This is a genomic window from Bradyrhizobium sp. 35, assembly GCF_023073215.1.
Classification (GTDB): Bacteria; Pseudomonadota; Alphaproteobacteria; order Rhizobiales; family Xanthobacteraceae; genus Bradyrhizobium; species Bradyrhizobium canariense_D.
Genome location: NZ_JADPJC010000168.1, coordinates 57,672 through 169,532 on the forward strand (window position 1 = coordinate 57,672; position 111,861 = coordinate 169,532).

General features: G+C 63.4%; 114 protein-coding genes, 3 tRNA genes and 1 pseudogene (2 of these 118 running past the window's edge). 53 read left to right on the top strand and 65 right to left on the bottom strand.

Going from position 1 to position 111,861, the window contains the following annotated elements; translation table 11 throughout:
- The 25 genes from IVB36_RS38835 to IVB36_RS38955 all read right to left on the bottom strand — a co-directional run.
- A protein-coding gene (locus IVB36_RS38835) for an ABC transporter substrate-binding protein (protein WP_039799326.1) crosses the window boundary here: on the bottom strand, positions 1-55 show its 5' end (the start). The gene continues 1,532 nt to the left of window position 1, outside the view; only the first 55 of its 1,587 coding nucleotides appear in the window; the start codon lies at positions 53-55; its stop codon lies beyond the left edge, outside the window.
- Positions 56-189: 134 nt separating this feature from the next.
- A complete protein-coding gene (gene mtnK / locus IVB36_RS38840; RefSeq protein WP_018455076.1) occupies positions 190-1,470 on the bottom strand; it encodes an S-methyl-5-thioribose kinase in 1,281 nt (426 codons plus the stop codon).
- Between the two features lie 35 nt (positions 1,471-1,505).
- A complete protein-coding gene (locus IVB36_RS38845) occupies positions 1,506-1,853 on the bottom strand; it encodes a hypothetical protein (protein WP_007603574.1) in 348 nt (115 codons plus the stop codon).
- Positions 1,854-1,883: 30 nt separating this feature from the next.
- Positions 1,884-2,159, bottom strand: coding sequence for a DUF1467 family protein (locus IVB36_RS38850; RefSeq protein WP_018455077.1), 276 nt, complete (start codon positions 2,157-2,159; stop codon positions 1,884-1,886).
- 9 nt (positions 2,160-2,168) lie between these two features.
- Positions 2,169-2,573 (bottom strand): methylmalonyl-CoA epimerase, encoded by a 405-nt coding sequence (gene mce / locus IVB36_RS38855; protein ID WP_018455078.1) that lies wholly within the window; start codon positions 2,571-2,573, stop codon positions 2,169-2,171.
- A gap of 12 nt (positions 2,574-2,585) precedes the next feature.
- Positions 2,586-4,256, bottom strand: a complete 1,671-nt coding sequence (locus IVB36_RS38860) for a ribonuclease J (RefSeq protein WP_018455079.1) — start codon at positions 4,254-4,256, stop codon at positions 2,586-2,588.
- A complete protein-coding gene (locus tag IVB36_RS38865) occupies positions 4,256-5,062 on the bottom strand; it encodes a biotin--[acetyl-CoA-carboxylase] ligase (RefSeq protein WP_085394843.1) in 807 nt (268 codons plus the stop codon). The genes IVB36_RS38860 and IVB36_RS38865 overlap by 1 nt, the downstream gene beginning before the upstream one ends.
- Before the next feature lies 1 nt (position 5,063).
- Positions 5,064-6,500 (bottom strand): NADH-quinone oxidoreductase subunit NuoN, encoded by a 1,437-nt coding sequence (nuoN, locus tag IVB36_RS38870; RefSeq protein WP_204511345.1) that lies wholly within the window; start codon positions 6,498-6,500, stop codon positions 5,064-5,066.
- 22 nt (positions 6,501-6,522) lie between these two features.
- Positions 6,523-8,031 (bottom strand): NADH-quinone oxidoreductase subunit M, encoded by a 1,509-nt coding sequence (locus IVB36_RS38875; RefSeq protein ID WP_018455082.1) that lies wholly within the window; start codon positions 8,029-8,031, stop codon positions 6,523-6,525.
- Positions 8,032-10,131 carry an NADH-quinone oxidoreductase subunit L gene (nuoL, locus tag IVB36_RS38880; RefSeq protein ID WP_018455083.1) on the bottom strand — a complete coding sequence of 700 codons (2,100 nt, stop codon included), beginning with the start codon at positions 10,129-10,131 and terminating at the stop codon, positions 8,032-8,034.
- A 61-nt stretch (positions 10,132-10,192) separates the two neighbouring features.
- Positions 10,193-10,501: an NADH-quinone oxidoreductase subunit NuoK gene (nuoK, locus tag IVB36_RS38885; RefSeq protein WP_007603558.1), complete on the bottom strand. Its 309-nt coding sequence runs from the start codon at positions 10,499-10,501 to the stop codon at positions 10,193-10,195.
- Positions 10,498-11,136 (bottom strand): NADH-quinone oxidoreductase subunit J, encoded by a 639-nt coding sequence (locus IVB36_RS38890; RefSeq protein ID WP_247395011.1) that lies wholly within the window; start codon positions 11,134-11,136, stop codon positions 10,498-10,500. Before IVB36_RS38890 ends, nuoK begins: the two co-directional genes overlap by 4 nt.
- 9 nt (positions 11,137-11,145) lie before the next feature.
- Complete coding sequence (gene nuoI / locus IVB36_RS38895) at positions 11,146-11,634, bottom strand: NADH-quinone oxidoreductase subunit NuoI (RefSeq protein WP_026232873.1); 489 nt, start codon at positions 11,632-11,634, stop codon at positions 11,146-11,148.
- Between the two features lie 14 nt (positions 11,635-11,648).
- Positions 11,649-12,716 (bottom strand): NADH-quinone oxidoreductase subunit NuoH, encoded by a 1,068-nt coding sequence (nuoH, locus tag IVB36_RS38900; RefSeq protein ID WP_018455085.1) that lies wholly within the window; start codon positions 12,714-12,716, stop codon positions 11,649-11,651.
- Between the two features lie 4 nt (positions 12,717-12,720).
- A complete protein-coding gene (nuoG, locus tag IVB36_RS38905; RefSeq protein ID WP_018455086.1) occupies positions 12,721-14,796 on the bottom strand; it encodes an NADH-quinone oxidoreductase subunit NuoG in 2,076 nt (691 codons plus the stop codon).
- Between the two features lie 5 nt (positions 14,797-14,801).
- Complete coding sequence (gene nuoF / locus IVB36_RS38910) at positions 14,802-16,127, bottom strand: NADH-quinone oxidoreductase subunit NuoF (RefSeq protein ID WP_247370261.1); 1,326 nt, start codon at positions 16,125-16,127, stop codon at positions 14,802-14,804.
- A gap of 15 nt (positions 16,128-16,142) precedes the next feature.
- Positions 16,143-16,346: a hypothetical protein gene (locus IVB36_RS38915; RefSeq protein WP_247370260.1), complete on the bottom strand. Its 204-nt coding sequence runs from the start codon at positions 16,344-16,346 to the stop codon at positions 16,143-16,145.
- The gene (gene nuoE, locus IVB36_RS38920) at positions 16,346-16,957 is read right to left on the bottom strand and encodes an NADH-quinone oxidoreductase subunit NuoE (RefSeq protein WP_247370258.1); all 612 of its coding nucleotides are present in this window, start codon (positions 16,955-16,957) and stop codon (positions 16,346-16,348) included. The genes IVB36_RS38915 and nuoE overlap by 1 nt, the downstream gene beginning before the upstream one ends.
- A gap of 12 nt (positions 16,958-16,969) precedes the next feature.
- Positions 16,970-17,932, bottom strand: a complete 963-nt coding sequence (locus IVB36_RS38925) for an FkbM family methyltransferase (protein WP_247370256.1) — start codon at positions 17,930-17,932, stop codon at positions 16,970-16,972.
- Positions 17,932-19,128 carry an NADH-quinone oxidoreductase subunit D gene (locus tag IVB36_RS38930; RefSeq protein WP_018455091.1) on the bottom strand — a complete coding sequence of 399 codons (1,197 nt, stop codon included), beginning with the start codon at positions 19,126-19,128 and terminating at the stop codon, positions 17,932-17,934. Before IVB36_RS38930 ends, IVB36_RS38925 begins: the two co-directional genes overlap by 1 nt.
- Before the next feature lie 2 nt (positions 19,129-19,130).
- Positions 19,131-19,745, bottom strand: a complete 615-nt coding sequence (locus IVB36_RS38935; protein WP_085384778.1) for an NADH-quinone oxidoreductase subunit C — start codon at positions 19,743-19,745, stop codon at positions 19,131-19,133.
- Positions 19,746-19,756: 11 nt separating this feature from the next.
- Entirely contained in the window at positions 19,757-20,338 is a 582-nt protein-coding gene (locus tag IVB36_RS38940) for an NADH-quinone oxidoreductase subunit B (RefSeq protein ID WP_026232875.1), read from the bottom strand.
- A complete protein-coding gene (locus tag IVB36_RS38945; protein ID WP_008136158.1) occupies positions 20,335-20,700 on the bottom strand; it encodes an NADH-quinone oxidoreductase subunit A in 366 nt (121 codons plus the stop codon). The genes IVB36_RS38940 and IVB36_RS38945 overlap by 4 nt, the downstream gene beginning before the upstream one ends.
- Before the next feature lie 569 nt (positions 20,701-21,269).
- Complete coding sequence (locus IVB36_RS38950; RefSeq protein WP_247395102.1) at positions 21,270-23,519, bottom strand: TonB-dependent siderophore receptor; 2,250 nt, start codon at positions 23,517-23,519, stop codon at positions 21,270-21,272.
- A gap of 187 nt (positions 23,520-23,706) precedes the next feature.
- Positions 23,707-24,222 carry a MarR family transcriptional regulator gene (locus tag IVB36_RS38955; protein ID WP_018455095.1) on the bottom strand — a complete coding sequence of 172 codons (516 nt, stop codon included), beginning with the start codon at positions 24,220-24,222 and terminating at the stop codon, positions 23,707-23,709.
- 180 nt (positions 24,223-24,402) lie between these two features.
- On the opposite strand from IVB36_RS38955, the gene IVB36_RS38960 reads away from it, so the two are divergent.
- The 6 genes from IVB36_RS38960 to pepT all read left to right on the top strand — a co-directional run bounded on the left by IVB36_RS38960 (position 24,403) and on the right by pepT (position 29,392).
- Positions 24,403-25,593, top strand: a complete 1,191-nt coding sequence (locus tag IVB36_RS38960; protein ID WP_247375171.1) for an aromatic ring-hydroxylating dioxygenase subunit alpha — start codon at positions 24,403-24,405, stop codon at positions 25,591-25,593.
- Positions 25,594-25,653: 60 nt separating this feature from the next.
- Positions 25,654-26,949, top strand: coding sequence for an MFS transporter (locus IVB36_RS38965; RefSeq protein WP_345946519.1), 1,296 nt, complete (start codon positions 25,654-25,656; stop codon positions 26,947-26,949).
- 141 nt (positions 26,950-27,090) lie between these two features.
- Positions 27,091-27,294, top strand: coding sequence for a hypothetical protein (locus IVB36_RS38970; protein WP_026232877.1), 204 nt, complete (start codon positions 27,091-27,093; stop codon positions 27,292-27,294).
- Positions 27,295-27,454: 160 nt separating this feature from the next.
- Positions 27,455-27,531, top strand: a tRNA-Asp gene (locus IVB36_RS38975).
- 193 nt (positions 27,532-27,724) lie between these two features.
- The gene (locus IVB36_RS38980) at positions 27,725-28,039 is read left to right on the top strand and encodes an HU family DNA-binding protein (RefSeq protein WP_018455099.1); all 315 of its coding nucleotides are present in this window, start codon (positions 27,725-27,727) and stop codon (positions 28,037-28,039) included.
- Between the two features lie 102 nt (positions 28,040-28,141).
- A complete protein-coding gene (gene pepT, locus IVB36_RS38985) occupies positions 28,142-29,392 on the top strand; it encodes a peptidase T (protein WP_204511352.1) in 1,251 nt (416 codons plus the stop codon).
- A 55-nt stretch (positions 29,393-29,447) separates the two neighbouring features.
- On the opposite strand, the gene IVB36_RS38990 is transcribed toward pepT, so the two are convergent.
- Positions 29,448-30,341: a hypothetical protein gene (locus IVB36_RS38990; RefSeq protein WP_204511353.1), complete on the bottom strand. Its 894-nt coding sequence runs from the start codon at positions 30,339-30,341 to the stop codon at positions 29,448-29,450.
- 353 nt (positions 30,342-30,694) lie between these two features.
- On the opposite strand from IVB36_RS38990, the gene IVB36_RS38995 reads away from it, so the two are divergent.
- The 6 genes from IVB36_RS38995 to IVB36_RS39020 all read left to right on the top strand — a co-directional run bounded on the left by IVB36_RS38995 (position 30,695) and on the right by IVB36_RS39020 (position 37,898).
- Positions 30,695-30,919 carry a hypothetical protein gene (locus IVB36_RS38995; protein WP_018455102.1) on the top strand — a complete coding sequence of 75 codons (225 nt, stop codon included), beginning with the start codon at positions 30,695-30,697 and terminating at the stop codon, positions 30,917-30,919.
- Between the two features lie 120 nt (positions 30,920-31,039).
- Positions 31,040-31,402 carry a hypothetical protein gene (locus IVB36_RS39000; protein WP_085353356.1) on the top strand — a complete coding sequence of 121 codons (363 nt, stop codon included), beginning with the start codon at positions 31,040-31,042 and terminating at the stop codon, positions 31,400-31,402.
- Between the two features lie 56 nt (positions 31,403-31,458).
- Positions 31,459-32,733: a divalent metal ion exporter subunit IhpA gene (ihpA, locus tag IVB36_RS39005; RefSeq protein WP_085353357.1), complete on the top strand. Its 1,275-nt coding sequence runs from the start codon at positions 31,459-31,461 to the stop codon at positions 32,731-32,733.
- Complete coding sequence (gene ihpB / locus IVB36_RS39010) at positions 32,730-33,719, top strand: divalent metal ion exporter adaptor subunit IhpB (RefSeq protein WP_247395015.1); 990 nt, start codon at positions 32,730-32,732, stop codon at positions 33,717-33,719. Before ihpA ends, ihpB begins: the two co-directional genes overlap by 4 nt.
- Positions 33,712-36,930 (top strand): CusA/CzcA family heavy metal efflux RND transporter, encoded by a 3,219-nt coding sequence (locus IVB36_RS39015; RefSeq protein ID WP_018455106.1) that lies wholly within the window; start codon positions 33,712-33,714, stop codon positions 36,928-36,930. Before ihpB ends, IVB36_RS39015 begins: the two co-directional genes overlap by 8 nt.
- Before the next feature lie 2 nt (positions 36,931-36,932).
- Positions 36,933-37,898 carry a cation diffusion facilitator family transporter gene (locus tag IVB36_RS39020; protein ID WP_018455107.1) on the top strand — a complete coding sequence of 322 codons (966 nt, stop codon included), beginning with the start codon at positions 36,933-36,935 and terminating at the stop codon, positions 37,896-37,898.
- 127 nt (positions 37,899-38,025) lie between these two features.
- On the opposite strand, the gene IVB36_RS39025 is transcribed toward IVB36_RS39020, so the two are convergent.
- The 8 genes from IVB36_RS39025 to IVB36_RS39060 form a co-directional block, all read right to left on the bottom strand.
- Positions 38,026-38,886, bottom strand: a complete 861-nt coding sequence (locus IVB36_RS39025) for a methyltransferase domain-containing protein (protein ID WP_085353363.1) — start codon at positions 38,884-38,886, stop codon at positions 38,026-38,028.
- Positions 38,887-39,014: 128 nt separating this feature from the next.
- Positions 39,015-39,091 (bottom strand) — tRNA-Val (locus IVB36_RS39030).
- Between the two features lie 63 nt (positions 39,092-39,154).
- A complete protein-coding gene (locus IVB36_RS39035) occupies positions 39,155-39,559 on the bottom strand; it encodes a GFA family protein (protein WP_018455108.1) in 405 nt (134 codons plus the stop codon).
- A gap of 87 nt (positions 39,560-39,646) precedes the next feature.
- Entirely contained in the window at positions 39,647-42,070 is a 2,424-nt protein-coding gene (gene lon, locus IVB36_RS39040; RefSeq protein WP_018455109.1) for an endopeptidase La, read from the bottom strand.
- A 322-nt stretch (positions 42,071-42,392) separates the two neighbouring features.
- The gene (gene clpX / locus IVB36_RS39045; protein WP_007603503.1) at positions 42,393-43,664 is read right to left on the bottom strand and encodes an ATP-dependent Clp protease ATP-binding subunit ClpX; all 1,272 of its coding nucleotides are present in this window, start codon (positions 43,662-43,664) and stop codon (positions 42,393-42,395) included.
- A gap of 441 nt (positions 43,665-44,105) precedes the next feature.
- Entirely contained in the window at positions 44,106-44,741 is a 636-nt protein-coding gene (locus IVB36_RS39050; protein WP_007611005.1) for an ATP-dependent Clp protease proteolytic subunit, read from the bottom strand.
- Positions 44,742-45,072: 331 nt separating this feature from the next.
- Positions 45,073-46,434 (bottom strand): trigger factor, encoded by a 1,362-nt coding sequence (gene tig, locus IVB36_RS39055; protein ID WP_018455110.1) that lies wholly within the window; start codon positions 46,432-46,434, stop codon positions 45,073-45,075.
- Between the two features lie 173 nt (positions 46,435-46,607).
- Positions 46,608-46,692 (bottom strand) — tRNA-Leu (locus IVB36_RS39060).
- Positions 46,693-46,845: 153 nt separating this feature from the next.
- Here IVB36_RS39060 and IVB36_RS39065 point away from each other — a divergent pair.
- Positions 46,846-48,150: a multicopper oxidase domain-containing protein gene (locus IVB36_RS39065; protein WP_247395018.1), complete on the top strand. Its 1,305-nt coding sequence runs from the start codon at positions 46,846-46,848 to the stop codon at positions 48,148-48,150.
- Between the two features lies 1 nt (position 48,151).
- On the opposite strand, the pseudogene IVB36_RS39070 reads toward IVB36_RS39065, so the two are convergent.
- Positions 48,152-48,593 (bottom strand): annotated as a pseudogene (locus tag IVB36_RS39070) (GNAT family N-acetyltransferase).
- Entirely contained in the window at positions 48,593-50,092 is a 1,500-nt protein-coding gene (locus tag IVB36_RS39075; protein ID WP_018455113.1) for a bifunctional ADP-dependent NAD(P)H-hydrate dehydratase/NAD(P)H-hydrate epimerase, read from the bottom strand. The pseudogene IVB36_RS39070 and the gene IVB36_RS39075 overlap by 1 nt, the downstream one beginning before the upstream one ends.
- 380 nt (positions 50,093-50,472) lie before the next feature.
- On the opposite strand from IVB36_RS39075, the gene IVB36_RS39080 reads away from it, so the two are divergent.
- A complete protein-coding gene (locus IVB36_RS39080; protein WP_007603495.1) occupies positions 50,473-50,811 on the top strand; it encodes a P-II family nitrogen regulator in 339 nt (112 codons plus the stop codon).
- 149 nt (positions 50,812-50,960) lie between these two features.
- Positions 50,961-52,370 (top strand): type I glutamate--ammonia ligase, encoded by a 1,410-nt coding sequence (glnA, locus tag IVB36_RS39085; protein ID WP_007603494.1) that lies wholly within the window; start codon positions 50,961-50,963, stop codon positions 52,368-52,370.
- Between the two features lie 318 nt (positions 52,371-52,688).
- On the opposite strand, the gene IVB36_RS39090 is transcribed toward glnA, so the two are convergent.
- Both IVB36_RS39090 and IVB36_RS39095 read right to left on the bottom strand, forming a co-directional pair.
- Positions 52,689-53,462 (bottom strand): gamma-glutamyl-gamma-aminobutyrate hydrolase family protein, encoded by a 774-nt coding sequence (locus IVB36_RS39090; RefSeq protein WP_018455114.1) that lies wholly within the window; start codon positions 53,460-53,462, stop codon positions 52,689-52,691.
- 90 nt (positions 53,463-53,552) lie between these two features.
- Entirely contained in the window at positions 53,553-54,257 is a 705-nt protein-coding gene (locus IVB36_RS39095) for a hypothetical protein (protein ID WP_247395021.1), read from the bottom strand.
- Between the two features lie 136 nt (positions 54,258-54,393).
- Here IVB36_RS39095 and IVB36_RS39100 point away from each other — a divergent pair, with 136 nt between their 5' ends.
- A complete protein-coding gene (locus IVB36_RS39100; RefSeq protein ID WP_039799329.1) occupies positions 54,394-55,530 on the top strand; it encodes an AI-2E family transporter in 1,137 nt (378 codons plus the stop codon).
- 6 nt (positions 55,531-55,536) lie between these two features.
- On the opposite strand, the gene IVB36_RS39105 is transcribed toward IVB36_RS39100, so the two are convergent.
- The 6 genes from IVB36_RS39105 to IVB36_RS39130 form a co-directional block, all read right to left on the bottom strand.
- Positions 55,537-55,833: an antibiotic biosynthesis monooxygenase family protein gene (locus IVB36_RS39105; RefSeq protein ID WP_018455117.1), complete on the bottom strand. Its 297-nt coding sequence runs from the start codon at positions 55,831-55,833 to the stop codon at positions 55,537-55,539.
- A gap of 101 nt (positions 55,834-55,934) precedes the next feature.
- Positions 55,935-56,171, bottom strand: a complete 237-nt coding sequence (locus IVB36_RS39110) for a hypothetical protein (RefSeq protein ID WP_018455118.1) — start codon at positions 56,169-56,171, stop codon at positions 55,935-55,937.
- A 57-nt stretch (positions 56,172-56,228) separates the two neighbouring features.
- A complete protein-coding gene (locus tag IVB36_RS39115) occupies positions 56,229-57,461 on the bottom strand; it encodes a GGDEF domain-containing protein (RefSeq protein WP_018455119.1) in 1,233 nt (410 codons plus the stop codon).
- Positions 57,462-57,690: 229 nt separating this feature from the next.
- Positions 57,691-58,170, bottom strand: a complete 480-nt coding sequence (gene rpsI / locus IVB36_RS39120; RefSeq protein ID WP_007603485.1) for a 30S ribosomal protein S9 — start codon at positions 58,168-58,170, stop codon at positions 57,691-57,693.
- A 1-nt stretch (position 58,171) separates the two neighbouring features.
- Positions 58,172-58,636, bottom strand: a complete 465-nt coding sequence (gene rplM, locus IVB36_RS39125; protein ID WP_018455120.1) for a 50S ribosomal protein L13 — start codon at positions 58,634-58,636, stop codon at positions 58,172-58,174.
- 157 nt (positions 58,637-58,793) lie between these two features.
- The gene (locus IVB36_RS39130; protein WP_007603483.1) at positions 58,794-59,222 is read right to left on the bottom strand and encodes a PaaI family thioesterase; all 429 of its coding nucleotides are present in this window, start codon (positions 59,220-59,222) and stop codon (positions 58,794-58,796) included.
- 86 nt (positions 59,223-59,308) lie between these two features.
- Between IVB36_RS39130 and IVB36_RS39135 the strand changes: the two genes are divergently transcribed.
- The 4 genes from IVB36_RS39135 to IVB36_RS39150 all read left to right on the top strand — a co-directional run bounded on the left by IVB36_RS39135 (position 59,309) and on the right by IVB36_RS39150 (position 62,715).
- Positions 59,309-60,133 (top strand): enoyl-CoA hydratase, encoded by an 825-nt coding sequence (locus IVB36_RS39135; protein ID WP_018455122.1) that lies wholly within the window; start codon positions 59,309-59,311, stop codon positions 60,131-60,133.
- Between the two features lie 112 nt (positions 60,134-60,245).
- Positions 60,246-60,830, top strand: a complete 585-nt coding sequence (locus tag IVB36_RS39140) for a CoA-binding protein (RefSeq protein ID WP_247395024.1) — start codon at positions 60,246-60,248, stop codon at positions 60,828-60,830.
- 138 nt (positions 60,831-60,968) lie between these two features.
- Positions 60,969-62,249, top strand: a complete 1,281-nt coding sequence (locus tag IVB36_RS39145) for an O-acetylhomoserine aminocarboxypropyltransferase (RefSeq protein ID WP_018455124.1) — start codon at positions 60,969-60,971, stop codon at positions 62,247-62,249.
- Positions 62,250-62,370: 121 nt separating this feature from the next.
- Positions 62,371-62,715 carry a hypothetical protein gene (locus IVB36_RS39150; RefSeq protein WP_018455125.1) on the top strand — a complete coding sequence of 115 codons (345 nt, stop codon included), beginning with the start codon at positions 62,371-62,373 and terminating at the stop codon, positions 62,713-62,715.
- Between the two features lie 13 nt (positions 62,716-62,728).
- Here the strand turns inward: IVB36_RS39150 and IVB36_RS39155 are convergent, their stop codons facing one another.
- Positions 62,729-63,811 carry a COX15/CtaA family protein gene (locus IVB36_RS39155; protein WP_018455126.1) on the bottom strand — a complete coding sequence of 361 codons (1,083 nt, stop codon included), beginning with the start codon at positions 63,809-63,811 and terminating at the stop codon, positions 62,729-62,731.
- 93 nt (positions 63,812-63,904) lie between these two features.
- On the opposite strand from IVB36_RS39155, the gene IVB36_RS39160 reads away from it, so the two are divergent.
- Positions 63,905-64,126 (top strand): DUF2842 domain-containing protein, encoded by a 222-nt coding sequence (locus IVB36_RS39160; RefSeq protein ID WP_007603477.1) that lies wholly within the window; start codon positions 63,905-63,907, stop codon positions 64,124-64,126.
- 21 nt (positions 64,127-64,147) lie between these two features.
- Here IVB36_RS39160 and IVB36_RS39165 read toward each other — a convergent pair whose 3' ends face one another.
- Positions 64,148-65,191: a polysaccharide deacetylase family protein gene (locus IVB36_RS39165; RefSeq protein WP_247395027.1), complete on the bottom strand. Its 1,044-nt coding sequence runs from the start codon at positions 65,189-65,191 to the stop codon at positions 64,148-64,150.
- Positions 65,192-65,317: 126 nt separating this feature from the next.
- Here IVB36_RS39165 and IVB36_RS39170 point away from each other — a divergent pair, with 126 nt between their 5' ends.
- Positions 65,318-66,499, top strand: coding sequence for a GNAT family N-acetyltransferase (locus IVB36_RS39170; protein ID WP_018455128.1), 1,182 nt, complete (start codon positions 65,318-65,320; stop codon positions 66,497-66,499).
- 183 nt (positions 66,500-66,682) lie between these two features.
- On the opposite strand, the gene IVB36_RS39175 is transcribed toward IVB36_RS39170, so the two are convergent.
- Entirely contained in the window at positions 66,683-68,959 is a 2,277-nt protein-coding gene (locus IVB36_RS39175; RefSeq protein ID WP_018455129.1) for an exopolysaccharide transport family protein, read from the bottom strand.
- A 203-nt stretch (positions 68,960-69,162) separates the two neighbouring features.
- Between IVB36_RS39175 and IVB36_RS39180 the strand changes: the two genes are divergently transcribed.
- The 3 genes from IVB36_RS39180 to IVB36_RS39190 all read left to right on the top strand — a co-directional run bounded on the left by IVB36_RS39180 (position 69,163) and on the right by IVB36_RS39190 (position 73,404).
- Positions 69,163-70,296, top strand: a complete 1,134-nt coding sequence (locus IVB36_RS39180; protein ID WP_026232882.1) for a glycosyltransferase family 4 protein — start codon at positions 69,163-69,165, stop codon at positions 70,294-70,296.
- 120 nt (positions 70,297-70,416) lie between these two features.
- The gene (locus tag IVB36_RS39185) at positions 70,417-71,967 is read left to right on the top strand and encodes an undecaprenyl-phosphate glucose phosphotransferase (protein ID WP_018455131.1); all 1,551 of its coding nucleotides are present in this window, start codon (positions 70,417-70,419) and stop codon (positions 71,965-71,967) included.
- A 180-nt stretch (positions 71,968-72,147) separates the two neighbouring features.
- A complete protein-coding gene (locus tag IVB36_RS39190) occupies positions 72,148-73,404 on the top strand; it encodes an O-antigen ligase family protein (protein WP_026232883.1) in 1,257 nt (418 codons plus the stop codon).
- Here the strand turns inward: IVB36_RS39190 and IVB36_RS39195 are convergent.
- Entirely contained in the window at positions 73,373-73,849 is a 477-nt protein-coding gene (locus IVB36_RS39195; RefSeq protein ID WP_051112981.1) for a MarR family transcriptional regulator, read from the bottom strand. The genes IVB36_RS39190 and IVB36_RS39195 overlap by 32 nt on opposite strands.
- Positions 73,850-73,995: 146 nt before the next feature.
- Here IVB36_RS39195 and IVB36_RS39200 point away from each other — a divergent pair, with 146 nt between their 5' ends.
- On the top strand, positions 73,996-75,192 hold the full coding sequence (locus IVB36_RS39200; protein ID WP_018455134.1) for an FAD-dependent monooxygenase: 1,197 nt from the start codon (positions 73,996-73,998) through the stop codon (positions 75,190-75,192).
- A gap of 158 nt (positions 75,193-75,350) precedes the next feature.
- Here the strand turns inward: IVB36_RS39200 and IVB36_RS39205 are convergent, their stop codons facing one another.
- Genes IVB36_RS39205 through IVB36_RS39215 form a run of 3 tightly spaced genes read right to left on the bottom strand, consistent with a single transcriptional unit; the run spans position 75,351 to position 78,130 of the window.
- Entirely contained in the window at positions 75,351-76,529 is a 1,179-nt protein-coding gene (locus IVB36_RS39205; RefSeq protein ID WP_018455135.1) for a saccharopine dehydrogenase NADP-binding domain-containing protein, read from the bottom strand.
- Between the two features lie 14 nt (positions 76,530-76,543).
- Positions 76,544-77,326 (bottom strand): DUF169 domain-containing protein, encoded by a 783-nt coding sequence (locus tag IVB36_RS39210; protein WP_018455136.1) that lies wholly within the window; start codon positions 77,324-77,326, stop codon positions 76,544-76,546.
- 54 nt (positions 77,327-77,380) lie between these two features.
- Positions 77,381-78,130: a YdcF family protein gene (locus IVB36_RS39215; protein WP_245288410.1), complete on the bottom strand. Its 750-nt coding sequence runs from the start codon at positions 78,128-78,130 to the stop codon at positions 77,381-77,383.
- Positions 78,131-78,312: 182 nt separating this feature from the next.
- Between IVB36_RS39215 and IVB36_RS39220 the strand changes: the two genes are divergently transcribed.
- From IVB36_RS39220 to IVB36_RS39230, 3 genes are all read left to right on the top strand, one after another.
- Positions 78,313-79,254, top strand: a complete 942-nt coding sequence (locus IVB36_RS39220; RefSeq protein ID WP_018455138.1) for an acetamidase/formamidase family protein — start codon at positions 78,313-78,315, stop codon at positions 79,252-79,254.
- Positions 79,255-79,454: 200 nt separating this feature from the next.
- Positions 79,455-79,652: a hypothetical protein gene (locus IVB36_RS39225; protein ID WP_007603456.1), complete on the top strand. Its 198-nt coding sequence runs from the start codon at positions 79,455-79,457 to the stop codon at positions 79,650-79,652.
- Between the two features lie 73 nt (positions 79,653-79,725).
- On the top strand, positions 79,726-80,205 hold the full coding sequence (locus tag IVB36_RS39230; RefSeq protein WP_018455139.1) for a GcrA family cell cycle regulator: 480 nt from the start codon (positions 79,726-79,728) through the stop codon (positions 80,203-80,205).
- Between the two features lie 304 nt (positions 80,206-80,509).
- Here the strand turns inward: IVB36_RS39230 and IVB36_RS39235 are convergent, their stop codons facing one another.
- A complete protein-coding gene (locus IVB36_RS39235; RefSeq protein WP_204511371.1) occupies positions 80,510-82,066 on the bottom strand; it encodes a porin in 1,557 nt (518 codons plus the stop codon).
- A 406-nt stretch (positions 82,067-82,472) separates the two neighbouring features.
- Between IVB36_RS39235 and IVB36_RS39240 the strand changes: the two genes are divergently transcribed.
- Entirely contained in the window at positions 82,473-82,979 is a 507-nt protein-coding gene (locus IVB36_RS39240; RefSeq protein ID WP_007611061.1) for a MarR family transcriptional regulator, read from the top strand.
- Positions 82,980-82,989: 10 nt separating this feature from the next.
- Here the strand turns inward: IVB36_RS39240 and IVB36_RS39245 are convergent, their stop codons facing one another.
- From IVB36_RS39245 to IVB36_RS39255, 3 genes are all read right to left on the bottom strand, one after another.
- Positions 82,990-84,108, bottom strand: a complete 1,119-nt coding sequence (locus IVB36_RS39245; RefSeq protein WP_018455141.1) for an alpha/beta hydrolase — start codon at positions 84,106-84,108, stop codon at positions 82,990-82,992.
- Positions 84,109-84,383: 275 nt separating this feature from the next.
- Entirely contained in the window at positions 84,384-85,355 is a 972-nt protein-coding gene (locus IVB36_RS39250) for an SDR family NAD(P)-dependent oxidoreductase (RefSeq protein ID WP_085353399.1), read from the bottom strand.
- A gap of 142 nt (positions 85,356-85,497) precedes the next feature.
- Complete coding sequence (locus IVB36_RS39255) at positions 85,498-86,406, bottom strand: dihydrodipicolinate synthase family protein (protein WP_026232886.1); 909 nt, start codon at positions 86,404-86,406, stop codon at positions 85,498-85,500.
- Between the two features lie 331 nt (positions 86,407-86,737).
- On the opposite strand from IVB36_RS39255, the gene IVB36_RS39260 reads away from it, so the two are divergent.
- Entirely contained in the window at positions 86,738-86,977 is a 240-nt protein-coding gene (locus IVB36_RS39260) for a hypothetical protein (protein ID WP_007603449.1), read from the top strand.
- A 330-nt stretch (positions 86,978-87,307) separates the two neighbouring features.
- On the opposite strand, the gene IVB36_RS39265 is transcribed toward IVB36_RS39260, so the two are convergent.
- From IVB36_RS39265 to IVB36_RS39275, 3 genes are all read right to left on the bottom strand, one after another.
- Entirely contained in the window at positions 87,308-87,694 is a 387-nt protein-coding gene (locus tag IVB36_RS39265) for a hypothetical protein (RefSeq protein ID WP_157642930.1), read from the bottom strand.
- A 234-nt stretch (positions 87,695-87,928) separates the two neighbouring features.
- Positions 87,929-88,276: a hypothetical protein gene (locus IVB36_RS39270; RefSeq protein ID WP_018455146.1), complete on the bottom strand. Its 348-nt coding sequence runs from the start codon at positions 88,274-88,276 to the stop codon at positions 87,929-87,931.
- 665 nt (positions 88,277-88,941) lie between these two features.
- Positions 88,942-89,415 carry a hypothetical protein gene (locus tag IVB36_RS39275; RefSeq protein WP_247298245.1) on the bottom strand — a complete coding sequence of 158 codons (474 nt, stop codon included), beginning with the start codon at positions 89,413-89,415 and terminating at the stop codon, positions 88,942-88,944.
- 36 nt (positions 89,416-89,451) lie between these two features.
- Between IVB36_RS39275 and IVB36_RS39280 the strand changes: the two genes are divergently transcribed.
- The 16 genes from IVB36_RS39280 to IVB36_RS39355 all read left to right on the top strand — a co-directional run bounded on the left by IVB36_RS39280 (position 89,452) and on the right by IVB36_RS39355 (position 101,374).
- Entirely contained in the window at positions 89,452-89,880 is a 429-nt protein-coding gene (locus tag IVB36_RS39280; protein ID WP_018456779.1) for a hypothetical protein, read from the top strand.
- 276 nt (positions 89,881-90,156) lie between these two features.
- Positions 90,157-91,470 (top strand): site-specific integrase, encoded by a 1,314-nt coding sequence (locus IVB36_RS39285; protein WP_247395033.1) that lies wholly within the window; start codon positions 90,157-90,159, stop codon positions 91,468-91,470.
- Positions 91,467-92,402 carry a hypothetical protein gene (locus tag IVB36_RS39290; protein ID WP_247395035.1) on the top strand — a complete coding sequence of 312 codons (936 nt, stop codon included), beginning with the start codon at positions 91,467-91,469 and terminating at the stop codon, positions 92,400-92,402. Before IVB36_RS39285 ends, IVB36_RS39290 begins: the two co-directional genes overlap by 4 nt.
- A gap of 87 nt (positions 92,403-92,489) precedes the next feature.
- Positions 92,490-92,693, top strand: a complete 204-nt coding sequence (locus IVB36_RS39295; protein ID WP_247395037.1) for a helix-turn-helix domain-containing protein — start codon at positions 92,490-92,492, stop codon at positions 92,691-92,693.
- 145 nt (positions 92,694-92,838) lie between these two features.
- The gene (locus tag IVB36_RS39300; RefSeq protein ID WP_247395039.1) at positions 92,839-93,087 is read left to right on the top strand and encodes a DUF6074 family protein; all 249 of its coding nucleotides are present in this window, start codon (positions 92,839-92,841) and stop codon (positions 93,085-93,087) included.
- Positions 93,084-93,446: a DUF6074 family protein gene (locus IVB36_RS39305; RefSeq protein ID WP_247395041.1), complete on the top strand. Its 363-nt coding sequence runs from the start codon at positions 93,084-93,086 to the stop codon at positions 93,444-93,446. Before IVB36_RS39300 ends, IVB36_RS39305 begins: the two co-directional genes overlap by 4 nt.
- Entirely contained in the window at positions 93,443-94,195 is a 753-nt protein-coding gene (locus tag IVB36_RS39310) for a hypothetical protein (RefSeq protein ID WP_247395043.1), read from the top strand. The genes IVB36_RS39305 and IVB36_RS39310 overlap by 4 nt, the downstream gene beginning before the upstream one ends.
- A 292-nt stretch (positions 94,196-94,487) precedes the next feature.
- Positions 94,488-94,784: a hypothetical protein gene (locus tag IVB36_RS39315; protein ID WP_247395045.1), complete on the top strand. Its 297-nt coding sequence runs from the start codon at positions 94,488-94,490 to the stop codon at positions 94,782-94,784.
- 702 nt (positions 94,785-95,486) lie between these two features.
- The gene (locus IVB36_RS39320) at positions 95,487-95,792 is read left to right on the top strand and encodes a hypothetical protein (protein WP_247395047.1); all 306 of its coding nucleotides are present in this window, start codon (positions 95,487-95,489) and stop codon (positions 95,790-95,792) included.
- Between the two features lie 100 nt (positions 95,793-95,892).
- Entirely contained in the window at positions 95,893-96,102 is a 210-nt protein-coding gene (locus IVB36_RS39325; RefSeq protein WP_247395050.1) for a hypothetical protein, read from the top strand.
- A gap of 73 nt (positions 96,103-96,175) precedes the next feature.
- Positions 96,176-96,775 carry a hypothetical protein gene (locus IVB36_RS39330; protein ID WP_247395052.1) on the top strand — a complete coding sequence of 200 codons (600 nt, stop codon included), beginning with the start codon at positions 96,176-96,178 and terminating at the stop codon, positions 96,773-96,775.
- A gap of 7 nt (positions 96,776-96,782) precedes the next feature.
- Positions 96,783-97,673: a hypothetical protein gene (locus IVB36_RS39335; RefSeq protein WP_247395054.1), complete on the top strand. Its 891-nt coding sequence runs from the start codon at positions 96,783-96,785 to the stop codon at positions 97,671-97,673.
- A gap of 128 nt (positions 97,674-97,801) precedes the next feature.
- Positions 97,802-100,291, top strand: coding sequence for a phage tail tape measure protein (locus tag IVB36_RS39340; protein ID WP_247395056.1), 2,490 nt, complete (start codon positions 97,802-97,804; stop codon positions 100,289-100,291).
- Positions 100,288-100,554: a hypothetical protein gene (locus tag IVB36_RS39345; RefSeq protein WP_247395058.1), complete on the top strand. Its 267-nt coding sequence runs from the start codon at positions 100,288-100,290 to the stop codon at positions 100,552-100,554. The genes IVB36_RS39340 and IVB36_RS39345 overlap by 4 nt, the downstream gene beginning before the upstream one ends.
- Positions 100,555-100,685: 131 nt before the next feature.
- Positions 100,686-101,024 (top strand): hypothetical protein, encoded by a 339-nt coding sequence (locus IVB36_RS39350; protein ID WP_247395059.1) that lies wholly within the window; start codon positions 100,686-100,688, stop codon positions 101,022-101,024.
- 8 nt (positions 101,025-101,032) lie between these two features.
- On the top strand, positions 101,033-101,374 hold the full coding sequence (locus IVB36_RS39355) for a hypothetical protein (RefSeq protein WP_247395061.1): 342 nt from the start codon (positions 101,033-101,035) through the stop codon (positions 101,372-101,374).
- 122 nt (positions 101,375-101,496) lie between these two features.
- Here IVB36_RS39355 and IVB36_RS39360 read toward each other — a convergent pair whose 3' ends face one another.
- The gene (locus IVB36_RS39360; protein WP_247395062.1) at positions 101,497-101,778 is read right to left on the bottom strand and encodes a hypothetical protein; all 282 of its coding nucleotides are present in this window, start codon (positions 101,776-101,778) and stop codon (positions 101,497-101,499) included.
- A 1,482-nt stretch (positions 101,779-103,260) separates the two neighbouring features.
- Here IVB36_RS39360 and IVB36_RS39365 point away from each other — a divergent pair.
- From IVB36_RS39365 to IVB36_RS39375, 3 genes are all read left to right on the top strand, one after another.
- Positions 103,261-103,482: a hypothetical protein gene (locus tag IVB36_RS39365; protein ID WP_247395064.1), complete on the top strand. Its 222-nt coding sequence runs from the start codon at positions 103,261-103,263 to the stop codon at positions 103,480-103,482.
- A gap of 19 nt (positions 103,483-103,501) precedes the next feature.
- Positions 103,502-103,924, top strand: coding sequence for a hypothetical protein (locus IVB36_RS39370; RefSeq protein WP_247395066.1), 423 nt, complete (start codon positions 103,502-103,504; stop codon positions 103,922-103,924).
- Positions 103,925-104,700: 776 nt separating this feature from the next.
- Entirely contained in the window at positions 104,701-104,955 is a 255-nt protein-coding gene (locus tag IVB36_RS39375; RefSeq protein ID WP_247395067.1) for a DUF3551 domain-containing protein, read from the top strand.
- A gap of 36 nt (positions 104,956-104,991) precedes the next feature.
- Here the strand turns inward: IVB36_RS39375 and IVB36_RS39380 are convergent, their stop codons facing one another.
- Positions 104,992-105,213, bottom strand: a complete 222-nt coding sequence (locus IVB36_RS39380; protein ID WP_247395070.1) for a hypothetical protein — start codon at positions 105,211-105,213, stop codon at positions 104,992-104,994.
- 3 nt (positions 105,214-105,216) lie between these two features.
- Positions 105,217-105,438: a hypothetical protein gene (locus IVB36_RS39385; RefSeq protein WP_247395073.1), complete on the bottom strand. Its 222-nt coding sequence runs from the start codon at positions 105,436-105,438 to the stop codon at positions 105,217-105,219.
- A gap of 212 nt (positions 105,439-105,650) precedes the next feature.
- Between IVB36_RS39385 and IVB36_RS39390 the strand changes: the two genes are divergently transcribed.
- Both IVB36_RS39390 and IVB36_RS39395 read left to right on the top strand, forming a co-directional pair.
- Complete coding sequence (locus tag IVB36_RS39390; RefSeq protein WP_247395076.1) at positions 105,651-105,845, top strand: hypothetical protein; 195 nt, start codon at positions 105,651-105,653, stop codon at positions 105,843-105,845.
- 493 nt (positions 105,846-106,338) lie between these two features.
- A complete protein-coding gene (locus tag IVB36_RS39395; RefSeq protein ID WP_247395078.1) occupies positions 106,339-106,518 on the top strand; it encodes a hypothetical protein in 180 nt (59 codons plus the stop codon).
- Positions 106,519-106,685: 167 nt separating this feature from the next.
- Here IVB36_RS39395 and IVB36_RS39400 read toward each other — a convergent pair whose 3' ends face one another.
- Positions 106,686-106,862 carry a hypothetical protein gene (locus IVB36_RS39400; protein WP_247395081.1) on the bottom strand — a complete coding sequence of 59 codons (177 nt, stop codon included), beginning with the start codon at positions 106,860-106,862 and terminating at the stop codon, positions 106,686-106,688.
- Positions 106,863-108,350: 1,488 nt separating this feature from the next.
- On the opposite strand from IVB36_RS39400, the gene IVB36_RS39405 reads away from it, so the two are divergent.
- Positions 108,351-108,746, top strand: a complete 396-nt coding sequence (locus IVB36_RS39405; RefSeq protein WP_247395083.1) for a hypothetical protein — start codon at positions 108,351-108,353, stop codon at positions 108,744-108,746.
- A gap of 5 nt (positions 108,747-108,751) precedes the next feature.
- On the opposite strand, the gene IVB36_RS39410 is transcribed toward IVB36_RS39405, so the two are convergent.
- The 3 genes in view from IVB36_RS39410 to IVB36_RS39420 are tightly spaced (at most 56 nt apart) and all read right to left on the bottom strand, a layout consistent with a single transcriptional unit that may run on beyond the window.
- Positions 108,752-109,240, bottom strand: coding sequence for a hypothetical protein (locus IVB36_RS39410; RefSeq protein WP_247395085.1), 489 nt, complete (start codon positions 109,238-109,240; stop codon positions 108,752-108,754).
- A gap of 56 nt (positions 109,241-109,296) precedes the next feature.
- Positions 109,297-111,675, bottom strand: a complete 2,379-nt coding sequence (locus IVB36_RS39415) for a DNA methyltransferase (protein ID WP_346731082.1) — start codon at positions 111,673-111,675, stop codon at positions 109,297-109,299.
- A protein-coding gene (locus tag IVB36_RS39420) for a type IIL restriction-modification enzyme MmeI (RefSeq protein ID WP_247395088.1) crosses the window boundary here: on the bottom strand, positions 111,582-111,861 show its end. It continues 395 nt past the right edge of the window; 280 of the gene's 675 nt are visible here — the last part of the coding sequence; the start codon falls outside the window, past its right edge; it ends in the stop codon at positions 111,582-111,584. Before IVB36_RS39420 ends, IVB36_RS39415 begins: the two co-directional genes overlap by 94 nt.

Here is a 111,861-nt window from a genome sequence, read left to right on the forward strand (position 1 = left end):
CCGAGGCCACCAGTGCCAGCCCCAAACCCGCGATGATCGCCACTATCCTGAACATCATGGTCCCTCCGACAACGCAGCGTGCTCTGGTCCGAGAGTTGACCATCCACGGCACGTCGAGCGCAAGCGTCTTGAAGGGGTTGACGTATGCGAGCGTCGCGCGCGGGCCCCACCGATTTGCGCAGAAGCCCGCTAGAACTCCGGCTGCCAGTCGCGCAATTTTCGCGCTGCAGCGGTGACATCCGCGATGGTCGGAAACGCCCCCACCTCGAGCATCATCGCCCTTGCCAGCCTGACGGCGCGTGCTTCGCTGATCGCGCGCCGGCGCGGATCCTCGATCAGCTCGAAGTCGATATTGTGGGCGAGGCCGAAGATGCGGCGGATGGTTTTTGCCGCGGCGAAGCCGACCGTGTCCGCGAACAGCCGCTGCATGTAGGCCTGCCGCTCGGCTTCCAGCCGTGCCGCGCCTGTCTCGCCGGCGAACAGTGAGGCGGGATAGGCATCGCCTGCGGCGCCAGCGCGCCAGAGCTCGAGGAACTTTCGCGTAAAATCGTTCCAGACCGTTTCCACCGTCTCCAGCACCCAGGCCTCGAAAGCACGCCGTTCGCCCGGCGTGCGCTCATGCCCGGCGGAGGCAAAATAGGCCATCAGGAGGTTGGCCAGCACGGCGCCGACATCGAAACCCATCGGGCCGTAGAACGCGAATTCGGGGTCGATCACCCGCGTCTCGCCGCCCGTGACCATGATCGAGCCGGTGTGCAGGTCGCCGTGGAGCAGCGCCTCGGGGCTCGCCATGAACTTCAGCTTCAACCGGGAGATCGCGACGTGGAGGTCCATATCCTCGCGAAGCTCTGCGGCGAGCGCATCGAGATACGGCGCAGTCCAGCGGTTCTGCTCGGCGACGCGGTAAGGATCGGTGAAGATCAGATCCTCGGTGATCTTGCACAGCGCATGGTTGCCGGCGAAAGCTGCGATGCCCTGCTTCTTCTCGGCCGCCGACACCGCGAGGTCGGAGGTGAAGAACAATGTCCGCGCCATGAAGGTGGTGATGTCATCGACAAAGCGCGGATACTGCGAGCCCGCAACCATCCCCTTGCGCATGATGATGTGGGGCTCGAGCAGCTCCATCACCGTCAGCGCCAGGGCCTCGTTGTGATGCAGCAGCGCCGGCACGAGGCCGGGCGCGAGCTCGGCCTGCCGCGACAAAGCGAGATATTCGTAATGAGCCCGGGACAACGGCAGCGGCCAGCTCTCGCCGACGAGGCGGACATAGGGCAGCGCCTGCTTCACGGCGATGCCGCCGCGGCCGCCCTTGACGATGAAAACGAGATTGAGATTGCCGTCGCCGACTTCGGTGATCGACCAGGAGGCCGGCTCGCCGCCGAGGGTCGCGGCGAGATCCGCAACGCCCGCGAGATAGTCCCGCAACGCCGCCTCATGCAAAATCCGGTAGTCCCCCTGCCCCTGCGCCATGACGATCCCATCCCATGCTTGGCATGGCCGAATCGTTACTCCCGCTCCAGGAAGCTCGAGCCGATCTCGGCCTTTCTTTTGATCGGATCGTAATCACAATAGACGCTGTCCGCCACCAGCGTGTAGCTGGCGCTGACGGTGTATTTGTCTGTTTTGACCGAGTTCAGGCCGATCACCGCGGTGCTCTTGCCGCCGTTCCATTTGAACGGTGTCGAGCTCTTGGCCTGCTCGCAGGCGATCACGGCCTCATTGAAGACATAGCCCTCGACGAACGCCTTCAGGGTGCGCACCTGCACGGCCATCTTCCACTCGAAATAGCCGATGGCACCGAGACCGGCGACGATAAGCACCAGAAGCGCGACGACGATCCGCTGAAAAGTCATTCTTCCCCCAACCAAGCCAACCACGAAATCCTAAAACGGCATGCCCATCAATTTCGACAGGCGCTCGATCGACAAATAGCCGGCGTGATAGGCGACCATGGCGATCCCGTAGATGACCGCCGAGATGATGGTGGTCCAGATCAGCTTGCCCCCCATCCGTGTCAGGATCGGCGCACCGGGGTCGCTGCCCGGCACTCCGACGCCGTCCTCGTGCTGGCTGCGCACGCCAAACGGCAGCGTCAGGAACAGCGCGACCCACCAGATGACGAAGTAGATCGCGATCGCGGTTGAGATCTGGATGGCCATGGCTTCGGCCTATGCCTGCTCGATTTCGACCAGCGCGCCGGAAAAATCCTTCGGGTGCAGGAACAGCACCGGCTTGCCGTGGGCGCCGATCTTCGGCACGCCGTCGCCGAGCACCCTTGCCCCCTCCTTCACCAGCGTGTCGCGCGAGGCGATGATGTCGACCACCTCGTAGCAGACGTGGTGGATGCCGCCGTCGGCGTTGCGGTCCAGGAACTTTGCGATCGGCGAGGCCTCGCCGAGCGGCTCGATGAACTCGATCTTGGTGTTGGGCAGCGTCGCGAACACCGTGGTGACGCCATGCTCGGGCAGCGCGACGGCCTCCGAGATCTGGGCCCCGAATGCGGTGCCATAGATTTTGGCGGCCTTGACGGCGTCCTTGGTCGCGATCGCGACATGGTTGAGCCGGCCCAGCATGTTTCTCTCCCGTTACACTGTCAGCACATGTACCAGACAGGGGGGCTTTTTGCCCCAATGTTCGTTGATCACGGAGCGGACAGCGCGTCGCACCGACTCCGCCAGCGCATCCGGGTCGCGACGGCGCGCCTTCGGCAGGCCCTCGACGGTGGAGACCACGGCGTCGAAGACGAGGTCGTCGAAGGGCTCGCCCGCTTTGTTCTTCTCGGGGATACCGACGAGTTCGACCGCGGGATCGTCGGCAAGCTCGCCCTGCTCCGTCATGGCGATGGCGACAAAGGCGCAGCCGGAGAAGGCCATGCGGCGCCGCTCGCCCACCGCGCGGGACTTGGAGTCCTCCAGAATCGTGCCGTCCTTGTAGAGACGGCCCGCAGGCACTTGCCCAATGATGCCGGGATCGCCGGGGCCGAGCTTGACGAGATCGCCGTTGCGGCAGACCAGCACGCGCGGCACGCCGGCGGCACGCGCGAGCTTGGCGTGCTCATTCAGGTGCAGGGCCTCGCCATGGACGGGGATCAGGAGCTGCGGCCTGGTCCAGGCGATCATGTCGCGCAATTCGTCGCGGCGGGGATGACCGGAGACATGGACCAGCTGGTCGCGGTCGGTGATGACCTCCACGCCCTGCAAGACCAGGCCATTGATGATGGCCCCGACCGCCTTCTCGTTGCCGGGAATGGTGCGCGAGGAGAAGATGACGCTGTCGCCACGGTTGAGCGTGATCTCGGGATGGTCGTCATTGGCGATGCGCGCCAGCGCGGCACGCGGCTCGCCCTGGCTGCCGGTGCAGAGCGCCAGCACCTTGTCCTGCGGCAGATGACCGTAGACCTCGGCGGAGCGGAAACTCTGCACGCCGTCGAGATAGCCGGTCTCGCGCGCGACCTGCACCACGCGTTCCATGGCGCGGCCGACCACGACGACCTCACGGTCGGCGGCCTTCGCAGCGATGGCGACGGCCTTGAGGCGCGCGACATTGGAGGCAAAGGTCGTGACCGCGACGCGGCCCTTGGCGGCCTTGACGAGCTCGGTGATGGAGCTCGCAACCTCGGCCTCCGAGGGTGAGCGGCCGTCGCGCACGGCGTTGGTGGAATCACCGATCAGGGCGAGCAGGCCCGCATCGCCGAGCTCCCGCAGCCGCTTTTCGTCGGTCGGGCGGCCGATGATCGGGGTCGGATCGATCTTCCAGTCGCCGGTGTGCAGCACCGTGCCGACTTCGGTGTGAATCGCGAGCGCATGCGACTCCGGAATCGAATGCGCGACCGGGATGAACTCGACGTTGAACGGGCCGATATCGACGCGCCCGCCCGACGGCACCACCGTCACCGGGATCTTGGGCGCATTGCGCTCGGCGGCGCACTTGGCCTCGAACAGCGCGGCGCTGAACTGCGTCGCGTAGATCGGACATTTCAGCTTCGGCCAAAGGTCGATGATGGCGCCGAAATGATCCTCATGGGCGTGGGTCAGCACCAGCCCCATCAGATTCTTGCGTTCCTTCTCCAGGAAGCTGACGTCGGGCATGATCAGGTCGATGCCCGGCAGATGCTCCTCGTCGCCGAAGGAGACGCCGAGATCGATCGCCAGCCAGGCGCGCTGCTGGCGGTTGCCGAGGCCGTAGATCGACAAATTCATGCCGATCTCGCCGACCCCGCCGAGCGGTGCAAATACCAGTTCTTCCGGCTTCGCCATCACGCAGCTCCCACGGAGGCGGCCGTGCCGAAGAACACCTCGCCCGCGGCGACCGGCACGCGCCGGCCCTCCGCGGTGCGGACGATCAGGCAGCCGGTGTCGTCGATCGTGTCAAAAATGCCGTCCAGCGTCATCACTCCCGTGTGGATCGCGACCCGCTCGCCGAGGCCGGCGGCGCGCTCCAGCCACAATTTGCGAATTTCGGCAAAGCCACGGCCATTGTCCCAGATACCGCGGAATTCCACCCAGGCATCGGAGAGCGCCGAGAACAACTCCTCCGCACTGATCTGGACGCCGAGCGCGGCCAGCGACACCGCAGGCGTCGGCGTACCCTCGGGCGCGGCGACGACGTTGGTGCCGATGCCGACGACGATGGCAAGACGGTCGCCGATGGCTTCGGCCTCCAGGCCGATGCCGACCAGCTTCTTGCCGCCGGCCAGCACGTCGTTCGGCCATTTCAGGGCGTAGCGGGGACGGCCCTCGCCGAGGCGCAGTGCAGCCTCCAGGCTGACCTTCTCCAGGGCGGCCTCCTCGGCCAGCCCGGCCGCAAAGCCGATCGTCGCGGCGACGGAAGGGGCAACGTCCAGGACTTCGAGGACGCTGGCTGCAAGGTTGCCCTTTGGTGCGATCCAGGGGCGCTGGCGGCGGCCGCGGCCGGCGGTCTGCTCCGACGTCACGAACCACATCGGGCCGCGTTCGCCGCGCCTCGCGTGCTCGATCGCCTCGGTATTGGTCGAGCCGGTCCGTTCGAAAGCTGCGAGCTTGTAGCCCGCCGACGCCGCACGAGGACCGAGCGCGAATGCCATCCTAGAACAGCGACTTGGCGGCGGCGGAGGCGACGCTCACCACCGGGCCCGCGAACAGGGCGAACAGAATGTTGAACAGGCCCGCGACCGCCAGCACCGTCTTGACTTCGACGCGCACCGGATCGACCTGCCCGGCCGGCTCGTCGAAATACATCGTCTTGACGATGCTGAGATAGTAGTAGGCGCCGACCACGCTGGAGAGCACGCCGATCACGGCGAGCGTGAACAGGTTCGCCTTGATGGCGGCGACGAAGACGTACCATTTGGCGAAGAAGCCGGCGAGCGGCGGGATGCCGGCGAGCGAGAACAGCAGCATCGCGAACATGAAGGCGAGCAGCGGATTGGTCCGCGAGAGACCCGCGAAATCGCTGATCTGCTCGACCGGCTGGCCATCGCGTTTCATCGCCAGGATGATGGCGAAGGAGCCCAGCGTCATCGCGACATAGATCACGATGTACATCAACACGCCCTGCGCGCCCTCGACCGTGCCTGCGGCAAGACCGACCAGGGCAAAGCCCATATGGCCGATCGAGGAATAGGCCATCAGGCGCTTGATGTTGCTCTGGCCGATCGCGGCGAACGAGCCCAGCGCCATCGAGGCGATCGACACGAACACCAGGATCTGCTGCCACTGCGAGACGATGCCCGGGAATGCGGTCAGCGTGACGCGGGTGAAGACCGCGAGCGCGGCCACTTTCGGGGCCGAGGCGAAGAAGGCCGTCACAGGCGTCGGTGCGCCCTCGTAGACGTCGGGTGTCCACATGTGGAACGGCACCGCTGAGACCTTGAAGCAGAGGCCGGCGAGCAGGAACACCAGGCCGAACACCAGGCCGACATTCGAGATCGTCGCGGCCGCCGCGATGCCGGTGAAGGCCACCGTGCCCGTGAAGCCGTAGATCAGCGAGGAGCCGTAGAGCAGCATGCCCGAGGACAGCGCGCCGAGCACGAAGTACTTCAGGCCGGCTTCGGTCGACTTGGCGTTGTCGCGGTTCGAGGCCGCGACAACGTAGAGCGCCAGCGACATCAATTCGAGGCCGAGATAAAGCGAGATCAGATCGCCGGCCGAGATCAGCACCATCATGCCGAGCGTCGAGAGCAGCACCAGGATCGCATATTCGAAGATGCGGCGCGACGGATCCGACAGGAACTCGGTCGACAGCACCAGCGTCACCGCCGAGCCGATCAGGGCCAGGATCTTCATGAAGCGGGCAAAATCATCGACGATGAAGCTGCCGCCGAAGGTCACGTGCTTGCCCGCGGGCAGCATGTATTCGAGCACGCCGACAACGATCAGGAGCAGCACCGCAAGCGTCGTGACCGTCTTGGTGGTCTCCTGCCCGCGATAGGCGCCGAGCATCAGGAGTGCCATCGCCCCGACCGCGAGCACGAGCTCGGGCAGCACCGGCGCCAGTTGATAACCTGCAGTCTCAAAGCTCATGGCGATATCCTGACCTGCCCGCTCACTGGAGCAGTGCGGCGGCCTTCACGGCCGTCACAGCGGTGTTGTAATTGTTGACGAGTTGCTGGACCGAGGCCGCCGACATGTCGAGCACCGGCTTCGGATAGATGCCGAACAGGATCGTCAGCGCGATCAGCGGGAACAGCGTCAAGCCCTCCCGGAAGGTGAGATCCTTCATGCTCGCCAGCGACGGCTTGACCAGCGCCCCGAACACGACCTTGCGGTAGAGCCACAGCGCGTAGCAGGCCGACAGGATCACGCCGAAGGTGGCGAAGAACGCGGTCGGGATCGAGACCTTGAAGGTACCGAGCAGCGTCATGAACTCGCCGACGAAGCCGGAGGTGCCGGGCAGGCCGACATTGGCCATGGTGAAGACCATGAAGGTCAGCGCGTAGAGCGGCATCCGGTTGACGAGGCCGCCATAGGCCGCGATCTCACGGGTGTGCATGCGGTCGTAGACGATGCCGACGCAGAGGAACAGCGCGCCGGAGACGATGCCGTGCGAGATCATCTGGAACACGCCGCCGGCGACACCCTGCATGGTACCGGCGAAAATGCCCATGGTGACGAAGCCCATATGCGCCACCGAGGAGTACGCAATCAGCTTCTTCATGTCCTCCTGCATCAGCGCCACCAACGAGGTGTAGATGATGGCGATGGCCGAAAGCGTGAAGACCAGCGGCGCGAAGTCGTGCGAAGCCAGCGGGAACATCGGCAGCGAGAAGCGCAGGAAGCCGTAGCCGCCCATCTTCAGAAGGATCGCGGCCAGGACCACCGAGCCTGCGGTCGGCGCCTCGACGTGGGCGTCGGGGAGCCAGGTGTGCACCGGCCACATCGGCATCTTCACCGCGAACGAGGCGAAGAAGGCGAGCCACGCCCAGGTCTGCAGCGAGCGCGGCACGGCGGTGTGCATCAGGGTCGGGATGTCGGTGGTGCCGCCGTTCCAGTACAGCGCCATGATCGCGAGCAGCATCAGCACCGAGCCGAGCAGCGTGTAGAGGAAGAACTTGAAAGATGCATAGACCCGGCGCGGACCGCCCCAGACGCCGATGATCAGGAACATCGGGATCAGGCCGCCTTCGAAGAACAGGTAGAACAGCACGAGATCGAGCGCCGAGAAGGTGCCGATCATCAGCGTTTCCAGGATCAGGAACGCCATCATGTATTCGCGGACGCGGTTGGTAATCGCCTTCCAGCTCGCGATGATGCAAAACGGCATGATGGCGGTGGTCAGGATCACCAGCGGCAACGAGATGCCGTCCACGCCCATGTGGTAGGTGATGCCGGTGGCAAGCCAGTTCGCCTTCTCGACGAACTGGAAGTCGGCGCTCGACGCATCGAACCGCATGACCAGGATCACCGACACAGCGAAGGTGATCAGCGTGGTCCACAGCGCGATCCAGCGCGAGTTGCGCCGGGCCGCCTCGTCGTCGCCACGGCTGAGATAGACGATCAGCGCGCCGACCAGCGGCAGGAACGTCGTGACGGATAGAATTGGCCAGGTCGTCATTTACTGGCCTCCAAAGCCGAACATGAACCAGGTGATCAGGCCGGCGGCACCGATCAGCATGGCGAACGCGTAGTGGTAGAGATAGCCGGTCTGGATTTTCACGACGTTGCGGGTGACGTCCAGCACGCGGGCTGAGACGCCATCGGGGCCGAGACCGTCGATGATGAAGCCGTCACCCTTCTTCCAGAGCTGATAGCCAATCCACTTCGCCGGACGGACGAAGATGATGTCGTAGAGCTCGTCGAAGTACCATTTGTTGAGCAGGAACTTGTACAGCATTGGCTGCGTGTTCGCGAGCTCGACCGGCAGATAAGGCCGGCGGATGTAGAACAGGTATGACACCAGGAAGCCCAGCACCATCATCACCGTCGGCAGGAAGGCGATGGTCTCGGGAATGTGGTGCATCTCCTCGATGATATGCGGGTTCATCTTCACGGACTCGCGGAAGAACTCCTCGATGCCGTGACCGGCGAACAGCTCCTTGAACGGGAAGCCGGCCAGGATGGAGCCGACCGCAAGCACACCGATCGGGATCAGCATCCAGATCGGCGCTTCATGCGCGGCCTCGTAGTGGTGCTCGTCATGCGGCTCGCCGTGGAAGGTCTTGAAGATGAGGCGCCACGAGTAGAACGAGGTCAGGCCGGCCGCGACGACCGTCATCAGGAAGCCGTACATCGCGAACGGATTGTGCGAGGCGTAGGCGGACTCGATGATCGCGTCCTTGGAGAAATAGCCCGCGGTCAGCGGGAATCCCGTGAGCGCGAGCGTGCCGACCACCATCACCGCGTAGGTGTATGGGATCTTGCGCCACAGGCCGCCCATGTTGCGGATGTCCTGCTCGTGATGCATCGCGTAGATCACCGAGCCGGAGCCCAAGAACAACAGCGCCTTGAAGAAGGCGTGCGTGAACAAATGGAACATGCCTACCGAATAGGCCCCTGCTCCCATCGCCACGAACATGTAGCCGAGCTGCGAACAGGTCGAGTAAGCGACGATGCGCTTGATGTCGTTCTGGACCAGGCCAATGGTCGCCGCGAAGAACGCCGTAGTGGCGCCGAAGAACATCACGACGGCCTGCGCGTTCGGCGCGAGTTCGAACAGCGGCGACAGGCGCGCCACCATGAAGACGCCGGCGGTGACCATGGTCGCGGCGTGGATCAGCGCCGACACCGGGGTCGGGCCTTCCATCGCGTCCGGCAGCCAGGTGTGCAGCAGGAACTGCGCCGATTTGCCCATCGCGCCCATGAACAGCAGCAGGCAGGTCAGGGTCAGCGCGTCGGCGTGCCAGCCGAGGAAGTCGATGGTCTTGCCGGTCAACCCGGGCGCAGCGTGGAAGATGGTCTCGAAATCGGTCGAGCCGGCCAGCAGGAAGATCGCGAAGATGCCGAGCGCGAAGCCGAAATCGCCGACACGGTTGACCACGAAGGCCTTGATGGCGGCGGCGTTCGCCGACGGCTTCTGGTACCAGAAACCGATCAGGAGGTAGCTTGCCAGACCCACGCCTTCCCAGCCGAAGAACAGCTGCACGAGGTTGTCGGCGGTCACCAGCATCAGCATGGCGAAGGTGAACAGCGAGAGATAGCCGAAGAAGCGCGGCCGGTTCGGATCCTCGTCCATGTAGCCGATGGAATAGAGGTGCACGAGCGAGGACACGGTGGTCACGACCACCAGCATCACGGCGGTGAGCGTGTCGACCCGCAGCGTCCAGTAGACCTGGAGATCGCCGGAGAGGATCCACGGCAGCAGCGGAATGCGCATGTCGTGGTGCATGAAGCCGACATCGACCAGCGTCATCCAGGACAGCGCCGCCGACACGAACAGCAACGCCGTGGTGATCAGCTCGGCAGCGCGCGAGCCCGCCGCGGGCGGCTTGGAGACGTGGTGGTCGTCGTGGCCATCTCCGGGTTCGTGATGAGTCTCGTGGACGACCGACGCATCCTCGTTGATCGTGTCCGACGCATGGGCGTGCGCGCCATGACCGTGATCATCGTGATGCTCGACCGTGTCGCCCGAGGGGTTGCGGGCATGCGCGCCGAACAGCGCGATCAGGCCAGCCAGAATGGCGCCCAGCAGAGGCAGGAAGACGATTGCCTGGACCATGATTTACTCTTTCCGCATGATCTGGTCGGAAAACCGGTGTCCACTTTTCCGGATCATGCGATCAGCCCTTCATCAGATTGACGTCCTCAACCGCGATCGAGCCGCGGTTGCGGAAATAGACCACCAGGATGGCGAGACCGATCGCGGCTTCAGCGGCCGCGACGGTGAGCACCAGGAGCGCGAAGACCTGCCCGACGATGTCGCCGAGGAAGGTCGAGAACGCCACGAGGTTGACGTTGACCGCGAGCAGGATCAGCTCGATCGACATCAGGATGACGATGATGTTCTTGCGGTTCAGGAAGATGCCGAGGATCCCGAGCGTGAACAGGATCGCGCCGACCGCAAGATAGTGTCCGAGCCCGATCGTCATTTCACCCACTCCGCCGCGTCAGAGTCCTGGAGCCCCTGCCCCGGCGCCACCTTGCGTATCGCCATCGCTATTTCGGGCGTGCGCGCGTTCTGAATGTTGATGTCCTGCCGCTTGACGCTCGCCTTGTGCCGCAGCGTCAGCACGATGGCGCCGATCATCGCGACCAGCAGCACCATGCCCGAGAGCTGGAAGTAGTGGATGTACTTGGTATAGAGCACCAGGCCGAGCGCCTCGGTATTGGAGACGTTGGTCGGGATCGCCGCCGTGATCGTCTTGGCGACGCCGGGCTTGATGACCCAGAAGCCGACCGTGAGCAGCAGCTCGAACAGGAAGATGCCGCCGATCACGAGGCCGACCGGCAGGTATTCGATGAAGCCCTCGCGCAGCTCGAGGAAGTCGACGTCGAGCATCATGATCACGAACAGGAACAGGACCGCGACCGCACCGACATAGACGACGATCAGGATCATCGCGAGGAATTCGGCGCCCATCAACACGAACAGACCGGAGGCGTTGACGAAGGCCAGGATCAGGTACAGCACCGAGTGCACGGGATTGCGCGAGACAATCACCATCACCGCCGAGGCGACACAGACGCCGGCGAACAGATAGAAGAACAGCGCGGGAAGGATCATGCTCTCATCTCACCGGTACGGCGCGTCGAGTTCGATCGCTTTCGCGATCTCGCGTTCCCAGCGGTCGCCATTGGCGAGCAGCTTGGCCTTGTCATAGAACAGTTCCTCGCGGGTCTCGGTCGCGAACTCGAAGTTCGGACCTTCGACGATGGCGTCGACCGGACAGGCTTCCTGGCAGAGGCCGCAATAGATGCACTTCACCATGTCGATGTCGTAGCGCACGGTGCGGCGGGTGCCGTCGTTGCGGCGCGGACCGGCCTCGATGGTGATGGCCTGGGCCGGGCAAACCGCTTCGCACAGCTTGCAGGCGATGCAGCGCTCTTCTCCGTTCGGATAGCGGCGCAGCGCATGCTCGCCGCGGAAGCGCGGGGAGATCGGGCCCTTCTCGAAGGGATAGTTCAGCGTCGGCTTCGGCTGGAAGAAATAGCGCATGGCGAGGAAGAACGCCGAGACGAATTCCGACAGCAGAAGCGAGCGTGCAGTGGCGTTGATGTTGATACCCATGACGGCCCTCACTTCGGCGCGATGTCGGCGAAGTGCAGCACACCGGCCACCACGATCACCATCGCCAGCGACAACGGCAGGAACACTTTCCAGCCGAGGCGCATCAGTTGATCGTAGCGGTAGCGCGGCACGATCGCCTTGGCCATCGCGAACAGGAAGAACATGAAGAACAGTTTCAGCGAGAACCAGATGATCCCCGGCACCCAGTTGAAGGGCGGCAGGTCCACCGGCGGCAGCCAGCCTCCGAGAAACAAGATCGTCGCCATCGCGCACATCGTGGCAATCGCGACATACTCGCCGAGCATGAACAGAAGATACGGCGTCGAGCCGTACTCGACCATGAAGCCGGCGACGAGCTCGGATTCTGCTTCGACGAGGTCGAACGGCGGGCGGTTGGTTTCAGCCAGCGCCGAGACGTAGAAGATCACGAACATCGGGAACAGCGGCCAGACGTACCAGTTCAGGATGGTGAGCTGCGGCAGCCCGATCAGGCTGGCGAGGCCGCGGACATGCTGCGCCTCGACCACGGCCGAGAGGTTCAGCGTGCCGGCGCAGAGCAGCACCGTGATGATGACGAAGCCGATCGAGACCTCGTAGGACACCATCTGCGCCGCCGAGCGCAGCGCCGCGAGGAACGGATATTTCGAGTTCGACGACCAGCCGGCCATGATGATGCCGTAGATCGACAGCGACGAGATCGCGAAGATGAAGAGAACGCCGACGTTGATGTCGGAGATCACCCAGCCGAGATTGGTAGGGATCACCGCCCAGGCCGCGAGCGCGAGCACGCACGAGACCAAGGGAGCAAGAAGAAACACGCCCTTGTTGGCGCCGGACGGGATGATCGGCTCCTTCAGCACGAACTTCAGGAGGTCGGCGAAGGATTGCAGCAGGCCCCAGGGACCAACCACGTTCGGGCCGCGGCGGATCTGCACCGCCGCCCAGATCTTGCGGTCGGCGAGCAGGATGTAGGCGATCGCCACCAGCAGAACGACCAGCACCAGGACGCTCTGCGCGATCATGATGATCAGCGGCCAGAGGAACCCGGTCCAGAATGCGCTTTCGAAGAATTCCATCGGCTCACTCCGCTGCGGTCAGCATCTGCCCGGAGGCAAGCCGCGAACATTCCGCCATCACGGCGGACGCACGCGCGATTGGGTTGGTCAAATAGAAGTCCTCGACAAGCGGCTTGAACGGGGCCTTCTCCGTCGTGCCGCCCTTCCCCGCGAGCTTCCTGATCTGGTCGGCCGAGCCGGGCTCGGTCTGGTCGAGACGGATCAGATGCGGCACCGCCTTGAAGATCGCCTGGCGCAGGGCCGAAAGCGAGTCATAGCCGAGCTTCTTGCCGAGCGCCTCCGACAGCGCGCGGATAATCGCCCAGTCCTCGCGGGCCTCGCCCGGCGGGAATGCGGCCCGTCCGGTCATTTGCACGCGGCCTTCGGTGTTGACGTAGATCGCGGACTTCTCGGTATAGGCGGCGGCCGGCAGGATCACGTCGGCGCGATGGGCGCCGCGGTCGCCGTGGGTGCCGATATAGACGACGAAGGTGCCGTCCGACGGCTTGATCTCGTCGGCGCCGAGCAGGAACAGCAGATCGAGCGTCCCGAACGTCGTCATCTGCGCCGCGTTCAGTCCGCCCTGACCGGCGACAAAGCCGATGTCGAGCGCCCCGACGCGCGAGGCGCTCTCATGCAGCACGCCAAAGCCGTTCCAGCCGTCCTTGAGCGCGCCGACATCGAGCGCGAGCTTAGCAGCGGCGGCGAGAATGGCGGCGCCGTCGTGGCGCGAGGCGGCGCCCGCACCGACCAGGATGATCGGGTTCTTGGCGTTCTTCAGCACATCCATGAAGGAGTGCTTGCCGGCCGCGAGCTCGCCCAGCGTGTCGGTGCCTGCGCCGAGATGGTCATAATCGTAGGTGAGGTCGGCCTTGGCGCCGATCACGCCGACCTTGAAGCCGCCGGCGCGCCAGCGCTTGCGGATGCGGGCGTTGAACACGGCCGCTTCTTTCCGCGGATTGGCGCCGATGATGAGCAGCGCATCGGCCTGCTCCACGCCGGCGAGCGTCGGATTGAAGATGTAGGAGCCGCGGCCGAGCGCGGGATCGAAGGCGTCGCCGCCCTGCACCGCCAGATTGGCCGAGCCGTATTTGGCCAGCAGATCCTTCAGCGCGAACATCTCTTCGACGCCGGCGAGGTCGCCCGCGATCGCGCCGATGCGCTTGCCGTCGGTGCGGGCCGCTTTCGCGGCGATCGCGGCAAAGGCCTCGGGCCAGTTCGCCGCGCGCAGCTTGCCGGCTTCGCGGATATAGGGCCGGTCGAGACGCTGGGTGCGCAGGCCGTCGACGACGTGACGGGTCTTGTCGGAGATCCACTCCTCGTTCACGGCCTCGTTGATGCGCGGCAGGATACGCATCACTTCGCGGCCGCGGGTGTCGACGCGGATCGCGGATCCCACGCCGTCCATCACGTCGATCGACTGGGTCTTGCCGAGCTCCCACGGGCGCGCGGCGAAAGCATAGGGCTTCGAGGTCAGCGCGCCGACCGGGCAGATGTCGACGAGATTGCCTTGCAATTCCGAGGTCAGCGCGTGCTCGAGATAGGTCGTGATCTCCATGTCCTCGCCGCGGCCGGTCGCACCCATTTCGGGGGCGCCGGCCACTTCCGCCGAGAAGCGGACGCAGCGGGTGCACTGGATGCAGCGGTTCATCGAGGTCTTGACCAGCGCGCCGAGATATTTGTCCTCGACCGCGCGCTTGTTCTCGGCGAAGCGGCTGGTGTCGACACCGTAGCCCATCGCCTGGTCCTGGAGGTCGCACTCGCCGCCCTGATCGCAGATCGGGCAATCCAGCGGATGGTTGATCAGAAGGAATTCCATCACGCCTTCGCGCGCCTTCTTCACCATCGGCGAACGGGTGGAGATCTCCGGCGGCTCGCCCTTGGGACCCGGACGGCAATCGCGCACGCCCCAGGCGCAGCTCGCGACCGGCTTCGGGCCGCCCTTCACCTCGACGAGGCACATCCGGCAATTGCCGGCGATCGACAGCCGCTCGTGATAGCAGAAGCGCGGAATCTCGGCGCCGGCCGCTTCGCACGCCTGGAGCAGCGTGTATTCGGCGGGGACATCGATCTCTTTACCGTCGATGATGAGCTTGGTCATTCTCTCTACTCCGCCGCGACCATGTTCATGGGATCGCGGACGCCGATATCGTCGATGTCGGACTTGTGCGAATATTGGTCGATGCGCGCTTCGATCTCATGACGGAAATGCGCGATCAGGCCCTGGATCGGCCACGCCGCCGCATCGCCGAGCGCGCAGATGGTGTGACCTTCGACCTGCTTGGTGACTTCCAGCAGCATGTCGATCTCGCGCTTGTGGGCGCGGCCTTCGGCCATGCGGGTCAAGACGCGCCACATCCAGCCGGTGCCTTCGCGGCACGGCGTGCACTGGCCGCAGCTCTCATGCTTGTAGAAATAGGAGATGCGGGCGATGGCGCGGATCAAATCGGTCGACTTGTCCATCACGATCACGGCCGCGGTGCCGAGACCCGAGCGCAGCTTGCTCAAGCTGTCGAAATCCATCGGCGTGTCGATGATCTGCTCGGCCGGCACCATGCGCACGGAGGAGCCGCCGGGGATCACGGCCTTGAGGTTGTCCCAACCACCGCGGATGCCGCCGCAATGCTTCTCGATCAGCTCACGGAACGGAATGCCCATGGCCTCTTCGACGTTGCAGGGCCGCTCGACATGGCCGGAGATGCAGAACAGCTTGGTGCCGACATTGTTCGGACGACCGATGCCGGCGAACCATGCCGCGCCACGGCGCAGGATGTCGGGCGCAACCGCGATCGACTCGACATTGTTGACGGTGGTCGGGCAGCCGTACAGGCCGACATTGGCCGGGAACGGCGGCTTCAGGCGCGGCTGGCCCTTCTTGCCTTCGAGGCTCTCGAGCAGCGCGGTTTCCTCGCCGCAGATATAGGCGCCGGCGCCGTGGGCGACGTAGATGTCGAAGGGCCAGCCGTTGACGTTGTCCTTGCCGACCAGCTTGGCCTCATAGGCCTGGTCGATCGCCGCCTGGAGATGCTCGCGCTCGCGGATGAACTCGCCGCGGACATAGATGTAGCAGGCATGCGCGTTCATCGCGCAGCTCGCGATCAGGCAGCCCTCGATCAGGAGATGCGGATCGTGCCGCATGATCTCGCGATCCTTGCAGGTGCCGGGCTCGGATTCGTCGGCATTGACGACGAGATAGCTCGGCCTTCCGTCGGTCGACTCCTTCGGCATAAACGACCATTTCAGGCCGGTCGGGAAGCCGGCGCCACCGCGGCCGCGCAGCCCCGACGCCTTCATCTCGTTGATGATCCAGTCACGGCCCTTGTCGATGATGTTCTTCGTACCATCCCAGGCGCCGCGGCGCCGCGCGCCCTCGAGGCCCCAATCGTGGAGGCCGTAGAGGTTCTTGAAGATGCGGTCCTTGTCCTCGAGCATGTCAGTGCTTTCCGATCAACGGTTGGCTTGCTTGTAGGCAAGCCCGGCGGCGCAGACGGCGAAGGTCAGCGCCCAGAGCAGACTGGATTCCAGCGACGCGTTCAGTGCGAAGCGCTGAAGCAGGAAAATGAATGTGGCCGCCACGGCGGAATGCATTGCGACGAAGCCCCACTTCTTCACAACACTGCTCCCATCAACTGGCGGTGAGAGATCACGCATCAGGTGATTTCCTTCAGCGTGGTCGGCCCACCGGTCGGCGCCGAGAACTGGCGGCCGTTCTGCGGACCGGGCTTGGGCGGATTGCCCGAGGCAAAGCCATCGAGCACCTTGCCGAAGCTTTCCTTCGTCAGATCCTCATATGTGTCCTTGCCGATCAGCACCATCGGCGCATTCACGCAGGCACCGAGGCACTCCACCTCTTCCCAGCTGAAATTGCCGTCCTTGGAGAGATGGAAGGGCTCGTGATGAATGCGGTGCTCGCAGACGTGGATCAGATCCTCAGCGCCGCGCAGGCGACACGGCGTGGTGCCGCAGACCTGGACGTGGGCCTTCTTGCCGACCGGGGCGAGCTGGAACATCGTGTAGAAGGTCGCGACCTCGAGCACGCGGATATAGGGCATGTCGAGCATGTCGGCGATGACGCGGATCGCGGCTTCCGAGACCCAGCCGTCGTGCTGCTCCTGCGCCCGCCAGAGGATGGCGATGACGGCCGAAGCCTGGCGTCCGGCCGGATATTTCGCGATCTGCTGCTTGGCGAACGCGAGGTTCTCCTCCGTGAACGCAAAGCTCGCGGGCTGGACTTCCTTCGATGCTAATCGGCGAACGGACATCTCTTCAATCTCTCACTGCACGCGGCGCGCTGTTTTCGCATTCAGGGCATTGATCCTGTCCTGCCAGAATGCGCTTGCGGTGCCGAAAACATTGTAGCCGACGTGGGTGGAGACCTTGATGCGGTCGAGGATCGACAGCTCGGTCACCGTTTCCATACGTCGGGTGCTGGGATCGTAGACGATCAGCTTCAGCGGGGTGTGTTCGAGGATGTAGCGCGAGACCGCGTGCGAACGGTCGCTGCCGTGCTCCTCGCACATGACGACGCTGTCGGCCTGGAGCAGCCGGGCGCCGCCCTTGATCGCCTCGATCTCGACGCCCTCGACGTCGAGCTTGATCAGGTACTTGCCGGTGCCTGCGATCTTGCCGTCGTCGATCAGATTGTCGAGCGCAATGACCGGCACGTCCTCGCCGCCCGCCGACGCATCGCCGGCGATGCTGAAGGCCTCGTGCTTGGTGCCTGACAGGCGCGCGATGCCACGGGCCGCGCCGATCGCGCATTTCATGGTCTCGAAGCGGCTGCCATTGATGCGGGCGTTGTTGGCGAGCTTCGGATAGTTCTGCCCCGACGGCTCGATCGCGATCGCCTTGTGCGAGCCGAACGGCTTGCTCGACACCAGCACCGACCAATAGCCGTAATTCGCGCCGCAATCGAGCAGCGTGTAGTCGACGTCGATGGAATCGGCGAACAACAGCTCCAGCTCGTCCTCGTAATTGTAGGAGCGGTTGAGCAGCTTGCTCCAATAGCCGTCGCCGTAGGGAAATTCGAACACGGCGTCGGGGTTGAGCTTGATCGCGATATTGCGCTCGGGCAGCGTCTTGCGCAGCAGATTGGCGCAGGCGATGTAGCCCATATGCGAGAAGTGCGACGAGATCTTCGATCCCGTCACCAGCGCCAAGGCAGCCGTCCGCTCCCACAGGTTGGCCCCTTCAAGGGCCCCCGAGGCACGGTCAAACTGGATCGGCGCCTGCGCCATCACCGATCGACCTCTCCGAACACGATGTCGAGCGAGCCGAGGATCGCCGAGACGTCGGCGAGCAGATGACCGCGGCAGATGTGGTCCATCGCCTGCAGATGCGCAAAGCCGGGCGCGCGGATCTTGCACTTGTAGGGCTTGTTGGTGCCGTCCGAGATCAGAAAGACGCCGAACTCGCCCTTCGGCGCCTCGACCGCGGCGTAGACCTCGCCGGCGGGCACGTGGACGCCTTCGGTGTAGAGCTTGAAGTGGTGGATCAGCGCTTCCATCGAGCGCTTCATCTCGCCACGGCGCGGCGGCGCGACCTTGTTGTCCTCGACGACGACGGGACCCTTCCCGTCGGCCGCGTTCAGCTTCTGGATGCACTGCTTCATGATGCGCACGGACTGGCGCATCTCTTCCATGCGGATCAGATAGCGGTCATAGCAGTCGCCGTTCTTGCCGATCGGGATGTCGAAATCCATCTCGGCGTAGCATTCATAGGGCTGCGACTTGCGCAGATCCCAGGCCGCGCCCGAGCCGCGCACCATCACGCCCGAGAAGCCCCACTCCCAAGCTTCCTTCAGCGACACGACGCCGATGTCGACGTTGCGCTGCTTGAAGATGCGGTTGGCGGTGAGCAGCCGGTCGAGATCTTCGACCACTTTCAGGAACGGATCGCACCAGGCGTCGATGTCGTCGACCAGCTTCTGCGGCAGGTCCTGATGCACGCCGCCGACGCGGAAATAGGCTGCGTGCATGCGACTGCCGGAGGCGCGCTCGTAGAACACCATCAGCTTTTCGCGCTCTTCAAAGCCCCACAGCGGCGGGGTCAGCGCGCCGACGTCCATCGCCTGCGTGGTGACGTTGAGCAAATGCGACAGGATGCGGCCGATCTCGCAATAGAGCACGCGGATCAGCTGCGCGCGGCGCGGCACCTCGATGCCGAGCAGCTTTTCTGCAGCCATGCAGAAGGCGTGCTCCTGGTTCATCGGCGCGACGTAGTCCAGGCGGTCGAAATAAGGGATCGCCTGCAGATAGGTCTTCTGCTCGATCAGCTTTTCGGTGCCGCGGTGAAGCAGGCCGATATGCGGGTCGACGCGGGCGACGACTTCGCCGTCAAGCTCCAGCACCAGGCGCAGCACGCCGTGCGCCGCCGGATGCTGCGGACCGAAGTTGATGGTGAAGTTGCGAAGGACTTCGGGTTGCTCGTTCATGATCAGACCTTCGGCCCTGCTTTTTCATCCCCTGGAAGGACCGGATAGTCGGCGCCCTCCCACGGGGACAAAAAGTCGAACTTGCGGAATTCCTGGTTGAGCCTGACCGGCTCGTACACCACCCGCTTCTCCTGGTCGTCGTAGCGGACCTCGAGGAAGCCGGTGGTCGGGAAGTCCTTGCGCAGCGGATGACCCTCGAAGCCGTAATCGGTCAGGAGGCGGCGCATGTCGGGATGACCGACGAAGATCACGCCATAGAGGTCGTAGGCTTCGCGCTCGAACCAGTCGGCCCCGGGAAACACCTCGATCAGCGACGGCACCTGCGTGGTCTCGTCCGCCTGGGCCTTGAGCCGGATCCGCGCGTTCAAGGTCGGTGACAGGAAGTGATAGATCACGTCGAAGCGTTTTTCGCGCGACGGATAATCCGCGGCCGTGATGTCGGTGAAGTTGATGAAGCGGCAGCTCGGGTCGTCGCGGAGGTACTTGACCACCTCGACGATTTTGCTGACCTCGACATCCACCGTGAGTTGGTTGAAGGCCACCGAATGACCGATGGCGGCGCCCGGAAGGGCGCTAACGATCGTCTGCCCCAGGGCGTCGAGCTTGGCGTCGTCCATGACGTAAAACCTTAGCGTTCGATTGTGCCGGTGCGGCGGATCTTCTTCTGCAGCAGCAGCACGCCGTAGAGCAGCGCTTCCGCCGTGGGCGGGCAGCCCGGCACATAGATGTCGATCGGCACGATGCGGTCGCAACCGCGCACGACCGAGTAGGAATAGTGATAATAGCCGCCGCCGTTGGCGCAGGAGCCCATCGAGATGACGTAGCGCGGCTCGGGCATCTGGTCGTAGACCTTGCGCAACGCAGGCGCCATCTTGTTGGTCAGGGTCCCCGCGACGATCATCACGTCCGACTGACGCGGTGAAGCGCGCGGCGCGAAGCCGAAGCGCTCGACGTCGTAGCGCGGCATCGAGACCTGCATCATCTCGACCGCGCAGCAGGCGAGACCGAAGGTCATCCACATCAGCGAGCCGGTGCGCGCCCAGGTGATGAGGTCGTCGGTCGCGGCCACGAAGAAGCCCTTGTCGGACAGTTCCGAATTGACCTCGAGGAAGAACGGATCATTGGCCCCGACCGGCTTGCCGGTCGACGGGTCCAGGATGCCCTTGGGGGCCGGCGCGAGAACCGGACCGGCGGACGACGTAGGGGTCAATCCCATTCCAGTGCGCCTTTCTTCCATTCATAGGCGAACCCGACCGTCAGCACGGCGAGGAACACCACCATGGACCAGAAGCCGGTCGCGCCAAGCTTGCCGAACGCCACCGCCCAGGGAAACAGGAACGCCACCTCGAGGTCGAAGATGATGAAGAGGATGGCGACGAGATAGAAGCGGACGTCGAACTTCATGCGGGCGTCGTCGAAGGCGTTGAAACCGCACTCATACGCCGACAGCTTTTCCGGGTCCGGCTGCTGGAACGCCACGATGAACGGCGCGATCAGCAGCACCAGGCCAATGAGGCCCGCTACCCCTATGAAGACGACGAGTGGAAGATAGTTCTGCAGAATGCCGCTCATTGACGAGCCCTTTTTCCCGCAGCCTCGGGACAGCCACGGATTCGTCCAGTTTGGAATTGTTCTGAGCCTTAGCGCAGTGCACCAATGGGCGCAAGACACGCTCTTTTTAGGCCCTTTGTCGCCCTCAGAACGGTGGAAATCCCGGAATCACCCCGCGGCTGGTATGGAGCAGATCGACAGCCCCAGCAAGGGCGCCCCGATCAGTCCACACGCGCTGGGCCGTGACGTCCGTGGTTGGGAAGGCTCACCTTATCTAGGCCGCGACGCTGCAAAGTCCAGATTATAACGAGGCAAGCGCGCCCATTATCGGGCGAGCGACCCGGGAGCCATGCATCACGATCGGACCTGGGCTCGTCTGGCGAATGTGTCGGGCAGGAGGCCCACTTCGCCCCAGCGGAAAATGGGTGGCGAGCGCGGCGGCGACGTGGCTGGGTCGTCGCGCGCCGCGCTCGCATGAGCTTCGGGCCGGGGGGCATGACCCGCGAGCTCATCGGTCTCGTGGTGGAAGCCGGCGACGGGCCGGTCAGGCTCTCACGATGGCCTTCCCTCGCCTGTTCTCGTCATTTGCCTCACCATTTGTAGGAGACGCTGGCGGTGACGCGCCGGCGGTCGCCGTAGAAGCAGGATGACGCCGCCGCGCAGCTCGCGACGTAGATCTTGTCGGTCAGGTTGATCACGTTCAGCGCGGTGCGCCAGTTCTGCCATTCATAGTGGAACGCGAGATCGCCGAGCACGACCGCGGGAACCTCGAGGGTATTGGCGGTATCCGCCCACGACGAACCGATATAGCGGAGACCGCCGCCGAAGCCGAACCCCGCGAGTGGCCCGTCCTTGAAGGTGTAGTCCGCCCAGCCGGACACCAGGAGCTCAGGCGTGTTGGTCGGGGTCTTGCCGACCAAAGACGGGTCCAGATCCCTGCTGTTGAACAAATGGTAGGCCGTGAACGAGCCGATCAGCTTCAGCTCACGCGTGGCGTTCGCCACCGCTTCGAGCTCGATGCCGCGCGAGGTCACCTCGCCGGTCTGGTTCTGCAAGGTCGTGACGACAGGATCGGTCGTTGCCACATGCTGACGTTTCAAGTCGAACACCGAAGCGGTGAAGTAGCCGTCAAATCCCCGCGGCGCGACCTTCACGCCGATTTCCGTCTGCTGGCCGGTCTCCGGCAGGAACAGCTGGTTTTGCGCGTTGAGGCCGATGATCGGATTGTAGCTCGTGGCGTAGGACACATAGGGCGCGATGCCGTTGTCGAAATTGTAGATCAGCCCGGCGCGCCCGCTGAACCTGCTGTCGTCGCGGCTGGCAAGCGTGGCGCCGGTATCACGGGCAGCCTGCGTCGTCTCGACCCAATCGTTGCGGCCGCTCAGCACCAGCGTGAAGTTGCCGAGCTTCATCTGGTCCTGAAGATAGGTGCCGGCCTGCTTCTGCGTGATCTGGAAGTTGCGGAACGGTGCGCCCGTCAACGGAATGTCAAACCCGTAGGCGGGATTGAAGACGTTGATCGAAGGGACGGTGCCGAAGTTGAAAGCCTGATAATCGTCGATCTGGTAGCCCTTCAAATCGACCCCGAACAGCATCGTATGCCGCACCGCGCCGGTGTTGAAGCGGTACTCCAGCTGATTGTCGAGATTGGCCTGGTTGGCGGTGTTCTTCGCATACCAATTATAGCGACCGAGACTGGCCGTGTTGATGTCAGCCCAATTATTGCCGACATAGCCGCGATAGGTCACATCGACATGGGCAAAGCGCGCATTCTGCCGGAACGTCAAATCGTCGGTGAGATTGCGCTCGAACTGATAGCCAAGCATCTCCTGCTCGCGCGTGAACTTGTCGACGCTGGGATCGCCAGCGAAAAAGCTGGTCGGGATCTTGCCGAACCGAGCGTTGGTCACCGTGCCCTCATAGGGCAGGAAGTTGATGCCACGGGTTTCCTGCCGGGAAGCTGAAGCCAGTACCGTGAACCTCGTGTCGGCGTCCGGCTTCCAGGTCACCGACGGCGCGATGAAGTAGTTGTTGTCCGGCGTGAAATTGACCTGCGTGGGGCCGTTCTGGACCTGACCGACGACGCGGTAGAACAGCTTGCCGTTCTCGTGGCTCGTTGCGACCGGACCGGCAACATCGAAGCCGACATAGGCGTTGCCGAAATTGTTGACGCCGGTCTCGATGAAACGGACGGGCTCCGCCGGCGGCATCTTGCTGATGACGTTGACGATGCCGCTCGGGCTCGATCCGCCATAGAGCACGGCCGATGGACCGCGCAGCACCTCGACGCGCTCCATGTTGGGCGTCTGGAGCTTCCAGCTCGCATAGGAGGTGTAGAACAGCTGCATGCCGTCGAGAAACAGTCCGACGTCGTCGGACTTAAAGCCGCGGATCAGCCACCAGTCGTTGCGCGTGTCCGCGCCGAAGGTCCCGGCGCGAACTCCACCAGTATAGCGCAGGACCTCGTCGAGCTTGTTCGCCTTCTGGTCGCGAATCTGCTCCGCGCCGATCACCGACACCGCCTGCGGCGTCTCCATGATCGGCGTGTTGGTCTTGGTGCCGGACGAGCTGCGGCCGGCGACGTAGCCGTGCACCGGGCCGAGCGGGGTCTCGACGAAACCGACATTGCGCGGCGGCTGCGGCCTGTTTCGGTTGGCGGTCTGCTGGGACGATCGCGGCGCACGGCGCTGCACGGAGATGGCTCGTCGGCGCGCTTCCGGCGCGGTGACGGTCACCGACGGAATGTTCTGCGCGCCAATCTGCGCAGGAGATTGTGCAAGCGATGCCTGCGGCAGCAAAACCCAAGCGGATGCGGTCGCCAACATGGCCGACCGCAGCATTCCAAGACTGTTCACGCGCAACCCCAAAACTGCGTGTTCTGATGGCACATGCTGTCGGCCCATGACGGCATGCGCTTGCGGTGACGCTTAGGGCAGCGCGCGCGAATTCCCTAATTGAAAGCCTCTTAGAAGGAGTCTTAAAAACGGTCTTGGAAGCGATCCAACATGTTCCCGGATTGCCGAAACGTCAGCGCGAAATCTTCTCGCTCTCAAGCATCTCGGCGGCGATTGCCGTCAATTGATCGACCTGCTGCAGCAGCGTCTCGAACTCGGCTTCGCTCAGATGTTCGCGCAAACGCCGATTGCGCTCCTGCGCACCGGCGACGATCGCATCGTGCGCCGCGAGGCCCGTTGCGGTCAGCGAGACCAGCACCTCGCGGCTATCCTTCGGGTTCGCCGATTTCGCGATCAGCTTGCGCGACACGAGTTCCGCAAGCGCGCGGCTGATCTGCCCCTTGTCCTGGCCGACGGCTTCCGCGAGCCGCGCCACGCTCATCGGCGGCCGCCGGCCAAGCGAGGCGACCAGGCCGAACTCGACCGATGACAATCCGGCGAGACGCTTGTAGCGCAGGATGGCGCCGCGCTTGAGCAAATTGGCCAGCACCATCAGCCGCGACGACAGCATGACGGTGATCGGCGCCAGCGACTGACTTTCGTCCGCATCGGACGATGTGCGCCCGTCCCTGCCTGATGTCTGGCTCATGGTCCACCTCTGCCAAGAAAGCCGCGGCGTGCCAAGTCTTGGTAGCGCGACCTCCCCAGCCTGATCCGAATGCGATTAAGAGGCATTTGGAAATCGTTGACATTGTCATCGATCTAATCTTCACTTGGTACAAGGCATCAAAAAAGCCCGGCCGGTACGGCCGATTGCGGGAGGACCAGCATGACCATCACGCAGCGGGATCGCGATCTCGGAACGGCCTATGCGATGAAGCCGGCGCACACCCGCACCGAGCTCACCTCGGTCATGCGCGGCACGCCGATGGGCGAACTGCTCCGCCGCTACTGGCATCCGGTCGGGCTCATCAGAGACGCAACCGACACTCCGAAGAAGGTCCGCGCGCTCGGCGAGGATCTGGTGCTGTTCCGCGACAAGCACGGCCGCGCCGGCCTGCTGCACGCCCGCTGCTGCCACCGCGGCACCACGCTCTATTATGGCAAGGTCGAGGAGGACGGCATCCGCTGCTGTTATCACGGCTGGAAGTTCGACACCGAGGGCCATTGCCTGGAGCAGCCCTGCGAGCCCGATGGCGGCCAGTTCAAGGACAAGGTGCGCCAGCCCTGGTATCCGGTCGAGGAGCGCTACGGGCTCATCTTCGCCTATCTGGGCCCCGCCGAGAAACGCCCGGTGCTGCCGGCCTATGAGTGCCTGGAGACCATGGACGACGGCGAGTTCGTCGACGCCGACGATTCCTCGATCGGCGGCGGTGGTCCCGCGATCATCCCCTGCAACTGGCTCCAGCATTTCGAGAACGTGGTCGATCCCTACCACGTGCCGGTGCTGCACGGCTCGTTCTCGGGTCCGCAATTCACCAACATGATGGCATCGATGCCGGAGGTGACGTTCGACAAGACGCCGCGCGGGATCGCCGTGCGCTCGATCCGCAAGCAGGATGACGGCAAGGTGTTTTACCGCGTCACCGAGGCGGCGCTCCCCACCTTGCGCGTTGTGCCAAACCCGCGCGTGGCGCAATTCGCCCGCGTCGAGTCGATCGGCTGGACGCTGCCGATCGACGACACCTCGTTCCGCATCTACGTCGCCGGCCGCGTCAAGAACGCCGGCGACATCGGTCGCATGCGCTCGAAATTCAACGGCAAATTCTGGTGGGACATGACCGAAGAAGAACATCAGCGATTTCCGGGCGATTACGAAGCCCAGGTCGGCCAAGGACCGCAGACCATCCATTCCGAGGAGCATTTCGGCCAGAGCGACCGCGGCATCCTCATGATCCGACGCATGCTGAGCGACCAGCTCGAGGCGATGGAAGCAGGCCGCGATCCGATCGGAATCTCGTTCGATGCAAGCGCGCCTCCCGTCGAATTCGAAGCGGGGAATTACATCCGCGAAGGCTGACCTGCCAGCCCCAATCAGGGCTGGACCGACAACGATAACAAAGACTAATTGGGGGAAGCGATGGTCGATGTGACGTCACAAATGTCGGTGCAAACGGCCGCGACGGCAAAACCCTCGGCGCGGCGCTATTACGTGCTAGGCCTGCTCACGATCATCTACGCGCTGAACTTCCTCGACCGCACGATCTTCAACGTGCTGATCGAGCCGATCAAGAAGGAGTTTCAGCTCAGCGATACCATGATGGGCCTGCTCGCGGGCTTCGGCTTCGCGCTGTTCTACTCCCTGCTCGGCATCCCCATCGCGCGCGTCGCCGACCGGCTCAACCGGCGCAACATCGTCGCCGCCGCCTTCGCGTTCTGGAGCGCGATGACGGCATTGTGCGGCGCCGCTTCGAGCGTCACTTCGCTGGCGCTGGCGAGGATCGGCGTCGGCATCGGCGAGTCCGCGGGCTCGCCCGCCTCGCAATCGATCGTCGCCGACCTCTTCGCCAAGAACGAGCGTCCGCGCGCGCTCGGCATCTACGCCGTCGGCACCTATCTCGGCGTATTCCTCGGCTATTTCGTGGGCGGGTACGTCAACCAGCACTATGGCTGGCGGATGGCGTTCTACGTTGCGGGCCTGCCCGGCATCCTGCTTGCTATTGTCCTGTGGCTGACGATCTCCGAGCCGAAGCGCGGCGCCATGCAGGAGAATTTCGTGCCCGAGCCGCTCGGGCCGACGCTGCGCTTCCTGGCCTCGCAGCGAAGCTTCATCATCGTGCTGATCGGCTTCTGTCTCACGACTTACACGAACTATGCGACCGCGGCCTGGATCCCGCCGTTCCTGGCGCGCGTGCACCATCTGTCGAGCGCCGAGATCGGCACCTATGCCGGCACCTTCAAGGGGCTCGCCGGCATGGCCGGCACCCTGCTCGGCGGCTTCGTGGTGGCGCAGATCAGCCGCCGCGACGACCGCTGGAAGCTGTGGGCGCCCGCCATCACCTCGGGCCTTGCCGGCCCGGTGTTCGCGCTGTGCATGCTGACGCAGGACTTTGCGCTGATGGTGGCCACGCTGGCGCTGACCTCGTTCCTGGTCGGCTTCCATCTCGGACCGATCTTCGCGATCGCGCAGACGGTCGCCAAGCCGAGCATGCGGGCGCTGGCCTCCGCCCTGATCGCGCTCACTGCCACCTGCTTCGGCCAGGGCCTCGGCCCGCTCGCCGTGGGCGTGGTCAACGATGCCCTGAAGGGCGCTTACGGCGCCGACGCGGTGCGCTATTCCCTGCTCTCGGCGGCGGTCACGACCACGCTGGGGGCACTCCTGTTCGTCTGGGCGGCGCGCTCGATCCGGGACGATATCGGCCGGGCGGCCGCCTGACGCCGGTACAGGCCGCAAGCCCGGCGAAACCAACCGGGCGCATTAATGAAACCATTTTGCGGAACCCGCGAAACCATCCGGAAACAGACGGTCTTTACAAGACGAGCCATAGACGGCGGCAAAGCCCGTCGGGAGGCTCAGATGAACCACTCTATCCACTCTGCTGATCGTGCGACCCATCTGAAGATCGTGGTGGTGGCGCTGGTGGCCGGAATTACAGTGGCCGGCTTCGGGATCGCAGCCCGCACCAATGCCGATTACAGCCAGACCGCCCAGTCCGCCCATGTGATCAAGGCCGGGAAGCCGGTGGTGGTGACGAGCGCAGGGACGTCGGAGATCCGCTGACACCGCCCCGCTCGGGGCTGACAGAGGCCGCCGCCTGGCCGCCTTTTTCGTTTTCCAGAGCAATGCTTAGCCGGGATGTGCCGGTGAAGCGCAACATCCTTGACTTCACCCAGCCCCGCCTTTAAGTCCCCCCTCGTTCCGCGCGCTGTCAGCGAACCACGCGGGAGTAGCTCAGTTGGTTAGAGCGCCGGCCTGTCACGCCGGAGGTCGCGGGTTCGAGCCCCGTCTCTCGCGCCATTTTGGCAATTCCTTCATAGCCTTAGAACAAACTTCTACACGCCTTTCGCGGCTGTGACGGCGATCGCCGGCATCCGTCGAGAACTTGCGCCATAGTCAGCCGAAGCCCGAATCGTCTAGGCCTTGCAGGACTTGGAGGGATCCCCACCCTTTACCGCCTTTTCCGGGGCCCCTGTGATTGAGGAGGCCAGATATGGCTAAGAAGGATTCCACGAAGAAGCCTGCCGCGCCCGCCACCATCACGCTCAAGCACCTCGCCGCCGACATTGCGGAGAGCCAGGACCTGTCGAAGAAGCGCGCCGAGGCCGTTCTGACCGACATGGTCGAACTCATCACCAAGCACCTGAAGAAGGGCGACCGCGTCCGCATCGTCGGCCTTGGCATCCTCCAGGTCCGCAAGCGCGCCGCCCGCACCGGCCGCAATCCCGCCACGGGCGAGCCGATCCACATCAAAGCCACCAAGAAGGTCGCCTTCCGCCCCGTCAAGGAACTAAAAGAGGCGATCTGACCACTCACGTTTCGTTAAGCCTGATCAGCCTCCTCCGGCCTCACCGCACCCTGCTTTTCTGGTATACCGCCTCTCTCCCCTGACCCGGCGGTTTGACCAGAAATGTCCTCCCTCACCTTTTCGCATACCGTGACCGAGCGCTTCCTGCGCTACGTCACCATCGACACCCAATCCGATCCGGAATCCCCGGCCTCGCCATCGACCGAGAAACAGAAAGATCTCGGCCGTGTGCTCGCCGCCGAGCTCAGGGAGATGGGCGTCGAGGACGCTCATCTCGATGATTACGGCTACGTCTATGGAACGATCCCGGCGAACACGACCAAGAAGGTGCCCGTGATCTGCTTCTGCTCGCACATGGACACTTCGCCCGACGTCACCGGCAACGACGTCAAGCCGCAGATGGTGAAGAACTATCGCGGCGGCGACATCACGCTGCCGGGCGATACCAGCCAGGTGATCCGCTTCGCCGAGCATCCGGCGCTGAAGAACCAGATCGGCAACGACATCATCACCACCGACGGCACCACGCTGCTCGGTGCCGACAACAAGGCCGGCGTGGCTGAGATCATGGATGCCGCGCATTTCTTCATCAACAACCCGCAAGTGAAGCACGGCACCATCAAGATCCTGTTCACGCCGGACGAGGAGATCGGCCGCGGCGTCGACAATGTCGACATCAAGAAGCTCGGCGCTGATTTCGGCTACACCATGGACGGCGAGAGCGCGGGTAGCGTCGAGGACGAGACCTTCTCGGCGGACGGCGCCACCATCACCATCAACGGCGTCAGCGCCCATCCCGGCTATGCCAAGGGCAAGATGGAGCACGCCATCAAGATCGCCGCCGCCATCGTCGAGCGTCTGCCCCGGGAAGGCTGCTCGCCCGAGACGACATCAGGCAAGCAGGGTTTTCTGCATCCGATCGGGATCGAGGGTGCGCTGGAGCAGGCTACGCTCTCCTTCATTGTGCGCGACTTCACCGAGGAAGGGCTGAAGGAGAAGGAGATCCTGCTCGAGAACATCGTCAAGGACGTGATGAAGGATTTTCCGCGCTCGACTTACACATTCGAGGTGCGGGAGCAGTACCGCAACATGAAGCAGGTTATCGATCGCCACCCGCACATTCTTGAATACGCCATCGAAGCGATCCGCCGCGCCGGCCTGCGCCCGATGCGCACCGCGATCCGCGGCGGCACCGACGGCTCCCGCCTGTCCTTCATGGGACTGCCCTGCCCCAACATCTTCGCCGGCGAGCACGCATTTCACTCCCGGCTCGAATGGGTCAGCCGGCAGGACATGGAGAAGGCGGTGCAGACGATCGTCCATCTCGCCATGATCTGGGAGGAGAAGGCTTAGGCCTCTCGTCAAAAGGCAATATGGCCGGGATCGCTCCCGGCCATCGTCCTGCACGTTACGGCACCCGCATCGCACGCGGAGAGCGATGGAAGCGGTTGGAGCTCGCCATCCAGTTCGGGAGCGGCGCGCCGTCGCGATGCCGGCCACCGGCAACAGCCGCAGCCCAGGCCACCGCAGCGCCGATCAGGGTTGCTGCCGCAACGGAGAAGGCGACGATGATGGAGTTACGCCGCGCCCGATTGATGGCCGTCCTTGAATCCGCGATCAGCGTGTCGACCCGTCGCTCCGAGTCGGGTGCTGCAAGTCCCGTCAACGCGGCCACCTGCTGCACGAGGTAGGCCCGGTCATCGGTGCTGACGCCGCTGTGGCTCGACGCCGTCATCAGGATGCGTCCCGCTTCGGCACGAGGTTCCCTGAGGTCGGTGTTGGGGGGCCGCCGCGCTGCGCGAAACAGCTTATCCAGCTCGTAGCTCAACAGAGGCTCGGCGGCGGAGGTACTGCTCGCCGAACTGCGCATCGGCGAGCGGTCAATCGCAGCTGCGCCGAGCATCGCGAGCAGAGCGGCACCAAGCAGCACGGCGAGCGCCCAGGACATCAGGCCATGCAGCCCGTCCCGCCGTTCGCCCTCGTCTTCGATCGTTGTGACCGCCGGGGCTGGTCGCGTCGTCCGGCCGGCGATATAGCCGCCGAAGCCGAAGCTGATAATCGCCTGGATGATCAGATACAGCCCCGACAGCAAAGCCAGCGCCGCCGATGCATCGCGCCATGTCGGCGAGGCTGAACTGACGCCCAGGCCGACGGCGACTCCAAAGCCGACCAGGATGAACGACATTGCGCCGGCAGCCAAAGCGCCTGCGATCACCGAGCTCCACTGGATGATGCGCCTTTCATCGGCAGCGACGCCGCCGCCTTCCACGATGTCTTCCCGTATGAGAGTTTCCATGGTCATCGCCGCTCTCTCAGCGCAAGCCGAAGAACGACAAGATCGCCATGACCACCACGATCAAGCCGATGAGATAAATCAATCCGTCCATGGTCCGTCCTCCTCAATTTCTCCTCGTCGCTAATCACAATGAACAAGGAACGTTCCAAATTGGACCGAGCCAGCGGGAACGAACCCGCGCGATGCGGATTATCTGTCCAAGTCCCAAGGATGAAGTTTGTGAGCACGAAAGCCTCAGCCGGTAAGTCCCGGCTGGGGCTTTCTTTTTGTGCGCCGGTTCCTGTCCTATGTTAACGACGCCGGCTCTCGGATCATCAAGGATGCGCTCGGGGCGGGAACCTCCGGATCGGGAGAGCCGCGTGGATCGCAGAACCGCGTGCCTTCATCAGGCAGATGCATTCCGGGAAAAGGCGATCGCCGATCCCGAGCACCACGACCAGTGGATCGATGAAGCCATCAAATGGCTGGAACGGGCCATGGAAGCGGGCTGCCGCGCCGTCGTCACGGTCGAAGGCGGCGATATGCCGAACGTTGCACGCGGAGCGGCAGCCGATGCTCGGCTGAGCTTGATCACACGCCAATGAGAAGAGCTGCCGTCTTCGCGAGCGCTGCGGCAATTGTTCCCGGAACGTAACAATGTTGCGGGTCGACACTGTTCCCAACGCCATGCTAGGCCGGGCGCAGACCGCAACCAGAGTGACGTCGTGCTCGCGAACCGCCAGCCCTCAGGATCATGCCGGCCGCGCAACTGGCGCGGGCTGCTGTCTGTGCTGATCGCGGTCGTCTACCTGCTCGCGGGAGCGCTGCATGGCCTGCACGACATCGACGTCACCACGCCCGGTGGCGGCTCGGAGATCAGCGCGGTGCTTGACGGCTCGGCGGATCACAACGACCACAAGGCCATCGGCGGGCATCATTGCCATGGCTGCTTCTCGGTGACGGTGGCGCAGCCGACGCCACCGGCCGGATCGATCGGGCTCGTGTCCGCATCGCGCCCGCAACGCGCACCCCGGCTCGCCGGCATTGTTCCCGACACCGACTCCCCGCCTCCCAAACATATGGCCTGAACGGATTGGTCGGGCGCCACGAGCGTCCATTCGGTTCATCCTCACAGGTCGGTTTCATGTTTTTCAGGGGAATGGCCGCGCGCCTGGCGTGCGCGGCAGCGTGTCTGATTGCCGGATCGGCGCTTGCGCCATCTCACGCCCAGACTCTGACGATGCGGAGCGCGCTTTCGCGCGCGCTGGCCGCGAGCCCGCGGCTGACCGCGGCGGAGCGCGATGTCGGCATCGCCACGGGCCAGCGCATCCAGGCAGGTGCGCTTCTCAATCCGGAACTGACCTACGAACAGGACAATTCGTTCGGGTCCGGCATCTATCGCGGCACACGATCGGCCGAGACCACGCTCCAGATCAGCCAGGCCTTCGAGCTGTTCGGCAAGCGCGACGCGCGGATTGCAGCTGGCGTCGCCGGCATCGAGGTCGCCGCGATCCAGCGCAAAGCCGTCAGGCTGGAGGTGCTGTCGGAGACCGCGATCGCCTTCCTCAGCGTGCTCGGCGCACAGCGGCGCATCCAGATCCTCGACGAGCAGATCACCGCCATCGACCGGCTGACGCCGCTTTTGCGCCGACGCGTCGAGGCCGGCGCCTCCTCGCCGGCCGAGACCGGCCGTGCGGAGGTGGCGTCCGCACTGGTGAAGGCCGACCGCGAGCGCTTCAAGGCGACGCTGGCCAGCGCCCGGCGCGAGCTTGCGGTCTTGATGGGCGACGCGGCACCGAAATTCGGCGAGGTCTCCGGACGGCTCGACACCATGGGCCGGCCGCCGACGTTCCAGTCGGTCGTCGCCGCGATCGATGCCAATCCGCAGCTGGTGCGCTGGACCGCGATCTATGCCCAGCGCAACGCCGAGCTGTTGCTGGCGCGGCTAAGGCCCTATCCCGACGTGCGGATCGCCGCCGGCTGGCGCCATTTCAACGAGACCAATGACGACGCGGCGCGCCTCACCGTCTCGGTGCCGATCCCCGTGTTCGACCAGAACCAGGGCAATATCCTTTCGGCCCAGGAAAGCCTCGCCAAGACCAAGGCCGAGCGCGAGGCCAACCGCAACACGCTGATCGTGGTCGCCGGCCGCGCCTACGACTCGCTGCAGGGCTCGCTGCGCGAGCTCGCGGTGCTGCGCGAGAGCGCCATTCCCAAGGCCACCGAAGCCTCGGACGCCATCGCGCAAGGCTACGGCCAGGGCCGCTTCAGCCTGCTCGAAGTGCTCGATGCCCAGGCCAGCGTCACCCAGGCGCGGCTGCGCGAGCAGGAGGCGCTGCAGAATTTCCACGCGGGGGTGGCGACCATCGAAGGGCTCGTCGGCAATCCCTTTACGCTGGCGCGGGAGAGCGCACGATGAAGACGTCCTCCACCATCCTCGTCGCATTCGTTGCCGCCGCACTTGGCGTCGCACTTGGCGCTTACGGCTATTCCCTGCTCGGCCCGGCCAGGGTCGAGCATGCCGAACACGCCGCGGACAAGAAGCCGGAGAAGCCGAACGACCATGTCGAGCAGGACGAGCACGGTGCCGACCGGATCCGCATCTCCGACGTCAAGCTTGCCGCCGCCGGCGTGACGCTGGCGGAAGCCGGGAGCGTCACGCTGACCGACACGCTCGCCTTCAACGGCATCCTGCGCGCCAACCAGGAAGCCGTGGTGCAGGTGACGCCGCGCTTTCCCGGCGTTGCCAAATCGATCCAGAAGCGCATCGGCGACGAGGTCGGCAAGGACGATCTGCTCGCCGCGGTCGAGAGCAACCAGAGTCTCACCGTCTACGAGCTCAAGGCGCCGCTTGCCGGCACCGTCATCGAGCGGCAGATTTCGCTCGGCGAATACGCCTCCGAGCAGAAGCCCGCCTTCGTCGTCGCCGACCTCTCCACTATCTGGGTCGATCTGTCGATCTATCGCCAGGATCTGCGGCGCGTTCGTCTCAACGACGAGGTGCTGATCGATCCCGACGACGGCCGCGGCGAGATCAAGGGCACGATCGCCTACATGGCCCCGATCGGCTCGAGCGAGACCCAGACGGCGCTGGCGCGCGTGGTGCTGCCAAATCGGGACGGGCGCTTGCGTCCCGGCCTGTTTGTCACGGCACGGCTGATCCTCGCCGCCCGCAACGTCGCGGTCGCGGTGCGCAAAAGCGCGATCCAGACGCTGGAGAACAGGACTATCGTGTTCGTTCGTGAGGACGGCGACAAGATCGAGGCGCGCCCGGTGGAGCTTGGCGATTCCGACCCGCGCCATGTCGAGATCAAGGCCGGTCTATCGGCCGGCGAGCATTACGTCGCGGAAAACAGCTTCGTCGTGAAGGCGGAGATGGGCAAGGGCGAGGCCGAGCATGATTGAGCGTCTCATCGCGGTCTCGCTGCAGCAGCGCTGGCTGGTCCTGCTGCTCGCGCTCGGCGCCGTCGCTTTCGGAGCGTGGAATTTCCAACGCCTTCCGATCGACGCCGTGCCTGACATCACCAACGTCCAGGTCCAGATCAACACCCGCGCCCCCGGCTATTCGCCGCTGGAAACCGAGCAGCGCATCACCTTCCCGGTCGAGACCGCGATGGGCGGGCTGCCCAAGCTCGACTACACGCGCTCGCTGTCGCGCTACGGCCTGAGTCAGGTGACCGTCGTCTTCAAGGACGGCACCGACATCTATTTTGCCCGCCAGCTCGTCGGCGAACGGATCCAGCAGGTGAAGGACCAGCTTCCGGCCGGCGTCGAGGTCGCGATGGGACCGGTCTCGACCGGGCTCGGCGAAATCTTCATGTACACCGTCGAGGCCAAGGCGGGCGCGAAGACGCAAGGCGGCCACGACTATTCGCTGACCGACTTGCGCACCGTGCAGGACTGGATCATCAAGCCGCAGCTTCGCAACGTGCCGGGGGTGATCGAGGTCAACACCATCGGCGGCTTCGAGCGGCAATTCCATGTGCTCCCCGATCCCGGCAAGCTGATGGCCTACCGGCTCGGCTTTCGCGACGTCATGACGGCGCTCGCCGCCAACAATGCCGATGTCGGCGCCGGCTATATCGAGCGCAACGGCGAGCAATATCTGGTTCGCTCGCCGGGCCAGGTCGGCAATGTCGGCGAAATCAGGGACATCGTCATCGGCTCGCGCGGCGGCAATCCCGTCAGGATCAGGGATATCGCGACCGTCACCGAAGGCCGCGATTTGCGCACGGGAGCCGCAACGCGCGATGGCGAGGAAACCGTGCTCGGCACCGCCATGCTTTTGATCGGCGAGAACAGCCGCACCGTGGCGCGCCGTGTCGCGGCCCGGCTGGAGGATATCGCCAAATCGCTGCCCGACGGCGTCGTGACGCGGACCGTCTACGACCGCACCGATCTGGTCGAAGCCACCATCCGCACCGTCGAGAGCAATCTGCTGGAAGGCGCGGCCCTGGTCGTGGCCGTGCTGTTCCTGATCCTCGGCAACATCCGCGCCGCGCTGGTGGTGGCTTGCGTCATTCCGCTGTCCATGGCCATGACGGTCACCGGCATGGTCGAGACCAAGGTCAGCGCGAACCTGATGAGCCTGGGTGCAATCGATTTCGGCATCATCGTCGACGGCGCCGTGATCATCGTCGAGAACTGCCTGCGCATGCTGGCCGAGGTCCAGCGCGAGAAAGGCGGCCTGCTCACGATCTCCGAACGGCTGCGCGCGATCCGGAGTGGGTCGAGCGAGGTGATCAAGCCGAGCCTGTTCGGAACGCTGATCATCGCAGTGGTCTACCTGCCGGTGCTGACGCTGACCGGCGTCGAGGGCAAGATGTTCACGCCGATGGCCCTGACGGTGCTGATGGCGCTGGGTGCCGCGGTGCTGTTCTCCATCACCTTCGTGCCGGCGGCGGTTGCCATCTTCGTCACCGGCAAGGTGTCCGAACACGAAAACCTGTTCATGCGGCTGGCGAAGCGCGCCTATCTCCCCGTGCTCCGGCTGGCGATCGACCATCGCCTTGGCGTCGCAATCATGGCCGCCATCATCGTGGTCGCAAGCTGCGTTGCCGCCGCGCGCATGGGCGGCGAGTTCATCCCGAGCCTGGACGAAGGCGACGTCGCGCTGGCCTCGATCCGGATTCCCGGCACCAGCCTGACCCAGTCGCTGGACCTGCAAAAGGCGCTGGAAAAGCGCGTCAAGCAGATTCCGGAGGTGAAGGAGTTCTTCACCCGCATCGGCACCGCCGAGATCGCAACCGACCCGATGTCGCCGGCACAGACCGACGGCTACATCATGCTGAAGCCGCGCGCCGAATGGCCCGACCCTGGCAGCTCCAAGGCCGAGGTGATCGAGGCCATCGCCCGTGCCGCCGACGACATCCCCGGCAGCGCCTATGAAATCTCCCAGCCGATCCAGTTCCGCGTCAACGAGTTGATCTCCGGCGTGCGAAGCGACGTCGGCGTCAAGATCTTCGGCGACGACCTCGACATCCTGCAAGGCGCGGCAAAACAGGTCGAAGCCGCGATCCGCGGCATCCGCGGCGCCAGCGACGTCAAGATCGAGCAGGTCTCGGGCCTGCCGATCCTCACCGTCCGCCTCGACCGCCAGGCGCTCGCCCGGTATGGGCTCAGCATCAGCGAGGTGCAGGGCATCGTCGAGATCGCGGTCGGCGGCAAGTCGGCCGGCAAGCTGTTCGAGGGCGACCGCCGCTTCGACATCGTCGTGCGCCTGCCGGAACATCTGCGCGGCAATCTCGAAGCCATCAGGGCAATCCCGATCCCGCTGCCGCCGGGTGAGGATGCGACAATCGGTGCGCCGATCCGGACGGCACTGCCCGGCTCCCCCCTCGCCCAGATGCGCTATGTGCCGCTGTCGTCGGTTGCCACCGTCGATGCGACGCCCGGCCCCAACCAGATCAGCCGCGAGAACGGCAAGCGGCGCATCGTGGTCACCGCCAATGTCCGCGCGCGCGATCTCGGCTCCTTCGTCACCGAGGCGGAGGCGGCCGTCGCGGAGAAGGTCAAGCTGCCGCCGGGCTACTGGATCGGCTGGGGCGGACAGTTCGAGCAGCTGGTCTCCGCCACCAAGCGGCTGACGCTCGTGGTGCCGTTGGCGTTGCTGCTGGTCTTCCTGCTGCTGTTCATGGGCATGGGATCGGCGGCTGATGCGGCCCTCGTGTTCTCCGGCGTGCCGCTGGCACTGACCGGCGGCGTCATGGCGCTGCTGCTGCGCGGTATTCCGCTGTCGATCAGCGCCGGCGTCGGCTTCATCGCACTGTCGGGCGTCGCCGTCCTCAACGGGCTCGTCATCATCGCCTTCATCGAGCGGCTGCGCAGCGAGGGCCACCCCGTTGCCGACGCGGTGCGCGAGGGCGCGCTGACACGCCTGCGTCCGGTGCTGATGACGGCCCTCGTCGCGTCCCTCGGCTTCGTGCCGATGGCCCTTGCCACCGGGGCCGGTGCCGAGGTGCAGCGGCCGCTTGCGACCGTGGTGATCGGCGGTATCATCTCCTCGACCGTGCTGACGCTGCTGGTGCTGCCGGCGCTCTACGTGCTGTTCCGCCGTGACGGGGCTGCCGAAACGCCTACAATAGCGCCTGATTTGGCAGCGTCCGGGGAGCGGTAGAGGTGGGCAGCCACGACCATCACGGCCATCACGGCCATCATCACGATGATCATAGCCACGATCACGATCATGGTGGCCACGCCCATGCCCATGCGCCCGCCAGTTTCGGCAAGGCATTCGCGATCGGCATCTCGCTCAACACCGCGCTGGTCTTGGCGGAGGCCGTCTACGGCTATATCGGCAACTCCACGGCTCTGCTTGCGGACGCCGGCCATAATCTTTCCGACGTGCTCGGCTTGGTCGTGGCCTGGTGCGCGTCGATCGCGGCGCGGCGCGCGCCCAGCGGCCGCTTCACCTATGGCCTGCGCGCCTCCACCATCCTGGCGGCGCTGGCGAACGCGGTGTTCCTGCTGGTCGCAACCGGCGCGATCGGCTGGGAAGCGATTTTGCGCCTGCGGGAGCCGGAGCCGGTCGCCGGCATCACCGTGATGGTGGTCGCCGGCATCGGCATCCTCATCAACGGTTTTACCGCCATGTTGTTCGCGCGCGGTCGCAAGGACGACATCAACATCGAAGGCGCCTATCTGCACATGGCGGCCGACGCCGCGGTCTCGCTCGGCGTCGTCATCTCGGCGGCGCTGATCATCTGGACCGGCTGGCTCTGGCTCGATCCCGTCACCAGCCTCGTCATCTGCGCCACCATCCTCTGGAGCACCACCAGCCTGCTCCGTGGCTCCATCGACATGTCGATGGCGGCGGCGCCCAGGGGCACCGACATTGCCGCGATCAAGATCCTTCTGCTGGAGCGGCCCGGCGTCACTGCGATCCACGATCTCCACGTCTGGCCGATCTCGACCACCGAGACGGCGCTGACCTGCCACCTCGTCATGCCCACCGGCGCCGGCGATGCCTTCCTGATGGAGACGGCGCAGATGCTGAAGCGCTCCCACCGCATCGGCCACACCACGCTTCAGATCGAGACGCATCCGGACAATGGCTGCGCGCTGGCGCCGGATGACGTGGTGTGAGGTAGTTGCGTTGCTGCGTCCCCATCGTCATTGCGAGGAGCGAAGCGACGAAGCAATCCAGACTGCCTCCGCGGAGAACGGTCTGGATTGCTTCGCTGCGCTCGCAATGATGAGGACAGAGCGACGCCTACGCCGCCTTCGCCGTCACGATCCAGATCGCGCCCTGGAGCGCCACGCTCTGACCCTTCAGGAACGGCGCGAGCGTCTCGCGGATCGAGGCTTTTGCCGCGGCATAGGTCTCCGGCGGATGCCCTTGCAGCGCGCGGCTCGCCGGGCCGATCTGGAGCGAGCCTTCGACCGCGGCATCGAGCCCGCCGCCAATCGCGACGTCCATCGCGAGATTGTGCGGCTCCATCGCGACGTCGACGAAGCCCGCGCCTTTCAGGATGCGCGTCACGCGCTCTTCGGAGGCGAAGGCGAACGGGCCCGGCTCCTCCGGCCCGACCGGCGGCATCTTGGGAACGTGCTTGTAGACCGCCATAAGCGGCGCCATCATCCACGGATTTTCCTTCGGCTCGCGCCAGCAGGCAAACGCCAACCGTCCCGTCGGCTTCAGCGCGCGGCGGAGATTGGTGAAAGACGCGATGGGATCGGCGAAGAACATCACGCCGAACCGCGAGGCCAGCAGGTCAAAGCTCGCCGGCTCGAACGGATGCACCGTCGCATCGGCCAGCACGAAATCGAGCGGCAGGCCTTTTGGCGCAAACGCGCGCGCCTGCGACAGCATCGGCTCGGAGACGTCGAGCCCGAGCGCAAAGCCATCAGGCGCGACAGCCTTCGCGAACGCGAACGTCGTCGCACCGGAGCCACAGCCGATGTCGAGGACGCGCTCGCCCGGCTTCGGCCTGGCGCGGGCGATCAGCACGTCGGCAATGGGTCCCAGCAGGCTCTCCTGCGCCGCATGGCGATCGGCCCAGCGCTGCCCGCTGGGGCCATTCCAGTAGGCGATCTGATCGGCGTTCTGCTCGTGTCCGCTTGGTTGTTGCATCAGGGCCTCTGTGGCTCGGTATCGCCCGCCTGCGCCTATCGGCTTCGGCGCGGCAGCCTTCGTTCGCTTCGCGCCAATAACGTGTGAGGCTGGCTCGCCGAGCCGAAGCTCGCGAAGCGAGCAAAGGCTGGTGGGCGGTGAGAGATTCGAACTCCCGACCCTCTCGGTGTAAACGAGATGCTCTAACCAGCTGAGCTAACCGCCCCTCGCCGCTTCTTTATCCCTACCGGCCCCGAACGGGCAAGCGCGGAACGCCAATTCCAGGGCCTCAATCCTGTGGCCGGCCCGGCAGCAGCGGCACCGCGTCGATCCACACCGCCGCCGACTGGCACCAGATCTGCCTGACGGGCCGCAATTTGTCGCGCTGGCGGATGCTGCCCCAGCGGATGCCCCAATCGTCCTCCTGGTCGCCGTCGCCGCTCGTGAACAGCGGGGAACCGCAGTCGGCGCAAAAGTGCTGGAAGCGCATCCGGCCGTTGTCGCCGCGCTTGCCGTAGATCCTGGGCGTGCCGGCAGTCAGGCGGACTTCGGCGCCCGAACAGACGGCCGTCACCCGGAAGGGCGAGCCGGTCAGTGTCTGGCAATCGGTGCAGTGGCAGACCGACACCGTCTCCGGGTCGATCTCGGCTTCAAAGGTAATCTCGCCGCAATGGCATTGCCCGTCGATGTGCATTGTCGTCATCCGCTGCCCAAAACAAAATGCCCCACAAAAAAACGGCGCCCGAAGGCGCCGTTTTATCATCTTTTTCGAGCTGCGATCTCAGTGAGCGGTCAGGCCGCCGGCGGCTTCGTCGCCGTCCGGCTTCACCGTCACCTTGGTGTCCTCTTCCCAGACGATCGGCACTGGCTTCTTGACCAGCGCCTTGGCGACGACGTCGTCGAGGCGCGAGACCGGGATGATCTCCATGCCGCCCTTGATCGCATCGGAAATCTCCGTGAGATCCTTGGCGTTGTCCTCAGGAATCAGCACCGTCTTGATGCCGCCGCGGGCAGCAGCCAGCAGCTTCTCCTTCAGGCCGCCGATCGGCAGCACGCGGCCGCGCAGCGTGATTTCGCCGGTCATCGCGACATCGTGGCGGACCGGGATGCCGGTCATGACCGAGATGATCGCGGTGGCCATCGCCACGCCCGCCGACGGACCGTCCTTCGGCGTCGCGCCTTCCGGCACGTGCACGTGGATGTCGCGCCGGTCGAACAGCGGCGGCTCGATGCCGTAGACGATCGCGCGCGAGCGGACATAGGACGCCGCCGCCGAGATCGATTCCTTCATCACGTCACGCAGATTGCCCGTGACCGTCATCTTGCCCTTGCCGGGCATCATGACGCCTTCGATCGTCAGCAACTCGCCGCCGACATCGGTCCAGGCAAGGCCGGTGACGATGCCGACCTGCGGCTCGCTCTCGATCTCACCGTAGCGGTACTTCGGCACGCCCAGAAGCTCTTCGAGAGTCTTCTCGGTGATCTTGACCGACTTCTTCTTGGAGATCATCAGCTCCTTCACCGCCTTGCGGGCGAGTGTGGAGAGCTCACGCTCCAAATTGCGCACGCCCGCTTCGCGGGTGTAGCGGCGGATCAGAAGCAGCAGCGCGTCGTCGTCGATCGAGAACTCCTTGGAGTCCAGGCCGTGCTTGGACACCGCGGTCGGGATCAAGTGCTTGCGCGCGATCTCGACCTTCTCGTTCTCGGTGTAGCCCGCGATCCGGATGATCTCCATGCGGTCCATCAGTGGTCCCGGAATATTGAGCGTATTCGCGGTCGTGATGAACATCACGTTGGACAGATCGTAGTCAACCTCGAGATAGTGGTCGTTGAAGGTCGCGTTCTGCTCGGGGTCGAGGACCTCGAGCAGCGCCGAGGACGGATCGCCGCGGAAATCGGCGCCCATCTTGTCGATCTCGTCCAGCAGGAACAGCGGATTGGACGACTTCGCCTTCCGCATCGACTGGATGATCTTGCCGGGCATCGAGCCGATATAGGTGCGGCGGTGCCCGCGGATCTCGGCCTCGTCGCGCACGCCACCGAGCGAGACGCGCACGAATTCGCGCCCCGTCGCCTTCGCGATCGACTTGCCGAGCGAGGTCTTGCCGACGCCGGGAGGGCCGACGAGGCACAGGATCGGGCCCGTCAGCTTGTTGGCGCGCGACTGTACGGCGAGATACTCGACGATGCGGTCCTTGACCTTCTCCAGCCCGTAGTGATCCGCATCCAGAACCGCCTGCGCGGCTTCCAGATCCTTCTTCACCTTGGACTTCTTGTTCCACGGAATCGACAGCAGCCAATCCAGATAGTTGCGCACGACGGTCGCTTCCGCGGACATCGGCGACATCTGGCGCAGCTTCTTCAATTCATGCTGCGCCTTCTCGCGCGCTTCCTTGGAGAGCTTGGTCTTGGAGATCTTCTCTTCGAGATCGGCGAGCTCGTCGCGACCGTCGTCGTCGCCGAGCTCCTTCTGGATCGCCTTCATCTGCTCGTTGAGATAGTACTCGCGCTGGGTCTTCTCCATCTGGCGCTTGACGCGCGAGCGGATGCGCTTCTCGACCTGGAGCACCGAGATCTCGCTCTCCATCAGGCCCAGCACCTTCTCCAGGCGCTGCGTGACCGACAGCGTCTCCAGGATGCCCTGGCGATCCGCGATCTTGACGGCGAGATGCGAGGCGACGGTGTCGGCGAGCTTGGCAAAATCGGTGATCGCCTGCACGACGCCGACGACCTCGGCCGAGATCTTCTTGTTGAGCTTCACGTAGCTCTCGAAGTCGGACACGACGGAGCGCGCCATGGCCTCCGCCTCGACCGACTTCGCATCGGTATCGGCGAGCGCAATCGCGGTCGCTTCGTAATAGTCGGCGCGATCGGTGTACTTCTGCACGCGCGCCCGCTCGAGCCCTTCGACCAGCACCTTCACAGTGCCGTCGGGAAGCTTCAAGAGCTGGAGCACGCTGGCAAGCGTACCGGTCTCGTAAATGGAATCGGGTGCCGGATCATCGTCGGACGCGTTCTTCTGGGTCGCGAGCATGATCAGCGCGTCGTTCTTCATCACCTCTTCGAGCGCGCGGATCGACTTCTCGCGGCCGACGAAGAGCGGAACGATCATGTGCGGGAAGACGACGATGTCGCGCAGGGGCAGCACGGGATAGGCGTGCGTTTCGCCATGGACGATGGTTGGCCTGGGTTTTGGATTGGTCATGGCCTTTTCCTTTTGCTTTGCCCCCTTGCACGCAGCCCGCCATGCTCATGCGCAACCGCCACAAGGTGCCGAGGTGACCCGCAATACCGATCGGTCCTTTTGAGGTTGGACCGGCTTGCCGAATCGGAACTGAGGCGAATCTTGAAGAGAATTTTTACTCGCCGCCGACATTAGGTGGCTATCGACCCGGGGGGTGTCAAGTCATTGAAAGACGCGCGCCATCAGGCGCTTACGCACGCAAATAAGCGACGCAACACCGGCTGCGGAGATACTTTCCGCAGCCCCTGCTTGAGGAGACGATTGGAGCGTTCCAGCGCCGAAATCAGGCGCTGGCGTTCTCGACGGCGCGATCGGACCGATCGGCGTAGATGTAGAGCGGACGCGCCGTTCCTTCCACGACTTCGCGGGAAATCACGACTTCTTCCACACCTTCGAGGCCCGGCAGGTCGAACATGGTCTCGAGCAGGATCGCCTCGAGGATTGAACGCAGCCCCCGCGCACCGGTCTTGCGCTCGATCGCCCTGCGGGCAACCGCGCCAAGCGCCTCGTCGGCGAAGGTCAGCTCGATGTTCTCCATCTCGAACAGCCGCTGGTACTGCTTCACCAGCGCGTTCTTCGGCTCGACCAGGATCTTCTTGAGCGAAGCCTCGTCCAGATCCTCCAGCGTCGCCACGACGGGCAGACGGCCGACGAATTCCGGGATCAGGCCGTACTTCAGGAGATCCTCAGGCTCGACATGACGGAAGATTTCGCCGGTGCGGCGGTCTTCCGGTGCGAGCACCTGAGCGGCGAAACCGATCGAGGTCGAACGTCCGCGTGCCGAGATGATCTTTTCGAGGCCCGAGAACGCACCACCGCAGATGAACAGGATATTGGTGGTGTCCACCTGCAGGAACTCCTGCTGCGGATGCTTGCGGCCGCCCTGCGGCGGGACCGAAGCCACCGTGCCTTCCATGATCTTGAGCAGCGCCTGCTGCACGCCCTCACCCGACACGTCGCGCGTGATCGAGGGATTGTCGGACTTGCGGCTGATCTTGTCGATTTCGTCGATGTAGACGATGCCGCGCTGGGCACGCTCGACATTGTAGTCGGCGGCCTGGAGCAGCTTCAGGATGATGTTCTCGACGTCCTCGCCGACATAGCCGGCTTCGGTCAGCGTCGTCGCATCCGCCATCGTGAACGGCACGTCCAGGATGCGGGCGAGCGTCTGCGCGAGCAGCGTCTTGCCCGAGCCGGTCGGACCGATCAGCAGGATGTTCGACTTCGCAAGCTCGACGTCGTTGTGCTTGGTCTGGTGGTTGAGGCGCTTGTAGTGATTGTGCACCGCGACCGAGAGGACCTTCTTCGCATGGTTCTGGCCGATCACGTAATCGTCCAGCACCTTGCAGATTTCCTTCGGCGTCGGAATCCCGTCGCGCGACTTCACCAGCGAGGATTTGTTCTCCTCGCGAATGATGTCCATGCAGAGCTCAACGCACTCGTCGCAAATGAAGACCGTGGGACCCGCGATCAGTTTGCGCACTTCGTGCTGGCTCTTGCCGCAGAACGAGCAATACAGCGTGTTCTTGGAGTCGCTCGTGCCGACCTTACTCATTCATGTCTCCGTCCGCGGTTCGATCCCGTCCGCTCGATCGCCCTATTCCGGCACGACAGCCGGTACAGTCCTTCAAATAGAGCAAATTCCGTACCAAAAAAGACCCTACGCGTTACATGCCGTGCGAATCGCGGTCATTCGATTCCCCGCGATCATAGCCGATCAGTCATAGCGAACCATGCTGGCACCCGACTATCAAGAATTCGCTAATCGGGGGTCGCCGGCTACCCGTGACAATACCGTGATTTCCGGTCTTGGCACGGGCGAAGTGATCGAAATCACCCCGGCGTTGCTGGATTGCCACGAAAAACAAGCACGAAAGCGGAACTTTCTGCCTGTCGCAGGGCGCAAAAGTGCGTTTTGCGACGCGCGCACGTGTCCTTAACGTGAACGCTCCCTGATGGTGCCCGCGGTCCCAGAGGGATTGCCGGCACAGTAGTGCTACGGGGTCTTCGGCGACGCGGTTTCCTCGGCGCGCTTGTCGATCACCCTGTCGACCAGGCCGAACTCCTTGGCGTCGCTCGCGGTCAGGAACTTGTCGCGTTCCAGCGCGTCCTCGATCGCCTTGTAGGTCTGGCCGGTGTGCTTCACGTAGATCTCGTTGAGCCGCTTCTTCAGGTTCAGGATTTCCTGGGCGTGCAGCATGATGTCGGTGGCCTGGCCCTGGAAGCCGCCGGAGGGCTGATGCACCATGATGCGCGCGTTCGGCAGCGAGAAGCGCATGTCCTTCTCGCCGGCGCAGAGCAGCAGCGAGCCCATCGAGGCGGCCTGTCCGGTGCACAGCGTCGAGACCGGCGGACGAATGAACTGCATGGTGTCGTAGATCGCGAGGCCCGACGTCACCACGCCGCCCGGCGAGTTGATGTACATCGAGATTTCCTTCTTCGGATTTTCCGCCTCAAGGAACAACAGCTGCGCGACGATCAGCGTCGACATGCCGTCCTCGACCGGCCCGGTCAGGAAGATGATTCGCTCTTTCAGAAGGCGCGAGAAAATGTCGTAGGCGCGCTCGCCACGGTTGGTCTGCTCGACCACCATGGGCACGAGGTTCATGTAGGTTTCAACCGGATCGCGCATGAGTCACCTAGGGTTTTGAAGAGGCGGACATCGCCAGGCCCGGCTGCCAGTCGGGGCTGGATCTGCCGGAAGGCCGATGGACGTCCCGTGATGCAGGAACTTGGCAGAAGAACTTGGTAGAGGCACTTGGCAGAAGCAGAGGGCGTAGCGACAGATATAGCCCAATTCGCGCCTGACAAGTGCGGAGCGAATTAAGGCTTAATCCGTGAGGCAGTTGAAGCTGATTCGTACAAAGAGGCCCAGCCGGCCACCTGGCTAGCTCGACCTCTTCGCTGATCATCCTTAATGCAAGGCTATCCTGGAGGCTCTCCTAAAGGCTCTTCTGGAGCCCTCAGGCCGCGGTCTTTTCCGCCTCGTCGTCCTTGTAGAGATCGTCGCGCGAGACCTTCTTCTCGGTCACCTTGGCAAGCTCGAGGATGAAGTCGACGACCTTGTCCTCATAGATCGGTGCACGAAGCTGGGCCAAGGCTTGGGCGTTGCTGCGGTAATAGTCCCAGACCTCCTTCTCGCGGCCCGGCATCGAGCGCGCCCGCTCGATCACGGCGCGGCCGACCTCGTCATCGGTCACGGAGATCTTGTTCTTCTCGCCGATCTCCGAGAGCACGAGGCCGAGCCGCACGCGACGATCGGCGATCTTGCGGTACTCTTCCTTGGCGGCGTCTTCAGTGGTGTCTTCGTCGGCGAAGGTCTTGCCGGCGGACTCCATCTCGGCCTTCACCGAGTTCCACATCAGATTGAACTCCTCGTCGACCAGCGAGGGCGGAGCCTCGAAGCGATGGGCCTCGTCGAGGCGGTCGAGCAGCGCGCGCTTGACGCGCTGGCGGGTCGCGGTCGCGAACTCGGCCACCAGCCGCTCGCGCGCCGCTTCCTTCAGCTTGTCCAGCGATTCCAGGCCGAGCGTCTTCGCGAACTCGTCGTCGATCGCGAGATCCTGCGGCGCCTCGATCAGCGTCGCGGTGGTCTCGAACTCGGCCGGCTGGCCGGCGAGCTTGTCGTTCATGTAGTTCTTGGGGAACGCCACCTTCAGCGTGCGGGTCTCGTTGGCGGCGATGCCGATGAGCTGCTCTTCGAAGCCGGGGATGAAGGTGTTGGATCCGATCACCACCTGGATGCCCTCGCCGGCGCCGCCTTCGAAGGCTTCGCCGTTGATGGTGCCCTTAAAGGCGACGGTGACGCGATCACCCGATTCGGCCTTGGCGCCCTCGCCCTTCGCGGCATAGCCACGGTTCGAATCGGCGATGCGCTTGATCGCCTCGTCGACGTCGGCGTCGGTGACTTCGGCCACAGGCTTTTCGACCTCGAAGGTCTTGAAGTCGGCGAGCGCAATCGACGGCACCACCTCGATCGCAACCGTGTAGGTCAGATCGGTTTTGCCGTTGAGCAGCTCCTCGACCTCGGCCTGCTCGGTCGGCATGGTGATCTTCGGTTCGGTCGCCAGGCGGAAGCCGCGCTCGGAGAACAGCTGAGTGTTGGTGTCGCGGATGGTCTGGTCGATGGTCTCGGCCATCACCGAGCGGCCATAGACCTTCTTGAGGTGCGTGACCGGCACCTTGCCGGGACGGAAGCCGTTGATGCGAACCTTGTCCTTGAGGTCGACGAGCTTGGCACCGGCCTTGGCGTCGAGATCAGACGCGGGAACGCTGATCTTGAACTCGCGCTTCAAACCTTCCGAGAGGGTTTCTGTGACCTGCATGGTGTCCAATCTTCTTCTCGTTCGGTCCCGGCGCGCATGCGTCGGGACGCTGTCATTAATCGATCCGGCGCGAGGCGAACGCCTCAACGCCGGTGGTTCATCGGACCGACTTCCGGCGGACAAACATCCGCGCGGGAGCAGATCGCGTAATCCGTGCAAACGCTGAAAGCGCTTGGTGCGGGCGGAGGGACTCGAACCCCCACAACTTTCGTCACTGGAACCTAAATCCAGCGCGTCTACCAGTTCCGCCACGCCCGCGTAAATTTGCATCAAGACCGGCCGCGATGCCGCGGGCGGCGGGCTTATAGCATGTGCCCGCCTGTTCGCAGCAAAAAAATGGCCCGATAGAGGCAGGCTTCACCTAGGCACGACGGCTGGACTTATCCAGCACGGCGTGGTCCGGATCGGCCCATGAAAACGCGGATCTTCGACCTGACGAGGCGCGAGGTTTTGGCCGGATTTGGCGCCTCTGCGGCCGGGCTGACGGCGGGCGGCGCAGTCCCGGCCGTGACCGCCCAACTCGCGCTTCAGGCAAGGCCGGCAACGCTGGCTCTGAGGTCGGGGCAGCCGGCTATACCCATCTGGGAGCTGGCCGCCGTCAGCCATCTCGGGGATGTCCGCCTCAAACGTGGCGACCGCTGCGAGGTGGTCTTCCGCAACGACCTGCCTGTGCCGCTTGCACCAGTTTGGTACGGCCTCAATGGCCCGGCCGCGGCCGACCCGCTTCGGGGTCGCGCACCGACGGCCCCGGACGCGACGGAAACATCAATCATTTCAGTGCCAACCGCGGGAACCCTGTTGGCCGACTTCCGGCTGTTCGAGGACGGCCTGAAGCAGCCCGCGCGCCCGCTTCCGATCATCGCCACCGAGACCAACACGGTCGCCGCCGATCGCGACGTGGTCCTCTTGATCGAGGAGTGGCGGCTGCGGCCGGATGGGACCGCACTTGCCCCGGGCCGGGACCCGAAGGACACATCCCCGCTCTATACAATCAACGGAACGACTTCATTCGAACTCTCAGCTTCAGCAAATGAGCGGCTGCGGCTGCGCTTTATCAACGGCTCGCAACGTTCTGTTCTGGCGATCAAATTGGAAAGTCACGAGGTCCACGTGGTGGCCCTGGACGGACAGCCGGCTGAGCCGTTCCCGGCTCGCAACGGCGCGCTGGTGCTGGCTCCCGGCGCACGCGCCGACGCCTTCGTGGATGCGGCCACATCGGCCCCATTCCTGCTGCATGACGGCAAGGAGGCGCGCCAGGTCGGCCGCCTGACGGTCTCCGGCAAGCTTGACCGGCGCGCGCCGCCGTTGCCGCTCTTGCCACTCCCTCCGAATGACCTGCCCGACCGGCTCGATCTGAGGGGCGCCCTGCGATTCGGTGTCGCTCTCGGGGCAGCCGACGCCGGGTGGGTACCGGCCGCAAATTTCTCGACGTCCTCCGCCCCCGCCTTTCGCACCAAGGCCGGCCGCACCGTCGTGTTGGCCCTCAAGAACCCCGCCTCCGTCGCAACCGTCTTCCATCTCCACGGCCACCATTTCCGCCTGCTCGACAAGCTCGACGACGGCTGGAAGCCCTATTGGCTCGACACGCTCGCGATCGAACCCGGCCAGACCCAGCGCATCGCATTCGCTGCGGCCTCTCCCGGGCGGTGGCTGATCGAATCCGTCGTCACCGACTGGGCCGCGCCGCGGCTGGTGCGCTGGTACGGGGTGGAGTGAGCTATCGGCCACGCGTCCAAAGATAGCGAGCGTCCGGTTCTTTCTCCTCGTTTCGGGTCCCGTTGGTCTGCTCGATCAGCGTGAACCCGCGCGCTTCATAGAAGCGGCCCGCCAACGCGTTGCGCTGGAAGGTCCAGAGCTCCAGCTGTTCGCTGGCCCGCTTGGCGATATCGAGGAGTTCGGTGCCGACGCCGCGCCCTTGAACAGCAGGAAGCACGTAAAGCTGCTCGACCCAGCCGTCACGGACAGCGATGATTCCGCTCAGTACATCGGCATCGAAGCGTCCCCACACGCGGCACGTCGCCAAGACATGCTCGCGGTAGAACCAGCGGTCCTCATCCGGCGTATGCAGCCCAGCAAAGCCAGGGCAGCGCATGGTCGAATGCAGCCCGGTGAACCTGCGCCGCCGCGCCCATATCGGTGAGCGCGAGCGGCCTGAGCATTAGTACTCGATCCCCAGCGCATGATAGATCCGTCGGTGCACGGCGGGCAGCGTCTCGGTGAGATCCTCCGCGATCAGGCCCGGCCCCGCCTCGCTCGCCGCTTCGCCATGCATCCACACCGCGATGCTGGCGGCTTCGAACGCCGGGACGCCCTGCGCAAGGAGGCCTGCGATGATGCCGGCGAGGACGTCGCCGGCACCCGCGGTGGCGAGCCAGGGCGGAGCGTTGGCGGCGATAGTGGCGCGGCCGTCGGGCGCGGCAATCGTGGTGTCGGCGCCCTTCAGCAGCACGACCGCGCCGGAGCGCTCGGCGGCGGCGCGCACGCGCTCGATCTTCGAGCGCCCCGGATGTTTATTGCTGAGGTCGGAGAACAGCCGCGGGAACTCGCCCTCGTGCGGCGTCAGCACCACCGCCTTGTCCTGCGACGTCTTGATCGATTCGAACAGGCGCTCGGGATTGGCGGCAAAGCTCGTCAGCGCGTCCGCGTCGAGCACCAGGCGCCGCTGGGAGGTAAGCGCCGTGTGGACGAGATCGCAGGTGCGCTCGCCGACGCCCGCGCCAGGGCCGATGATGCAGGTGTTGTAGCGCTTGTCGCCGAGCAGCTCGCCGAACTCGATGGCGGTATCGACGGGGTGAACCATCACCGCGGTGAGCGCAGCCGCATTGATCGCCAGCGCATCACGCGGCGTGGCCAGAGTCACCAGGCCCGCGCCGGCGCGCAGCGCCCCGCGCGCGGCGAGCCGCGCCGCACCGGTCGCCGCCGCATCGCCCGAGACCGCCAGCACATGACCTCGCGCGTATTTATGGCCGTCGATGCGCGGCACCGGAAAGGCCGAGCCCCAGAAGTCCGGATCGTTCTCAAAAATCCGCGGCGCGATCTCGTCCAGCACCTGCGCCTCGATGCCGATGTCGGCGACGCGGACGTGACCGCAATGCATGCGCCCCGGCAGCAGCAGATGCGCCGGCTTCTTGCGGAAGAAGGTGACGGTCTCGGCGGCGTTCACGGCCACGCCCAGCACGGCCGCGCTGGTGCCGTTGATGCCGCTCGGCAGGTCGACCGCGAGCACCGGCGCACCATTGGCGTTGATCGCCTCGATCATCTCACGCGCCTCGCCCTCGACGGGACGGCTGAGGCCCGCGCCGAACAGCGCATCGATGATCAGCGCCGGTCGCCCGATCGCCTGCGGGTTGAACGGGAGCACCGGGTGTTTCCAACCCCGCGCCGCCGAGGCCGCGTCGCCCTGGAGCTGGTCCCGCTCGCACATCAGGATCACCGAGACCTCGCGGCCTTGCGCGGCGAGCTCGGCGGCTGCGACAAAACCGTCCCCGCCGTTGTTGCCCGGGCCGGCCACGATCAGGATCGGCCCCTGCTCCACCAGTGCGTTCGCGGCCTCGGCGACCGCCTGGCCGGCGCTGAGCATCAGCTTGAATCCGGGGGTGCCTGCTGCAATGCTGAGCTGGTCGGCGCGCTGCATTTCGGCGTTGGTCAGAACTTCCATGCCACTTCCCTGTCCAAAAGCCTTTTCAACAGGCACGTTCCGCACCGGGCTATCCGGCGGAACAACGATCTGCACAAGTATTGAACCGTTTGCCTATTTCGTAGTCTGCGGTATTTTGTGCGGGTCGGCGCCACCTATCAGAGCTGCACGTTAAAAGGCTGATAACGCTCCAATAATCAGGGCATTTGCAACTTGGCATAGACCCTGCTTTCGCGGAAGTCGCTTCGGTTCGTCGTGCTCACTGGCATTTATCAGGGTGTGGCCGGCCGTTGTTGCCGGACTGGTCAGGGATCCCGGCATAGCGAAGACAAGATCGTGCGTTAAGAAAGCGCATCCTGACGAAGACGTTGCTATTTGTTCGAAAGGCCGGGAGGCGCGCAGTGAAGAAAATCGAAGCCATCATCAAGCCATTCAAGCTCGACGAGGTGAAGGAAGCGCTTCAGGAAGTCGGCCTTCAGGGCATCACCGTCACCGAAGCCAAGGGCTTCGGCCGGCAGAAGGGTCACGCCGAGCTGTACCGCGGCGCAGAATACATCGTCGACTTCCTGCCCAAGGTGAAGATCGAGATCGTGATCGGCGACGATCTGGTCGAGCGCGCCATCGACGCAATCCGCCGCGCCGCGCAAACCGGGCGCATCGGCGACGGCAAGATTTTCGTCTCCAACATCGAAGAGGCGATCCGCATCCGAACCGGCGAATCCGGGCTGGACGCTATCTGAGCCGGGTGCTATCCCGCATTTTGCGACATTCTGACAAGAAATAGGCTGCTTCGGCGGCCTCGTTTTGTTTGTGCCTCGCGCGCCTCAAGAAGCGTGAACACGGTCGCTCGAAGTTTGGAAACCGACCCGCAGAGCCAAAAGGGGTATGCATGAAGACCGCCAAAGACGTCCTGAAATCGATCAAGGACAACGACGTCAAATACGTCGACCTGCGCTTCACCGATCCGCGCGGCAAGTGGCAGCACGTCACCTTCGACATCAGCATGATCGATGAGGACATTTTCGCCGAAGGCACGATGTTCGACGGCTCATCGATCGCCGGCTGGAAGGCGATCAACGAGTCCGACATGTGCCTGATGCCCGATCCGGTGACCGCGACGATCGATCCGTTCTTCGCCGAGACCACCATGGTCATCACCTGCGACGTGCTCGAGCCGACCACCGGCGAGCCCTACAACCGCGATCCCCGCGGCATCGCCAAGAAGGCCGAGGCGATGGTGAAGTCGATGGGCGTTGGCGACACCGTCTTCGTCGGCCCCGAAGCCGAATTCTTCGTGTTCGACGACGTGCGCTTCTCCGCCAATCCCTACAGCACCGGCTTCCGCCTCGACTCCTCGGAGCTGCCGACCAACTCCGACACCGAATATGAAGGCGGCAATCTCGGCCATCGTGTCCGCACCAAGGGCGGCTACTTCCCGGTGCCGCCGCAGGATTCCGTGCAGGACATGCGCTCGGAGATGCTCGGCGCCATGGCCAAGATGGGTGTGAAGGTCGAGAAGCACCATCACGAAGTCGCCTCCGCCCAGCACGAGCTCGGCATGAAGTTCGACACGCTGACGCTGATGGCCGACCACATGCAGATCTACAAATACTGCATCCACCAGGTCGCGCACATCTACGGCAAGACCGCCACCTTCATGCCGAAGCCGGTCTTCGGCGACAACGGCTCGGGCATGCACGTGCACCAGTCGATCTGGAAGGACGGCAAGCCGGTGTTCGCCGGCAACAAATACGCCGACCTGTCGGAGACCTGCCTCCACTACATCGGCGGCATCATCAAGCACGCCAAGGCGATCAACGCCTTCACCAATCCGTCGACCAACTCCTACAAGCGTCTGGTCCCGGGCTATGAGGCTCCCGTGCTGCTCGCCTATTCCGCGCGCAACCGCTCGGCCTCCTGCCGGATCCCCTACACTGCTTCGCCGAAGGCCAAGCGTGTCGAGGTGCGCTTCCCCGATCCGCTCGCCAATCCCTATCTCGGTTTCGCCGCGATGCTGATGGCTGGCCTCGACGGCATCAAGAACAAGATCGATCCGGGTCCGGCGATGGACAAGGACCTCTACGATCTGCCGAAGGAAGAGCTGAAGCAGATCCCGACGGTGTGCGGCAGCTTGCGCGAGGCGCTCGAAAACCTCGACAAGGACCGCGGCTTCCTGAAGAACGGCGGCGTGTTCGACGACGATTTCATCGACGCCTATATCGAGCTGAAGATGACCGAAGTCGCCCGCTTCGAAATGACCCCGCACCCGGTCGAGTTCGAGATGTACTATTCGGGCTAGGTGGCCCGAACGACCACGACGCACGAAAGGCGCCCCTCGGGGCGCCTTTTTTGTGGTCATCGAGTTTCGTTCTGCGTCTGACTCCATTTCGTTCTCAAAGAACGAATCGGAATCGAGAAAACTGGCGCGCATCAATTCTTGATATCTGGTTTATTGCGCCCGAGAGATCGCGAGCGCTGTTGGTAATTCGCAGGATGCATTCAGCGCCGCGAAATCCATCCTGGAGACTAGTTCTCGTGCCTGTTTGCGAAAATCGCCAATCCTCCGCCGCCGGTCGCAACGATCGATAGCCTTATAGGCCTCGGCGCAGCCCCGCAGCTACGCCGCCGCGCGCTGCTTCGCCACCATGGCCTGACCGAACGCCTCGAACAGTTTTCGGTTGATCGGATTGTGCTGCGGGTCGTATTCGGCGTGCCATTGCACGCCGAGCGCAAAGGTCTTGGCTTCCGCGATGCGGATCGCCTCGATGGTGCCGTCCTCGGCAATGCCCTCGATCAGCACGCGCTTGCCGGGATCGAGGATGCCCTGGCCGTGCAGCGAATTGACCCTGATCTTGTCACAGCCGAGCAATTCCGCGAACGCGCCGCCCGGTGTCAGATCGACGTCGTGACGATCGGCGAACACCACTGTCGGGTCGGGATGGATCTCACCGTTCTCAAGCCTTGGCATGCGATGGTTCATGCGGCCCGGGATTTCGCGGATCTCGGGATGCAGCGAGCCGCCGAAGGCGACGTTCATCTCCTGGAGGCCCCTGCAGATGCCGAACAGCGGGATACCGCGGGCAACGCAGGCGACCGAGAGCGCCAGCGCCACCTCGTCGCGGTGGATGTCGTAGGGCTCGTGCGCCTCACACGGATCGACGTTGAAACGGGTCGGATGGACGTTGGCGCGGGCGCCGGTGAGCACGATTCCGTCGACGGTATCGAGCAGCGCGCCGATATCGGTGATGTCGGGCGAGCCCGCGAACATCACCGGCAGACCGCCGGAAACCTCGGCCACGGCGCGCAGATTACGCTCGCCGACCATCTGGACCTGAAATCGATTCTCAACGCGATGGGCGTTCCCGATCACGCCGACGACCGGCTTTCTCATCTCCCGTTCAGACCTCTCGCCGAAGACGATTCTCCAAACATGCCCCTGGGGTGGAACAAATTCAACAGAAGGGTACGCGGGACGGCAATGCTATTTTCGCGCAAATGCCTCCCGGGCCACGATCGCGCCGCCAAGGGGCAGGCCGGCGATCTTCAGCGCGGTCGCCGCCGGGTCGCCCGGCGCAGCCAACCAGGGCAGTTTCGTCTCGATTCCGCGCGTCACGGGCTCCCCGAGCGCGCCACCGAAATCGATCGGCCAAAGCCCGTTGGGCACTGTTTCGGCGGTAAGGCCACGGAGTGCGTAACCGTCGCCCAGCACCGCCTCCACATGGTCGCCGGCGACAAGGCGCGCGGTCGTAGGGTCCAGGGGATCGCCAAAGCTCACCAGCACGGGCATTAGGTCGCCCTGCACCGCGACGACGCCGGTCTGCCGGTTGAGCTCGTTGAACGAGACGCGGTTGCCTCGCGCAGCGCCATAAGCGCGGAGCGCGACATCGTTGATGTCGTCGAGATCGAGCTTCGCGCCCTGCTGATGCGCGAGCAATGCCACCACATTCTTTCCCCGGCCGAGGTCGACGAACACGGCCTCGCCGCGCATCGTGGTGCGGCCGCCCCGGCTATAGCCGCGATCGGGCACGACGGACAGAATGCCCGACCCGGTCTTGATCCCGTCAGGCGTCGTCACCTCGACCGCGAGGCGATATTTGTGACCGGGCCGATTGATCCGGATCTGGTCGCCAATCACGAGCACGGCCAGAAGCCCGAGCAGACCCACCCATTTGCTGATGAAACTCAAGCGCGCCCCACCTGTTCTCTCCTCGTCGGTCTGCACCGTTCATACGGCAGCGTCAAACCAGCGCGTTGACGCGGTCTTGATCAAAAGCGTGTTTGTCGAAAGAGTGCCCCCCGGTCCACCTAAAGGACATTGCGTGATCACATTCCCGAATGAACGACCCCCGACCCGTTTTGATCTGGCTTGGGGCATTTCGGTCGGCGGCATCGGTGTGGTGCTGTTCGCCGTGCTGCTCGCGTTCTCCTGGTACTTCGCCACCACCCTGCTCCTGATCTTCGCCGGGGTGCTGCTGGGCCTTGGGCTCAACGCGCTGACCAACGCGCTTGGCCGGCACGCGCGTCTTCCGCATACGCTGCGGCTCGCGATCGTCTGCTTGGCCCTCGCGCTGATGCTCGCGGGCATCGCATATCTCGGCGGCGCCACCATCGCCGATCAGGCGGCGGGACTCAGCAAAACCATCAAATCCCAGATCGGCAACGTCAAATCATTCCTGGACAATCACGGCATCGACACCAGCTTCTTCGATTTCGGGAGCTCCGGACCCGGTTCGTCTCCCGACGCGCAACCGGAGCCGACGCCGTCGGCCGGCACGGCGTCGCGCGGGGCAATACCCGGCGCAGGCGCCCTTGCCTCCAGCGGCGGGGCGATCGTGAGCCAGACGTTCAAGCTGCTGCTTGGCACCATCCACGGCGTGGGAAACATCTTCATCGTGCTGTTTCTGGGAGTCGCCTTCGCCGCCCAACCCAGCGTCTATCGCGAGGGATTGCTGTTCATCGCGCCTGCAAAACATCGCGCGCGCACGGCCGTCATCATCGACCGCGTCAGCGAGACACTTGAACGATGGCTGATCGCACAGATGATCGTCATGCTCGCGGTCGGCGCGGTAACCTGGATCGGGCTTCTCATCATCGGCATCCCGGGCTCCTTCATTCTCGGGATTCAGGCGGGACTGCTCGGCTTCATTCCGACCGTCGGCGCCATCATAGCCGGCGTCGTGGTCGTGCTGGCGAGCCTCGCCTCAGGATGGATTCCGGCGCTGTCGGCGTTTCTCCTCTTCATGGGCGTCCACGCCATGGAGAGCTACGTGCTGACGCCCCTGCTGCAGCGGCAGGCACTGGACATTCCGCCGGCCACGCTGTTCGCGTTCCAGATCCTGCTCGGCGTCGTGTTCGGGATCTGGGGCCTGGCGCTGGCGCTGCCACTGGTCGCCATCGCCAAAGTCGTGATCGACCATTTCAAGACGTATGAAGCGCCGCCTCTGGCGGAGGCGGCCTGAGCCGCCTCAGGTGATGAGCACGGTTTCGGTGTGCTCCACCTCAGGCGGTGCCGCAAAATACTGGCCGACGAGGCCGCGCCATTCGGTGAAATTCTCGGAGCCGCGAAAATCGACGGTGTGGTTCTCGAGCGTCTCCCACTTCACCATCAGACGATAGCGCTGCGGCTTCTCGATCGACTTGTGCAGCTCGAAACCGTGAAAACCCTTGGAGCGGCCGAAAGCGGCCTTCGCCTTGGCAACGGCGGCCTCAAAATCCTTCTCGCTGCCCGGCTTGACGTCGATTTGCGCGATCTCGGTGATCATCTGTTTCCACCCATTTTGTTCGATGGGCGTGTCTACCGCAGCCCGCGACAAAGAAAAAGGCGCCGAAACGGCGCCCTGCCCGGTCCAAGAATGCAGATCACTCAGGCGAGCAGCAGAACGGTGCCCACCACCATCAGCGCACAACCGGCGAACAGCGCGAGCGGCCAGTAATTGCGGCCTTGCGTGTAGCGCCCCTGGGCGCGGCGCTCGGTGATCAGCGCGCTCTCGTATTCGTCCGCGGTCGAGAACAGGCACGCGAAGCCGCCGCGTGCCGAAGTCGCCGCGGCTTCGAGCGACATCAAGGCGGTCTGCGGGTTCTGTCGACGGATCGATTCCATGACCGCAATGGTAGGGATCGAATGGTAAACAGGGGATTACCGCGAGGCCTCCTTTGCCTAGGCGGTCGCCGGCTGCGCTTTGGACTGCGTGTTGGGCACGCCGATCCGCGCGGCGCTCTGGCGGCGCCAGTTCTCCAGCGACAGTGGCAGCTCCTCCGCCGACTCGACGCGGTTTCGGCCGCCGCGCTTGGCCTGGTAGAGCGCGGTGTCGGCCGAGGCCAGCAGCACTTCGAGCTCGGTGCCGGCCGGACCGCCGGCGACGCCGATGCTGACGGTGGTGTCGACCGGGCCCTCGTCGACGACGACGCCGGAGGTCTCGAAGGCCTCGCGCACGCGCTCAGCGACCAGCACGCCCTCCTCGAGCGAACACGGCAGGAGGGCGGCGAACTCCTCGCCGCCGATGCGACCCGACATGTCGCTGATGCGCAGATTGCTGACGACGACGGTCGAGAACAGTTTCAGCATCTCGTCGCCGGCGGGATGGCCGAATCGGTCGTTGATCGACTTAAAATGATCGATATCGAAGATCATCACGGTCACGGGACGTCCGGCCTTTGCCTCGCGCTCGATCACGCGCCCGCAGGCTTCCGAGAAGCCGCGGCGGTTGAGCATGCCGGTCAGCGGATCGGTGGAGGCGGCGGTCCGGTGCGCGGTGACGGTGCGCTCGGACACCAGCATGAAGATCACGAACACGGTGCCGACGGCATAAAGCACGAGCTCGACCGCGAACACGGTGACCCAGATGCTGCTGGCGAAACCCGCATCGTGCGGACGCAGGAAGCTGCCGAGCACGATCGGCAGCATCAAGACGCAGCCGTGCATCACCGGCACCACGAAGGCCGGCCAGCGCCGTTGCAGGCTCTTGCGTCGCTCGACCCAGAGCTCGCTGGCGGTCAACGCCGCATAGACCGACACGATGCCGGCGCCGACGATCATGCGCAGCATGGACGCGGCGGGATCGAGCAACGTGGCGGCAGCGACCCAGGCGAGCGCGCCGACCAGGAGACCCGGCCAATTCGGCTTGCGGCCGTGGAAGACGCGCGCCGCATTCCACACCATGCCGCACGCGACGAAGCCGACCGCGTTCAGCGCAAGGTAAAGATGCGGCCCCAATCTGTCGCCCGCCGCCGTCCAGAGCGCGACCGATGCGGCGCCGAGGAGATAGGCGGTGCCCCACCATTTCAGCGCAGCGCTATTCTCCTGCCTTCCGAAAAACACCATCATGGCGCCGAGCAGTGCGGCGACCATGGTGGCGACCAAATAGAGCGTGATGCTATCGAGCGACATCATGTCGGCCCCCTTCTAGACATAGCAGTTACGCGATCGGATCAACCGATTTGCGCGCCCTTCCAAAAGCGACGCTATGTCCCGCGGGTTCCATTCAGGTTTTCATGCGAGCCCAAGTTTTCAGGAAACACGTCATCAATTTGCATACAAACGAACAGCAAAAAGGGCGCTGAAATCAGCGCCCTTTTGCATTTCATTGAAGCCGCTTTCGCGACGAATGCGACCGATGCGATTAACGCTTCGAGAACTGGAAGGACCGGCGGGCCTTGGCCTTGCCGTACTTCTTGCGCTCGACCACGCGGGAGTCGCGGGTGAGGAAGCCGCCCTTTTTGAGCACGGTGCGCAGCTCCGGCTCGAAATAGGTCAGTGCCTTGGAGATGCCGTGACGGACGGCACCGGCCTGGCCGGACAGACCACCGCCGGCGACGGTGCAGATCACGTCATACTGGCCGGACCGCGCGGCCACGGAGAACGGCTGCTCGATCATCATGCGCAGCACGGGACGGGCGAAATAGACCTCGACCTCGCGCGCGTTGACCGTGACCTTGCCGGCGCCTGGCTTAATCCAGACGCGGGCGACCGCGTCCTTGCGCTTGCCGGTTGCATAGGCGCGGTTGAACTTGTCGACTTTCTTCTCGTGCTTGGGCGCGTCGGGCGCGGCCGCCGTCTTGAGCTGCGAGAGCTGGTCGAGCGACTGGATGGATTCGGCCATGTTATGCGGCCCTCGTGTTCTTGCGGTTCAACTTGGCGATGTCGATCTTCTCGGGCGTCTGGGCCTCGTGCGGATGATCGGCGCCGCCATAGACGCGGAGGTTGCCCATCTGGACGCGACCGAGCGGGCCACGCGGGATCATGCGCTCGACGGCCTTCTCGAGCACGCGCTCGGGATGCTTGCCCTCCAGGATCTGGCGCGCGGTGCGCTCCTTGACGTGGCCGACATAGCCGGTGTGCTTGTAATAGGTCTTCTGCTCGCGCTTGCGGCCGGTGAGAACCGCATGCTGCGCGTTGATGATGATGATGTTGTCGCCGCAATCAACGTGCGGGGTGTAGGTCGGGAGGTGCTTGCCGCGCAGGCGCATGGCGACGATGGTGGCGAGACGGCCGACGACCAGACCCTTGGCGTCGATCAGTACCCACTTCTTCGTCACCTCAGCCGGCTTTGCCGAAAAGGTTTTCATGTCAGAGTTTCCGTGAACGGGGAGCATCGGCGCGAACACCGCACCGGACTGGCGGTTTTCTAGAGAACAGAGGCGCCGCGGTCAATGCCCACAGGCGGAATTTACTTGTTCAATATCAACGACTTAGAAATATGGTATTAAGATACCCGTAAAAAGTTCAAACGTTTGGAATGGAATAGGTCGAGGTGACATGCGCAATCGGGTCGGGCGAGGTGCCGGACAATAGCTTCACCTCACCGACTGCGAGGCGCTTGCCGAGCTTGAGCAGCCGCGCCTCCGCCAGCACGTCCTGCCCGGGCTGGCCCTTGCGCAGGAAGTTAATGTTGAGATTGGTGGTCACCGCGAGCCCGATCGGCCCGATCGCGGACAACAGCACCACGTACATCGCGAAATCGGCGAGCGCCATCAGGGTCGGGCCGGACACGGTTCCACCCGGCCGCAGCATCTTTTCGCTATAGCGCTGACGCAAAAGGCAGGCCTGACCGTCCGCGCTCTCGATCGTGATGTCGTCGCCGCTGAAGGCCTGGGGAAACTCGTTGCGGAGGAACTGCTCGAGCTCCGCCACGCTCATTTTCGCTAACGCCATGCTGCCCCTCACCCTCGCTTCACGTCCCCTGTTACATTAAGTTATCTGCGTCATCCAATCGCAAAAATCCAACCGGAAACGCTTTGATGTCCGTCCAGGCCGCCCGCGCCCCCTCCCCGCAACTGCCGATCCTGCTGCGCGAGACCGTCGGCCCTATCGCGGTCCTGACCCTCAACCGCCCGACCGCCCGCAACAGCCTGTCGGCGGCGATGATCGCAAGCCTGCACGCCGAGCTCAACGAGATCCGCGACGACAAGACCGTCCGCGGCGTCGTGATCGCGGCCAACGGTCCCGCCTTCTCCGCCGGCCACGACATGAAGGAGCTGACCGCGCGTCGCGCCGATCCGGATCGGGGCCGTGCCTTCTTCGCCGAGATGATGACCGCCTGCAGCGCGATGATGCAGGCGATCGTGCACCTGCCCAAGCCCGTGGTCGCATCCGTCCAGGGCATCGCGACCGCGGCCGGCTGCCAACTCGTGGCAAGCTGCGATCTCGCGATCGCCTCGGAAGCAGCACACTTCGCCACTCCCGGCGTCGACATCGGCCTGTTCTGCTCGACGCCAATGGTGGCGCTGTCGCGCAATGTGCCGCGCAAGCAGGCGATGGAGATGTTGCTGACAGGCGAGCCGATCCCGGCCGCACGCGCCCGCGAGATCGGGCTCGTCAATCGTGTCGTCGCCGCCGGCAACGAGCGCCATGCCGCCATTGCGCTCGCCGAACAGGTCGCGCTGAAATCCGCCTATACCGTCAAGCTCGGCAAGGAGGCGTTCTACCGCCAGGCCGAGATGAACCTTGCAGATGCCTATCGCTATGCGGCAGAGGTGATGACCGAGAACATGATGGCGCGCGACGCCGAGGAAGGCATCGGCGCCTTCATCGAGAAGCGCACGCCGACATGGCGGGATGAGTAATTCGTCATTGCGAGCGAAGCGAAGCAATCCAGAATCCCTCCGCGGAGACAGACTGGATTGCTTCGTCGCTTCGCTCCTCGCAATGACGGCGTGAGCCCGAAAAGATGAGCCAATGAACCACGACGCCTATCCCGACAATTACATCCGGGGCATCCTCAACAACGTGAAATCGATCGCGATGGTCGGCGCCTCGCCGGCCAACGTGCGGCCGAGCTATTTCGCGTTCAAATATCTGGCCCAGCGTGGCTACGACATGATCCCAGTCAATCCCGGCCATGTCGGCAAGGAGCTGCTCGGAAAACCCTTCGTCGCCTCGCTGTCCGACATCGGCCGTACCATCGACATGATCGACATTTTCCGCAACTCCAGCCACATCATGCCCGTGGTCGAGGAAGCCCTCACGCTCGATCCGCTGCCGATGGTGATCTGGATGCAGTTGGGGGCGCGCGACGATGCGGCGGCGCTGAAGGCGGAATCGGTCGGTATCAAGGTGGTGATGAACCGCTGCCCCAAGATCGAATATGGCCGCCTGTCGTCGGAGATCTCGTGGATGGGCGTCAATTCACGCACGCTGAGCTCGAAACGCGCTCCGGTGCCGACGCAGGGCATGCGGCTATCCCTCAATCGGATGAGTGTCGGCGGCGGCGACACTGCGGCATCGGACCGCGCCGCCAAAAACAAGACCGAGCAAAGCTGACGCAATTGCGAAGGTTTCATTTCGCGAACGCGACAATGCGTAGCACGATCGTTTCGATGTGAAGCCGCGCCTTGACGGCAGCCGCGGCGCCAATCAGCATGCCGCGCGATTTCAGACCACGAGAACAGGACGCCCTCAATGAGCGATCGCCTTCCGGGATTTTCGACCCTCGCCGTGCATGCCGGTGCACAGCCCGATCCCACCACTGGTGCGCGCGCGACTCCGATCTATCAAACGACGTCGTTCGTCTTCAACGACGCCGACCACGCCGCCTCTCTGTTCGGCCTGCAGGCCTTCGGCAACATCTATACCCGCATCGGCAATCCCACCAACGCCGTGCTGGAAGAGCGCGTCGCGGCGCTCGAAGGCGGCACGGCCGCGCTGGCGGTGGCCTCGGGCCATGCCGCGCAGGTCGTGGTGTTGCAGCAATTGCTCCAGCCCGGCGACGAGTTCATCGCCGCGCGAAAGCTTTATGGCGGCTCGATCAACCAGTTCACCCACGCGTTCAAGAGCTTCGGCTGGAACGTGGTGTGGGCCGATCCCGACGACATCGCGAGCTTCGAACGCGCGGTCACGCCGCGCACGAAAGCGATCTTCATCGAGTCCATCGCCAATCCCGCCGGCAGCATCACCGACATCGAGGCGATCTCGACGGTGGGGCGCAAGGCGGGCGTACCGCTCATCGTCGACAATACGCTGGCCTCACCCTATCTGATCCGCCCGATCGACCACGGCGCCGACATCGTCGTGCACTCGCTGACGAAATTTCTCGGCGGCCACGGCAATTCGATCGGCGGCATCATCGTCGATGCCGGCACTTTCGACTGGTCGACCGGCGGCAAATATCCGATGTTATCGGAGCCGCGGCCCGAATATCACGGCATCCGGCTGCAGGAGACGTTTGGCAATTTCGCCTTCGCGATCGCCTGCCGCGTGCTCGGCCTGCGCGACCTCGGACCCGCGCTGTCGCCATTCAACGCCTTCATGATCCTCACCGGCATCGAGACATTGCCGCTGCGTATGCAGAAGCACTGCGACAACGCGAAAGCGGTCGCCGAATTCCTCGCCGGCCATCCGGCGGTGGCCGCAGTGAACTATGCGGGCCTTGCAAGCGACAAGTACAACCAGCTCGCGCGCAAATACGCGCCGAAGGGTGCCGGCGCCGTGTTCACCTTCAGCCTGAAGGGCGGCTACGATGCCGGCGTCAGCCTGGTGTCGAAGTTGCAGCTGTTCTCGCATCTGGCCAATGTCGGCGACACCCGCTCGCTGGTCATCCATCCGGCCTCGACCACGCACAGCCAGCTCGACGACGCCGCCAAGGTCAAGTCCGGCGCCGGCCCCGACGTGGTGCGGCTCTCGATCGGCATCGAGGACAAGGAAGATTTGATCGCCGATCTGGAACAGGCACTGGGCACGTAGCTGTCCTGGACATTCCGGGGCGCTTTGATGTGCCCCGGGAGTCCGGCTCCAGTTAACAGTCATTAACCATATCTGCCGCATACATCGTCACTGGATCGCCCCCTTTGATTCGGAGCCGACGATGCTGCGCTGGATGGTGCCTGCCCTTGCGGCGATGTTGACAGTCTCAGCTGCGTTCGCCGCCGATCTGCCGGCCACGCCGAGGCGGCGGGCCGCCGCTCCGCCGCAGGAACTGCCGCAGGTCTATGTCGAGACCGATCCGGATGCGCTGATCTCGCCGGCCTACGGCATCGGCAGCTACATCCGCAATTTACCGGGTACGCCACTGCTGCCGGGCTCGCACACGCTGCCGGGCTATTACGGCCGCCCCTGGGACTACGATTACCAGGGCGCGTATTACGGCGGGAAGCAGGTCGATTATTTCTGGCGCCTGCCCTACTCGTGCGGCATCTACGGCTATTGCTGAAGAGCAGATCCGATCAGCCGGCCTGACCGACGGGAACGGCGCGCGGCTGCGCTTCGGTTGCGCCACGCGTCGCGAGCCGCTCTGTCTGCATCACCGCAAGCGTCAGCACCACGATGGCGACTGCCTGATGCGCGAGCGCGAGATCGATCGGCACCTGGTTGAGCAGCGTGAGGATGCCGAGCAATGCTTGCAGGCTGACCGCGCCCAGCAGCAAAAGCGCGCCGCTTGCCGCCGAACCCGCGCGTGAACGCACGGCGTCGAACGCGTGCAACGCCGCCAGCGCGAACAGCGCATAGGCCGTCATCCGGTGCTCGAACTGCACCGTCAGCACATTGTCGAACATGTTGCGCCACCACGGCGTCTCGAACCACAGCCGCTCCCCTGAGGGAATGAACGCGCCGTCGATCTGCGGCCAGGTGTTGTAGGCGCGGCCGGCGCGCAGGCCCGCAACCAGAGCACCAAAATAGATCTGGATAAAGGTCACCGCGAGGAGCAAGGCGCTGGTAAAGCGCAGCCGCGACGATGCTGCGATCTGCGGACGCCCGGCGAGCCGCCGCACCGTCCAGACGATGCCGGCGAAGATCACGAGCGCGAGCATAAGATGTGTCGCCAGCCGATATTGCGACACCTCGACGCGTTCGGACAGCCCCGAGGCCACCATCCACCAGCCGACCGCGCCCTGGAGGCCGCCGAGCCCAAACAATAGCCACAGCCGCCGCTTCAACTCACCGGACAGGCCGCCGCGCCAGAGGAAGAACAGGAACGGCAACAGATAGGCGACGCCGATGAAACGGCCGAGCAGCCGATGGCTCCATTCCCACCAGAAGATCTCCTTGAACTCGGACAGGCTCATGCCGGCGTTGAGTTCGCGATATTGCGGGATCGTCTTGTAGGCCTCGAAGGCCGCCGTCCACTGCGCTTCCGAAAGTGGCGGCACGCTGCCCGTGACCGGCTTCCACTCGACGATCGAGAGCCCGGATTCCGTCAGCCGCGTTGCGCCTCCGACCAGCACCATCAGCGCGATCAGCGCAGCCACTGAGATCAGCCACCAGCGCACGGCGCGATACGGCTCGGACGGGGCGGAATTCGTCGTCATTCGAGGCAAAACCAGAGCTTGAACCGGACTGCGTGCCCCTTATAGTCCCCCGCTCCCGCAGCGCAAGTTACGCGAAAGCCGCGATATTCCGTCATGACGATCCGCACTCGCAAGTTCCTCGGCACCATCCTGCTCCTGGTGCTCGCCACCGTCTGGGCACTGCTCGGCATGGCGCTGGCGCAGATGCCGTGGATCGCCGAATCCGGCTGGCGGCAGGCGATCTACTACGTGGTGGTCGGCATGGGCTGGGTGCTGCCGGCGATGCCGATCGTGAGCTGGATGCAGCGGCCGGACCGGGCCAAGTCGAGTTCGTAGCGCTTCCAGTTCGTAGCGCTTCTAGGTCCCAGCAGTGCCAGTCGGCTTCACCGGCGCAAAAGCGACCCCCGACACCAGCACCCGCATCATGCGCAGCGAGCGCACCCGGCCGTCCCAGGAAATGCGCGGCAGCGCGCGCAGATTGGTGCGTCCCTCCGCGTCCACCACGCCCGGGATCGTCGTCACCGCGCTGGCAAAGCCCGCCTCCTCCGCCATGATGACATGGCTGCGCCGGAACGAGGCGCGATCACCGAACGGAAAGGCGAGATGCCGGATGTCGCGATCGAAGGCCGCCTCCGCCACCGCCTTGCCCATCGTCATCTCGCGCAGTGCGGCCGCATCCTTCATGTTGGCGAGAACGGGATAGTTCACGGTCGCACTGCCGATTGTCACCAGCGGATCGGCCGAAAGCCTTGCCAGATCCTCCCAATTCATCGATGCCTCGCGTGAGAGCGCGGCAAGGTCGACCCGGTAGCGCGTGCAGAGGTCTGCGATCGCAGCCGACACATCCGCCGGCGGCAGCGAGCGCAGCCAGGCCTCGAGGAACGAAAACAGCGCCTGCTTCTCCGCGTTGCCAGTCACAGTGAAGCGCTGCTCCTTCTCGCCCATCAAGAGACTGACACGGCTCTCGCGCGCGATCACCTGTTCGAGTCCGAGCCACCAGGCCTCACCGACGCCGTCGGGAAACGCCGTGGGCACATAGATCGTGAAGGGCACGGCGTGGCGCGCCAGCACCGGACAGGCAAAGTCGATCAGATCCTTGCCGGCGCCGTCGAAGGTGAGTGCCACGAAGCGCCGCTGTTCCGACAGCGTCACCGCGCGCCGGCAGACCTCGTCCATGCCGACGAAATCATAGTTCCACCGCTTCAGCGCGCGAATGGCGCGATCGAGGAAATGCGGCGTGATCTCGTTCTCGCGCAGCGGCTGAAACCCGCCGCGCCGGCGCGACCGCACATGCGCAAAGCGCAGGATGGCGCCGGCTCCACGACTGCGCAGCGCAGCCTGGCCCGTGAACCAGGTCAGCTCAAGTCGCAGCCGTTCCAGCCATCTGTCGTCGGATGCCAATGTCCCACCTCGCGCCCGTCGGCGGCCGGTCCCCTCTTGTAGTCATTACCCTTTGTTGACATTTCTTTGCAAAGGTCGGCCACAGGCCGAATTACGCATATTTTTGATTTCTCGACAGGTTCGCGAATGACCATGGCTGCGGCGATGCAAAGCCGGACGGCAGAATTGCCAGCGCAGTCGAAAGCGGGCCGCATCGCGCATGTCGATATCGTGACCGATCTCGGCGCGGCCGAGGCCGTCTGGCGCGCCTTCGAGCAGCCCGGTCATCTCTTCACGCCCTATCAGCGATTTGATCTGCTCAGTCCCTGGCAGCGTCTGGTCGGCGAGCAGGAACGCGCCCGCCCCTTTATCGTCATTGCCCGCGACTCCGAGCATCGGCCGCTGCTGCTGCTGCCGCTCTCGCTGCGCCAAAGCCACGGCGTGCGCACCGCCTGCTTCATGGGCGGCAAGCATACGACCTTCAACATGGGCTTGTGGAACGCCGAATTTGCAGCGCAGGTCGCCAGCGGTGATCTCGACGCGCTGCTTGCGCCGCTCAACGAACATGCCGACGTGCTCGCACTGACGCAGCAGCCGCTGCACTGGAACGACCAGCAGAACCCGTTCGCGCATTTGCCACGCCAAAGCGCGATCAACGGCTGCCCGCTGCTCACGATGGAACCGGGCGGTCCGCCGGCATCGCGGATCAGCAACTCCTTCCGCCGCCGCCTCAAGAGCAAGGAGAAGAAGCTCCAGGCGCTCGCCGGCCATCGCTATCATTTGGCGACCACCGATGCGGACATCACCCGCCTGCTCGACTGGTTCTTCCGTATCAAGCCGGCTCGGATGGCCGAACAGAAGCTGCCCAACGTCTTCGCAGAGCCCGGCGTCGAGCAATTCGTCCGCAGCGCCTGCCTTGCACCACGCGGCGACGGCCGCGTCATCGACATCCACGCGCTCGAATGCGACGACGAGGTGATCGCAATCTTCGCTGGCGTCGCCGACGGCCAGCGCTTCTCGATGATGTTCAACACCTACACGATGTCCGAGCACGCCCGCTACAGCCCCGGGCTGATCCTGATGCGCTACATCATCGACCGCTGCGCCGAGCGCGGCTACCGCTCGCTCGACCTCGGCATCGGCTCGGACGAGTACAAGCGGATGTTCTGCAAGGACGACCAGGACATCTTCGACAGTTTCGTTCCGCTGACGTCACGCGGAAAGCTCGCGGCCATGGCGATGTCCTCGCTGAGCCACGGCAAGCGGCTGGTGAAACAGAACCAGATGTTGTTCGACCTGGCGCAGCGGCTGCGGCGAGCGTTCGGGTAGCTCTCGCCATTGCACGACTGCCCACCTTCTCCCCTTGTGGGAGAAGGTGGCGCGAAGCGCCGGATGAGGGGTTGTATCAGCAAGTCAAAATGCGAGAGGCACGCGCGGAGAGAGACCCCTCACCCGTCTCGCCGCTATCGCGGCGAGCCACCCTCTCCCACAGGGGGAGAGGGTAAGAAACGCCTACGCCGCCACGACGCGCGGCGCGTCCCTCGCATCCGACGGCTGCACGGACCTGCTCAGCATCGTCACTTCATTGAATCCGACGGCGCTGAGCTGCTCGCACATCAGTGCGCGCGCATCCGGCGCCATCGACGCGTCGGGCACGACGACGGCGCGGGCATTCGCCGTCAGGAGCTCCGCAGGAAGGTCGGAGGCACTGCCGGCATCGAGCAGCACGTGGTCGTAGGCGCGCAGCAGCGCGTCGATCGCGAGCGTCACGCGGGGCGACTGCAACAGGCTGCGATCGAAGCCGGGGCGGCCTGCCATGACCAGATGCAGCCGCGAGAGCTTGTCCCGGGTGATGATCTGCGCGAACGACGCCTCGCCCTGCATCAGTTCGGCGAGGCCGCGTGCCGAGGCATCGACGGACACGGCGGCCATGGTCGGCGAGGACGCGGCGAGATCGACCACGACGACCCGCGCATCGCGCGCCAGGTGCCGGGCCAATGTCAGGGTCGACAGCGTGATGGCTTCGCCGCTCGCAGTGCCGAGCACCGTGACCTTCTTCGCCATGGCTCCGGCGGCGCGCAGGCTGTCGGCCAGATGCTCGATCTCCGCGAATTCGGCGACATCGGCATCGGCCGTCATCTCCGGCTGCAGCGGCGCGGGTTCTGCCATGACGGGATCGACGACCGGATCGGCGAAGGGCTCGACGACCTCCGGTTGGACGATTTGTTCCTGGCGAGCCGACGCCCGCGTCAGGGCTGGCGTGAACACCGCCACCGCACGGGGCGCGGTCTGGCGCAACAACTCTCCGGTGACGACGACGCCGGACGAGAGCAGCAGTGTCGCGATCGTCGCGATCAGCACGATCGGCAGCTTCTTCGGATAGGCCGGCGTGTTCGAGACGACGGCGCGCGAGATGATGCGGCCATCCGTCGGCGCGGTGTCGATGGTCTCGCGGGTGTTGGCCTCACGGTACTTCGCGAGATAGGTTTCGAGCAGGTCGCGCTGCGCCTTGGCCTCACGCTCGAGGGCGCGGAGCTGCACGTCCTGGCCGTTGGTGGCCGTCGCCTGCTTCTTGAGCTGCTCGAGGCTCGCCGACAATTCCTGAACGCGCCCGCTGGCGGCGCGCGCATCGTTTTCGAGCGTGCGGGCGAGCTTGGCGGCCTCGTCGCGGATCTGGGTGTCGAGGTCGGCGAGCTGCGCCTTCAACTCCTTGATGCGCGGATGGTTGCCGAGCAACGTCGACGATTGCTCGGCCAGCTGGGCCCGCAACGCCACGCGCTGCTGCGAAGGCGTGCGCATCGATTCCGAGTTCAAGATTTCCGACGATTCGATCGGTTTGCCGCTCTGGATCATCTCGCGGATCAGGCGCGCCTTGGACTCGGCATCGGCCTTGAGCGCGCGCGCATTGTTGAGCTGGGTGTTGACCTCGCCCATCTGCTGGTTCGATAGCGTCGTGTTGTTGGTGCCGACGAACAGGCTCGACTTGGAGCGGAAGTCCTCGGCCTTCGCTTCGGCCTCGGAGACATTCCGTCGCAGCTCGTCGATCCTGCCGGCATACCACTGGCTGGCGTTTCGGGCCTGGTCCTGGCGCGCATCCTGCTGGAGCACGAGATAGCCGTCGGCGATCGAATTGGCGACGCGCACGGCGAGATCGGGATCGGCAGACTGGAATTCGATCACGATGACGCGTGACTTGTCGACAGCGTAGGCCTGGAGGCGCTCGTAATAGGCGTCCAGCACCCGCTCTTCCGGCGTCATCGAGAACGGATCGCGGCCGATGCCGACCAGCGCCGCAAGAGACTTCAGCGGCGAAACGCCTTGCAGCACCGGATCGAACTCGGGCCGCTCCGCAAGCTTGTTCTTCTTGATGATCTCGCGCGCGAGATCGCGCGACAGCACGAGCTGCACCTGGCTGGTGACGGCTTCGGCGTCGAGCGCCTGCCGTTCCTCGGCGCGATCGCTATTGGGCCGCAGAAACACGTTCTCACGGCCGTCGATCAGGATACGGGATTCAGACTTGTAGCGCGGCGTGATGAGATTGACGATTGCGATGGATGCGACGAGCGCCAGCACCGTCGGAACGATGATCCAGCCGCGCTTGCGCGCCAATGCCGCGCCGAGCGCGTGCAGGTCGATGTCGCCGGATTCGACTGGCGCCGGCCGCGGAGCAACGGGCGCAGGCTTTGCTTCAAAGCTGGACTCGAGTTCAGCCCGCTTGGCTGCTGCCTTCGAGACAGCCCGCTTGACCACCGCCTTGTCCTTGCCGGCACGCCAGAACGCTAAACGCATCGAACACTCCCGCAGGCGCAACGCCACGAACCTACCTCAACCAGGGCGATTACACTCCATTAAGGTTGCCGCTGGGTTAATCGCAGCGTCGGGCGGCTCGCGCAGGTGCGTCCGTCACCGTTTGTTAACCACGAGGCCTCTTAATCCGTCTCGATATTTCGTCAGATTGTTCGAGCATTCGCCGTCGAGCGCTGGTTTTGATCATGCCCCCCTCTCCCGACCAGCCGCTTCGCATCCTGCACGCCGTGCGCGCTCCGGTCGGCGGCATCTTCCGCCACATCCTCGACGTCGCCAACGGCCAGGTCGATCGTGGCCATCATGTCGGCATCCTCGCCGACAGTCTCACCGGCGGTGAGCGCGCCGACAAGGCCCTTGCCGAGCTCGCACCGCGGCTGAAGCTCGGCGTGCACCGGATGGCGATCCGCCGCGAACCGTCGCCCGACGATGTGCTGGTCTGGTTCCGCTTGCGGCGCCTGATCGCCACGCTCAAGCCCGACGTCATGCATGGCCACGGCGCCAAGGCCGGCGCTTTCATCCGCATGCGGCGGCGATCCGACGACACCATCCGCATCTACACCCCGCATGGCGGCTCGCTGCATTATCCCCTCAACACCCTCAAGGGCGAGTTTTACGCGCGGCTCGAGCGTGCGCTGATGGACGCGACCGACCTGTTCCTGTTCGAAAGCGCGTTTGCCCGCGACACCTATCAGCGCATCGTCGGCAAGCCGAAGGGCGTGGTGCATTGCGTCTTCAACGGCGTGACGCCGGAGGAATTCGAACCTGTCGTCATGGCCGACGACGCCACCGACCTCGCTTATGTCGGTGAGTTCAGGCACATCAAGGGCGCCGATCTGCTGGTCGACGCGGTGGCGCGCCTGCACGAGGGCGGTAAGAAGGTCACGCTGACGCTCGGCGGTGACGGCGAGGAGACCGCGGCGCTCAAAGCGCAAGTCGAGAGGCTCGGCCTCTCCAGCGCCATCCGCTTCATCGGTCACGTCAAGGCACGCTACGGCTTTTCCAAGGGGCGGCTGCTGGTCGTTCCCTCGCGTGGCGATTCCATGCCCTATGTCGTGATCGAGGCCGGTGCCGCCGGGATACCGATGATTGCGTCCAAGATCGGCGGCATTCCCGAGATTTTCGGCGCGGAGAACCCGGCTCTGTTTGCGCCGAGCAACGCGGAAGCCATGGCGGAGGCGATCGCGGCCGCGCTCGACAATCCGCTGGGAACAGCGCAGCGCGCCTTGTCGCTTCGCGAGCGCATCTCCGCGCATTTCTCGCAGCAGGCGATGGTCGAGGGCGTGCTCGCGGGCTATCGCGACGCATTTACCAATCACTAACCATTCTTAAGACCCGCTTTAGAGAATCTTCCGATTTGTCCGATAACCCAAGCGCCAGGGGATGCTCGCCCGGGACGCAAGGACGTGGCCCGCGGGTTTTTGGAATGGACGTGGACGCCCGTGGAACCGCTCAACGCACGCTCGATGCTCGATGCCGCGACCAGCGCCGCGGCGAAGCCGGCTGACCGGCCCTTTGTGGAGCGGCGTCAACGGCTCTCGGCCGCCGCGCTCGACGTCGTCAACCAGAAGGTCGCCCGCGCCTATTCGCCGATCGTGATCACCGGCTTCGTGCGCCTCGCCGATTTCGCGCTGCTGAGCCTCGTCGGCATTGTACTCTATCTCGGCTATGTCATGCCGCACGCCGGCTCGTTCAGCTGGATCTATCCCGCGCAGATCATCGCCGTCGCGGTCTCCGCCGTGGTCTGCTTCCAAGCCGCCGACATCTATCAGGTGCAGTTGTTCCGCGGTCAGCTCCGGCAGATGACGCGGATGATCTCGTCCTGGTCGTTCGTCTTCCTGTTGTTCATCGGCATCTCCTTCTTCGCCAAGTTCGGCAGCGAAATATCGCGGCTCTGGCTTGCCGCCTTTTACGTCCTCGGGCTCGCCGCGCTCCTCTGCGAGCGTCTGGTGCTGCGCTCGCTGGTGCGCGCCTGGGGGCGCGAGGGCCGGCTCGACCGCCGCACCATCATCGTCGGCTCCGACCGCAACGGCGAACAATTGGTCGAGGCGCTGAAGCAGCAGGAGGATTCCGACATCCATGTGCTCGGCGTGTTCGACGACCGCAACGACAGCCGCGCGCTCGACACCTGTGCCGGCGCGCGCAAGCTCGGCAAGGTCGACGACATCGTCGAATTCGCCCGCCGCACCCGCGTCGATCTCGTGCTGTTCGCGCTGCCGATCTCCGCCGAGACGCGCATCCTGGAGATGCTGAAGAAGCTCTGGGTGCTGCCGGTGGACATCCGCCTCTCCGCACACACCAACAAGCTGCGCTTCCGCCCCCGCTCCTATTCCTATATCGGCGAGGTGCCGACGCTGGACGTGTTCGAGGCGCCGATCACCGACTGGGACCTGGTGATGAAATGGCTGTTCGACCGCGTGGTCGGCACCCTCGCGCTGCTCGTGGCCTTGCCGGTGATGGGATTGGTGGCGCTGGCCGTGAAGCTCGACAGCCCCGGACCCGTGCTGTTCCGCCAAAAGCGCTTCGGCTTCAACAACGAGCGCATCGACGTCTACAAGTTCCGCTCAATGTACCATCATCAGGCCGATCCGACGGCCTCGAAGGTCGTGACCAAGAACGACTCGCGCGTCACCCGCGTCGGCCGCTTCATCCGCAAGACCAGCCTCGACGAGCTGCCGCAGCTCTTCAACGTGGTCTTCTCCGGCGATCTCTCTTTGGTCGGCCCGCGTCCGCATGCGGTGCAGGGCAAGCTGCAGAGCCGCCTGTTCGACGAAGCCGTCGACGGCTATTTCGCCCGCCACCGGGTCAAGCCCGGCATCACCGGCTGGGCCCAGATCAACGGCTGGCGCGGTGAGATCGACAACGAAGAGAAGATCCAGAAGCGCGTCGAGTTCGACCTCTATTACATCGAGAACTGGTCGGTGCTGTTCGATCTCGTCATTCTGCTGAAGACGCCGATCTCGCTGCTGACCAAGAACGAGAACGCGTATTGAGTTGAATTTTTCCGTCATGCCCCTCCTTGTGCGCTGTTGCGCACTGGGGCGGGGCATCCGGTACTCCGCGGCGCCGGCCGCTTCCGCAATAGACGCCGCGGAGTACTGGATCGCCCGGTCAAGCCGGGCGATGACAGCGGTATTTGTGGCGTACCAGTTGCGTAAACGTATGAGCGTGTGATGGCGTATGCGGCAACAGCCGGGGAGATGAATGCAGCGGTTCGGGCTGCGCCCGGCGTGTTGGCGCTCCAGCGCGCGCTGGTATGGCTGGTCGGCGCCTCCGGCGCGATCGTGTTCATCGAGCCGAGCCCCTACGAGATCGTGACGCTGCTGGCCACCGTCACCTTCTTCGCCACCGGACTGCGTCTGCGGCTCGCTTTGATGCCGCTGGTGCTGATGCTGGTCCTGCTCAATATCGGCTATACGATCAGCGCGATCCCGCTGTTCGAGCAGTCCGAGGTGGTGAGCTGGATTGCGACCTCCTGGTACATGGCGGTCACAGTCGTGTTCTTCGCCATGGTCACGTCGGAGGACACCGCCGCCCGGCTCGATATGCTCCGCCGCGGGCTCGTGATCGGCGCGATGGTCGCCTCGCTGTCGGCGGTCGCCGGCTACTTCCACCTGGTTCCCGGCGGCGACGACCTCCTCACGCTGTACGGACGCGCGCGCGGCACCTTCAAGGATCCGAACGTGCTCGGCGCCTTCCTGATCCTGCCGGCACTGTTCTCGCTGCAGAGCGTCGTCTCCGACAAGTTCGGCAAGGCGTTTCGCAACGTCATCGCCTTCGGCATCATGTCGCTGGCGATCCTGCTCGCTTTCTCCCGCGCCGCCTGGGGCGGGCTGGTGCTGACATCCGCCTTCATGCTGGCGCTGATGGTGCTGACCAGCCGCACCAACGCGCAACGCTCGCGTATCATCGTCATGGCGATCCTGGCCGCGGTGCTGGGCCTTGCGCTGATCGCGGTGTTGATGTCGTTCGATTCCACCGCCGAGATGTTCAAGCAGCGCGCGAGCTTCGATCAGAGCTATGACGAAGGCCGCTTCGGCCGGTTCGGGCGGCACATCCTGGGAGCGGAGATGGCGCTCGACCTGCCGTTCGGCATCGGCCCTCTGCAATTCCACCGCTTCTTCCCCGAGGACACCCACAACTCCTATCTCAACGCCTTCATGTCCGGCGGCTGGCTGTCAGGCATCTGCTATCCCGCGCTGGTCTTCACGACCGTCATCATGGGTGTCAGGCACATCTTCGTGCCCGTGCCCTGGCAGCGCGCTTATCTGGCGGTGTTCTCCGCCTTCGTCGGCACCGTCGGCGAAAGCTTCGTGATCGACACCGACCACTGGCGGCACTTCTGGATGATGCTGGGCGCGATGTGGGGCATGATCGCGGCTGCACAGATCTACAAGGCTAGGTCTGGCGACGAAGCTTCTTCAGCTTGAGATCGGGGCGTTTCTCCGGCGGCGTGTCGAGCAGGCCCTTCAGCGCCGCGGTCGCCGCGAGCACGCCCTTGTAGCCCTCATTGGCGAAGCGCAGCAGCAGGCGCAATTCCTGGTCGGAATAGCCGCCAAAAACCTTCTCCATCGCCTGCTGCATCGGCACGTAGAACTGGCCGAGCCTTTCGATCGCCTCCGGCACGACGGCAATGAAGACCTTGCGACGATCGGCATCGTCGCGCTCACGACGGACCAGGCCCGCCTTTTCGAGCCGGTCGACCACGCCGGTGATGGCGCCGGTCGTGAGCCCCGTGACTTCGGCGAGCCGGCCGGCGGTGACGCGGCCTTCGAGGTACAGGATGTCCATGCATTCGAGGTCGGAATTGGCGATTCCGGCAACGTTCGCAACGGTCTGGCCATAAAGCACGCCCTGCGCGGACGACCTGCGCATCGCCTCCTCGAGCTCCTGCAGCAGCGCGGCGCGCGCCTTCGTCCTTGACAAGGCAAACCTCGTATCTTAGTCGATATATATCTTAGTGACTAAGAGATTTAGCGACTGTAATTCTCCTAGCACCACGGAAACGTCGGGAGCAAGCCATGTCCTATCGTCCTCGCAAGGCCCTGATCATCGGCGCCGGCATCGCCGGCCCCGTCGCGGCGGTCCTGCTGCGCCGCGCCGGCATCGAGTCCGCGATCTACGAAGGCTGGCCCTATTCGAAAGGCATCGGCGGCGGCCTTCAGATCGCGCCGAACGGCATGCAAGTCATGGACGAGATTGGCCTTTCCAATGAGCTGATCAGCCGCGGCTCGATCGCGGAATCGTTCGACTTCTATTCGCAAGCCGGAGAGAGGCTCGGCTCGATCAATCGCGACATGGCGCGGCGCTTCGGCCAGCCCGCGGTCAATGTCTGCCGCGCCACGCTGAACGAGATGCTGATCGACAAGGCCTGGTGCGCATGCGTTTCGCTCTATTTCGAGAAGCGCCTGATCAAGATCGAGGATCGCGCCGACCAGCCGATCATCGCCTACTTCGCCGACGGTACCACGGCCGAAGGCGACTTCGTGATCGGCGCCGACGGCGTGCACTCGGTGACGCGGCGCCAAGTCGTCCCGGACGGGCCGCAGCCGTTCGATACCGGACTGATCGGCTTCGGCGGCTTCGTACCGCACGCCGTCCTCGATGGCCGGCCGATCGGCCGGCACGTCGAAACCACGTTCGGACAGAGCGGCTTCTTCGGCTACGGCTATTGCAGCCCCGATCCGAACGACGGCGTGATGTGGTGGAGCACGCAACCCGCGCACGGCATGGACGCGGCGATGTTTCGCGCGCTCGACCATGCAACGCTGAAGCAGCACCTGCGCGGCTTCCACCGCGGCTGGCACGATCCGATCCCTGGCATCATCGAGGCAGCCGAGAACATCGTGGTCACCGACACGCTCGACGTCGCCACCCTGCCGACCTGGTCGCGCAAGCGCTCGTTGCTGATCGGCGATGCCGCCCATGCGACCAGCCCCCATGCCGGCCAGGGCGCCTCGCTCGCGCTGGAGGATGCGATGCGCCTCGCCCGGTTGATGCAGCAAGGCCGGGAGCTCGGCGCCACCTTCCAGGCCTTCGAGGCCGAACGGCGCCCGCGCACGGAAAAGATCGTCGCCATGGCCCGCCGCAACGGCAACAACAAGCGCGAGTTCAGCGCCACCGGCGCGTGGATCCGCAATCAGATGATGAAGTGGCTGCTGCCGCTGGGCGCGAAAAGCATGGAGTTCATGTACGCCTACGACGCGCGGGCGGTGTAGTGGCACGAACGCTGTCATGCCCGCCTTATGCGCACTTGCGCACTGGGGTGGGCGTCCAGTACGCCGCGGCCTCTCGATTCGATCAGAGCCGTCTCTGGAATACTGGATCGTCCGCTCGAGCCGGACGATGACACCGTGATTGCGGCAAGTGAGCGCCTCTACTTCTCCACAGCGAACGTCAGCCCTGCATTCTCCTGAAGCCGCTTGATCAGCTTGTGCTGCATCGCCGCGCCCGGCGTCCAGAAGCCGGCTGCGACGTCGGTCGTGTCCCGCAGCATGCAGATGGCGCATTCGGAGATCATCTTCGAGGTCGAGCCGTAGCCGGGATCGCGGTCGCCGGTGACGCCGGCGCGAACCATGCGGCCATCGGGTGCGATCGCGACATAGAGCAGATCGAACAGACCGTTTTCACGCTCTTCCTTCGACGGCCCCTCGCCCGGCTTCGGTGCGTCGGGGCCGGTCTTGCCCGCATTGGCAGCCATCACGAGCTTGGCGTTGGCCTCGCCCTTCTCGCCGGGACCGGTCAGGACCATCTCGTCGTAGACGAAGTCCTGGCCGTAGGGGAATCCCATCAGCATGTTGGAGCGGTGAACGTTGCGCGTGTTGATCAGCGCCATCGTGAACGGCGCGGCCCAGGATTGCAGATCCTCCTCGAAGGCGGCCCTGTTGCCTTTCGGCTGCTTCGGGCCGGTGAAGCCGGGCGTCAGCGCAAAATGATCGTTGAGAATGGCGACAAGGCTGAGATCCTTGGCCACCGCATCGAAGGTCGCCTTAGCGCTGGCGGCGGTGCCGCCCGAGAGCGTGCCCCGCATGTCGCGCACACGCCCTTTCACCCGCGGGGCCGGCGCGCCGAAGACACGTTTAGCCTCTTCCTGGACGAAGAATGTACCGAGCTCGAACGGCACGGAATCGTAGCCGCACGACAACACGATCCGCGCGCCGCTCTCTTTTGCAGCCGCCTCGTACTTGTCGATCATCTGGCGCATCCAGATCGGCTCGCCGCAGAGATCGAAATAATCCGTGCCCGTGGCCACGCAGGCCGCGAGCAACTCCTCGCCGTAGAGCTGATACGGGCCGACGGTGGTGATCACCGACATGGTCTGCTCCGCCATCGCCTTCAGCGAAGCCGCATCCGACGCATCCGCGACAATCAACGCCGTATTCCCGGGCGCGCCGATCGCATCGCGGACCGATTTCAGCTTGCCGAGGCTGCGGCCTGCCATCGCCCATTTGAGCGCGTGGTCGCTCTTGTAACGCTGGGTCAGGTATTCGGCGACGAGCTGGCCGGTAAAACCGGTCGCGCCATAAACGACGATGTCGAATTTCGCAGAGCTCATGATCCGCCTTTGCTTTACTTCTTCGCATAGCTCACGCCCATGCCGGCACGGACGTCGCTTTGAATACCATAGGGCGGGATCGGATAACGCAGGCCGTTCTTGGCCAGCGCCTTCATGCCCACAACCGCCTTGGCGAGATGTTCCGGCTTCAGGGCCATCAGCATCTCCTCGTCCGGCACGCCGCCATAGCGCCGTTCGGCGTAGCATGGCAAGGACAGGCTGGGCTCACCGCTCTTGAGCGCCCTGCCCCAGGAATCGGCGCAAGCGGTCTCGCCGACCACGCCCCATTCGAACTTCTTGTAGCCGGTGTATTGCAGCCCGTTGATTAGGATGATCATCTGCCCCGGCGTGGCATAGACGAGACAAATGTCCGGCGGATCGAGCCGGCCGCTCGCCAGCGGACTGACCGCGAGCGCCTGATATTGCCCGAACGGAACCACGTCCAGCGCCTCCTGGCGCTTGCGTGCGTCCTCCGCCGTGCCGTGCCAGACCCCGACATAGTTTTCGCCGGCGAGCCATTTTTCGTCCTGCGGTGCAAGGCCGATCACCGCGCGGCATTGCGCGCCGACGAGATCATCGGCCGTGATGCCCACGGTCCAGCCCAGACGCGCGGCCATGCTGACGATCTGGTCGGTGGTGTGGACCGCGTTCGGCCGCCGGACTTTCGGGATTGCCTCCATGTCCGCGGTCCGCGCGAACAGCTTCATGCCGATCACCGTGGTCTTCAGTCGCAACAGGCTGTTGAGATCGGCGACGAGGCCGGCAAGATCGATGCTGTCTGCACTCTGCTGTTGCATGGCGTCCTCCCGGCCGGCAGTGGCGCGCCGGCTGTTATTGCTTCTTGAACGGTTCTAGTCCTTCGCCGGTCCCGGGAGCAACTCGCCAGTCCGGCCCATCAGGCGGTAGGCGACGAGCCCGATCCATTCGCGCACGGCGACCTCGGTTCGGCCGAGCCCGTCCGTGCCGACATTGGTGAAAGAGAAGAGATCGTCACGCCCGCCCATTCGCCAGTCAACCGGATAGGCTTCGACGTCAAATCCCGCCTTGCGAAAGATCCCCATCGAACGCGGCATGTGAAAGGCCGACGTGACCAGGAGCCAGCGTTCGCCCGCCTTGGGCGCCACCAATTGTTTGGTGAAGATGGCATTCTCGTAGGTGTTGCGGGAGTCCCGCTCGAGGATCAGGCGCTGCTTCGCGATGCCCAGATTCTCCAGGATGGGCGCGGAGTAGTCGGCCTCCCGGGAGTCCGTCGAAACCAGGTTCGCGGTGCCCCCGGTGAAGACAATGCGCGTGTTCGGATAGCGGCGCGCGAGCTCGGCCGGCGCAAACAGGCGATCGGCCGCGTGCGCGACGACCGGCGTGCGGTGCGCCGCCGACAGATCGGTGTCGATCGAGCCGCCGAGCACGATGATGCCATCGGGCGCACCGCGCGACGGATCCCACGGCGGAAAACGCGACTCCAGCGGATAGAGCAAGAGGTTGCCGAGCGGCGAAAACGCGGCGAGCGCCAGCAGGATCAGCGTGGCCGCGGCGAGCTTGCGGCCGAAGGCGGCAAAGCGCGTCGCCATCAGGACGACCGAGACGATTCCGAGCTCGATCATCAAGTTGATCGGCAGCACCGCTGCGCCGAGGGTCTTGGACAGGACAAAAAGCAGGGGAGCCTCGCTGGAATGATCGTGCCTGTTGCGCGCGGGCTTGACCCGCCCGTCGATCTTCAGAAAGCTTCTTGGAAGAGGATCGATTGCCTGGTCAAGCCCGGGCCTGTGAAACGGACGGACGCCACATGACCCATCACCACCTGCATTCCAGCCCCGAGACCTGCCATTGGGGGTTCTTCGAGGCTGCGCTCAAGCCCGTCCTCACCATCGCGAGCGGTGACGAGGTCACGGTCGACACCATCAGTGGCGGTCCGGACATGCTGCCCGACCGCAGCAAATTTCACATTCCGCCCGAGATGCACGAGGTTCATGCCCAGAACGAGCGCATGCTGCCCGGCCACATCCTCACCGGCCCGATCGCGCTCGAGGGCGCCGAGCCCGGCGACGTGCTCGCGGTCGAGATCCTCGACGTCCAGCTCCGGCAGGATTGGGGCTGGAACATGATCAAGCCGCTGTCCGGCACCCTGCCCGACGATTTCCACGAGACGCGCATTCTGAACATCCCGCTCGACCGTTCCCGGATGGTCGCCCGCATGCCGTGGGGGCTGGACCTGCCGCTCAAGCCGTTCTTCGGCGTGATGGGCGTTTCGCCGCCGCCGGCCTGGGGCCGCATCTCCTCGCTCGTTCCTCGCGCCATGGGCGGCAATCTCGACAACAAGGAGCTTGGCGCCGGGGCGACGCTGTATCTGCCGGTGTTCGTCCCGGGCGCGCTGTTCTCCTGCGGTGACGGCCATGGCGTGCAGGGCGACGGCGAGGTTTGCGTCACCGCGATCGAGACCGCGCTTCAGGGCCGCTTTCGCCTGACGCTGCGCAAGGACCTCAGGCTCGATTATCCCCGTGGCGAGACGGCGACGCATTACATGACCATGGCGATGGACCCCGATCTGGACCAGTGCGTGGTGCGGGCGCTGCGCGACATGATCGTGCTGCTCGGCGAGAGGCGCAATTTGTCGCGCGAGGACGCCTATACGCTGTGCAGCCTGGCGGCCGATCTGCGGGTGACCCAGACCGTCAACGGCTCCAAGGGCATCCATTGCATGATCGAAAAGACGATCGTGCACGGCTGAGCCGACCAGCCCACTCCTGACCGGTCGAAGCCACGCCGCCGCCGGCCTGCCGCGCGGCGTGCCTTGTCATGCCTAAATTTCCCTCGCGATTCCAACGGGCTGACCAGGCGCCGCAGCCTGCATTTGACTTCTGCCTCCAAACCTAAATAGAGTCTTAATCGTAACTTTTATGTACCTGAGTAAGAGGCTAGCGTTCGGCCATGGCCACCGAAAAAGCCGAGACTGACCGCATTCCTGTAACCTTGGCGCTCTCGACCATCACCTATCTGGAGAAGCTGGTGAGACAGGGCACCCACGGCACCAGCGTTCCCGGCGTCGCACGTACCTTGATCGAGGAAGGCATCCGTCTCGCCATCAAGGACGGGCTTTTGTCGATTCGCGACAATGGCAGGACGTGAGCGCGCGCCGAACGTGAGGCGGACGGATCTCGAGAGGCGGATGGCCGACATCTGCAACCTGGGACCGTTACACATGCCTGTTCTCTCACCCACCTGGACCGACGAACGCATCGAACTTCTGAGGCAGCATTTCGAGGCCGGGCTCTCCTGCCGCGAGATCGCCGCCGACATTGGCGTCAGCCGCAACGCCGTGATCGGCAAGCTGTCTCGCCTCAATCTCACGCGCGGCCGAACCATCGACGATCGCAAGGTTCACGACAGGGGCCTGGCGCCGGCGCGCGCGCCGCGGACCGTGCCGCGGCTGCAATATGAGATGCTCGCCACGATCTACGGCGAGACCGGTGCGCCGATGGTCACCGGTCCGATCGACGATGCCAATCGCTGCTCGCTACTCGAGCTTGCCGAGAACCGCTGCCGCTGGCCGATCTCGACGCCTGGCGCGGACGATTTCTGCTTCTGCGGCAACTCCGCACCCGACGGCCAGTCCTATTGCGCCGGCCACAGCCGCCTCGCCTACCGGCCGAATTCCCGCGCGCGCGTCATGCGCGGCTAGAGCCAAGTCCTGGAGGCGAGTCCTGGAGCCATGCCCAAAACGAAAAACCTCCGGCAGGGCATTGCCGGAGGTTTCTGGAGGTTTAGCATCAAGTCAGAGCCGCAACTTTCGTCATCGGCTGGGAGCTATATAGCTTAGTAGCTCAGGTAAGTAAATAAAGTTGGGCCGATCGATTCGCATGGCTCGTCTTCGTCGCCCGCACGTGCCGCCGGATTTCCGAACGCCCGCTCGCAAAGAAGCCCACCTCATAAAAAAGCCCCGGCGGTGTCCCGCCGGGGCTGCGTCCTATCCGAAGGTCTTGAGCTTACCAGTTGCGCTGGGCGCGAACCAACAGGCTGTAGGTGTCCTGGTCCTTCAGCTCATAGGTCGCCGCGGGCTTGGCAACGCTGGTGAGCGCCGGCGTGGTGATCACGCCCGAGTACTTCTGGTCAAGATGGCTGTAGGTGAAGTCAGCCGAGAAGGTCAGGTTCTTGATCGGGGTCCAGCGGGTGATGACACCGATCTGGCCGATGTTGAAGTCCGGGTTGCAGGTGCCGGTCAGGGTCGCGAACGCGGCGCTGCCGCAGATCATGCCCTTGGCGGTGCCGCTGTAGTTGACGGCAGCCCACGCACCATAAAGCGCCGAATTCCAGTACGGGCTCCAGTTGTGAGTGTAGGCACCACGGAAGCCGTAGGTCTTAGTCAGCTCGAGGCCGCTGCCGGGTGCGAACACCGCGTCAGACACGCCGGCGAAGCCGATGCTCTGATACGCGCCGCCCGAACCGCCGAACATCGAGTAGCTGGTCGCTGCCAGCTCCTGGAAGTTGTAGCGGCTCGCGCCGTCGGTGTAGACGCCCGAGATGTTGATCACGTCGCCTGCACCGGTCGGGATGTTCTTGATCGACAGCGCCAGCTGGACGGCCCAGCCCCACTTGTCTTCAGGATGACCGGTTACTTCGCTCGCGCCGTAATAGCCGACGTGGTTGTCGTGCGCAGCGACCGAGGCCTGGAACAGGCCCCAGGCCTGGTCGACACGGAGCGTGCCGACGAGATCGGGGGAGCGGGTGCCGCCGAGATCGTTGGAGCCGTAGGCACCGCCGAGGACGCCGGCGGTGGACATGCCGGCCGTATTCCAGAGCGCGGTCTGGAACACCTGCGTCTGGTCCTGGGCCGAGACGATCGCCGTCACGCCCTGGCCGAGATCGGCAGTGTAGGTGAACTGGGCAACACCGTTGGTGGTGCCGCTGCCGCCGACGAGCTGGTCGAAGTTGTTGCCGGGATAGTTGATCCAGGGCGCGTCGAACTGCGACACGGCCTTACCCATGGTGAAGCCGGCGAACTGGATGAAGGCGTAGTAGACGCCGAGCGCGCCGCCCGAGATCGTGCCGTCGGTGCCGTTGACGGCGCCGCCGCTGGAGCCGATCAGGCTCGTGCCTGCGGCGTTGAGGCCGAGCGTACCGCTGTACTGGGTCGCACCCGTTCCCGAACCGGCGCCGACATAGTTGCCGGTCGTCCAGGTGAAGACCGCATCGAAATAGGTGCGGACCACGCCGTACTCGGTTGCGGTGCGGGTGTCGATGTTGAGATCTTCACGAGCGCGCATCGAGTAATAGTTGGTCAGGCGGTTGTTGGCCGCGAAGACGTTGTTGTACTGGGCGCTGTAATTGCCGCCGGCATTGAGCGCCACTTCGGCACGCAGATAGCCGCCCAGCTTGATGCAGGTGTCGCTGCCCGGGATGTAATAGAAACCCGCGCCGTAGAGCGAGCAGACCTTCACATACTCGACCGCCTTGGCCTTGACCGGAAGATCAGCCGCCTGAGCTCCACCGACGGCGATCAGACCCGCCGCAGTGCCGAGCAAAAGGCTCTTCACCACCTTCATATTAAAACCTCCAAGTTGCTCATTTTACGAAGACCGGACCGTGAGGCCCCCCAAGATCCCCGTCTTTGAAATCCGCTCGGCCGCTTTGCGCTTCGGACACACCCTCTTTCGACGCGAGGGACGTGAGCAAACCACCTGCAACGGGACGATCGAGTACCCCCCACCGCCACGAAGCAATATGCCTGCGCCTTTCGGTAATCAAAATACCTTATTTAGTCAGCTTTGTTGGTTTTGCTAAACCTGTGCCCCGTTCGCAACACCATTGCGAACCGATTCCGTGAGCTGATCATCTTTGTAGTTTTACTGACAAAATTACCCTGCTCTGCACTTGCGTCAGAGCAGGCTTGCGTGGACTATGGCTTGCACGACACCGGCCGCATACAAATCAGATCACGGGAGTGACGCTGTGTCAGCGACGAGGAAAGAAGGGGCGCGCCTCCGCACCATCGGCAATCTGGATATCATCAGGCGCTTCACCTGGGAGATATCGTCGATCAACATGTATCTGGAGGAGCTGCGTCAGTTCTGGGCGAGAACGCTCGGCATCAGCGGCCCGCAATGGCTGATCCTGATGGCGATCTCCGACCTCGACAAGGACGACGGCATTCCGGTCAACGTCGTCTCGAAACTGCTCCACGTCGATCCGTCGTTCGTCACCACCCAGTCCAAGCTGCTCGAGAAGAAGGGCCTGTTGCGCCGGCGCCCCTCGCCGACCGACGCAAGGGTGGTCCGACTATCACTGACCGAGAAGACGCAAAAGCACCTGGCGAGCCTCAACGAGCAGTACAAGACGATCAAGGAATTCGTCTTCCAGGAGTTCGACGAGAAAGAGCTGACGGAATTCACCACCAAGCTCGCGATGTTGAAGACCCGTCTCGAAAAGGCCTGCGTCCGCCTGACCCTCGACTTCTGAGGCGACGTCCTCAGATGCGCCCCGCGGCGCCGAGCCGCGATTCCAGCCAATCGAAGATATATTCATTGGCAAGGCTCGGATTGTCCGCATGGGCCTGCGCCGCGCCAGTTTCGGCCGCGGTGAACACCTTCAACATGACATCCGAACTGCCGAGCCGGGAGGTCTGGACGATCTGACGCGCCCGATCGGCCTTGAGCCAGCCGTCCTCGCCGAGCGTGATCAGCACCGGACAGTCGGCGCTGGAGGCCATCAGCGGAGCATGCGGCACCGGAACGATGCTGACGTCGCTCATCGCGAATCGGCTGGCAAAGAAGGCCCGCTCGTGCAGGTCCCATAGGCCGCCATCGCAGACGGCGGCGGCAAGCCGCGGCTCCTGCAGCACCGCGCGCGCCACGAAGGAAGAGCCCCAGCCATCGGCGACGATCGCGACGCGCTCGAAATCGACCTCGCTGCACGTCTCCAGATAGTCCATGACGCACGGAATCGCACTCTCGAGATCCCGGCGCCGCAACAGCGCGTCGAGATAATCGTCGCGCTGGTCGCCGAACAGGTCCAGCGCCAGCAGCGAAAAGCCGCGCTCGCGCGCGTGCGGCGCGAGCTTGAACAGAAACTCTTCCTTGCGATGGCCGGGCTCGCCGATGCAGATCACGGTCGGGGCTCGCACGCGTCCCAACGGCGCGTGCGCGGGCAGGAAATAGCCCTGCAACGAATGTCCGTCGAGCCAGGGTATCGTCACGACTTCCCCGGCAGGGTCGCGCGCGGCGAGGAAGCGGCGGGCGCAATCCTGCATCGCGAGGACCGCGACCCAGCGGCGCTCGTCCGCCTGATCGAGCGGCATTGCGGCCGCGCTGTAGTAATTCATGGCGCGGAGCCAATTGCGCTGCGCGGTCGCCCTGTGACCTTCCGCGAACGCGGCCTCGGCACGATGGCGATTGGCCTGCGCCAGCTTCTTCCACTCGCGATGCCAGGACTGGTCGTCGCCCCGCTTCAGCTGCCGCGCGATCATCAGGCATTCGGCGATCGTGGCGCCGCCGTCCTGGGCCGCGGTGAGGAGCCGCGTGAACTCAGCGGAGATGTCCTCTCGCTCCGGGCAAAGGATCCAGTCGTCGGAGAGGCATGCGGGTATCATCGGGAGCTACGCTCTGGTCATCGCCTTACACGTGACTGAATAAACTATTTTGGTTCCCTGACCAAGCTGCGGCGCGCCCAATGAGAGCCGTTCGAGATCACCATCGCTTGAACGCAGGGATGTGTCGCATGCGTGACATTCCAATGCGTCAGGAGTGGCCGACACGGCCAAGAAACGCCGGCAGCGAACTGGCAAGAGGTGGCACGTGAAATTGCCTGCGCGCCTCTTGCCATGATGCGCATCATACCTATATCGGCGCGCGCTCGTCGCCTGCGTCAGCCGAGCCGCCAGCCGACCTCCTGCGTGAAACTTTCGTAGAAGGCGCGGTCGTAGGCCTGCTCCGGCGTAGCACGAACGCGCTCGTCAAGGCGCTTTGCATCCTCACCCACGAGAATGCGCCATTGCTCCGCCTTGACCCCGTCGAGGATGATCCTGGCGGCCTGAGCCGCCGTCGTCGGCGCATCCTCGAGGAAGCTGCGGGCGCGCTCGGCGAACGCCGCCTGGATGTCCTCGTCCGACATTTTGTCGGCATCCGGCACGCCGGCCGCGACCATGCGCTTGCGGGTCAGCGCGATCTCGTCGGCGTTGAGCCGCTCCGAGCCGTCGGCGCTCTGCACCTTGCGCGAATTGGAGACGATCGAGGTGCCGATATGGCCGGGCATCACCACCGAGCATTTGACATGCGGCGCGTGCAGGCGGAGGTCGTTGATGAGCGCTTCGGTAAATCCCTTCACGGCGAACTTCGCCGCGCTGTAGGCGGTGTGCGACTGGTTCATGCCGATGGAGGCCCAGAAGCCGTTGACGCTCGCGGTGTTGACGATGTGGGCCTCGTCGGCCGCGACCAGCATCGGCAGGAAGGTGCGGACGCCGAGATAGACGCCGCCCCAGCAGATGTTGAAGGTGCGCTCCCACTGCTCGCGTGTGTTGGTGAACAGGCTGCCGCCGCCGCCGATGCCGGCGTTGTTGAACAGAAGGTGGATCCGGTCGGTCTTCTGCTGCTCGGCGAGCTCGTCGCGGAATCGCTTGAGATGATCCTCGATCGAGACGTCGGCGACATGCGTCGTGACGCGCAAGCCCTGCGGCAGCTTCTCGACCTCGCACAGCCGCTTGGTCTCGGCCATCGCGGCTTCCGAGACGTCGCACATCGCGACATTGCAGCCCTCGGCGACGAGCTGCCGCGCGAGCTCGCGTCCCATTCCCGTACCGCCGCCGGTGATGACGGCGATCTTTCCTGCAAAATCATTCATGGGACTTTCGGCCCCTCCCTTGTCGGTATGTTTCTTCATGGCTACGCCACGCATCGGAGCGCGCGCAAAATGTAGCAGCGCCGCATCCGCAGGTAAAAGCGGATCGGCGCTGCCGTGCTCATCAGTTATTTCGGGGCGCGGACTATTCGGCCGCCTCGACCCGCCGCCCGTTCAACGCGCCGAGGCCGTCCAGCGCCTTGCGGATCGCCGCCTGCTGCGCGCTTGAGGCCTCCGGCATCGGCGCGCGCGGATAAGTCATGGGCAGGCCCTGCAGCGTCTGCGCATGGCGCGTGCAGGCCGGCAGATTGTCGGCGATGACAGCGTTCCACAGCGTCAGCAGCTTCTTGTGCAGATCGAGCGCGCGCGGATGATCACCCGCCTTCACCGCATCCCACAGCGCGACGGAGGCATACGGCGCGGCGGTCAGGATCGCGGCGATCGAGCCATGGGCCCCCAATGTGTAGGACGGATACATCAGGGCATCGACCGCACTGTAGATCAGCTTGTCCGGCGCCATCATCATGAGGTCCGCGAACAGTTTCAGGTCGCCTGCGCTCTGCTTGACGCCAACCACCAGCGGCACCTCGGTCATGATCCGCGTCAGCAGCGCCGGCGACAGGTACGACCACGGCACCACGTTGTAGATGATGATGGGCATGCCGGTCTCGTCCGCCATGGCGCGGAAATGCGCCACCATCGCCTCGTCGTCCGGCTTGAACAGATAATGCACCGGCGTGACCTGGAGCGCCGCGACATTCATGTCGCGCACCAGCTTGCCGCGGCGGATCGCATCGCGGGTGGAGTCGACGATGATGCCGGCGATGACGGGAATGCGCCCCTTCACCGCGGCGACCGTCGCCTCCATCAGGTCGCGATATTCCTCGTGATCGAGCGTATGCCCCTCGCCGGTCGAGCCGCCGGCCGCGACGCCGTGTGCGCCGGCGCCGATCATCCAGTCGACCTGGGCTGCTACGAGGGTGTAGTCGATTTCGCCATCCTTCCGGAACGGCGTCGTCATCGGCGGGATTACGCCGGTCGGTCGTGTCTTCATGGTGTGCCCTCGCGTTTCCATATCCCTTGTGGCGGCCCCGCTCTTTTGGCGAGTGGCCACGGTGCTGCGAGCCTACCGGCTGCGCGCGGCCTGTGAAGCGCCACCGACGCGGCGCTGCTCCCAGCATTCGACATCCCTGCGGTTGTTACTGACCCGGTTCCCCGTACTTGCCCGGCTTCGGTTCAGGGGCAATTTTTTTACAATCCGAATCGTTAAATGGAGTCCGGACGCTGGGTCGAGTCGGCCAGGCCAGCGTGTTGTTTGCGTCACAGGCTCTGGCACTCCGCTTGCATCCTCTTCGTGGTCAGAAACTACCGATGAGGTGACTGGAATGTTCGTGACCGTCGTTGCCGTGCTCTGCCGGCTGAGTGCAGCCAGCTCAGGCAGTTGCATCGAGGAAATCGTGACCGACAGCAACATGACGCCCGAGATGTCGATGATGCAGTGTGCGATCGGCGCACAGGCTCCATTGGCGAAATGGATGGGCGAGCATCCGATCTACCACGCCAACTGGCGGCTCGATCGCTACAAATGCGTTCCGGGTCGCTACGAGATCAAGGGCCACGCCTAAGGCCCCGCAAAACTACCGACACCAAGACGACGAACGAGGAAACGCCCCGGAGGCCGCATCGTCCTTCCGCGCGGGCATCGACAGCGCCAGCCCCATTGCGGCGGCACGCTTGTGACAACGATCACACCTTCCCCTTAAGCCACCGCTCGCAGAATGATCGCACGCGCGCGTCGCCCTCCGGCGTCGGCATCAGCGCGTAATTGTGCGGCTGTTCGCGGAGCAGATGCAGCTCGACCGGCACGCCCGCCGCCCTCGCCCCGGCATCAAACTACAGAGTGGCTGATCCAGGTTTGAGTCGAGGGAGCCCATCAATTACTCGAGCGACGACGCTCAGCATGCTAGTCGCAAAGATTCGAGCCTCGACCAGTCTTTCGTCTTGTCAAGGTCCAGCTGTAAGACTGACGCTAACCATTCGGCCTTGTTTCTGCGGGAAAAGCTCCTGCAAAAGCCTTCTAGCTCTCCCTCCCTTAAGATCAGAAGACCTATGGCCTGCGACGCAACACATATCTTCTCGAAGGCATTGATCAAATCTGAATCGGCAAATCCTCGATACCCGTCTTCTTTGATCCTTTGCCAAGGTGAAGCGCTCTTTCCCATCTCAGCTATTTGCTTCCGAGATTGGTCCGCAATGGCTTGGCTATTCCGCAACACAGCAGCGATCCGTTCAAGCTCCAGCGCGACTTCTATGGTTGAAGGCTCCAATCGTTTTGATTTCACTTTGGTTATCCCTATAGGTGAACCAGTGAACCAACGACATGAGTCAACTTGGAAGTGAATTGAAATGGACAGGACACTAATGTGTAGACAGGAAAAAGAGAGAGAAAATAGAGCACAAGAGAGACCGCGCCCAACTGCCCGGGGTACGGCGACGGTGGTAAATGGTAAGGGCGGGGCTACAACGCAACAAATAGAAAGAAATCGCTGCGCCGCCCGACGTAGGCTTCACAATCGTTATCGCCTGGGCCAGCCTATCAAGAAGCCAGTGGCCTTGTTTCTGAAGGTAGAAAGGGTAGGAGCAGCGAGCACACCCCGAAGCGGATCCATAATCGCGATGTAGTCGGTGTTGTCCCGCTGAATCCCATAAGCGACGACTACATGAGCTGGGTTTTTCCCTTCCATTACTATGTAGAGATGGTTCCCGGACGTCCCCGCCAGAGGAAACATCTTTTCGTATACATAGTCGAACGTGAGGTCGGCTCTGTCGATTTCCTCGTAATCCATGTTGATCGAGAGGCTGTTTGCAATCTCACCAAAGTACGCAAGATCGAGCGCATTTCCATTGCAGTACATCTGAAACATTTGGATGATTGAGCTATATGACCAACTGACCCCGCGAGTGGCTTCAAGCCAGGAGCTAAGGGCGCAAGCCCAACACACGGGCAGTGAAACTTCGTCGTCGCCAGTTCCTACCGATGGTTGCTTTACAATTCCGGGTTTCGATAGACGATACGTGACCATCTGATACCCTCATTCCCGACAGCATGATCCCCAGATCAAAGCCCGTACTAATGTGTCTTCATTGTGCTGCTAAGTTCAAGCGCAGGCAAGAATTGTATTGCGGCCAACCGAAGCCGTTCTTCAATCCGCTCGAAGCCCTCGAAGCCGTCCATTAATCCGCGCGCTCGTTCGCACCGAATCGCAGCGCCCTCGCGCGCTGGATTGCAGCGCCTTAGTTCTGCTGACTAGTGCTCCGTTACGCTGCGTTACGCTAATTGCAGCACTTTTTCATGGATTCGAACCCCTTCTTTTCGAGGGCTTCCAGAGTTGCGTAAATCGTCGCCATCGGAACCGCCTTGCGCACCGCAGAAGGGCATACGTCGCCTGGCCGTTTGCCGTTTAGGGCCGCCTCCAATGCGGCAACCTTTTCCTCAAGCGCCTTCGTCCGATCAGGTATCGTCCCGAGTTCCTTCCATAGCGGTACGTCGTTTAGCCACTTACGGACGTCGTCGATTACTCCGATTGCCCTACCGCCTGGTGTGCGACTTGGAAATCAGATAGGTGAGGAACGATGCGCATGCTCCGATAAAGAAGATCGCGTCAGCTTCATCAACGTCCGCTTCAGCCTCACTTAAGAGCGCATGTCGGATGCCCTTCTCATCGCTCGTATATCCATAGAGTGATAGGAACGCCTTTTTAAGCGCCGGATGGAGAGCAATCCTCTGTTCTAATCCCGACAATGCCTTCGAAAGATCGCCAGTAGGTTCGAGCACGCGCGCAACTGACTCCGCTGCGCTGATACTTTCACGAACGCTTGCTGGGTAATCTCCTTCGGTGAGTTTCGAAGCAGCATTTTTTAAGTGAGTTTTTGCGCCACCGAATTGCGAAGCAGATAATGCTGTGTTCGCCTGGATAAGCGCGTCGGCTTCCTCTGTTGAGGCAGTCGGCCAGAACACACCGTCTTCAATGCGGTAAGCCGCGCGGCAGTTCTCTAATACCAACTGAACTGCTGGACCGAGATCAGGCGGACAATTTGGGTGCCGAAGAACAGCCTAAAGCCAACCGTACACCTTGTGGCATTCGGCTTTTTCGAACAAGTCACCGATCTTGGTGACGATCCCGTTCGGATTGAATTTGTCGATGCGAACGTGGTGGTGGTCGACATGCAGATCCTTCAGAATTCTGGACCAGTTTCCACGATAATGGAGAATGTCGGTGTAGGCTCGATCAAGCCTTGCATGAATGCAGGCCCAAAGCTTCGCCCGAAGTTCTCGACTAAGTTCCTTGCGGTCGAGCTGCGCCGGGAGAGGTGCCAAACCCTCGCTTGTTCAAAGGTCAGCGATCTACGATCCGAGGTGCCCATGTGCCTGGCTCCGGGCGAATCAACGCGCGATGGTGGTACGCCCCACGTACACGCGGGCAAGCTGTCGTTGGTTATCCGGGCTATTCACATCCCGGCGACATAAGCCCGTTACCCTATCCGTTACCCTTGAGAAAATCCGGACGCCCTGAAATCCGGCTAAGTTTTGGTCGGAGCGAGAGGATTTGAACCTCCGACCCCTAGTCTCCCAGTTTGATTTTCCGGTCTTCCGGTGCATTCCGCCTCTTTCCTATCCTGTCAATATCGCCAAATAATCCCTTGTTTTCAGGCTGTTATTCGAATACGCGAATAGACGGGCATTCCGCTCGTTTCCTTTCGCCGTGCTTACACGGTGCTTACACGGGGAATTCAGGGGGCAAAAATGGCGCGACTGACGAGGACCTTCGTCGACGGACTAGGGCGGCGCGATCGGACCTTCATCGAATGGGATGACGACCTTCCCGGCTTCGGCGTCCGCGTGACGACGACCGGCGCGAAGTCGTGGGTCGTGCAGTACCGCGCCGCCGGCGGCGGCCGCGGCGCCCCGACCCGGCGCATGACATTGGGGACGCTGGCCACCCTGACCAGCGAGAAGGCCCGCGGCGGCGCCAAGGATATCTTGGCGACCGTTCGGCTCGGCGGCGATCCTGCCAACGATATCGCCAAGGGCCGCGAAGCGCCGACCATCAAGGAATTGGCGCCAAAGTTCCTGCGAGCCGACGCCAAGGTCGGCCGCAAGGCATCGACGCTCGCGCTCTATAGCTTGTACTTCAAGGTTCACATCTTGCCCGCGATCGGCAGCAAGCGGGCCAAGGACGTCACTGACGCCGAAATCCGGAAGCTTCATCGCCAAATCGGGATCGACGCTGGCAAGCCCTCAACCGCGAACCGCGTTGTCGCGACGCTGTCGGGCTTCTTCGCGTGGGGGACGAAGGCCCGGGAGATCGACCGGACCGACAACCCGGCCCGGACTGTCGATCTGTTCAGGGAAACTTCCCGCGAGCGTTACCTGACGACCGAAGAACTGGCCCGGCTGGGCGCGGCGCTGCGCGAAGCCGAAACGGTCGGCCTTCCCCACCTTGTCGACGAAACCAAGTCAACCGCGAAGCATGCCCGCAAGCCTGAGAACCGCCGGACGATCATCGATCCGCATTCCGCGGCGGCAATTCGCCTGCTGATCCTGACCGGCGCCCGGCTCCGGGAAATCCTGCATCTGCTTTGGACGAACGTCGACCTTGAACGCGGCATGCTCTTTCTCGACGACAGCAAGACCGGCCGGAAGCCGATCGTCCTGAACGCGCCAGCTGTGCAAATCTTGAGCGCCCTGTCCCGTGTCGGTCAGTTCGTCATCGCCGGCCGGTCCGCAGGCACTGAGGAAGAAGCGCCCCGGACCGATCTGCATCGGCCGTGGCGTGCGATCACGAAGCGGGCCGATCTTCAGGGCCTTCGAATTCACGATCTGCGCCACACGCATGCAAGCGTCGGCGCCGGTGCTGGCGTCGGTCTGCCGATCATCGGGGCAATACTGGGCCACGCTGACGCGGCGACGACGGCAAAATACGCGCATCTGGCGAACGACCCGGTCCGGCGCGCGTCGGAGCGGATCGGCGGCGACAATGCCGCCGCGATGGGTGAAGCGCCACCGCCGCCCCCCGACAGCAACGTCGTCGTCCCCATGGTGAGGGTGCGGCAATGAAGCGAGCGTCGAAGACTGGAAAGGCAGTGGAACGGAGCGCAGCACCGGCGCCAGCGAAGTCCTTCGAAAAGGCGAAGCCGGAATGGCTGCCCCTGCACGGCGCCATGATGCGGTTCTTCCCGACCTACGCGACGGAGAAGGCGTTCCCGAACGAAGTGAAGCGGCTGGTCACTGTGCTGGCCGGTCCCGACGACTTCAGCGTCGCGGAGATTGCGGACTATGTCGTCAGGATCGCTCACGGCGGCGTCGGCCTTCTGATCGACGCCGCGCATGGTGCAATTGAAATTGAAGCCAGCGTCGTCGATGACGAATGGTCGACGATCTTCGCCGACTTTGAGAGCATCCGCGCCCGGGTGGATCAATTCCCGGCAGCGTTTCCCGCCACTGACATCAAGCCTGAATTCCGGGAAGCTGCCCGCCGGCAGCACGATCTTGCCCTGCGACTGATCCGGTCATTGAAGGCAAACTTTCGCCAAGCCGTCGACGACGGCGGGGCGGAAATCTTTGGTCGCTGGCGCGACCTGAAGGCGCCCTTCGAACCCGTCTATCCCGACCACTGGGACCGCCTACGGGAAGCACCGGACGCTGATCGGTCGCCCGGAACGGATATGTCGACCGTCACCGCCGATGGGCACCGCGGCGACCTCACCATCTATTCGGTTCACGTGCACCCGCACCGAAAGCAGGCGAGCGCATCCAACCGGGCTTCGATCAACTGCAAAGCGTTCTTCGTCGAAGAACTCGGCAGGGTACCGCCGACTGGGCGCGTCATCCAGAACGACCTGAAAAATGCCGCACGCGAGAAATGGGCACGAGAAGAACTGCCGGATCGAGAAATCGACCGTTGCTTCACAGCGGCAGTAAGTGAAACAAAATCAATGGGTTTGGTCCGCCGCGGACGCCCGCCTAAATTAATTCACAGCACCCAATAGCGCCGCTGCTCTTATTTTAATTTCGCATTTCGGCAATCTTCCGTGTCGTTCCGGCGCTGTCACGGCGTCACCACTCGGAGGATTGAAATGCAGGCGGCAAAGCCGACGCCCGACGCAGGATCACGCTACATGGATGATCGCGCGGCAGCGGAATATTTGAACGTATCGACGTCAACATTGGCGAAGTGGCGCATGCGCCAATTCGGGCCGCGCTTCCATCGGTTCGGCGTGTTGGTCCGATACACGATCGCCGATCTGGACGCTTACGCAGAACAGTCACGATCGGCTTGATCCCTCCCCTTGCGCCGGCGGGTCACGACCGCCGGTGCCTTGTCGCCGCCCGGATGTACGGCGGCGCTACCGGCGGCGCGCCGTTTTCTCCGTCTAACGGCGTGCCGCCCACTTCCCCAGTCGCAAATCATCTGAGGTCTGACCCATGGCGCAGGTCTACGTCTTCCCTTCGTCCAGACATCGCCGGATCGTCGAATTCATCGCCACTGAAATGCAGAAGCGATCGTCCGTCGACGACGCCGAGCAATATCTGATTGATCACCTCGACATCGAGTGGAGCCGGCTTGCCAGTCTAGGCATCACCGAAACCGAGATCGAACAACATTGTCACGCCTTCGCCCGCGAGGCGTGGCGATCCTTCTTCACCGATCGACAGGCGAAGGGTGTCGCATGACAATGGCCGACAAATCTGCCGCCCGTGTGGTCCGCGAGGCCCGGCGCGAACTCGCGCCGGCCGCTCCTGAAGGCGATCCGCGGCTTCACGTACAGATCACGATCCCAAAAGCGAAGGTGATGCTTTTGCCGGGCCGCTTCCGCGGCGCCGACTACATCAAGCGCCACGTCGAGTTCGTTCTGACGCGTTCCGCCGAACAGGGCGAACAGCATGTTCAGCGGAATTTGCGCGCCCTACGTCGCACGCTTGCGGAAATGGGCGTCGATCGGGAAGCGATCGACGCCGAAGTCAGGCGGGTGGAAGCGGCTGTTCGCGCTGAATTGTGGCGGCAGGTCCTGACCCCGGACGGTCAGCAATGAGCACCGCATCCGCCCGCCGGTTTGTCCCGGCGAATGAGACGAGCAGAGCGGACAGCCGGGCGCCGGATCGTGACAACATCGCCCCGCTTCGGGTGATCGACCTGAACAAGGTCTATCGAGATAGCTATGGGCCGGAAGTGCCACCCGATGAGGATGGCGAATATGCATGCCACGTCTGGTTAGTGCACCAAGCTCGAACAGGCGCCGACGCAGAGAGGCGCATGGACAATTTCTTGGAGTTTCGTGCCCCATGGATGTCGGCCGAGAACCGGAAGATCGCAAAGGAAGCGGCTTTCGCTTCTACGAAGTTCTGGAATGCGGACGAACTCGCCTCCGATTTCGGCATCACATACGCAAAGCGCACTGCTCTAGGGCTGACGACGATCGGTTCGATCGACGTCGACGCCGCCCAGCGGAAGGTGATCCGGAACGAAAAGAAGCGCAAACGGGAGCAGAAGCGCCGGCTTCGCGAGCGCCTGCGCAGGAAGCCGGAGGTAACGGCGCCCGCCCGGCGGGCGGACGCGATAAGCCAGATTTTGCCCCTCGGAGAATGGATCGACGTCCCGGCGATCTGCGACGAGCTCAGGCGCGGGAAGGCGATCGCCTATGCCGGGTTGACCGGCAAAACCCTCACCGCCGCGGTTCATCGCGCGATCGAACACGGCATCAACGAAGGCTGGCTTCAGAAGCGGGTCTTGCCCGGGCCGAAGATGCCGATAGCGCAGATCGCCAAACGAGGCGCCCGCTGATGGCAGTGGCAGGTCAAACTTCGGGCTGGACACGCCTCTTGATATCGATATCCGCACGATATCAGAGACGCGTGTCCACCCTGACTTTCAGGCTGGGCACGCAAATCGGATATCGATATCCAAAGCGCGTGCCCAGCAATTCTTTCTATTTAAGAAGATTGCTGCCGACGCTCCGGCGGCCTTTCGACCGCACGCACCTTGCCCGGATCAGGTCACAACAGTTCCAGCGAGCGCCGGACGCGGCTTCGGCCGCGCCGGCGACGGGTTGTCGCCCGGGATCAGGGGGGCGATCATGATCGACGGCATAGAAGTGACCAGCTTGCGACAGCGCCGATCCCCAACCGGCGACACCTACTTCACAGGTCGCCTTGGCAGCGCGCTGATCGTCTTGGTCCGCGATGACGTTGAACGCGACGTCTGGCGCCTGATCGCGACCGATCCTTCCCGGGCAAACACCCGCAACGATGCCGTGTCGCCGGCGCGCGCCATAGCGCCGCCGGCAGATAGCGAAGGCTGGTACCAAACCGAAATGGACGACGAAATCCACGACGGCGCCCTGAATGAAAGGATGGCAGATGCCGAACATTGATCCTGAGTGGCATACCGGCGAGTTCGAACCGATCAAGCCCGTTGCGCCGTCGACCCGCGGCAAACCGCAGCGGACGCCGACAAGGCAGCGGACGTCGGACACGCCGACCGACAGCGTCGCGACTGATCAGGGACAGAGCGATGAAGCCCAGTGGCGCGGCAGGGCGGTTGGCAGGTCCGCCTGTGCGGCGGGCACAGCGTCCGCGCCGCGACGATCAGCCAGCGCACGCTAGGCCCCTCCGCCTTGGACGGCGCGCCCATCCAAAGGCAGTGGCAAAACACTTTAGGGACCCTTTGGCGGGCCTGCTCATGGTGCGGCACGAAGCGCCCCAATCTTTGAGCATGTCCCGGGTTTTGAGATTTCCGGTTTCCTTCCGAGGTGAGTTGAAACAATGCCTGTAAATAGCCGCTTCCGGCTTCCAATCGGCACAATCGAGGTTGCAGCGCGCATCGGACTGCGCGCGGCGATCCCGCGCGCCTTGCGCCGGCTCGGGCCTATGACGTCGACAGAACTGGCGAACTGGGCGTACTGGCAGCGGACACCGCGAAATCATCGAATGGGCGCGCGGTGGTGGGCGAACGCGTCGCAGAAATCGGCGACGCGGCGGGCACTGGCCCAGCTCAAGCATGACGGCGCGGTCAACATTGCAGGCCGGCGCGGCCGGCGTCTGCTTTACGCAGCCAATCGACGGGAGCATGCCCGGTGACGGAAGCAGCTGAAGTCGACGCGACGGTGCTAGTGCTGCGGACGATCGCGGATCAATTGGCAGAGGTGCCGCCGGGCGCGACGCGTTGCATGCCTGTGAAAGACGCCGCTTACATCGCCGGGATCAGCGAGGCGCAGATGCGTCGTCGATGCGAGCTGAGCGTGTTTGGCGTCGATAGCGGCGGGTATGGCCGAAAAATCGGCGCGCGCTGGTGGGTGGTAATCGCGCCCTTCATTGTAACTTTACCCGTCGGCGCGCTTCACCGTGTCAATATGCTCAATCGCGCACGGATGCGCGATTGAGAGACTAAAACGCGCGTAGATGCGCGCCGCTTTGATTGCCGCTAGAGGCCGAAGCTGTGATCATCCGAGTTACAACCTACAACTTGGAGAGCCCTCAAAAATGGCTTCGTGGAAAACCCTGACGCGCTCCGATGGCGCGACGATCTATATCCAGCTCGCTCAAATCTCGAAGGTCGAGCCCGCCCCCAGCGGGTCCGGCTCCGTGCTGACCCTGATCGGCGTCGCCAACGAAGGCGGGCGCGGCGCGACCATCGGTGTGACGCAAACGCCGGCTCAGGTCCTCGGGTCGCCCGAAACGATCATCGCTTGAACCAAGCACGCTCGCGAGCGGCACCTAAGCCGCCCGCGAGCGACGATCGCGACCGCCTCACGGAGGAAAATTCATGAACGAAGAACGGTCGACAATTCAGGCCGCGGTCGCGCGAGCGGTGGCTGACGAGCGGCGGCGTCTTGCAAGGATCATGGGCACGCCCGAAGCTGCTGGCCAAGAAAAGCTTGCGTTGACCCTTGCCACCACGACCAGCAAGTCGACGGACGAGGTCAGGGCGTTGCTCACCGCGAACAAGCCGGCGGCGATCGCAACGGCGACTGGATCGACCGCTGCGGAAGCCGTCGCCGCCGAACGGCGTCGTCTTTCCGCGGTGTGCGCGCTCTCGGAAGCCAAGGGTCGCGAAGACCTTGCCATGCATCTGGCGACCACCACCGACATGACAGTCGATCAGATCAAGGCCGCGCTGGCCGCCGCCCCGGCCGCCGTCGCTGGCGAGCGCGCCAGCGACACCGACATCGGCCCGTCGTTCGATCAGGGCAAGCAACAGCAGAACAGTCAGTCCGTGTCCGCCATGTGGGACGCGGCTCTGACCTCCCGCCGCCTTCCAATGCAGGCAACGGCCACGCCAAACCCGCAGCACCACACGCCAAATCCGCCCGGCCTTCCGGATTGGAACGCTTCCTTGAAGTCGCGCGGCATGAAAACCAATTGAGGAGCAGATGAAAAATCCCTTTAGGAAGCCCTCGGAAGCGGACAAGCGCAGCGCCGCCCTTCAAGCGGAACTGGCGGCCGCCCGTCGCAAGGTTTCTGAGCTTGATACTGGGAAAGCGGCCGCGCTAGCCGACAGCGTCGCTTTCGCGAAGTGGAGCACTGAACGCAGCGCAGCCTCGCTTGAAGTCGATCGCTTGGCGGGTTTGATTGAGACCAATGAAACCGAAGCCGAGGCCGCGCGGAAGGCTGAAGCCGACGCCGCCGCTCGCCGTGAAATCGTAGCAGCCCGAAAGGCGTCGACCGACCTCGCCGACCGCATCCGGACGGATGGCGCGCGCATCATCACCGAGCTTTTACAATTGGCCCAGGAATGCGCGCGCCAATCGCTGGCGGCAAAAGTCCTGAACGAGGCACTTCCCGAAGGCGAAGCGCCGATCCCGGCCGCCGATATCCTAGCTCGCGACCTTGGCGCCGAGGAGCGCAAAAACCTTCGATCGCGAGAGACTGAGCTGTGGGTCGTGGCCGATGACGGCCGCATTGTCGGCGATCAGGCGGCCGTCAATTCTGCTGACGGCATCACTGGCCACCTCCACCTTGCCGGCGCCGGCTTTCGGTGGAAATGCCTGCGCAGAAAATTCAGGGAAGTTGAATTTCATCCGCGCTCGCTTCCCGATTGGCCAGGCGGCCTGTATTCACTGATCCGCCTTCCCCGTCTCGATGGTCCCGGCCTCCTCTTTGACGGCGCCACCGCAATACCGGAAGCCGTCGCCGCTCTGGACGTCGCCGCCGCGATCTCGCCACGCAAGAAGCAGCGGCCGCTGCAAATCGAACTTGTCCCGATCGATCCGGTGTGGCCGCCCCGCGATACGCCGACCGAAGCCGGCAGCCCGGCGGCATGATCTTCGACGCGCGCCATGCCTTGCATCGGCCATGGTGGGCGTCGGTAGGAGGGGCCGCGGGCGTAGGGACCTGCGGCCCCATTTCTCTTTAGGAGGCTAAAATCGCTAAAATCATCGAGGCTCGGGCCGTGATCACGGCAGAGGATAAAACCGGCGCCGTCTTCGACAAGATCGCCAAAAAGATCGAAGGCATTGCCAAGTCGGCGAAGTCGTCGAAGGAAGTCGACGCGCTGACGAAGTCGCTGTCTCGCGCGCAGTCGCAAATGGCTGCGATCGACCGCTTCGCGACCGCTAAAGGCGGCTTCTCCGATGCCCGGAACAAATTCCGGGACGCACAGATCGGCGTGGAGGCGGCCGCGAAGGCAATGAAGCGTGGCGAGGGCGACGCCGCCGCGCTCGCCCGCTCCTATGAGAAGGCGCAGCAAGCCGCCAGCCGGACGTCGGCCGCTCTGGACAAGCAACGTAGTTCGTTCGTCAACGCGAAGCGGGGGCTTGAAGAATTTGGCATTCCGATCAACCGGGCCGTCGCCGCACAGGATAAGCTGCGCGCTGCCGTGGAGCGAACCAACACGGCGCTTGATCGTCAGGCTGCGCGGTCGGAAAAGTCTGCGCGACGGCGTGAAGCTGTCGGCATGGCCGCTGGGGTCGCAGGCGGCATCCTCGCGCATCAGGTCAAGCACGGTGCAGGCAACGTCATCAAAACATACCGGGAATTCGACAAGGAACGCCGCTTCGGAAAGGCGGTCATGGGCCTGTCAGACGACGAACAGGCGCCGCTTGTGTCGCAGGCGATCCACATGGGCGCCAAGACGAAATATAACGACATTCAGGTTCTGGAAGCGCAGCGCGAGCTTGCTGCGCGCGGCCTGAATAAAAATCAGGTCATGGGCATGATGGAACCGGCCGCGCAACTCGGAATGTCCATGGACCTATCCCTTCCCGACGCCGCAAAGCAGATGGAGGGCGCCATCTTCGGCTTCAAGAAGGACACGTCCACGCTTGAAGCAGCGAAGGCCGCGGCGAAGCAGACGGCCGATTATCAGGTGAAGGCGGCGAAGGTTTCCGGCATGACGCCGGAAGATATCCGCCAGCTTTACAAGTTCGGCGCGACGCCGGCCCGCATGGGCAAGATCAGCGAAGCGTCGCTTCTCGGCTTCGGCGGCGTCCTGAAGAAAGCCAACATCGGCGGCGACGAAGCCGGCGTCGCCTTCCGGGCGCTGATGGCGACCGCGCAGTCCCCGACTGCCGGCGCGAAGACGGCGCTTCTCGCGAACGGCCTGAACTATAAAAACTATCCGCACATGCCTGATAGTCTGGCGGTCGACCCGTTCGCTGACGACGTCGCCGCGCGCTATGGCGTGAAGCTGAACGGCAAAACCCGCTCGGGTCTGGGCAAGCTGTTTTCCGACAAGGACCTGATTTCCGATCCTGCCAAGTTCAACCCCGCGGTTACGGCGCTGTTGCGCGACGAATTGCAGGGCAGCGACGCGAAGTCGCTGAAGTCGATCGCCGGCGCTGCCGGGCGGTATCGTGACAAGTCCGTCAACGACGTCGACACGAACGCGTTGATTAAGGACTTGCTGCCAGAGCTGGCGAACAACCTGCCGCTGGCGAACTCGCTGTTCGGATCGAAGCAGGGCAGCCGCATTGCGACCGCGCTGGGCGACAGCGATACGATGAAGCACATCATCAACGAAATCGAACAGCACTCCGAAGGGTTCTCGGAGAAGATCGCCGGCGAGCGCATGTCCGGCTTCGATGGCGCTGTCTCGCGTTTCGAGGGCGCCGTAAAAAATCTCGAAACGTCAATCGGGCGCGCTTTCGACAATGACGGCAAGGGCGGGCTTGCAACATCGGGCGCCGATCTTGCGGGCCGCGGCACGCAATGGATGGCAGAGCGTCCGTCCTGGATGGTTGGCGCCGGCGCCGCCGCCGCTGCTGGCGGCGGCCTATATGGAGGCGTCAAATTCGCCCAAACGCTTTTCGGCGGCTTCGGTCTTTCGACTTCAGCTGTCGCGCTGGACGGGTCCGCCGCGGCGCTCACGGCGGCCGCTGCGGAGCTATCTGCCGCCGCAGGCGTCGGCGCCGCGGCCAAGGGCACGGCCGCCACAGCGGCCACGGCGGGCGCTGGAAGCGCCATCTGGGCCGCGGGCGCCGCGGCTGCGCCGTGGGTTGCCGGCGCCGCCGCGATCGGGGGCGGTCTCTTTGCCATGCACAAGTCGGTTGAAGACGCCGGCTATGACGGGCTTACCAGCGGCCAGCGCATGACGCTGCAACGCCGGGGATCAATGCGCGACCTGTACCGCCGGGAATGGGGCTACGGGGACAACTCAATCGCCCCGGAAATCTCCCCGACCATGACTTACGGGACAGGCGTCGGCGGGGACAAGGGTCAACACGTCGACGTTTCCGGCCAAGTGACCGGCGATGGAAAGCTTCAGGTCGACGTCAACGCCGGATCATCCCTGCTCGACGTCGTCAGGCGCGCGGAAGCGGCGATCCGGCTGTCCGGGACGATCAATTCGAGCGGCCCGGGATCGCTGGGCCATTCCTCGCCCGACGCATCAGCGCCTTCTCCGCGGCCGTCTACGGGGCAAAGCGGCGGGGGAGCAATGTGAGCATCGTAATCGAGGACATAATCGAAGAGATCGGCCGGGTCGCCGCTCGGTTGGCTGCGGTCGAAGCTGTTTCGATGCAGATCATGGCGCCGCTGTTGGAAGCTGTTGAGCCCGGATTGGCCGCAGAAGTCATTGCATGCATCAGAGTAGGCGTGAACTTGCCGTCACACACGGACCATCATCGGCTTGCGGCTGAAGAGTATCTGCAACGGCTGGCCGATAGCATCGAAGCGCGGGTTCGGGCGAAGATGGCGGGGCGCTGAACCGGGAAAGAACCCGCCTACCGGGAAAACGTTCTGGCTTGTTTCCCGCTCTCATCTTCCGCTAGGTCTAAGCGGACCGCCGGCAGCGCGAACTGCCGACGGCCCTGACCCGCAACATAATGGATTGGATCATGTCGCAAGCTACCGTTAGCCTACCCCAGCCGTGTTCTTCGATTGAAGCTCTTTTCACCAACCACCAAGCCGCCCTCGCCGAAAAGCGCCGGGTCTACGCCTTGGCCGAGCAAGCCGACGATGCCGACGCTGAGGCTGCCGAAGCTGCCTGCGACGCCGCGTGCGACGCCGAAGAGAGCGTGGCTGATATGATCCTCGCACGCCACGCCCGATCGCAAATCGAGTTTGCGATCCAAGCGCGCGTCCTGTTGGCGCGCGGAGCTGATCCAGCTGATCTGTTTTACTACCGTCCGGAAGACCTGACCCGCTTCATTCAGGAAGTAGCTGCCCGGTTCTAGAAACCGCAATGTCGAACGCCGCCCGGACCGAACGGATCAAGGCGCTCAGCACCCTAGCGCTCGCCATCCTTCGCCGGTGCGGCGAGCGCTGCAACATCGACCGCGCCGGCCGCAGCTGTCGGCTATCGGAAGTCGTTTATAACGAATTCCGATTGACGCGTTCTCGTTGCGATGACGAAGACCAGACGTCGACCCTCGACGTCCGCTTTCTCGGCAAGGTGGTCCTCCACGTCGAATGGACAATCGACATGGTCCTCAAGACATCGTATCGGCCCGGCGAATGGGAAGCGCTGCTTCGTCGATACGAACGCATACCGGCACTGGCCGGGCGATCGTCCACGCTGATGTAGTTCCGTCCGCGGTCCGTCTAACGATCCCGGGTTGCGCTTCTCGGCGTCCCTGATCTGGCGGGCTTCGAACATCTTCTGTTTGGGTATTCTAACATCGGCGGCGATAGGCGGTTCACAAACGCTCAATCTAAATCGACAAGATATGCTAGGACCAAGTCTTCGGTCTGAGCTTGCATAGCTGCCTTTCGATAGATGACAATCTCGGCTTCGTCAGCTCTGCGAACTGTCAACTTGGCCGTCGAGGAGCAAAGCGGGAGGCCGTTCGATGTAGTCGTGGTCAAGTCATCACGAACCCAATCCTCTTTGCACAACTCGAACGCTTCCCGGAAATTCTTTGCCTCGAAGGCGAACGTAGCTTTGCCGTCAACGTCCATCGCGAATACCACGCCCAACAAAGCAGTCATTGACACTCACTTTTCATCAGTATCGGACAACCGACCGTGCCCGGAGCGTTTTGCTTCGCTTCACATTTGCTCACGAACTGGCCGCATTTCGCGAGGCGTCCAGCTACTGTAATCGCCCTCTTTTGTCCCGCAAGCAACGTCCGCTCGTGGCTGGACCTCCGGCGGGAGAGGTGACGGCTTTGGACCGAAAAGGACGTTGACGCGGCGCAGCCGCGGTTCGCAATCCGTTCTCGGTTGCTGAGTTGTTCTCACTCGCTGCCCCGACTTTGGCTCTTTCCGAGCGCGGTGGCTTAGTTTAATTTCAACAGTGTCCTTGGTTTTCGCGTGCGTCCCGAAACAGGCTGGCCTGAACGTCCATCAGTGAAAATGAAGGTCCAATTAAGGGGATTGGTCATGGGCATCGAGCGAATGCACCCCCCGAAGTACTGGCGGGATCGCGCGGAAGAATTCCGAGCAAAGGCAAACAATTGCGCTTATCCCGAAACGCGAGACGCGCTTCGCAGTGTTGCCAACAACTATGACGACCTCGCGCGGAGCGCTGAACAAATCCGACGTACCGCTGAAGCTCGCCTAGCTCAGGAATATGCCGACGATCAGCGTGAGCTAAACGGAAGCTCCGCGGCCAGATGAATTAACGCCTCGTCGATGTGCTTCCGCCAAGGGGCATTTGACAGGCGACGCCCGCGCAAGAAGCTGGCGGCTTTCCTCGATACGCTCCCGCGTTTCAGCGATGGCAGACCTAAGCAGTTCCGCCTCCAGCCGTATCTTCCGCAGAGCTTCCTTGGCCTCGTCGCGGACGCGGCGTTCATCGTCTTCCATGCGCGCAGGATGACCTCAATACCAGCCACCCGCAATATCCCATGATAAAAGGGGGCCCTAGTTGGGGCCCTTTTCGGACTTCTGCTGGTGGCCCATCTGCGAGCTAGGAGACCATTAGCTCTCCGGCCGCTGTTCGCCGTAGACCGGACATCAGGCGGCCAGCCGCGTAATGAGTACATGCCTCAGTTTGTCAAAAAGGACAGGGCAGCGCTCCTATCGCTTGCAAATGGGGCCTGATATCTTTTCGCGCCTACTTTGAGCGATATTTTTGAAGACGCTGCAAATTTGATCGTGCCCCGGTGGGGAGTTTTATTCATGCAAAGCGATTTAAGTTGCGCCGAGCGTAACGTGGCGAGTGCCGCTGAGGTAGAAGAGTTCGCCGCCGAGCCTCTAGCAACCGGCAGACCCTTAGCTGCAAACGATAACAGTGAGGACGGGCCGTGGATGCTCGTTCCATTTCCTGACGATTGGTACGCGACGTGTTGAAACACGGTCCAATAAGCTAGCGCCTTGGCGCGGGTCGCGTCGCTACGGTTAGAATGTTCGGCTAGACGACCGCTGACTAGCAAGAAGGCAGAACGAAATTTGCCGAGAGCAGGAACACTATTGATCGCGGCGAGGTTTGTTCTTCATCGGGGGCTAAGCATTGCGGAGTTCTCTTCCATGGCTACCCAGATCGTAATGGACAGCTCAGGCGATAGCAGACATTTTTTTGAGCAAGACGACCCCAAGGGGCTCGCCGAGGCCGAACGGCGCTTCAAGATGTTTACCGGCCGGGGATTTACCGCGGCCACTCGGACGCCGGCCGGCGATCTCAAGCTGATACGGTCATTTGATCCAACAGCGGAGGAAACGCTGTTCTATCCGCACCTAGTCGGCGGTTAGAACCGTCGCAGCACCAAAGATGTTTTTGTTCGGACGTAACGTCGCCCAGGGCGCGCGTCTGCGTGCCCTGCGTGCGCTCTATCGGAGCTTCAACGAGCAAAATGGCCCGGAAGCGCGTGCACGCCGTCTTTTGCGAGAATGGTTATCTCCAGAACAGCGCGCGCAATTTGATGCCAATGGCTTTTTTGAAGTCACTGGTTCTCTTACCGGCCGTCGATACCGAATTCATCAGGGCACCATGAGTAATGTTTTGGAGCTGGATGAAAAATTCGAGCCCAAGGTGGGGTGGTGCTTCCTCCCGGAACGGGCGTTGGCAGTTGGCGATGTGATGCTCGCCCAGAAGATCGCGCTGGAAACCGACGAAGCCGCCGTTCTCACGATCGCGAAGTCGTTTTCTCCGAGACTGCCGTTTGTACCCCGAGCGGTGCGGCGCGCTCACTAGAGCTGATCATGGGCGGAGCCGCCGCTTGTGACGGCGGCGACCCCTTGCCGCGAAGGCGCCAGTACGCGAGACGAGGACGACTTCGCGACTGCATCAAGCATCGGCGCTGGGCCCGATCGGCGCAAGAACGTCCGTGCGTTAGTGTTACTTGGGCCGCGGCCTAACTACGTTTGGCCGCTTCGTGGATCGGCGTGGTGAGACCATTTCCTCAACAATTCGCAGCACCCGATCGAATTCAGACCGAAGATGTCTAGCGTGCGCCGCATCTTTTGGCTCTGAGAGAAAAGCAATCTTAACGAGGAAGCGGTTCAATCGCGATGTGACGAGGAGATTGTCAGAGTGTTGCGATCGCAAGGCGGTGATCTGTCGTCGTGTCTCAACGAGATCGAACCAGTCATCGTCGGGCTTATTCGCCAAATGAAGCTCATACCATTGCGGCGGATAAACGAAGCCGCCGCGCCGAATATCTTGGCGCGACGACCTTCGCCATGGTGAACCCGGACGGGGCAATGTCCGGTGCAGAGAGGCTAACGCTCGGCAGCTCCGGCGCAATCGAAACCGCGGGTTAAGCTTGATGTCGCCGCGGCGAGTTAATTCTGGAACCGCTACCGCAGTGCGTTGAGAACGTCCAACAATGCCCGTGCATCCGGTCTAGGAAGTCTGGGGGGCGCGAAGGTTCAAAAGATCGGACGCCGGTCGCGGCCCTGCGGAATGCTCGCCGACTTGACCCACTTGCCGGTCGGTGCGTTTATCGTTCGACAAAAATGAGGCGGCCCATGCGCAAGACATTACGTTGGCTTTTGCTCGGCGGTGCGACAGTGTCCGCGGTCGCGTCCGCCACGGCGCAGACCTACGATCCCAGATACCCGGTTTGCCTGCAAAGGTGGGTCTGGGGTGGCAGCACATACTTCGAGTGCAAGTTTACATCGTGGGATCAGTGCCGGGCAGCGGCGGCGGGACTTCCCGCCATGTGCTTGGACAATCCGTATTGGCCCCGAGGCTATTCCAGATCACAAACCGGGCCGCGGTAGATGATGATGAGTGATGTTACCTTCGGTAGCTTCGTCCTACTGTTGAGGATCGCCGATGTCGAATGCGCCTAGACGATATTCTTCGCCCACCGATTGCTCGTCGGCCATTTGCGTGATCAAGGTGAATGTCGCGTTGGGATATCGCGTCCACACTTCGATGTCGTCCGCCGTGACGGTTAGATAGCCGAAAAAGCATCTGTAACGGCCGGGCTCCGTCATGCGGCCGATCTTTTCCCAATTGATCTTGTTAACGCGCACGCGCTAGCTCCACTCGTTTTCTGGCAGCGAGCCGGGCGGCGGTTTGAGTTCTTCTAGGCCGGTTTCGATAATTGCTATTTCGTCTTGGACGTCCTGAACAGCGTTCGCGGGATTGATGCCGGAGACCGCCTGTAGTTCGCCCAGCACCTTGCGGCGATGCGCTAACAAATCTGCCAATGCACGTCGGTCCCGCACCTTCACGTAGCCGGCGACGATCATTTCCATGGCCTGTGACACGTTCGTCGGTTCTCAGCGGTTTGCGCCTATCGCGGGCGGCTAAGTTCTGTCAGGCCGGCTTCGGTCAAACGATATTCGAGCCCTTTGCCGGTTGAGCGTCGCTCCATCCATCCGTTCCGTAGAAGGGCAAGCTTTGTTCCGGGGTGATCGGTAAGCTTAGAAGAAGACACCCAATCGCGGTCACGGAGAGGATCGAGCATTTGCCGGTGATGCTGATTGAAAAGGGCCCTGCGCCTTTCCTCCTGACCGATGTCTTGACCTATCGCTTCAAGCGGGTGTTCGGCTTCCATGGCCGTTTGTTGCCATCGCATGGTTTACGATCAGTTACGGAGCGGGAACAACCGGCAATCTTTTCTAAATGGTTCGTGGATAGTGTTCTGCGGCATGGATCATGAAGGCGCATCTGATTGGTTCGTTCCTGCTCTCAGGCGAAGCTACGCTCGTCTGGCAGCGTGGATGACGCGCGGTAATCGCGTGCCAGAGCCGAGCCGCTTGCCGGCGCCGCCGCGCTCGGAACAGCCAACTCGGTTTCCTGACCCACCCCGGCGCCCGGCGCCGCCGCGTATTTAGGCGTTGAGAGCGTTGCGCATGACGAACAATCGCACATCGACGCGTCCGTGGTTGCCGGACGAAGAGGCGGAACTGCTCTCGCTCTTTGGCGAAGGCGCCACAGCTGAGGAGGTCGGCGAACGGCTAGGCCGCACCCGGCAAGCGGTTTACGCTCGCTTGCAGCGCTTTCAAAGACAGCGCGGGCGAGCGAGTAGGAAGAGTGGGAAAATCTTTGCTCAGTCACTAGAGTGATCGAGCGGCGGCGGTCGACTATAAGGTGGCAAGGTCACATCCGCAGCGGATTAGGTACCGCCGATCCGATCGCATTGAGGTCGACAAATGACCAGCCCGACTGATGACGAATTGCGCGCCGCGGTCACCGCCGCCATTGAGCAGTGGAAGACGTCGCGCCAGCTTCCTTACCTGTCGCCGAGCGATTGTGAGACGTTGAACAAGTTGATCGTCACCGGACTTCAAACCGTGTTGTTCCAGCGTGCGAAGGCCTTCGACAAGAGTTAGAATGCACAGCTTGATAGTCAAACCCGGCGGAAATCGACGACGCGATCTTTAAGCAAAGCATGCGCGCGAAAGCCAGCGTTCATCCAAGCCTTCGCCTGAGTGTCATAGTCTCAGCGCTAGCCAGAAATTCGCTTGGCTTCGGCAAAGACTTCAAAATTGGCCGGCACTTACGCGGCGACGTCGAACGACGCGATCAGGGTACGCAGGTCGTTGGCCAACTGGCGATAGTGTTCGCTCGCACGCAGATAAAACTCGCGCTTACTTCCATCCGATCGCCTGGCGATCAAATCGCACTCAGCTGCGAGGCTCTCAAAACGTTCCAATTTGGCTCGAAAACCGATCATGTGCCATTCCCCCAAAACTCGCTACCAAAAGGGACGGAGACGATATTCGCGGAATTAGGCAAGGGCAAGCATCGTTATATTGCCGTACGAATTTACCGGGCCGCGAATTTCGTTGGGGCCGAGCTGTGCGCAGTACGTACATGTTCATCGAGGGTTCGGATGCTGACCGCGTCACCGCAGAAGCAGCGCGCAATCCCCTCCGACTGCTGTGTGGGCAATGGTAGAGCAAGATCGTGCATTCGGTCTTTCCAAGCCGTCCAGTCGCGTTGACGACGCCAAGCCTCGTAATTGGCGTCCGTGAGCGTGGCTGCCAACTCCTTCCAAGCAGCTTGGAAGTCGCCCCGTGCGCCGTCAAACATCTCGGCTATCCCGCTCCGATGCTTGCCCGGATCAATGCCGGGGTGAAAAGCCGCAGGACCAGCCCCATTGTGGGGCAGAATTGGGGACACCGGCGCGACGCCCGATCACGCCGACCCGGACGTCCCCGAAATAGATCAGCCACGTTTCGCGATGGGGATTATCTTTGCTGCGGCGGCGGGTGAGCGGAGGCATGCCGCCATCAAAGCGGTAACGGATGAGGCTTGCAAATTGTCAATTGCTTGCGTGTCGAGGTGTGGTCGACACGCTGCCGCTCGTGGGTGTGGACAATGGCCGGCGGGCATCACTGCCGCCGGCCATCGCTTCGCGCTACCGTGGCTGGGGGGCTAATCGGCAGCGCTTATCGCAAGCGTGCCGGGCGCCGATTAACAACTCGCTAACCAATTCGGGCGGGCTCTGGATATTTCGCGGGCAACAACGCGGCGCGCACCGCCCCGCGATGGTGGTGTTTGTGAGCGGTAACCTTACCTCAATCCTTATAGCTGTACGATTTGCCATCGCGGATTGGTGACGAGTACCGCGGGACGCATGGGCAATCGAGAACCCGTTAGCCCTACGCGGCTGGCGGGTTTTTCTTTTAGGCGCGCAACCGAATTCCTGCTGCTCGGCAGAGTGACCGCCCACCCCCGTGAGAAGAACCGAAGGCAGAGAGAAGCAGTGCAGGAGCGTCGCCAGACAAGACCGCATCGAGACAAACGAGGTCGCCTACATCTTCGGCGACGGATTGAGTATAGTTGCCGCGTCGTCGACATTACCGATCACGGTGCATCAATCGAGCTGCCCGCATCAGCTGGGCATACTATAAGAGACCGGTTCAAGGTCATGATTGAGAAGGATCGGCTCGACAGAAACTGTCGACTAATCTGGCGTTCAGGCAGCCGTATCGGTGTTGAGTTTACGGATTGACGTGTAGGCGATTGCAGGACGCTTGATCCTGCGGCGGCGGATCAGCTGCGGGCGGGGAAAGCCGGTGTACAAGGAACTGCTGGCCGCCCGGCGCGTGTGCTGCGCGTGTTACGCTGGACTAAGTAAAGGCTGAGCAATGAAAAGCGCGCTTGCGGGCAAAACGGGCGCGATCATTTCATTGCTAGATGGACGAGGGCTGAAGAAATGAAGCGGGTTTTGGCAGCTGTATTGCTGTTGATGGCGAGCGCACTTGCTGCAAGCGCTCAAGATATAGAAGCGCGGCTCACCCATCAAAGCATGGAACTCTATTTTGACTGCCTTCAGCGCGCGGTGACTAAGCTGGATGATTACATGTCCGACGCTGGAACAATCGCGCGCGGGGCCATGGGAGCCTGCAACGAGGAGGCAAACGACGTGGCGCTGCTCTCGGCCGGCCGTGACGGGCGGCTTGCCAAGCCGCTCCGTGAATTCATCGATGCAAAGGGCCTTGAATTCGGGACGACCTATGTGCTGAAACATCGAGCAGCGCGGCGCTCCGTTCCCCCGCCCGCGTCACCCAAACCGAAGGCAAAGCCAAAGCCCAAAGGCGAAAGCATCTAAACATCTCATTTCCTTCGCGGAGGGAGCGCGACATCGACGATCGCGCCCCCGCCGTCTCTGGTGAACGCCTGACATCCAACCATTGCATTTGGAAGAACGACGCTAGCCTGCTCTTCGGCCTCCTTGAGCGCAGCACGGTGGCACCGATGCGCCGCCGCTTCCAATTTCTTCGCATCAGCGCCGGTTACGGCGCTTCCTGCGGTCGCCACCAGCGCAAACCAATCATTCGGAGGAAAGCCGCTCGCATCCCAGTTCAGGGAAACATAGGTCACGAACTTTGGGTCGCAGATCATGACCATGTCAGGTTTTCGGAAGAAGACGCTACCGCCAGACGGCGAGAAGTGATCGAAATGCGTATTCGTCTGTTCGATGATCCGCGCCGTTATTTCTTTGCATTCCGGCGTCTCGGCTGAATGCTCGCCGGCGCGACCGGCGAGCGTTCCCAGCATCAGCAATGTCGCCGCAAATAACGAAGGAAGTAACAAGGAGCGCATAATTGAGCCTCAGCTTAGCGATCTCTCGAAGGGTGCACTAAACCGTCGCCCTATCATCAATCGACTGACAGCTCGTGAACCATGTCTTCGTGTTCTGCTGGTTCTCCCCCGGCCAAGTTCATTTCAAGCAGATGAGCCAGTATCTGCTCATCGGAGCTCTCCGACGACAAATCATAGGCTGCCGCTACCGCGCGATTGAGATCATCATGCGCATTTTCAAGCCAAGTGGGCATCTCGTTGTAGAGATCAGTCAGTGTCCGCCTCCTTAGCGTATCTGAGGCGGCTTCGTTTGTCGGAATGACGCGGTCGGGATAGCCGGGAACGACCTCCGGCGCGATCCTGACTAAGTCGGGCGGGTTTAGCCATCTTGCTCGAAGTTCGTTCAACCGGGCGGCCGCCTCTATGATCGTCGGAGCAAAAGGGCTCTCCGTCTGAGCTTTCACGGAGAGGTCTGGCGTTAGCCCGGCCGGAAATGGAAAGGTCTCGAAAGTGACGCCAATGTTGTATCGGCGCTGATTGCCCTGTCCCAGCCGGTTGCCCTGTGCGGTCGCCCACACCTCGTGAATTCGCGAAGACAAAATTCCAAAGATCAAATCGTCATCGCGCGTGATCGCGAATAGGCTGCCTTGTATGCGCACTGTGTTGGGTACGAAGGCAAAGACGCGGTGTTCAGAACTCTCCGGCGTCACCAGAAAGCGCCTCTTGCCGGTCAGCGCGCGTCGCATTTCGGGTCGAGGACGCTGAAATTCCCAATAGCGACTTTTGAGACGTTCTTCGTCACTCCGAGACTTTTTCGGATCGTTTCTAAATGGCACGACCCTATTCCGGATAATCGCGAACGGCGCTTCGTACAGAGCGGCCTCGCGTTCTGTGAAGCTGGTGCCAAAGTCCACGCACCACCTGTCGCTATCGCGCCCGACGATATCGTCGATGTCGTACAATCTAGCGATCACGTCCGAGTTTGATCTCCCATTCGGATTGGTTGGGAGCGCGAGCAAACCTCGTGCCTCCGCGCCGTCAAAATCGAACGGACCGGTAAGCTTGACCCCCTGAAATGCCAAGCCGCGATTTGCCGGCAACTTACGCGCCTGCGTGACATCTATGCCCGAACTCAAATCCGGATTGATGTTTGCCACAGGCGCGCCGTTCAGCGTTAGCGTGGCGCCAAGTCGTTCGTTGAGTTCCGGCGAGGCCGCACACACAATGCTCACTCGAACCGCCGCCCCGTCGACGACCCACGGCTCGTTGGTCCAAGCATCAAAGATAGTTCGCCCTCGCGCCGATAGAATATCCAAAGGGCGCCTGCTCGCACCCTTAGCAATTGATTTCGTTGCAACGAGACCGAACGCCTGAATTCTGTCGCTCAACAGAAGCTCTGTCGCCTTTTGCACCCAATAGACGACCAGATCGGCACGGCCGGCAACGCGCCCCTCATATGCCGCGCGCAATCGATCGGTGTAAGCCTCCCCAAGAATGAATTTGTGTTGCCGATCCCCGAGAAACGGCGGATTGCCGACGATTACGTTGGCATCGGGCCATGCGGCCTCAGTCTTGTCGGCATTCAGCACCGCATCTCGACATTCGATATTATGAAGCGGCTTCAATATGGGGCGATCGGAAACGCCAAATCCGTTGCGGCGCATCCATTGCAGTTCGCCGATCCAAACTGAAACTCTGGCCAGCTCGGCGGCATAAGGATTGATTTCGACGCCTAGAACTGCTTCCGGCCCCACGGCAGGCGCGCGCCTAGTGAGCCCGAGCAATTCGGCCTCGATGTTTGCGCGATGCTCCAAGTCCTTCAGCGCCAGGAGAGCCAGATAGAGGAAGTTTCCGGAACCACAGGCTGGATCAAGAACCCTGAAGTTTCGCGGACGCTCCAAAAAATCTGTGAACAGGCGCACGGCCGAACGTTTTGCGGTCTCTTCGGCACGGCGGGCCGAGGCAAATACCTTTCTGGCTTCCGATTGCTTGCTGGGCGTCCTCTGCTGCGCTTCCGCTACATCGGCCATTGCCTTGGAAATTTGCGCTTTAGTGTTCTCCCATTCCTTCAGCCACGGCTGCACGATCACGGGCTCAACGATCCTCATGATCTTTTCCCGGTCAGTGTAGTGTGCGCCAAGTTGAGATCGCTTGCCGGGGTCAAGCCCGCGCTCGAATAGGGTTCCCAAAATGGAAGGATCAACTTCAGCCCAGTCAAGCCGCGCCGCGTTCAACGCGATCGCGATGTCATCGCTATCCAACGGCAGGGCGCCGTCGTCGTTAAACAGGCCACCGTTGAACCAAGCAACTTGTTCGAAGCCGACCCGGCCGCCGGACTGCATCGCTTTGAACAAGTCTTGGGCTAAGGCCTGAAATTCGTTTGGCCGGGTCGCAGCGTGTTCAAGCATGCGCTTGAACATCTTATTCGGCAGAAGGTCCACGTCCTCTGCGAACATGCAAAAAACGAGGCGATTGATGAAATGAGCGACGGTTTCCGCGTCGTGGCCGCGATCGCGCAAACGCTGCGCAAGCTTGTGAATTCGCCGGCGGCCTCTTCGGTCAGCGCCTGCCGCGTCTTGCCCGGCCGCAGTCGCTCGGGATCGGTGAAGACCCACTTCAACTGCTCGCGGATCTTAGCGTCG

Bases quoted from the DNA above. Each gene is read 5' to 3' on its own strand.
- IVB36_RS38935 (WP_085384778.1), bottom strand. From the start codon at position 19,745: ATGGACGACGCCAAGCTCGACGCCCTGGGGCAGACGATCGTTAGCGCC.
- IVB36_RS39310 (WP_247395043.1), top strand. From the start codon at position 93,443: ATGAGCACCGCATCCGCCCGCCGGTTTGTCCCGGCGAATGAGACGAGC.
- IVB36_RS39025 (WP_085353363.1), bottom strand. From the start codon at position 38,886: ATGCAACAACCAAGCGGACACGAGCAGAACGCCGATCAGATCGCCTAC.
- nuoF (WP_247370261.1), bottom strand. From the start codon at position 16,127: ATGCTCGAGGACAAGGACCGCATCTTCAAGAACCTCTACGGCCTCCAC.
- IVB36_RS39200 (WP_018455134.1), top strand. From the start codon at position 73,996: ATGTCCTATCGTCCTCGCAAGGCCCTGATCATCGGCGCCGGCATCGCC.
- IVB36_RS38915 (WP_247370260.1), bottom strand. From the start codon at position 16,346: ATGCGTGATCTCTCACCGCCAGTTGATGGGAGCAGTGTTGTGAAGAAG.
- nuoE (WP_247370258.1), bottom strand. From the start codon at position 16,957: ATGTCCGTTCGCCGATTAGCATCGAAGGAAGTCCAGCCCGCGAGCTTT.
- IVB36_RS38860 (WP_018455079.1), bottom strand. From the start codon at position 4,256: ATGGCGAAGCCGGAAGAACTGGTATTTGCACCGCTCGGCGGGGTCGGC.
- IVB36_RS38865 (WP_085394843.1), bottom strand. From the start codon at position 5,062: ATGGCATTCGCGCTCGGTCCTCGTGCGGCGTCGGCGGGCTACAAGCTC.
- IVB36_RS39155 (WP_018455126.1), bottom strand. From the start codon at position 63,811: ATGACGACGAATTCCGCCCCGTCCGAGCCGTATCGCGCCGTGCGCTGG.
- IVB36_RS39090 (WP_018455114.1), bottom strand. From the start codon at position 53,462: ATGAGAAAGCCGGTCGTCGGCGTGATCGGGAACGCCCATCGCGTTGAG.
- lon (WP_018455109.1), bottom strand. From the start codon at position 42,070: ATGACCAATCCAAAACCCAGGCCAACCATCGTCCATGGCGAAACGCAC.
- mtnK (WP_018455076.1), bottom strand. From the start codon at position 1,470: ATGGCGCAGGGGCAGGGGGACTACCGGATTTTGCATGAGGCGGCGTTG.
- IVB36_RS39290 (WP_247395035.1), top strand. From the start codon at position 91,467: ATGAAGCGAGCGTCGAAGACTGGAAAGGCAGTGGAACGGAGCGCAGCA.
- IVB36_RS39330 (WP_247395052.1), top strand. From the start codon at position 96,176: ATGAACGAAGAACGGTCGACAATTCAGGCCGCGGTCGCGCGAGCGGTG.
- IVB36_RS39145 (WP_018455124.1), top strand. From the start codon at position 60,969: ATGAGCGATCGCCTTCCGGGATTTTCGACCCTCGCCGTGCATGCCGGT.
- IVB36_RS39105 (WP_018455117.1), bottom strand. From the start codon at position 55,833: ATGATCACCGAGATCGCGCAAATCGACGTCAAGCCGGGCAGCGAGAAG.
- IVB36_RS39245 (WP_018455141.1), bottom strand. From the start codon at position 84,108: ATGATACCCGCATGCCTCTCCGACGACTGGATCCTTTGCCCGGAGCGA.
- IVB36_RS38890 (WP_247395011.1), bottom strand. From the start codon at position 11,136: ATGATCCTTCCCGCGCTGTTCTTCTATCTGTTCGCCGGCGTCTGTGTC.
- ihpB (WP_247395015.1), top strand. From the start codon at position 32,730: ATGAAGACGTCCTCCACCATCCTCGTCGCATTCGTTGCCGCCGCACTT.
- IVB36_RS38980 (WP_018455099.1), top strand. From the start codon at position 27,725: ATGGCTAAGAAGGATTCCACGAAGAAGCCTGCCGCGCCCGCCACCATC.
- IVB36_RS39210 (WP_018455136.1), bottom strand. From the start codon at position 77,326: ATGCAACAGCAGAGTGCAGACAGCATCGATCTTGCCGGCCTCGTCGCC.
- IVB36_RS39400 (WP_247395081.1), bottom strand. From the start codon at position 106,862: ATGATCGGTTTTCGAGCCAAATTGGAACGTTTTGAGAGCCTCGCAGCT.
- tig (WP_018455110.1), bottom strand. From the start codon at position 46,434: ATGCAGGTCACAGAAACCCTCTCGGAAGGTTTGAAGCGCGAGTTCAAG.
- IVB36_RS38970 (WP_026232877.1), top strand. From the start codon at position 27,091: ATGAACCACTCTATCCACTCTGCTGATCGTGCGACCCATCTGAAGATC.
- IVB36_RS39160 (WP_007603477.1), top strand. From the start codon at position 63,905: ATGACGATCCGCACTCGCAAGTTCCTCGGCACCATCCTGCTCCTGGTG.
- nuoL (WP_018455083.1), bottom strand. From the start codon at position 10,131: ATGGTCCAGGCAATCGTCTTCCTGCCTCTGCTGGGCGCCATTCTGGCT.
- IVB36_RS39135 (WP_018455122.1), top strand. From the start codon at position 59,309: ATGTCCGTCCAGGCCGCCCGCGCCCCCTCCCCGCAACTGCCGATCCTG.
- IVB36_RS39365 (WP_247395064.1), top strand. From the start codon at position 103,261: ATGGCTACCCAGATCGTAATGGACAGCTCAGGCGATAGCAGACATTTT.
- glnA (WP_007603494.1), top strand. From the start codon at position 50,961: ATGAAGACCGCCAAAGACGTCCTGAAATCGATCAAGGACAACGACGTC.
- IVB36_RS39035 (WP_018455108.1), bottom strand. From the start codon at position 39,559: ATGCACATCGACGGGCAATGCCATTGCGGCGAGATTACCTTTGAAGCC.
- IVB36_RS38925 (WP_247370256.1), bottom strand. From the start codon at position 17,932: ATGGCGCAGGCGCCGATCCAGTTTGACCGTGCCTCGGGGGCCCTTGAA.
- nuoK (WP_007603558.1), bottom strand. From the start codon at position 10,501: ATGACGATCGGGCTCGGACACTATCTTGCGGTCGGCGCGATCCTGTTC.
- IVB36_RS39315 (WP_247395045.1), top strand. From the start codon at position 94,488: ATGATCGACGGCATAGAAGTGACCAGCTTGCGACAGCGCCGATCCCCA.
- IVB36_RS39205 (WP_018455135.1), bottom strand. From the start codon at position 76,529: ATGAGCTCTGCGAAATTCGACATCGTCGTTTATGGCGCGACCGGTTTT.
- nuoN (WP_204511345.1), bottom strand. From the start codon at position 6,500: ATGAGCTTTGAGACTGCAGGTTATCAACTGGCGCCGGTGCTGCCCGAG.
- IVB36_RS39305 (WP_247395041.1), top strand. From the start codon at position 93,084: ATGACAATGGCCGACAAATCTGCCGCCCGTGTGGTCCGCGAGGCCCGG.
- IVB36_RS39140 (WP_247395024.1), top strand. From the start codon at position 60,246: ATGAACCACGACGCCTATCCCGACAATTACATCCGGGGCATCCTCAAC.
- IVB36_RS39270 (WP_018455146.1), bottom strand. From the start codon at position 88,276: ATGTTTCAGATGTACTGCAATGGAAATGCGCTCGATCTTGCGTACTTT.
- IVB36_RS39385 (WP_247395073.1), bottom strand. From the start codon at position 105,438: ATGGAAATGATCGTCGCCGGCTACGTGAAGGTGCGGGACCGACGTGCA.
- clpX (WP_007603503.1), bottom strand. From the start codon at position 43,664: ATGAGTAAGGTCGGCACGAGCGACTCCAAGAACACGCTGTATTGCTCG.
- IVB36_RS39300 (WP_247395039.1), top strand. From the start codon at position 92,839: ATGGCGCAGGTCTACGTCTTCCCTTCGTCCAGACATCGCCGGATCGTC.
- IVB36_RS38990 (WP_204511353.1), bottom strand. From the start codon at position 30,341: ATGACCATGGAAACTCTCATACGGGAAGACATCGTGGAAGGCGGCGGC.
- IVB36_RS39175 (WP_018455129.1), bottom strand. From the start codon at position 68,959: ATGCGTTTAGCGTTCTGGCGTGCCGGCAAGGACAAGGCGGTGGTCAAG.
- IVB36_RS38850 (WP_018455077.1), bottom strand. From the start codon at position 2,159: ATGGCCATCCAGATCTCAACCGCGATCGCGATCTACTTCGTCATCTGG.
- IVB36_RS39170 (WP_018455128.1), top strand. From the start codon at position 65,318: ATGACCATGGCTGCGGCGATGCAAAGCCGGACGGCAGAATTGCCAGCG.
- IVB36_RS39370 (WP_247395066.1), top strand. From the start codon at position 103,502: ATGTTTTTGTTCGGACGTAACGTCGCCCAGGGCGCGCGTCTGCGTGCC.
- IVB36_RS39130 (WP_007603483.1), bottom strand. From the start codon at position 59,222: ATGGCGTTAGCGAAAATGAGCGTGGCGGAGCTCGAGCAGTTCCTCCGC.
- IVB36_RS39180 (WP_026232882.1), top strand. From the start codon at position 69,163: ATGCCCCCCTCTCCCGACCAGCCGCTTCGCATCCTGCACGCCGTGCGC.
- IVB36_RS39250 (WP_085353399.1), bottom strand. From the start codon at position 85,355: ATGAATGATTTTGCAGGAAAGATCGCCGTCATCACCGGCGGCGGTACG.
- IVB36_RS39415 (WP_346731082.1), bottom strand. From the start codon at position 111,675: ATGTTCGCAGAGGACGTGGACCTTCTGCCGAATAAGATGTTCAAGCGC.
- IVB36_RS39350 (WP_247395059.1), top strand. From the start codon at position 100,686: ATGTCGCAAGCTACCGTTAGCCTACCCCAGCCGTGTTCTTCGATTGAA.
- IVB36_RS38965 (WP_345946519.1), top strand. From the start codon at position 25,654: ATGGTCGATGTGACGTCACAAATGTCGGTGCAAACGGCCGCGACGGCA.
- nuoG (WP_018455086.1), bottom strand. From the start codon at position 14,796: ATGACCAAGCTCATCATCGACGGTAAAGAGATCGATGTCCCCGCCGAA.
- IVB36_RS39110 (WP_018455118.1), bottom strand. From the start codon at position 56,171: ATGGAATCGATCCGTCGACAGAACCCGCAGACCGCCTTGATGTCGCTC.
- IVB36_RS39410 (WP_247395085.1), bottom strand. From the start codon at position 109,240: ATGCGCTCCTTGTTACTTCCTTCGTTATTTGCGGCGACATTGCTGATG.
- IVB36_RS39230 (WP_018455139.1), top strand. From the start codon at position 79,726: ATGCCTGTTCTCTCACCCACCTGGACCGACGAACGCATCGAACTTCTG.
- IVB36_RS39150 (WP_018455125.1), top strand. From the start codon at position 62,371: ATGCTGCGCTGGATGGTGCCTGCCCTTGCGGCGATGTTGACAGTCTCA.
- IVB36_RS39220 (WP_018455138.1), top strand. From the start codon at position 78,313: ATGACCCATCACCACCTGCATTCCAGCCCCGAGACCTGCCATTGGGGG.
- IVB36_RS38955 (WP_018455095.1), bottom strand. From the start codon at position 24,222: ATGAGCCAGACATCAGGCAGGGACGGGCGCACATCGTCCGATGCGGAC.
- IVB36_RS39395 (WP_247395078.1), top strand. From the start codon at position 106,339: ATGACCAGCCCGACTGATGACGAATTGCGCGCCGCGGTCACCGCCGCC.
- IVB36_RS38875 (WP_018455082.1), bottom strand. From the start codon at position 8,031: ATGACGACCTGGCCAATTCTATCCGTCACGACGTTCCTGCCGCTGGTC.
- IVB36_RS39325 (WP_247395050.1), top strand. From the start codon at position 95,893: ATGGCTTCGTGGAAAACCCTGACGCGCTCCGATGGCGCGACGATCTAT.
- IVB36_RS38960 (WP_247375171.1), top strand. From the start codon at position 24,403: ATGACCATCACGCAGCGGGATCGCGATCTCGGAACGGCCTATGCGATG.
- IVB36_RS39015 (WP_018455106.1), top strand. From the start codon at position 33,712: ATGATTGAGCGTCTCATCGCGGTCTCGCTGCAGCAGCGCTGGCTGGTC.
- IVB36_RS39075 (WP_018455113.1), bottom strand. From the start codon at position 50,092: ATGGAAGTTCTGACCAACGCCGAAATGCAGCGCGCCGACCAGCTCAGC.
- IVB36_RS39405 (WP_247395083.1), top strand. From the start codon at position 108,351: ATGAAGCGGGTTTTGGCAGCTGTATTGCTGTTGATGGCGAGCGCACTT.
- IVB36_RS39355 (WP_247395061.1), top strand. From the start codon at position 101,033: ATGTCGAACGCCGCCCGGACCGAACGGATCAAGGCGCTCAGCACCCTA.
- IVB36_RS39295 (WP_247395037.1), top strand. From the start codon at position 92,490: ATGCAGGCGGCAAAGCCGACGCCCGACGCAGGATCACGCTACATGGAT.
- nuoH (WP_018455085.1), bottom strand. From the start codon at position 12,716: ATGGAATTCTTCGAAAGCGCATTCTGGACCGGGTTCCTCTGGCCGCTG.
- IVB36_RS39050 (WP_007611005.1), bottom strand. From the start codon at position 44,741: ATGCGCGATCCGGTTGAAACCTACATGAACCTCGTGCCCATGGTGGTC.
- IVB36_RS39065 (WP_247395018.1), top strand. From the start codon at position 46,846: ATGAAAACGCGGATCTTCGACCTGACGAGGCGCGAGGTTTTGGCCGGA.
- IVB36_RS39285 (WP_247395033.1), top strand. From the start codon at position 90,157: ATGGCGCGACTGACGAGGACCTTCGTCGACGGACTAGGGCGGCGCGAT.
- IVB36_RS39235 (WP_204511371.1), bottom strand. From the start codon at position 82,066: ATGAAGGTGGTGAAGAGCCTTTTGCTCGGCACTGCGGCGGGTCTGATC.
- IVB36_RS39225 (WP_007603456.1), top strand. From the start codon at position 79,455: ATGGCCACCGAAAAAGCCGAGACTGACCGCATTCCTGTAACCTTGGCG.
- IVB36_RS39215 (WP_245288410.1), bottom strand. From the start codon at position 78,130: ATGATCGAGCTCGGAATCGTCTCGGTCGTCCTGATGGCGACGCGCTTT.
- IVB36_RS39335 (WP_247395054.1), top strand. From the start codon at position 96,783: ATGAAAAATCCCTTTAGGAAGCCCTCGGAAGCGGACAAGCGCAGCGCC.
- mce (WP_018455078.1), bottom strand. From the start codon at position 2,573: ATGCTGGGCCGGCTCAACCATGTCGCGATCGCGACCAAGGACGCCGTC.
- IVB36_RS39190 (WP_026232883.1), top strand. From the start codon at position 72,148: ATGGCGTATGCGGCAACAGCCGGGGAGATGAATGCAGCGGTTCGGGCT.
- IVB36_RS39360 (WP_247395062.1), bottom strand. From the start codon at position 101,778: ATGACTGCTTTGTTGGGCGTGGTATTCGCGATGGACGTTGACGGCAAA.
- IVB36_RS39255 (WP_026232886.1), bottom strand. From the start codon at position 86,406: ATGAAGACACGACCGACCGGCGTAATCCCGCCGATGACGACGCCGTTC.
- ihpA (WP_085353357.1), top strand. From the start codon at position 31,459: ATGTTTTTCAGGGGAATGGCCGCGCGCCTGGCGTGCGCGGCAGCGTGT.
- pepT (WP_204511352.1), top strand. From the start codon at position 28,142: ATGTCCTCCCTCACCTTTTCGCATACCGTGACCGAGCGCTTCCTGCGC.
- IVB36_RS38950 (WP_247395102.1), bottom strand. From the start codon at position 23,519: ATGCTGCGGTCGGCCATGTTGGCGACCGCATCCGCTTGGGTTTTGCTG.
- IVB36_RS38930 (WP_018455091.1), bottom strand. From the start codon at position 19,128: ATGAACGAGCAACCCGAAGTCCTTCGCAACTTCACCATCAACTTCGGT.
- rpsI (WP_007603485.1), bottom strand. From the start codon at position 58,170: ATGGCCGAATCCATCCAGTCGCTCGACCAGCTCTCGCAGCTCAAGACG.
- IVB36_RS39260 (WP_007603449.1), top strand. From the start codon at position 86,738: ATGTTCGTGACCGTCGTTGCCGTGCTCTGCCGGCTGAGTGCAGCCAGC.
- IVB36_RS39195 (WP_051112981.1), bottom strand. From the start codon at position 73,849: ATGCGCAGGTCGTCCGCGCAGGGCGTGCTTTATGGCCAGACCGTTGCG.
- rplM (WP_018455120.1), bottom strand. From the start codon at position 58,636: ATGAAAACCTTTTCGGCAAAGCCGGCTGAGGTGACGAAGAAGTGGGTA.
- IVB36_RS38945 (WP_008136158.1), bottom strand. From the start codon at position 20,700: ATGAGCGGCATTCTGCAGAACTATCTTCCACTCGTCGTCTTCATAGGG.
- IVB36_RS39115 (WP_018455119.1), bottom strand. From the start codon at position 57,461: ATGATGTCGCTCGATAGCATCACGCTCTATTTGGTCGCCACCATGGTC.
- IVB36_RS39375 (WP_247395067.1), top strand. From the start codon at position 104,701: ATGCGCAAGACATTACGTTGGCTTTTGCTCGGCGGTGCGACAGTGTCC.
- IVB36_RS38845 (WP_007603574.1), bottom strand. From the start codon at position 1,853: ATGACTTTTCAGCGGATCGTCGTCGCGCTTCTGGTGCTTATCGTCGCC.